Below are 115343 nucleotides of genomic sequence, written 5' to 3'. Positions count from 1 at the left end.
TTGGTTGAATAGATGAAAGCATTCTGGCGTGAAAAATCACAATCGATGTTCAGTTTTTCAGCGGTTTCTTCAATAAACCTTAAGCCTTCCATATTGGCTTCATAATATAGCTTCGCCTGTTCCTCGCCGACCAATTTCATCAACGGCAAATACATCAATCCATGCTGTGCGGAAATCTTGGCGGTCGTGTAGCCGGTGACGCCATCGATCAATTTTCCGGCATCGAGAAGCGTCACTTTCTTTCCTTCTTTCGCCAATAGATACGCGGTGATGACACCGGCGATGCCAGCACCTACCACTGCCACTTCCGTGGACTTATTGCCGGTAAACGCCGGGTAATCCGGCAGTTCCTTATAGGCTCTCCAAAAAGACTCCTTCGACTCGGGAATGCGGCTTTGCTGTTCATTTTGAGACATGCTGCCCCTCCTTTATGGAATGTTTTGCTTATTGCTTGTGTACCCCTATGTGGAAATCATTAACCAACGAATGCGCGAGGCACGCCTCGGACATTCGTTTGCGAGGCTTGAGCACAGCGAAAGTCGAGCAAATAAATGTTATAGCGGGCAGCTGAGTTCATTTATTTGCGACGCATCTGCCCCGCGGATGTGGGAGCAAACTAACGAGGCACGCCTCGGACATTCGTTTGCGAGGCTTGAGCACAGCGAAAGTCGAGCAAACAAATGATATAGCGGGCAGCTGGGTTCATTTATTTGCGACGCATCTGCCCCGCAGATGTGGGAGCAAATTTTTTCTGCGATGCTTGAGCGAAGCGAAAGTTGAGCAAGCGGGTTTTCTGCGATGCTCGAACACAGTGAGAGTTGAGCACAAGGGTTTCGAAGCGACTGAGGTGGCTCGGGCTCGGGTACGAGCCCACGGAAAGCGGGCGATAAGCTCCGGAAAATACAACTTCTCACCTTTCTCAGCAAGTCAAAAGAAAAAACGGAAACGCCGAAGCGTTTCCGTTTTCCATTCATTATGCGTTTACTTTAGAAAGCGATCCTGCTGCTTCTTTTACGCGTTCCATGCCGTCTGCGACGATTTGCTCAGCGCGGTCAGGATACATATTGTGCCCTTCGATGATCACTTCTTCGATATCCGTGATGCCGAAGAAATTCATGATGCCGCGGATGTAGTTGACGCTCATCTCGCTTGGTGCCGCTTCCGGAGTCGAGTAGACGCCGCCGCGTGCGTTCAGGATGATGACTTTCTTCTCAGGAACCAGGCCGACCGGGCCTTCTTCCGTGTACTTGAAAGTCATGCCTGCACGGTAGATATAATCGATGAAGGTCTGCAATGCTGCAGGGATCGTCATGTTCCACAATGGGAAGGCAAACACGACTACGTCTGCGTCCATGAAGGCATCCATTGCCTTGTTGGCCGCCGTCAAAATGCGCTGTTCAAGATCGGACAATTCTTCTGCTTGTGCGGATTTTTGCATAGCGTCGAAGAAGTCCTGGCCGAAATACGGCATATCTTCCGCGAAGACATCAAACGTGTTGACTTCTGCGTCCGTCTTCAAGTTCTCCATGAAGACTTCGTGCATTTTACTTGAAACGCCCTCAGATGCCGGGCGGTTATTGGCTTTTACGACTAAAATATTTTCCACTAGTAAAACTCCTTTATACTATCATTATGATTCTTTAATTCGAGACTTTTTAATTATAAGTAATTCGAGATATAAAGTCAATGAACTTGCCTGGCTCATTCCCCTTCGCAGGAATCACCTGTGCAAAAGCTTGTCTTCGCTTTACCGATCGGCTTCAATGCAGGGCGCATGCCTTCCTCTTCGCCGATCTGCTCCAATGCTTCGATAAACGCTTCGAGCGGCTGGGCACCGGAGATGGCGTATTTTCGGTTGACGACGAAAAATGGAACGCCTTGTACACCGATCTGCCCGGCTTCTTGAATGTCACGTTCAACTTCACCCTGGAATTGATCCGAACCGAGGACTTCCGCCGCCCGTTCCCGGTCGAGCCCCGCTTTCTCGACGATTGACAGTAAAACTTCCGTATTGCTGATGTTATGTGCTTTTTCGAAGTAATGATGCATCAACAGTTCAGTTAATTGCTGTTCCCCGTCTTGCGTTTCGGCCCATTTGACAAGCCTGTGCGCAGAAAATGTATTGGCGTGGGGCATATTCTCCACATCGTAATGCAAATCGAATGCTTTCGCCTGTTGTGCAACTTGGGCTGTCATTTCTTTTGCCCGTTCGAGGCTTTGCCCCATCTTTTCCGCTAAGTGTTCATAGGCAAGCCGATCGGAATCCACCGGCGCCTGTGCATCCAGTTCATATGCTTTAAATGTAATCTCCGCTTGGCTTTCGTAGCCTGAGCGTACGAGTGCTTGTTCCAATGTGCGCTTTCCTATATAACAGAATGGGCAAACGTAATCCGACCAAACTTCTATTTTCATAACTACTCACCTCGCCACTTACTATAGCAATGACCTCGATACGCCACAATTTTTTTGCCTGTATGAAACTTCTCCACGAAAAAAAACTGACTCCCTGTAAGGGAATCAGCTTAAGGCTTCTGTGATGACAGGCACGATCTGTTTCTTTCTCGAAACTATTCCCGGCAGCAGCACCCGGTTATTGATCACACTTGATTGGAAAGCAGACTCGATGATATCTGAACGCTCGCCAATCACGATTGCTTCTGAATTGTTGTTCAAGACGTCAGTGACAGCAAAGACAAACAAGTCCAGCCCTTTCGATGCGACCGCTCCTTTGATAAGAATTTCCAATTCCGCTTGGCGGTCCAACACTTCCGAGACATCAATTGCATTGACTTGCGCCACTTCAAAGCGGTGGTCGCCCGCTTCAAATTCTTTCGAATCAAGCGAAATCAAGTCTTCCAATGTTTTATTGCTCAAGTCTGCGCCGGCTTTCAACATGGCAAGACCGTATTCCTCGACATCAACGCCGGTAATTGCGCCCAATTCCTTCGCTGCCTGAATGTCCTGGTCGGTGCAGGTCGGGGACTTGAACAACAAAGAATCCGAAATGATCGCCGACAGCATCAACCCGGCAATATCCGCCGGCACTTCGACTGCATGTTCCTTATAAAGTTTCAATAGAATCGTCGCTGTGCATCCGACAGGCTCCGCACGGAAATAAAGCGGGTCGGTTGTTTCGAAATTAGCGATCCGGTGATGGTCGATCACTTCGATCACTTGTACTTCGTCGATGTCGTCGATGCTTTGCTGGCGTTCGTTATGGTCGACGAGGATGACCTGATTCACTTCGTCCGCTGCATGTTTCACGAAACGCGGCAGCGATACCTTGAAATACTCCAATGCGTAAAGCGTTTCATTGTTCGGTTCACCGAGACGAATGGCTTCGGCGTCCATTCCGAGCTCTCTTTTCAAGTGGGCGTAAGTAATCGCCGAACAAATCGAATCGGTGTCCGGATTTTTATGACCTAATACAAAAACATTTGACATGAATAATGGCCTCCTGGCTTGTGTAGTTTCTGAGATTATTCTATCACAAATCGTCTCTCCAGAAAAAATCCGTGACAGAAAACCTAGTGTTATCCAGCACGTTACCACCTAAATACGGAAATGATTTTAGAATTATCAGTAATTTTAAAGTTTAGTGTGTACTTTAGCATATTCGAATGGTATTATATGACTAACTAATCCTATGATTCTGGAAGGAAGAGGTGCCAGTGACTATATTATTGGAAAAGAAATACATCCCTTTGTCTCATTATTTTCAAGCCGCCACAAATTCGAGCATCCGTTTGACGTTTTCGGAAATTGAGCAGATCATGGGCCAGAACTTGCCCAATGCAGCTTATTTGAATAAAAGCTGGTGGAAAAAGTCAAAGCCCCCCGCAAAACATTTTCACGCCTGGATGGACGCCGGCTACCGCGTTGCGGAAGTCGAGCCTGACCGCTACGTCGTTTTCGAAAAAGCGGATGCCAAGAACACAGCAGCTGACACCGATACCGAAGACAAAGACATCTTGTTGATCCGAACCGCAGAACACGGGGATGCCCGGTCGCTGGCTTTGCTCCAAAAAGCGGTGGAGGCCGAATCCGACTTCATGCTTTACGGCAAGGATGAGCGCTCGCTTTCCACACAGCGTGTCCGCAAACAAATCATCGAGTGGAAGCAAAGCGGGCATTCCGCCATCATCATCGCCATCTTGAACGGCCAGCACGTCGGCTATTTGATGGTCATCGGCAATGAAGCGAAACGGGCATCGCACCGCGCAGCACTGGTTCTCGGCCTTCTGAAGGAAGCCCAAGGCAAAGGCATCGCCAAGTCCCTTCTTGAAAAAGCCGAAGAGTGGTCTAAGCAAAAAGGCATCACCCGCCTGGAATTGACTGTCATCGAAGCCAATGAGCGGGCGCGAAAGCTGTATGAAAAAGCTGGATTCGAGGCAGAAGGCACACGCCGCCGCTCACTGATCATCGACGGCAAGGAACACGACGAAATTTACTTGGCCAAGTTTTTGGACTGAGCCAAAATTAAAAAGAAACGCCTGCCATTCACTCTTGAATGGCAGGCGTTTTCCGTTGCGTTGATTAATTCAAAACCGTTAACCATACATATAGTCCGGTCAAGGTGATGAACAAAGTCGGAACTGTAAGGATGATGCCGACTTTAAAATAATACCCCCAGCTGATTTCGACACCTTTCGTTTTCAGGACATGCAGCCACAAAAGAGTGGCGAGCGAACCGATCGGCGTGATTTTCGGGCCGAGGTCGGAACCGATGACGTTGGCATAAATCAAGGCATCGCGCATGACGCCGTTCGTGTCCGTCTCAGCGATCACCAACGCATTGATCATGACCGTCGGCATATTGTTCATGCCGGACGACAGGATCGCTGCGATAAAGCCCATGCCGATCGTCGCTGCATACAGGCCGTGACCCGCTGTCCATTCAATCGCTTGCGCGAGAACCGAAGTCAAGCCGACATTGCGCAAGCCGTAGACAACGACATACATGCCGATCGAGAAGAAGACGATCGCCCATGGTGCCCCTTTTAGCACCGCCATCGTTTCAACGTGCTTGCTGTTGCGCGCAATTGCCAGGAAGATGATTGCAATCGAACCGGCGATCAAGGAAACCGGGATCTCGAGCGATTCACTCATGAAGTAACCGATCAGCAAGATTGCGAGAACGACCCAAGACAGGCGGAAAATGCGGATATCCTTGATCGCAGTATCCGGTTTTTTCAACACGCCGGGATCGAAGCGCCCCGGGATGTCTTTTTTAAAGAATAAATACAGCACGAGCATGCTTGCCAATATGCTGAATAAGTTCGGAACCACCATATGCAATGCGTATTCCGTAAAGCCGATACCGAAGAAATCAGCCGAGACGATATTGACCAAGTTGCTGATGACAAACGGCAATGACGCCGTATCGGCGATAAAGCCGGATGCCATGATAAACGGTAAAATCATCGTATCGCGGAATTTCAACGCCCTCACCATCGCCAGAACGATCGGCGTCAGGATTAAAGCAGCGCCGTCATTTGCGAAAAGCGCCGCTACGACTGCGCCAAGGAGCGTGACGAGAAAAAACATGCGCAAGCCGCTGCCTTTGGCAAAACGCGCCATATGTAATGCTGCCCATTCGAAAAATCCGATTTCATCCAAAATCAAGGAAATGATGATCAAGGCGACAAAAGTCAATGTCGCATTCCATACAATTCCCGTAACGTCCCACACATCGCCGAAATCGACGACACCGAATATCAAGGCGACCACTGCCCCGGCAATGGCCGACCAGCCGATCGACAGCCCGCGCGGCTGCCAGATGACGAAAAGCAATGTCACCAGAAAAATAATGATCGCTAACCAAACATCCATTTCAGTTCCAACTCCTTAATTACAATTCACTTTCTTGCCTTCCGCAATGAGCGATTCCACTGTGCGTTCGGGTTCCGGCAACAGCGCAAGAAGCGATGCCAGCACCTCAAAAAGCCCGTGCTTTTCATTGAGTGACCAGATCGTCCAGCGCCCGCGCTTTTCTTCACAGATCAATCCCGCCTGCTTGAGTTTGCGCATATGCTGGCTGATGGCCGGCTGCGACATATCGAGCAGCTCGGTAAATTCACAGATGCACAACGCCTCTTTCGATAAGTATTTCAAAATCAGCATGCGGGTTTCGTCGCTTACCGCTTTCAAGCTCTGTTCCATTTGTTTATAGTCCATTTCAGTCACCTCTTTTTGGCAATGGATTCATTATATAAGCAAGCGCTTATGTATGCAAGGGGACATTTCGATTCCCTAATAATTTTCAATAAGAAAAACCGCCCCCAATGACGGGAGCGATTTGGATGGTTCCTTATTTGTTTTCAAGCAATTTCAATGACTCACGGTTGAATGCAGGGATGTCATCCGGCTGGCGGCTTGTCACCAATTGGTTTTGGCAGACGACAACCTCTTTGTCGGCAACTTTTGCGCCCGCATACTCCATGTCGACTTGAATCGATTTGAAGCCTGTAGCATCACGGCCTTCCAAAGCTTTCGCCGTGATCAATAGCTGCGGCCCGTGGCAAATCGCGAAGACCGGTTTTTCGGCATCCATGAACGCCTTCGTGAATGTCACGAAACGGTCATCCGCGCGCAATTGGTCCGGCGAGAAACCGCCTGGCAATAGCAGCGCATCGAATTCATCCGGGTTCACATCGTCGATGCCTTTATCGATCGTGACAACAGCTTCGCCTTGTTTGCCGGTCACTTTCTTGCCTGCTTCCTTTTCGATATTGATCAGTTCATGGCCTGCTTCGTTAAACGCTTTTGCCGGTTCTGTATACTCCACGTCCTCGAACATGTCCGTAATTAAAGTTGCAATTTTCGCCATTTCACTTCACTCCTTCTGTTTAAATGCTCCCTATCAGTATTCCACGAATTCGAAAGCTTAAACATCCGGGTTAGGGGCGGAATTTCGAAACGAACGGATTATCCGATTCCCAAAAACGGTACGGGTAATGGACCGCTTCCTGTGAATTCCCGATGCCGACGCGCGGTCCCGTCGATACTGTGTGCACCGCATCGCCTTCAGCGATATAAAGCGGCCGCTCGGTAAAATGATGGCCGTTATAATCCATTGTGATGCCCATCGCTTTCGTCAGCTTGCCGGGCCCGCTCGTCCATTGCTTCATCGGCATATGCTGCCCTCTGCGCTCTGCCATGAACTCGATGCCCTCGACCGGCTCGACCGCCCGGATCAGGATTGCGCGCGGTATTTCCTGAGGGCCGCTAACGACGTTCAATAGTGTATGGGTATGCATCTGGTACGTATAGACAAGCCCCGACCTGCCGAACATCACTTCGGTGCGTTTTGTGCGGCGGTTTCCGAAACTGTGTGCAGCCCGGTCTTCCGCCCCCATATATGCTTCAGTCTCGACGATCCTGCCGGCGACGATGCCGCCCGGCAGTTCGTGGACCAGTATTTTCCCTAGTAAATCCCGCGACAACTCAAGAGTCGGGGTTTCAAAGAACTTCTCATCCATCGGTTCAAACATGCTGATCCCTCCTGACGGTATTATACCGAATGAGGGGCGGTCACTGCATCGATCAAGGGTTCGACATCTTCAATCCGGTCTTCATGGAATGCCTGGACAATCGCGCTGCCGACAATAAAACCGTCCACATCGTCACGCAGCATATCGACATGGCTTTCTTTGGAGATCCCAAATCCCGCATAGACCGGGACAGGGCTCAATTCCCTTACTTTGCGCGTGAATGCGCCGACTTCTTCCGCCAACTCATCGCGGCTTCCGGTAATGCCGGTCACGGTTACCGCATAGACAAACCCTTCCGCCTGCTTGAGGATTTCTTCCAGGCGGCTCTCGATGGTCGTCAGCGTGACGAGCTGGATCAGCGCAAGCTCCTGCTGTTTCGCGAATGGCTCAATCAATTGGCGATGCTCGAACGGCAAATCCGGAATGATGATGCCTGATGCCCCCGCTTTTTTCGCTTCCTGGGTAAAACGCTCGGCACCGAAGCGAATGACCGGATTCAGATAGGTCATGATGATGAGCGGGACTTTCACTTCGAAATCAAAGCGCTGCATCGCATCGAGCACTTTTTCCAATGTGATGCCTTCAGCAAGCGCACGGTTTCCTGCAGCTTCGATTGTCGGCCCATCAGCGACTGGATCCGAGAAGGGAATTCCGACTTCAATTGCCGTCACCCCGCGCTCTTGCAAATACCGGATCTGTTCGCCCAGTTTGTCGATTCCGCCGTCTCCGGCCATGATGTAAGCGACAAACGCTTTCTGCCCTGCCTGTTTCAGTTCGGTTAATCGTTTCATGACAGCCCCTCCAATTTCTCGGCATATGTCGCCATATCCTTATCGCCTCTGCCGGATACGCAAATGACGAGCAATTCATCCGCTGTCATCGACCGCGCCTGTTTTTTGGCTTCCGCTACCGCATGGGCAGATTCCAAAGCCGGGATGATGCCTTCAAGACGCGACATTTCAATGACCGACGCCAGCGCTTCATCATCTGTAATCGCTTCGTATGTGACGCGCCCGCTGTCAGCGAGATGCGCGTGCTCCGGCCCGATTCCCGGATAATCGAGGCCAGCGGAAATGGAATGCGCTTCCTGTACTTGCCCGGACTCATCCTGTAATAACTTCATCATGGCACCGTGGAGCACGCCTTCCGAACCTTTCGTCAAAGTCGCGGCGTGGCGGTCGGTATCGACGCCTTCCCCTGCCGCTTCGGCGCCGATCAAACGGACCGATTCGTCGTTAACAAAAGGGTGGAACATGCCGATTGCATTGGAACCGCCGCCGACGCACGCGACGACAGCATCCGGCAAGCGCCCTTCCTTGTCGAGGATCTGGCGCTTCGTTTCCTGGCCGATGACGCTTTGGAAATCACGCACCATCGTCGGGAACGGATGGGGGCCAAGCGCCGAGCCGATCAAATAATGGGTGTCTTCAACATTCGTGACCCAGTAGCGCAGCGCTTCATTGACTGCATCCTTCAGCGTGCCGCTGCCTTTTGATACGCTCTCCACGCGGGCCCCCAATAATTTCATGCGGAACACGTTGAGCTGCTGGCGCTTGATGTCTTCTTCGCCCATGAATACAACACAATCCAGATCGAATAACGCGCAAATGGTAGCTGTCGCCACGCCGTGCTGGCCCGCTCCGGTTTCAGCGACGATTTTGCGCTTGCCCATGCGCCGGGCAAGCAAAGCCTGTCCGATGGCATTGTTCACTTTATGGGCGCCGGTATGATTTAAATCTTCGCGTTTCAAGTAAATTTTCGGCCCGCCCCATGCTTCTGTCATGCGCGCAGCAAAGGTCAGTGGCTGTTCGCGGCCGACGTATTCACTCAAATAATGGTGATATTCTTTTTGGAATTCAGGGTCATTTTTTGCTTCTTCATACGCGGCCTCGAGTTCTTTGACTGCTTTCATCAAGGTTTCCGGAACGAACTGTCCGCCGTAGCGGCCGAAAAATCCTATCGGGTCCATTGTTTTTTCTTTTGTTCTTTCCATCGAATCACCCTTTGCCTGTAGTATGAATTGCCGAATTTTCACTTCATCTTTCCGGCCATCGGTTTCCACTCCGCTCGATACATCGACCATGAATGGAGCGGTTTGGCTGATGGCCGCTTGCACATTCCCTCTATTCAATCCGCCTGCTAAAATGAGGCGGCTATGATCCAAGCCCGCGTTTTCCAGGAGGCTCCAATCGAATACATGCCCACTGCCCCCGCGATAGTCGGTGCCTGGCGCATCGACCAATATATAGTCCGCAATCGAGTTGTTCAATTTTTCCACATCGTCCGGTGTCCGGATCGAAAAAGCTTGAATGACCGGCACTTCGATACGCTGGATCAGCTCGTCCGGCTCATCACCATGTAGTTGCACCATCGTCAGCGGCACCGTCTTGACGGCCTTTTCGATTTCTTCATAAGAAGCGTTGACGAATACGCCGATCCGTTCAACCCCGGCGTTTGCGATTTGCGACAATTCCTGGGCCCGTTCGACCGATACGCGCCGTTTGCTCGGGGCAAAGACAAACCCGATCGCATCCGCTTGAGATGCGGCTTGAACGTGCCGTTCCTCCATCAATCCACAGATTTTCACACGTGTCATCGCGCTGCCTCCTGTCCTGTCGCCTGGCGAATCCAGCCAGCCGGATTTTCCGAACGCATCAGCGCTTCCCCCACCAGTACGCCTTGTGCGCCCAGTTCATAGGCTTGGTGAGCATCCGCCGCCTCGTTCATGCCACTCTCGCTGATCAGCACAGAACCGCTGTCAAACGGGAATTTCCCAGCTAATTCAGCCGTCCGCTCCAGCGACACTTTAAAGGTTTTTAAGTCGCGGTTATTGACGCCAATCAATTGCGCCCCGAGCGCCACCGCTTTTTCGAGCTCTGCTGCATCATGCACTTCCACCAGGATTTCCATGCCGAGCGCATCCGCGTAGCGGAATAACCGTTCGAGCTCCTCTTCTTCAAGCGCGGCGACGATCAACAGAATGATCGTTGCCCCTGCCGCTTTCGCCCGTTCGACCTGTATTTCGCTGACCATGAAATCTTTGCACAATACAGGGACCGAAACAGCGTGTGCCACTTTCTTCAAATCGTCGATCGACCCTTTGAAATATTGCTCGTCCGTCAATACGGAAATGGCGGCTGCGCCGGCCCCTTCATATTTGAGGGCCTGTTCGACGACATCCACTTCCATGCGGATGGCGCCTTTCGACGGAGATGCACGCTTGATTTCCGAAATGACTCCGCGGCTTTTTCGCAAGGTGTCGAGGAGTTTCGGTTTGTCCGGATATCGCTCGGTTTTAGGATAACTATTTTCATAGGCAGTGATTTCCTGCCGTTTGGTTTCCATGATTTTGTCCAATATGGTCATACGAGCACCCCCGATGCCAGGCGGTGCAATTCATACACACGCGCCGTTTCTCCTGAAATGATGGATTTGCGCGCCTGATGCACGCCTTCCGCAATGCTTGCGGCACGGCCGCTCACGTAAAGCACCGTTCCCGCATTGAGTGCCACTGTATCCAAATAAGCACTCGGCGTCCCGTCGATCACTTGCATGAAAATCTCTGCATTGCGTTTTGAATCGCCTCCGCGAATCGCTTCGATCGGCGCGGTTTCAAGACCGACTTCGTGAGGATGGACCGTCAAGCTGCGCTTGCCTTGTTCGTCAAAGACGATCAATTGGTTGGTCCCGGCAAGAGACAGTTCATCCAGTCCGCCTGCCCCGTGGACTATCGCCCCGCGCTTTCTGCCGAGGCGCATCAAGGCTTCAGCCATCGGTTCCATCATGTCCGGACGGTAAACGCCGCTCATTTGGATGGCGATCGGCAAAGGATTCGCCAGCGGACCGACCAAGTTGAAGATGGTCGGCGTGCCGATTGCCTTGCGCACTTCACGCAAGTCCCCGAGTGCCGGATGGATCGACGGCGCGAACAAAAAGGCGATGCCAGTCTGTTCGACGAGTGCCGGCAATTCCGTTACAGCCAATTGAGTGGATATCCCGATCTCTTCCAATAAATCTGAGCTGCCCGTCTTGCTGGAAACGCTCCGGTTACCGTGCTTCGCGACGCTCATGCCGCAGCCGGCCAAGACGAACGCCGTCAATGTGCTGATGTTGAAGCTAAAGGATTTATCGCCGCCGGTGCCGCACACGTCTACCAGTTCACCTTCCACTTCCGGAAGCTTGACTGCCTTCTCCCGCATGGCAAGGACCATGCCGACCAACTCGTCGGCCGTCTCGCCTTTTTCGTGCAAGCCGCTGAGGAGCTCCTTCATCTGCTGTTGGTTCATGCGCCCTTCCAATAACGCCAATGCTTGCTGTTTCATTGTATGTTCGTTCATATTCTCTGCTCTGCTCATCTCAATCTCTCCTCATCTCGTTTTTTTGAATGCAAAAATCCCCGCAACCGGACATTCATCCGGTTGCGGGGACGGGTTTAACCGCGGTACCACCACGCATTAATGCATTTTCGCACTCACTCAATAGGCTCTTCGCCTGTCCCTTTAACGCAGGGCTACGTCCGCCATACTCGCTTCCGCTTTCCGGCTGGCTCTCATAAGTCCATTCGCACAGCGCATCCAATCAGCTCCCACCAGCCGCTGACTCTCTAAATAGACGCCACTGCCTACTCGTCTCATTCCTCGATTTGCACTCTTCTGTTCTCTTCTCTTCTGGCTCTTCTCTCGAATAGACTTGCCGCTACCAACAAGTTGTCCTTCATACTAAAAGGTTTTGTATATTCTGTCAAGTGCAGAATTTCAATTTCACTATATGATGCTGCCTGGTTGAATTCATTCAGCGCACTTCGCCCGCTTCCACGCCAGGCGCCCGGCCGAGAAAGAAAGGATGGCGATGGCGCTCATCCGCACTCAAGACCGGCGCCAGGCAGCAATCGTGGACAAGCGACAACCTGTACCATTCTTGCCAGCTTTTCGATTTGAAAAACATCTCGACTTGCCGGTGCTCGGGCGTGCCCGGCGCACATTCCCCCCAAGCCACCCAGTCAGGGCGCCCAGCCAGTTCACAGAAATTGCGCCAGAATTTCCCTTCCAAGGCACCGAGTGTCACGTAGCGCCCATCTTCCGTCTCGTAGATTGCGTAGCTGATGCGGCCGCCCCCGATTTCGGGAACACCGTGACCCGAGACTCCAGCTTTGTGGTAGGCGTCGTGGTTCGGCAAGAATTCCGCCATCACTTCTGCAAGCGCAATGTCCAAGTAAGCCCCTTCGCCCGTGCGCAGCTTACGGATCAACGCGGCAAGTATTTGTTCACTCGCAAGCAAGCCCCCGGTATAATCCGCGAGCGTATTGGTCGGATGCACAGGCCGGCCACCTTCATCGCGGAGCTGGTCAAGGGCACCCGAAAGCGCCAGGTAATTCAGGTCGTGGCTGCCGAGATGCGCAAGCTCACCCGTCTGCCCATACCCTGATAGCGAGCAATAGACGATGTCCGGCTTGAGCTCTTTGACGCTGCCATAATCAAGCCCGAGCTTTTTCATGACGCCCGGCCGGAACGTTTCGATGAGCGCATCGGCAGAACGCACGAGTTCCAGCATCTCGCGTTTTCCGCTTTCCGATTTTAAATCCAGCTGCACGATTTGCTTGTCTGCATTATGTGCGCTGTGCACGAGGCCTCCCCCCATGCCGCGCGATGGATCGCCGGCTGGCGGCTCCACCTTGATGACTTCAGCGCCGAGTTCCGCAAGCCGCATGCCCGCAAACGGTCCCGGCACATAATACGTCACGTCCAATATACGGATGCCTGTCAGCGCCTTTTCCATTTAAAGCCCCATCCGTTTGGCGATGATCGTTTTCATGATTTCATTGGACCCGGCATAAATCGCCGCTACCGGAATGTCACGGTAGCGCCGGGCGATTTTGTATTCTTCCATATAGCCGTAGCCGCCGTGCAATTGCATGCATTCGCCCGAAATTTTCTTCGCCGTCTCCGTCAGCCAATATTTCGCCATCGACACTTTCGAGACGACGTCTTTCCCGGCCATGTGCTCTTCGATCAAGGATTCGAGGAACGCTTTGCCGAGCTCGATCTCGGTAGCCATTTCCACCAGTTTGAACTGGGTGTTCTGGAATGCGCTGACCGGCTTGCCGAATGCTTTACGGGATTTGACATAATCGACCGTCATTTCAAGCATGTCTTCCGAGGCAATCTGTGCGGCAAGTGCCACGACGAGCCGCTCCTGTTGCAGTTTCTCCATCAAGTAAGTAAAGCCTTTGTTTTCCTCGCCGACCAGGTTGGCGGCCGGCACTTTGCAATCCTCGAAATACAGCTCGGACGTATCCTGTGCATGGAGCCCGACTTTATCAAGTTTTCGCCCTTTGGTGAATCCAGCCGTCCCTTCTTCCACCATCAACAGCGAGATGCCTTTATGCTTCGGCTCGGCTTTCGGGTCGGTCTTGACGACCACCAAGACATGCGTCGAATTGATGCCGTTGGTGATGAAAGTTTTTTGGCCGTTGACGATGTAATGGTCGCCATCTCTTACAGCCGTGGTGGAGATATTGGCGAGGTCGGACCCAGCGCCTGGTTCTGTCATCGCAATGGCGGTAATATACTCGCCACTGATGCACCCCGGCAGCCAATCCTGTTTCTGCTGTTCCGTCCCGTACGCTTCTATATAAGGCACAGTAATGTCATTATGCAGCCCGACGCCCGTCAAGCTCGCCCCGACGCGCTCCATTTCCTCGCCTATAATGACGCCGTAGCGGAAATCAAGGCCAAGCCCGCCGTATCGCTCTTCCACTTGCGGGCATAAAAAGCCCATATCGCCGAGCTTTCGCCAGAACGACTTCGGGATCAGGCGGTCCTTCTCCCATTGCTCATATTGCGGCACCGCTTCTTTCTCCAAAAACTTGCGCAATGACTTGCGGAACATTGTGTGCTCTTCTTCTTCAAACCTGTATCTTGCCATTTTCCCCATCCCCCTTTATTTCGGCTGCATGCGGATCGCGCCGTCCAAGCGGATCACTTCCCCGTTCAATAGCGGGTTTTCGACGATGCTTTCGACCAGCTTCGCGTATTCAGCAGGACGCCCGAGACGCGCCGGAAACGGCACTGTCGCGGAAAGCGACTGGATCGCCGCTTCCGGCAAACCGTCGAACATCGGCGTTTTCATGAGGCCCGGCGCAATTGCCATGACCCGGATGCCATCACGCGCCAATTCCCGCGCAATCGGCAAGGTCATCGAGACGATGCCCCCTTTTGATGCGCTATAGGCCGCTTGCCCGATCTGGCCTTCATACGCCGCAACGGATGCAGTCGATATGATGACGCCGCGTTCCCCTTCTTCATTGGGCTCGTTTTGCTGCATCGCCGCTGCAGCGGCACGCAATACGTTAAAGCTGCCGACCAGATTGACTTGAATGACTTTTTCGAAGCGGTCGAGTGCAAGTGGCTGCCCTTTCGACACGACTTTCCCGGGTGTGCCGATACCTGCACAATTGATTAGGAGATTGACGCTGCCGAGCTTATCGGCCGCCTTCTTCACATTTTCTTCTACCTGAAGCGCGTTTGTTACGTCCGTTCCAAAATAGCTGATTTGCCCTTCATTGAAATCAGCCATCACGCCATTCGCACGTGCTTCGTTCAAGTCGAATATCACTGCGCGCCCGCCATTTCCCGCGATATGGCGCACCGTCGCTTCACCTAATCCGGAAGCGCCGCCGGTGACAATGGCTTTCACTTTAGAAAAATCCATTTCATTCTCCCCTTTGACTGTGTCTTCATCTATTCAAGTGAGCCGTTCGATGATTGTCGCGTTCGCCATGCCCATGCCTTCGCAAATCGCAAGCAGGCCGTAACGGCTGTCAGAGCGCTCCAGCTCATGCACAAGCGACACCAACAATTTCGTGCCGGTCGCGCCCAAAGGATGCCCGAGTGCGATGGCGCCGCCGTTGACGTTGAGCTTGTCCGGATCCCCCCCGATATCCGCAAGCCAGGCGAGCGGAACGGGTGCAAATGCTTCATTCACTTCATAGCGGTCCATATCATCGATTGCCAGGCCCGTTTTTTCCAGCACTTTTTTCGTAGCGGCGATCGGCCCTGTCAGCATCAAAGTCGGATCCGATCCGACAACCGTCCGGGCGAGTATGCGCGCTTTCGGTTTCAATCCGAGTTCATCGGCTTTTTCCCTCGACATCAATAGGACGGCGGATGCCCCATCGCTCATTTGGCTGGCGTTGCCGGCCGTGATGACGCCTTGTTCATCGAATGCGGGCTTTAATCCAGCAAGCACTTCTTCAGTCGTGCCGGGCCTTGGCCCTTCATCTTTCGTGACTTTCCGGAAATGGCCTTGTTCATCCTGGGCATCCACCGGGACGATTTCCTTATCGTAAAGGCCTGCGTCGATCGCTTGCTGTGCGCGTTCATGGCTCTGTACGGCATAAGCATCCAGCTGCTGTCGGCTGAACCCCCATTTTTCAGCTATGCGTTCCGCAGATAATCCCTGGTTGATGATTTCATATTGATCGGTCAGTTTTTTACTCGGCTTCGCTCCTTGCATATTGGAGAACATCGGGACACGCGTCATGCTTTCGACACCGCCGGCAATGACGATGTCCATATCCCCGGCTAAAATCGCCTGCGCCCCGAAGTGAACGGCTTGCTGGCTCGAGCCGCACTGGCGGTCGATGGTGACGCCCGGCACAAAATCCGGGAACCCGGCAATCAATGCTGACGTCCTGGCGATATTGCCGCCTTGTTCACCTGACTGCGAAACACATCCGAGAATGACGTCCTCCACCATGCCTTTATCGACACCCGCACGGTTCACCAATTCTTCCAGTACGACAGCCGCGAGTTCATCCGGCCGCATCTCCCCGAATTGCCCTTTGCGCCTGCCGACTGGCGACCGGACGCCTTCAACGATGACTACTTCCCTCATTTTGAATCACTCCTATTTTTGAAATCGTTTCCATTAAACTGAATTGAATGACTATTCACTCACCTTCATTTATTGTACAAGAATCCCTAACGGATTACTACATGAAAAAGGGGATGGCTGCCTCTTAGGCAAACAAAAACCCTCTGCGGCATTTAGCTGCAGAGGGTTTCCTCATTCTTCGATCAAGCCTTTTTCTATTAGGAATTCACGCGCGACTTCGTTCGGGATTTCCTGGTCCACGTCGACGCGCGAGTTCATCGCAAGCATCTCTTCTTCCGTGATCTGTCCTGCCAATTCGTTCAATAGATCCTCAAGCTCGGGATATTCTTCGAGCGTTTCCATCCGGACGACCGGTACAGCGTCATATTTCGGGAAGAACGATTGGTCATCTTCCGTCGTCTTCAGGTCGAACAAGTCGATGCGGCTATCGGTCGTGAATGCAGGGATGACATCGACGTCACCATTCTGTACCGCTTCGTACATGATCGCCGGATCGAAGCTTTCGGTCGCCGAAAACTCGAATGGATACGTGGCGACCATATCGTCGTAGCCGTCCCCTTGGCGCTCATAGAACGGGTGCGGCGCCCCGAAAGTCATGTCTTCCGATTGCGAGATTTCCGCCAAATCGGAATAGGTCTCCGCGTCGTAATCTTTGGCATAAGCCAAGGTATAGCCATTTTCAAATCCGAGCGGTTCGAGCCATGTAGCGCCCAACTCTTCCTCATATCCTGCCCGCACTTCTTGCAATACTTCCTCGGAAGACTGCCCCGGTGCCGACTCCCGCTTCAATACATCTTTCAGGCCGGTCCCGGTGTATTCGACGTAAAGGTCGATATCGCCTTGCTCGAGTGCCGGCGTCAAGATCGACACTTCCCCGAGCCCTTCTTCGTATTCCACACTATAATCCGAATTCGCTTCGATATACTGGCCGAGAATGTGCGGCAGGATATACTGTTCTGTCCAAGGCTTGCCCCCGATGACGATCGGTTCCGACTCTGCGCCGCCGCTGCAGGCAGCAAGAATCGCGGATGTTCCGAGCAATATGCCAAACGCTGTTTTTTTCATTGATGGTTCCCCCTTTTCGACTCCGTTTCGAGCCTTTTTGCTCATCCCTGTTCACGCTCCGCTTCACCCCTAGGCATGGCCCTTAAGTTTTCAAGCCTTTTGGTGTTGCGCGCTTTTCAATCCACTTCAAAATCAAATCAAAGCCAATCGCCAAGAGGGCAACCGGTAGCGCCCCCGCAAGCACCAAGGAATTATTGTACGATTGCAGCCCCCGGTAGATGATGTCGCCTAGCCCGCCAGCACCGACAAAAGTCGCGAGCGTCGCGATGCCGACCGTCAATACCGTGGCAGTGCGGATGCCAGCCATGATGAACGGCAGCGCCAACGGCAATTCGATCTGGCGCAGGATCTGCGTTCTCGTCATTCCCATCCCGCGCCCCGCTTCAATGGTGGATCCATCGACGCCGACAATACCTGCATAAGTGTTGCGCAAAATCGGCAATAGCGCATAGATGATCAGCGCAATCAAAGCAGTCGGTGATCCGATGCCGAGAATCGGCACTAAAAAACCGAATAAAGCTAAGCTCGGTATCGTTTGGAAGATGGCGGTGACACCGATGATCGGTTCGGCAAAGCGCCGGTAGCGGGCGATCATCACACCTGTAGGCAAAGCAATCGCGATGCCGATTGCCACAGCGACAAAAGATAAATAGATATGTTCAATAAAAGCATCCTGGATCATGTCCTGGCGGCTCACCAGTGTATCGAGAAACGCATTCACACGCCCGCCCCCTTTTCAACATGGAGGGCAGCTCTCAGCAATTCCCGCTCTCCTGCAAAACCGACCAATGTCCCTTCATCGACTACAGCGAGGCGCGGTTTGCCGCTTCGCTCCAATAACTGATGCGCATCGCCGACCGCCAGTGCAGCATCCGCTCGTTCCGCTTCCCCTGCCCAGTCTTTGTCGAAGAGAAATAGGAATTCCTTCAAACGCCGCTCTCCGAATGAACGTTTCTGGTTGATGCGCTCAGCGCCGATAAAGCTTCGCACGAAGTCATTGGCAGGTTCATCGATCAATTGCTGCGGCGTCCCGACCTGCTCGACTTTCCCGCCCTTCATCACGACGATCGTATCGGCGATTTTCAATGCCTCATCCATATCATGTGTGACAAAAATGATCGTTTTATGGATTTCCTGCTGTAAATGGCGCAGCTCATCCTGCAATTGCTCACGGCTGATCGGGTCAAGCGCCGAAAACGGCTCATCCATCAGCACAATGTTCGGATCTCCCGCGAGCGCCCGGACGACGCCGACACGCTGCTGCTGGCCCCCGCTCAATTCCAGCGGATAGCGCTCCATGAAAACAGCAGGGTCCAAACCGACTAATTGCAGCAATTCTTTCGACCGCGCGTCAGTTTTATCTGCCGGCCAATTCAATAGCTTCGGGACAAGCGAGACATTGTCTGCGATAGTCATATGCGGAAACAGGCCGATGCGCTGGATGACATAGCCGATCGACCGCCGCAACTTCACTTCGTCCATGCCGGTGATCGGCTCATCGTCTATGTATATGGCACCTGCTGTCGGATTTTCCAGTTTGTTCACCATTTTCATCAAGGTCGTTTTCCCGCATCCGCTGGGGCCGATTATGGCAGTCAGCTGGCGTGCGGGCAACTCGAGCGAAATGTCTTTTAGCGCTTCCGTCCCGTCCGGGAAGCGTTTGGTGACCTTGTCAAAGCGGATCATTCGCTTCGCCCCCTTTCAATTGGTCGTTTTCCTATACCCTTATACTCAGGGCTTTACTCCCGTTCGGGCAGCCCGAATTTCAAGTGGACCGGATTGGCGATTTGCTCATAGCCGATTTCCTGGTAAATCTTATTGGACGTGCCATTCGCCAGGTCCGTATAAAGCATAGCAAAATCATATTCATTGAGCAGCTCTTCCGTGACTTCCGCAACGAGCGTCCGGGCATAGCCTTTCCTCCGCAGCTCTTCCGGCGTAAAAACGAATGATACGGTAATGCCGTTTTTGGATGGCCGCGCTTTTTTCATGCAGGACACAGCACGTCCCCCGTCTTCCCAAAGAAATACTTCTTTTCGTGAAATAAAATCGTCAATTTTTTCTTTCGCCTCGTCCTGCGCCGGATTGCCGATGCCGGTATCTTCACCGAATAATTGATACCAATCGACAAGCAACGGGGCATCAAGCCGGTTCGCCACACGCCAGCTGCCGGGGCTTTTCGCAAGTTTCTTCCGCACCGCGTCAATTCGGTACAAGCCTTGGTCCATCGCGATTTCTGCAGGCTCTCCCCACGCTTTCGCAAACCTTCCAGCGGTTTCTTTATCCCCGATGACGCCAGGAACCTCAATTTCCGCATTGCGGAATTCCTTTGCCGCCAACGTTTCCGCATTCGCGCATTTGCGCAAGACAATCAATTGCAAAGGATGCGGGGGTGTCATCAAAGCCAATGCCACAACGCCTTGCGCGTCTTTCGCGAGCCCTAAATAGAAAGTTTCATAACGCCCTTGTTCAATTTGGCCAAGCACACCGAGAAATAAACTATATAGGTCTTCCCTTTTTTCAAGCAGCGGCTTTGCTTTTCCCAAATATTCGCCAATCTCCTGGTACCATTTCCATTCCATGTCCCCACACTCGTTTCCATTAAATTCATTTCTTCATTACTTATTGGCTATTCGGGGCTCATTCCCTCTTTTCGTTTTAGGGAAAACGAAAACGCGGACCTCATCCGGCCCGCGTTCCCTTATTCCAATTCCATCTGTTTCGTTTCGGTCCCAAGGAAGGCGACCGCCAATGCGCCGATTAAAATCGAAACGCAGAAAATCGCAAAAATGACATTGATGCCAAATCCTGCCGTCAGCATCGAACCGACCAGAATGGGGCCAAGAATGCCTCCGACTCGGCCGAAAGACGCCGCCATGCCTGTTCCCGTGGCACGGATGACTGTCGGATATTGCTCAGGAGAGTAGGCGTAAAGCGCTCCCCAAGCCCCGAGGTTGAAGAATGATAGGAAAGCACCCGATACCAATAGCGCCGTGACAGTATCCGCGTTCCCGAAAGCCAAAGCGGAAGCAGCTGTCCCGATCAAATAGGTCACCAGCACAAATTTCCGGCCAGCGCGTTCAATGAGCCAAGCCGCCGAGAAATAACCCGGTAATTGCGCCAGCGTCATGATCAGCACATATTGGAAGCTTTGGATGAGCGGGAATCCTTTCATCACCATGACACTCGGCAGCCACAGGAACATCCCGTAATACGAGAAGACCACAGTGAACCAGACGATCCACAGCATCATCGTCGGGCGCCGGTAGGTTTTTGACCACACCTCCCGGATATTGGTGGAAACGGAGCGCAGCACATCTTTTTTAGCTGTGAACTGAGGCGAATCCGGTAGATTGATCCGGAGATATAAAGCGTAAAACGCAGGCAATGCCGTCAGCAAAAGCGCTATCCGCCAGCCAAACTCAGGAATGATGAAGTACGAAATGATTGCAGCCACCAGCCAGCCTGCAGCCCAGAAACTCTCCAGCAGGACGACGACCCGCCCGCGGTCTTTTGCCGGGACACTTTCCGACACCAAAGTCGAGGCGACCGGCAATTCCCCGCCAAGCCCCATGCCGACGAAGAAACGCAAGACCAGGAATGCGGCCAGCGTCGTAGTGAAGGCTGAAATGCCGCTAGCCAGCGAGAACAGCAATAAAGTGATGATGAAGATTTTCTTGCGGCCGACACGGTCGGCATAAATCCCGAAAACGAACGCCCCGACCGCCATGCCGATCGAATTGATGCCGCCGATCCAGCCCATTTCCTGGGAAGTGAGGCCCCAATCTTCGTGAAGGGCGGCGATGATAAACGCCAGGATCCCAACGTCCATCGCATCGAACAGCCAGCCGAGTCCAGCCACGCCCAATAGTTTTCGCTGTGATACAGGTTTTGTGTTTTTTTCTGTCGCAGTTGCCATATTCTTTCCCCTTGTCTTGACACTTGTCTGTTATTTTTTACACCCTAACTATAACGCTACGGACTTGAAGTGACAAGGGATGGCCCTGCAGCTTCGCGATTAGCTCCCTGAATTATTCGAAGAAGCGATTACCGCACTCATGCCGAGCATCATCGCTGCCTGCTGCGCTTGCATGAGCAGTTCTACAGAAGCCGCAAATACCGATGCTTCACTTTCACGCAGCCCCACTGATTGCGCCATGGTCAATTGCACGGCCGATGGCAAGACCCACCAACCGTACCAGCGGAATAATTTCGAAGCTTCCAGCTCGCGGAACATTTTCACCACCGCAGCAAGCGCCTCTCCATCCGCCTCCGCAATGGCCAAGAAACCCAATACCGGATAATGCTCCCCGCGCACTTTTATCTTTTCCGCTTTCAGGAAATCCCGGATGGCAATGACACGTCCCGCCACTTCCGGCTGGAACGCTGGCGAGCCGAAGGTCATGGACTGGCTCAGCCATTGGAGATGATTGCCGGCTGAAAACCCTTGAGGGCGCAGTTCTTTGTAATAACGGTTCATCGTTTCCGCGCGTTCCTGGATATCCCCTTCCCGATTGGACAGCAATACGACATACGGGATGTCTTCGCTTGAAGTGAGGAAAGGGTGATGGGTTTTCATCGCATCATACAATTCCCTTGCGCATTCCGCTTCGCCGGGCGATTTCATCATCAAGCCCGCGAGGTATGTATAGGAACTCTTCCAGAACTTGACGTCGTTCAGCGCCTGCTGATTGGCATTGAGTTTAACCAATCCGTCTTCTGCCGGCTCATCGCCGAGCACGAGATATGCCGCCACAATGTGGTGGAGATGCGCGCGCAGCGGCGACATGAAACCCTCTTTCTTTTTGATGAGCTGGGACACTTCATGGTGGGCATCCGCATCGAATTCACGCCCCCGGCTCAAATAAATCATCGTGACCGCGAGCGACACTTGCTTGTCCGTCGCCCATCCGAGTGCTCTTGAGACTTGCCCGTAAGCTTCTTCGATCTTTTTGGCTTCCATTGAAAAACGCCTCCTTGACCAGTTATACGGTCAAGGAGGCGCGAGGTTTCAAGTTACGCAAGCAAGACAAGGCTGAGAGCCATGACCGCCATTCCGGCAACCAAGCCATAAATCGACAAATGGGCTTCGTCATAGCGCTTCGCCGCCGGCAATAATTCATCCAGCGAGATAAATACCATGATCCCCGCGACACCTGCGAAGATGATGCCGAACAATGTGTCGCTCAAAAAAGGCATCAAGAACAGCCAAGCGGCAATCGCCCCGACCGGTTCGGATACTCCTGAGAGAAAACTGTATTGGAAGGCTTTCTTGCGGCTGCCCGTCGCGTAATAAATCGGCACCGACACCGCGATGCCTTCCGGAATATTGTGGATCGCCACCGCGATTGCAATGGCGATGCCGAGCGCAGGATCCTGGATCGCTGACATAAATGTCGCAATGCCCTCAGGAAAATTATGGATGGCGATGGCCAGCGCCGTGAAAATCCCCATTTTGCGAAGCCTTGCATATTCATCATTGGTCGGGCCATCGTCCATATCTTCTACAGTGCGCACTTCATGTGGATTCCCCATCTGCGGCAGTATCCGGTCAAGCACTGCCATGAAGACCATGCCCCCGAAAAATCCGGCGAGCGTCAGCCAGTATCCCGCCGTTTCTCCTTGGGCAGCCGTCAGCGAATCTTTCGCTTTAAAGAAAATCTCGATCATGGAGACATAAATCATGACCCCAGCCGAGAAACCGAGCGACACTGACAAGAACTTCGTATTGGTGCGCGAAGCAAAAAACGCGATCAAACTGCCGATTCCGGTTGCAAGTCCCGCAAAAAGCGTTAAGCCAAGTGCAAATAAAACCGTACTGTCCATAAAGCCAACTTCCTTCCGGTAGTAATGAATAAGCCTATTCTACTCCAGAAGTTTCCTTAGTACAACTTTTTTCAACAAAGAAAGATTTTCCATTATTCATTCACTTCATTGCGCAGTAAACGGCCAAGTTTCTCCCAATCCGCATCCTTGTGCTCGCGGACTGCCGGGTTATAGAAAACGCTCGCCGGATGGAACGTCGGAAAGATATGGTAGCTCTCTTGTGTTTTTAAGAACGTGCCGCTGTCTTCATCCCAATAAAGGATCGGTGTTTCCATCAACGTCCCATGCAATTGCATGATCTTTGCCTCACGCCCGACAAGGCGCTGCAGGCCGATATTGCCTAGCGTCACAATCAACGGTGGCCTTACCGCGCGGATTTCTTCATCGAGAATCGGCGCATGGGCGATGATTTCCTTCTTATTCGGCGCCCGGTTGTATTTCCGCTTGATCACTTCGCCGCTCCGAGTTCGCTTTTCTCCCCATTTGTACGGGCGGCTCCTCACAGCGCTAGTGATGTAGACGTCTTCCCGCTCAAGGCCGATCCCTTCCAAGGAAGCCATCAATTCTTTGCCGGCACGCCCTGTAAACGGGATTCCGGTTTCCACTTCGCTCTCGCCAGGCGCTTCCCCGACCAGCATCAAAGCCGGCGCTTCCGGGCCACTCCCCCAAACAAAACCTTCCACCAGAAAATCCGCGATGCGCTTTTTCCCCATCTCCGCTAGCTCTTGTGAAATCCTATACATTCAAATCACCTTTTCTTTTATGAAGTCAAAATTTATTTTCCGTTGGATACCGCCAATTGCAATCGCTTCCACGTTAGTAAACCTAACATGAAATAAAAATAATACTTGCGTTGTCAGAAGATATTGATTAATATGTTAACAAACCTAACATAAGGAGGAATAAAGATGAAAAAGATTGAAACTATCATTCGCCCTTCCGTTTTTGCCGACGTCCGGCAAGCCTTGGCGCTTGAAGGAATCGACGGGCTGACCGTGACTGAAATCGCAGGAATCGGCAAACAGGAAGGGCGTGTCGGCTTGTTCCGGGGGAATGCCTACCGAATGGAATTTTCCCCAAAACTGAAACTCGAGATGGTCGTCGAAGATGAAAAAGTCGAAGACATCGTCCAAGCGCTCCTCGACTATGCCGCCACCGGTGAAGTCGGCGATGGGAAAATCTTCATCCTGCCTGTAGAAGAAGCCATCCGGATCAGAACAAAAGAACGCGGCTCCGTCGCGATTGGATAAGGGGAGATAATTATGGAAGCTGTACAAAGTTCAGTCGATATGCTGTGGGTCATGCTCGGTGCAATGCTCGTCTTTTTCATGCACGCCGGGTTCGCCATGGTTGAAACCGGGTTCACTCGTTCTAAAAATACCCTTAATATTTTGATGAAAAACATGATCACCATTTCGCTTGGGTCCATCCTTTATTTTATCGTCGGCTATGCGTTGATGTTCGGGCCTTCGTCGTTCGGCTTGATCGGCACGGAAGGATTCGCCTTAGCGGGTGTCACCGATATCGGATTCTTCGTGTTCCAGGCAGTATTCGCCGCCACCTGTGCGACAATCATCTCGGGCGCTGTCGCAGAGCGCATGCACTTGGCTGCTTATATCTTGCTCACCGTAGCCATGACAGCCATCATCTACCCGATTGTCGGCCACTGGGTATGGGGAGGCGGCTGGTTATCCGAAATCGGCTTTATCGATTTCGCCGGCTCTACCGTCGTCCACTTGACCGGTGCCGTCGCCGCCTTTATCGCAGCTTGGAAAATCGGGCCGCGCCTTGGGAAGTATTCCGGCAAGACCGTCAACACCATTCCGGGCCATAGCTTACCGCTCGGCGCGCTCGGCGTCTTTATCCTTTGGCTTGGCTGGTTCGGCTTCAACGGCGGCAGCACGCTCGCAGCAGATCCTGCGCTCGTTCCGCCCGTCATCGCCAACACCTTACTCGCGGCATCCGCCGGTGTTTTGGCTACGGCGCTTTACACCCGCTTCCGCTATGGCCGCATTGACGGTACCTTGACGATGAACGGTGCACTTGCAGGGCTTGTCGGCATCACTGCCGGCGCTGCCAACGTCTCGTTCCTCGGCGCCATCTTGATCGGTTTGATCGCCGGCATCATCATGACAGAAGCTGTCCACCTATTGGATACGAAAATTCGCGTGGACGATCCAGTGGGGGCTGTATCGGTTCACGGGATTGCAGGGATTTGGGGAACTCTCGCGATCGGATTCTTCGATGTGAACGGCGGATTGCTTTACGGAGGAGGAGCTGAAATTCTCGGCATCCAAGCAGTCGGCGTACTGGCCGTCATCGCTTGGGCATCCTTGGCTACCGGTGCCGTCCTTCTATTGATCAGCATCGTGACGCCGCTGCGTGTGACAGCCGAAGAGGAAGAGACCGGTCTGGACTTCGCGGAACATGGTTCGCAGGCCTATTCGATGCAAGACGTGCTGCGCGGTTCATCCGACAGAGCGGATAATTTTGCAGACCGCCTGAACCAGCTCGGCGAGGAACGGCCAGCTTCAGGCAAAGCATAAAACAGAGAGAGAAAAACTTGGGGTCCTCAATAGAAAAACGAACGGAGAAAAATTCTCCGTTCGTTTTTTATTGCCTTATTTTGCTCTCCCGGCTATCTTCCAGTTCCTCAGCACCCGCATATCGGCGCTTGCGGAATTGCCGCTCCCTCATTTCATACCAGATGGCCACCAGGACGAATAAGGTATAACCAAGAAACAGCCCTGCCAACACATCCGACAGGTAATGCGCGCCGCTAGCCACTTGCGATAAGGCCGCGAGCACCGTCAACGATACCGCAGCCAGCCAGATCACCAGCCGGGCCGTTTCAGTCACTGCCCGTCCGCCGAGGAAATACGCCAGCGTGAACAAATACAATAAGCCGACCATAGCGTGATCGGACGGAAAGCTATAGGATGCCACCTCTTCGGGAAATTCCGGCATCGGGCGGGCAAACCATTCCTGCAGCAATCGATTCAACGCGTTCCCTGCACCGACCGTTAAAAAGACGAAAAGCATGCCCCGGTAATTGTGGCGGAATGCCCAAAGGAATACGAGAAGCAGGAAGCTCGCAGTAAAGATCAACCATTGCTCCCCGAGGAACGACATGGCCTCAAGCCACCCCATCGCGCCGAACAGCGAAGCTGCCCGTTCATCCAATTCACGGACTTGTTCCCGCTGATAATAATAAAGTATGCCGAAAAACCCGAGCAGTGTCGCCATCGCCAACGGATAAAAGATTCGCTTCATACTTGCACCTTCTTCCTTGCCGCATCCATAGGGCATTTTGGAAAACCATCCGCAACCAATAAAAAACCCGCATGGAGTACACTTCCACACGGGTTCTGGATTTCCTTGTTTTCGCATTCAATAACTTCCACTATCAGGAATTGAAATACACGCAAATCCGGCAATTATTCATTTGCTGGATCGGGATATCCATGTCATAGATTTCCTTCAAAGCCGCTGACTGGATAATTTCTTCTGTCGGGCCATCCTTGACGACACGGCCGTTTTTCAATGCCACAATCCGGTCGGAATAGACGGAGGCGAAATTGATATCGTGAAGCACGATGACGACGGTTTTACCGAGCTCATCGACGAGGCGGCGCAAGATTTTCATGATTTGCACCGAATGCTTCATATCCAGGTTGTTGAGCGGTTCATCGAGCAGCACATAATCGGTATCTTGCGCGATGACCATGGCGATGAAAGCGCGTTGGCGCTGGCCTCCGGACAATTCATCCAAATAGGAATGCTGCATGTCCCCAAGGTCCATATACTCGATTGCCTGGTCGACCATCTTCTCGTCCTCTTCATTCAAGCGGCCTTTCGAATACGGGAAACGGCCGAACGACACCAATTCACGGATCGTCAAGCGCACGTTCATGAAATTCGACTGCTTCAGGATGGAGACGCGTTTTGAGAATTCATTGGATTTCATCTTTTTCGTGTTGGTCTTATCGATCAATACTTCCCCGGTATCCGCATCCAACAGGCGGCTGACCATTGACAGAAGCGTTGATTTCCCTGCGCCGTTCGGGCCGATGAACGAAGTGATCTGCCCGCGCCGGATATCGACCGATACATTTTCCACGACTTGTTTCTTTCCATATAATTTCGTCAGTTCACGGACTTGGATCATTTAGACCGACTCTCCTTTAATAGCAGATAGATGAAATAGACGCCGCCGATGAAATTGATGATGACACTGAGCGTCGTATTGAACGTGAAGACATGTTCGACCACCCATTGCCCTCCGACAAGGGCGATGATGCTGATGATGCTTGCACCGGCAATGACAATTGAATGTTTATAGGATTTGAAGAATTGGTAGGACAAATTGGCGACGATGAGCCCAAAGAACGTGATCGGGCCGACCAGCGCAGTGGCAATGGCAATCAGTACCGCGGCCAGTATCAGCATCTTCTTGACGAGTGCGTCGTACCCCACCCCCAAGTTCACCGCCGTATCCCTTCCCAAAGACAGCACATCGAGCGAAGCGTTGTTGCGCCAAGCCAAACCGATCAATACGACAATAAAGAACAACGATGTCCAGACCAAGTCGGCATTGACATTATTGAAGCTCGCAAACATCCTGTCCTGGACGATCTGGAACTCGTTCGGGTCGATCAGCACTTGCAAGAAGGTCGAGACGCTCCCGAAAAAAGTGCCGAGAATGATGCCGATCAATAAAAGGAAGTAAATCGGCTGGTTGTCTTTCTTAAACAGTAATTTATAGAACAATAATGCAAAGATGACCATGACAGCGATCGACAGCAGGAAATTCACTTGTTTATTGATGATCGTGATATGCCCCGACCCCAAGAAGAAAATCAACAGGGTCTGCAGGAGCATATACAGCGAATCCAACCCCATAATGCTTGGGGTCAAAATGCGGTTATGGGTGATTGTCTGGAATACCACCGTCGCATAGGCGATCGCCACGCCGGTCAGTACCATCGCGAAGACTTTCACGCCTCTTCTTGGCAATGCATAATCGAAGCTGCCATTCAAATTATCGAATAAATACAAACCGCATGCTGCAGCGGCAAGCCCAATCAAAATCCATAATTTATGTACGTCACGCATATGCTTTCCTCCTAAACAACATGATCAGGAAGATGAAGCTTCCGATGACGCCCACCATTAAACTGATGGTGATCTCGTATGGATAAATCAAGACGCGTCCAAGAATGTCGCAAATCAACAGGAAAATCGCCCCGAGCATCGCGGTGTGCGGCAATGTCTTTTGGAGGTGGTCCCCTTTGAAGATCGAAACGATATTCGGGATGATCAACCCCAGGAACGGGATCATGCCGACCGTCAAGACGACCGTTGCCGTGATGAGCGCGACCAGCGTCAAACCGATATTGACGACACTGCGGTATTTGAGGCCGAGGTTCTTCGAGAAATCCTCACCCATGCCCGCGACCGTAAAGCGGTTGGCGTACATATAAGCGATGATGAACACGGGTACGCTTATGTAAAGAAGTTCATAGCTGCCTTTCATGACCATTGAAAAGTCGCCTTGCAGCCAAGCCGACATGTTCTGGATGACGTCTGCCCGGTAGGCGAAAAAAGTCGTGATCGACGACAGGATATTGCCGAACATCAAGCCGATAAGCGGAATGAAGATCGCATCCTTGAATTTGATGCGGTTGAGGATTTGCATGAACAAAAAGGTTCCGGCGAGCGCAAAGAAAAAGGCGACAGCCATTTTTTCGATCATCGATGCGTTCGCAAACAACAGCATCGAAACGAGAATCCCGAGGCGCGTCGCATCGAGCGTCCCGGCAGTTGTCGGCGAGACGAATTTATTGCGGCTCAGTTGCTGCATGATGAGCCCCGCCATGCTCATGCCCGCCCCTGCAAGTAAAATAGCGACCAAACGCGGAAAGCGGCTGATGAGGAAAATCTGTGTTTCTTCCGATTGGAAATCAAGGAGATCCAGCGGGCTGATGCTGCTGACCCCGACAAACAGGGAGATGAACGACAGAAGGATCAATACGGGTATTAGAATACGTTTTTTCATGTAATGCCGCTCCCTATCTACTGCTATTAACAATTGAGAATGATAATGATTATCAGTGGTTAACTGTATTTTAGTATAGCAGTATAAAAAATGGCGTCAAGGGATAATTGAGAACTCTTTTCATTAAGAATGCCGGCGCTTTGAAATGTTCACTTGTTTTTCAAATTTAGCGATTGCCTTGCTTGAGCAGGACAGCTCTTGTGGAGTCGCTTCTTGAATTGGGAACCAGGGTGTGTCGAGGGATTTGGCTTCACTTATGGAATTGCCGGCCTGCTTTGGGTTGGCCTCCTGCATCAAGTCAGGGAGAGCGCCTGTCTTGATGCTTCGGCTCACCCTTGGCGCTGGACGGCTGAGACATTCCATTGATTGAAGTGCGTTTAGCCAGATCTGCTTCTTCAGGTGTTTCCGGCTAGTGGGGGAATCGCTTCTTGGATTGGGAATCAGGGTCTATACTGGCATCGGGCGACGCTTCTGGATTCTCTGCTATGCACGTGTTTCAGCGCACAAAAAAAGCAGAGGGAACTTCACTCTGCTCTCAATTATCAATATTCGATTTCCTGCGCTTGCTCCAATACTTCCGACGGGATTTCGATCGGCTCGACGGCATTGTAGTCGCTGTAATCCACTTGCATCTGCGATTCGATCGCCATCATTTCGCCGCGCACATCGACGTCAAGTTCCATATCGACTTCCATGCGGTTTGCTAAATAGGTTTCCTTGTCCAGCGTGATGACGTAATTCACGGAATGCACTTCCAGGTCTTCCGGAGCCAATGGGGCTTCAATTTCCATCTGGCCCAGCGTTTTCTCCAATTGTTCGTCCGTCAGTTCCTGGAACTCTTCTCCCGAGGCATCGAGCGTCAGGATATAGGCTTCGCCCGTTTCCTCCAGCACGAAATCCTCTTCGAACTCCCCGAGTTCATCCAATTGGCGCGCAGGGTCAGCAGATTGCTGCCCGGCAATCGACTTCATGTTTTCGTGCATTTCTTCTGGCATTTTCAGCCACATATCGACAGAAGTCTCGTGCATGTATAAGCCCTCTTCCGTCATATACATTTCCGTAAGCATCGGGTTGGTATTGTCGATATCTTCCGATACAATGCTGGTCTCGCCTGTTTGATGAAAGGCCAGGGGCTCATAGGTCATTTCCATTTCAGAATCCACCGTCATGTCGATTTCCATGCCGTCCGGCTGCATCTTCATCTGTTGTTCGGTATTCGACTGTGCGCGCAAGCTTTCCACTTGCTGCGAAGCCTCCACCGCTTCAGCGTAAACTTCCGAAGCGCTCTTCGTTTCTTCCGGAGCTTCCTGTGCAGGATTCCCGCTCTCTTCTTCAGTCGTCGGTGCTTGCGCATCGCTGCATGCGCCAAGGCCGATGACAGCGGCGCCGGTTCCTATGGCTGCCACCCATTTTCTCATGGCGTTCACTCTCCTTATAAAGACTTGTCGTACATTATACAGCATTCAGCCCTTACTCACAGTTTACCCAATTTACAGCCGGTTAATTGCCGGCCCTGAAGAATATGGGTTCTCCGCAAGAAAAAGCCGGAGAGTTTCTCCAGCTTTTCCGTGTTTTCGTGTATTTGCATATAGGCTGATCATTTGCCGACGACAAATTGTTCATAGCGGTCATAATCTGCGCGGCTCAATTCCACGGTGACCAGCGTACCTTCTTCACCATATTCGGTTTCTTTGATGCTCGCATGGTCGTTCAAATATGCGACGACGTCCCCGCGCCCGAATGGGATTTCCATGCGGCATGTGACGTGATTCGCAAAGAGCCGGTCACGGATGCTTTCTATCATTTCATCGAGCCCTGCTCCCTCTTTCGCTGATATCCACACAGCATCCGTGCTCTTTCGTGGATAAGCGACACCGGCGAGGTCCGATTTATTATAGACATATAAAGTCGGGACATTCTCGACACCGACTTCCTGCAGCGTGGCATCGGTCACTTCCATCATATAATCGTGCTCATCATTCGAGACGTCGACGACATGGAGCAGCAAATCGGCGTTGCGCGCTTCTTCAAGTGTCGAACGGAATGCTTTGACCAGATGGTGCGGCAAACGGCTTACAAAACCGACCGTATCGGACAGCAAGAATGTCTTATTATCTTCCAGGCGGATTTGGCGGATGGACGTATCCAAAGTCGCGAACAGCATGTCTTTCTCGAACACCTGCTTGTCGACATCCTGTCCTGTCCTCGAGAGCAAGCTGTTCATGATCGTCGATTTTCCGGCATTGGTATAGCCGACGAGCGAGACGACCGGCATGCCTTTTTTCAGGCGCTGTTTGCGCTGTGTGACGCGCTGTTCTTTTACTTGGTCCAGTTCCCGCCTGAGCTTGGTGATCTGGTCTTCGATTTTCCGGCGGTCAAGCTCCAGCTTGGTTTCCCCGGCACCGCGGTTAGCAAGCCCACCGCTGCTCGCACCGCCTTGGCGGCCGAGCGATGCGCGTAAGCCCACAAGGCGCGGCAGCATATACTGGAGTTGCGCCAATTCCACTTGCACTTGGGCTTCGCGCGTGCGGGCGCGTCTTGAGAAGATGTCCAGGATAAGCATCGTCCGGTCAATCACTTTGCATTCCAAGTCTTCCTCCAGATTGCGGATCTGGGACGGCGACAGTTCATCGTTAAAGATGATCAGATTGGCATCCGCTTCTTCGTACAATACTTTCGCTTCATCGACTTTTCCCGCGCCAATATAATGGGCAGGATTCACGCGCTCCAAGTTCTGGTGCAGTTCGCCCACCACTTCGACGCCCAATGCTTCCGCTAAATTCCGCAATTCTTCCATACTGTATTCGAAATGGGTATCTTTCTGCAATTGCACACCCACGATAATCGCTTTTTCAATGAATTGTTCCATCCCTTGTTGCCTCCTATCGGCAGAATCTCGACTCCGCCCGGTCCCTTATGGCTTCATCAATTTGAGGTTTCCTTCTATCCTATCACAGTACCACGCCCGCCCCTATCCGAAACTCGGCACCTGGTAGCTTCCCTGCTCAAAAATGATTTCCTGGCCGGCCGACTCGAAACGCACTTCACGCAGCCGTTCTTTCCCTGTGCCCCGCTCGAATGCAAGCCGGCAATTTTCAAGTGAAATGGATCCCCCCAACAAGCTTTTCCATTCCGCTTCACTTCGCGCTGGGTCTTCCACCGAGAAAACAAGTGCATCCAAGCGCAATTTTTCATTGAACTCCGTGATGGCGCCCTTCTGTTTCAATCCGGCAAAACGTACTTCGTCCGGCTCTTCCCACTCAATAAAGAACGGCAACGGCAAAGCTGAAGAAATCGGCTGGTCGATAAAGAGCAAACGCCAACGGATAGTCTCACCCGCATCAGTCAGCCGTTCGGAATCCATGGGCCCGATTGTCGGAAACCCACGCCCTTCGATTTGTTTCGCTAATTGGTCGAGGTTATCGGAACGCAGGCAGACGGTACCGAAGCCTCTCCCGTCATGGCGCAGCTGCCGGACAAGCGGATGTCCCGAAGCTTCGGCTACGTTCCCGTCTTCAACCGTGAGCCACTCGATGTAATAATCCGGCCCGTACATAAGGGCATTTTGTGTTCCCCAGTTTTTATGGCTGCCTCCTGTAACCGCGTGAAAACCTGCATCATTCCAAAATGTGCTGCTCGCTATCGGGCTAGTGCGGGTAAAATGGATGATATGGTCCAACTTCATATGCCAACACTCCTTCTTTTTATCCTTAGACTGCTTCCTTCTATATAAATATAATAACCTCTGGCGGAGATGATTTACTGTGTATATGGTCACTTTTCTCCTATAGATTCTGATTTTTCCGGGAAATGGGTGGTTTTTAGGCATCATTTTCGATACGCTAGGGTATAGGAAAAGATAATCATCATATTTCAAAGGAGGTCATCATGGATAAGAAATTATTGAAAAACCCCGTGTTTATCATATCGACAGCCGTGATCCTGCTGTTGGTCCTTGCTGGGGCATTTATGCCGATCCGTTTCGGCGAAGTCGCCGGCACCTTATTTAACTTCACCACCTTAAACTTCGGTTGGTTCTACTTACTCGCTGTCTTCATCATTACCCTTTTCCTGATTATCATCGCTATTAGCAAATACGGCAGCATCCGGCTCGGAGCCGACTCTGACCGGCCGGAATTCCCGTTCTTCACTTGGATCGGCATGCTATTCTCGGCCGGTTTCGGTGCAGGCCTCGTGTTCTGGGGCGTTGCTGAACCGATGAGCCATTTCTTCACCACACCGTTTGGCACTGAAGGGCAGACCGAAGAAGCCGCACGTATCGCGATGGGCTATTCGTTCTTCCACTGGGGCATCAGCCAATGGTCGGTCTTCGCCATCGTCGGCTTGGTCATCGGCTTCCTCCAGTTCAGGCGCAAAAAGCCTGGCCTGGTCTCCACTGCACTTGAACCGGTATTGGGTACGAAACCGGTAGTCAAGCATACGATCGATTCACTCGCAGTCATTGCAACCGTCATGGGAATCGCGACTTCACTTGGCCTTGGGGTCCTGCAAATGAACGGCGGCTTGAACGCCGTATTCGGCATCGACAATGCCTTCCCGATCCAATTGGCGATTATCGGCGTTATGTTCGCTGCCTATACCCTATCTTCTTCTACAGGCCTTCATAAAGGAATTGCCTATTTAAGTAACTTGAACTTAGGTTTGGCACTCGTATTGATGGTCTTCGTTTTCTTTGCGGGCCCGACAGTCTTCATCATGGACACGTTCACGCTCGCAATCGGTGATTATATCACCAATTTCGTCCAGTACAGCTTGCGTATGGAGCCCTATACCGGCGGAGAATGGGTGCTCGGATGGACCATCTTCTACTGGGCTTGGGCAACTGCCTGGTCTCCATTTGTCGGGGCGTTCGTTGCGCGGGTCTCCCGTGGGCGCACCATCCGCGAATTCGTCTTCGGCGTGCTGGTCATTCCGCCAGCGATCGCCTGTGTATGGATCGCCGTCTTCGGCGGTACGGCTTTATGGTATGACCTGAACGAGCAGTCGGGCATCGCGGAAGCGGTCAATGTCGATTTGACTTCCGCCTTGTTCCAAACCTTTGACGTTCTTCCATTGTCGACCATCATGTCCGTATTGGCGATTTTGCTGATCTTTACCTTCCTGGTGACATCAGCTGACTCCGCTACATACATCTTGGCGACCATGACCAGCTTCGGCAGCTTGAACCCGCCGACTTTGTTCAAAGTTATCTGGGGCGTTTTGATGTCAGCGATCGCAGCTGTCTTGCTATACGCTGGCGGGCTTAGCGCCTTGCAGACCGCCTCGCTCATATCGGCCTTGCCGTTTACGGTGCTGCTGCTCCTGATGCTTTGGTCATTCACCAAGATCATCCGCGGAGAGTCGCCGCCGATCCGTAAATCGGAACTACGCCGCTTCCGCCGCTTGGAACGTGAAGCGAGAAAACAACAGAATAAATAAGATCGAAAAACAAAACTGCCTTAAAAGCTCATGCACCAGAGCCTTTAAGGCAGTTTTTCATTGCATAAGCTGATACCGGCTTCGCTTGGACATTGAAATAAAAACTGATTATTCAATCAATAATTATTTACTTTTTCCCAAAGAGACTATAATAAAATAAAAAAGGAATGTTTGTTCGCTTTTTACCTATCGATTGAAAGGGGTTTTCACGATGACTGTCAATGTCTATATGGTCTTTAATGGCAATTGCGAGGAAGCTGTTGAGTATTACGGACAAGTATTCGATACTGAGCCCGGAGAACTCTCCCGGTTCGGGGATATGCCTTCTGGGCCTGGCCAGGAACTGCCTGAAGAGATGAAAGAGCGGATCATGCCATGCGAGCTTGGATATCTACGGAAGCACTGTCATGTTTTCGGATGCCATGCCAGGCGTCCCTGTTGAAATCGGCAAGAACATCAATGTAGCTGTCGTATCGGATGACTTGAAAAAAATGACGGCGGAATTCAACCGCCTTGGGCAAGACGGAAAAATTCAAATGGAGCTGCAGGAAACGTTCTGGAGTCTCGGCTACGGCAAAGCGGCTCGGGGCGACAATGCATCCTGGATAATAAGCAATAAAAATAGGCTATCCTCATTGTGTGAGGATAGCCTATTTTCATAAATTATTTCTTATCTTCTTGAATCAAACGCTCTGTTTCATCGAATTCCGCTTCGATTTCAGCATTCGGTTTGTAAGTCATCAAGCTGACAGCCCATGTAACCAACCAGCTGAGAATGAAGCCTGGAATGATTTCATAGACGCTGCCGATGAAGTTTGTAAGTTCAGTAGCCCCGGCTTCATCAGGGGCTGTACCAACCAAGTCCCAGATGATGACAGTGATGGCACCGACAATCATACCGGCAAGCGCACCTTTAGAAGTAAGCTTGCGCCAGAATAGGGAAAGCAAAATGATCGGGCCGAAAGCGGCACCGAATCCAGCCCATGCATAAGCGACCAATCCAAGAATGGTATTGTTCTGCTCCCATGCGAGTGCTGCAGCGATGACAGCGATGACAGCTACGGCGATTCGGCCGAGCGTGACATAGCCTTTAGCGCTGGACTCTTTCTTAAAGGCAATTTTATACAAGTCTTCAATCAAGGCAGAAGAGCTGACGAGCAATTGGGACGAAATCGTACTCATTATCGCTGCCAGGACTGCCGCCAGGACGAAACCTGCAACTAGCGGGTGGAACAGTACTTGGCTCATGTCCAAGAATACCGCTTCCGGGTCAACCAAGGTCGCATCCGGGTTTTGCTGGAAATACGCAATCCCCACCAATGCCGTACCTGTGGCACCAATAAGGCTCAAAATCATCCAGCCCATGCCGATGCGGCGGGCAGAACGAACTTCCGCTAAAGTTTTGATTGCCATAAAACGGACGATAATATGCGGCTGGCCGAAGTAACCAAGGCCCCACGCTACGGCAGAAATGATGCCGATCGTGGATGCTCCCGACACCAGGCTCAGCATGTTCGGGTCGACTTCCCGGATGCTCGCTGCTGTCTCACCGAACCCGCCGGTAACGAAAATCCCGACAACCGGCACTGCAATAAGCGCCAGGAACATCATGATTCCCTGCACAAAGTCCGTGTAACTGACGGCGAGGAATCCACCGAATAAAGTATAAGCGACAACTACCACCGAGCCTATGACCAGGCCGAGATGGTAATCCATTCCGAATGAACTCTGGAAGAATAGCCCAGAAGCTACCATACCGGATGAAACGTAGAATGTGAAGAAAATCAAAATGATAATACCTGAAACGATTCGCAAAAGGCGCGAGCGGTCTTTCAATCGATTTTCTAAGAAGCTTGGGATGGTGATGGAATCACTGGTGACAAATGAGTAGATTCGCAGACGAGGCGCAACAAAGAACCAGTTCAGGAAGGCACCGATCGTTAAGCCGATGGCGATCCAGACTTCCACCAGGCCGCCAACGTAAATAGCCCCTGGCAAACCGAGCAATAGCCATCCCGACATATCGGATGCACCGGCGCTGAGAGCCGCTACGGATGGCCCGAGTCCCCTTCCCCCGAGCATGTAATCGGATAAGTCAGCTGTCTTCTTATACGCATACCAGCCAATGAATAGCATAGCCGCTAGGTAAACGATTAAGGCTATGATTTGATAAGTTGTATCTGTCATGACATCTCCTCCTTATTAAACACTTTAACATACTGAGCTTATATGAAAAGGGGGCGATTGTGTTTTATTTCCTATTTAAATGGGGATAGAAAGGCAAGGAGGCGATAAATATGCCGTGGAATAAGAATGATTACCCAGATTCCTTCAAAAATTTGGATGAAAATGTCCGCAATAAAGCAATTGAAATCGCTAACGCTCTCTTGCGGGATGGTTACGAAGAAGGCCGCGCTATACCGATCGCTTTAGACCAGGCACGTGACACCGTGCAAGGGGACAGTGAAGCACCGGTTTACGAAATCCGGAAGCATTCAGAAGGCTGGCAACTTAAGAAAAAAGACAGCAAAAAAGCCATCCTCATTGAAGAAACGAAGGATGACTTGATGGATGAAGCGAAGCGTTACGTCAACCGCAATAACGGGGAGCTTCATATTTACGCGGAAGATGGCTCGTTGCAGGAAAAGCTATACGATTGATAGCTCAAAACAACAGGGCAGGAAAAGCGGCCGCTTTTCCTGCCCTGTTTTCTCTTGTTCAGCTTTTTTCACGGTAGCGGGCAATGGCTTCAATCCGGTTGCTCGCCTCGAGTTTATCGAGAATGGTGGAAATGTAATTGCGCACAGTGCCTGTCGTAATAAACAACTCTTTGGCGATTTCTTTCGTGCTGCGGCCTTCGGTGATCAATTCCATCACTTGCCGCTCGCGTTCAGTCAGTGGATTGCTCCCTGCATAAGCGAGGTCGACAAGTTCCGGGGCATAGATCCGCCGGCCGTCCATGATAGTACGGATCGAGGTCCCCAGCTCTTCACTCGGGCTGTCTTTCAAGAGATACCCGCTGACACCGGCTTTCCTGGCCCGCTCGAAATAACCTGATCGGGCGAATGTCGTCAGGATGATGGTTTTGCACGAATGGTCTTTCAAGGCTTCTGCTGCGTCCAAGCCGCTCTTGACCGGCATTTCAATATCCATGATGCAGACGTCCGGATTCAGCTCCTCGACCAAGCGGATCGCTTCCTCTCCATTAGACGCCATGCCAACCACTTCTAAATCATCTTCCAGGTCCAGTAACGATCCAAGCGCCCCAAGCATCATGCGCTGGTCTTCCGCCAGTACAATTCGAATCATGAATTTCTCCCCTCCACATCTTGATAAAGAATGACATTCGGCACCCGGATATTCAAGGTCGTCCCGTCCATGACTTCCACATCGACTTGGCCATTGACAAACTCAAGCCGCTCCCGCATTCCAGCAAGCCCGTTGCCCTGGAGCATCGGATTGCCTTCCGGGAACCCGACACCGTCGTCCTGCACCTGCACGAGAATTTCGTTCGGCGTCTGCTTGATCAGCACGGTGCAACGGGAGGCTTCGCTATGCTTCACGACATTGGTGACCGCTTCCTTCAAACACATGCTCAGCACATGCTCCATCAACAGCGGCGTATTGTTGAGCTTGGCGTTGCCATAGAACACGAAATCGATATCCGCGGCTCTCAAAATCTGCTGGATGCGCAATAATTCGTCTTCGAGTTTCATCCCGCGCATATCCGTCACCAGTTCCCGCACTTCCTTCAAAGCAGTGCGCGCCGTCTGGCGGACATCCTGGATTTCAGCAGCCGCGCGTTCCGGGTCTTTATTGAGTAGTTTCCCGGCCAAATCACTTTTCAAGCCGATCAACGATAATTTCTGGCCGAGCGTATCGTGGAGATCGCGCGCTATCCGTTCCCGCTCCTCGATTAGCACAAGCTGCGAAATCCGTTTATTGGCATCTTCAAGCGCCCCCTCCAGCTTTTCGCGTTTGTGCCGGTTATAGGTGTTGAACGGCAGCAGGATGACACCAAGAACACTCAGGATGATGAACGGCAGTTGAGTGATATATAGATTAAAGTCGACAAGCAAACCGTAGATGATCGCGGCGATCGTCGTCCCGATATGCAGGCCGTAGATGATGAAAAAGCCGACTTTGCTGCGGATATTCCCAATGAAGAACGCCAGGAAAATCGCCAGGTAGACATAGCCGAATAAAAAGATCATCGCGATATTGATGATCATCTCGACACTTACCCATAAATACACAAGAAACGAATGTGAACTGAACGACAAACGGTAAGCGATGAAAAATGCCACCAACAGGATGATCCCTGCTGCGATTTCAGGCGAAGAAGACGAGCGAAAAATGAAAAAGAACGGCAAAATGCAAAAGATCGTCCATGCATAGATGCTGAGCCATGTATTGCGCGGAAAAATTTGATACCAGTTTTGCATAACTGCCTCCTAGGGTTTCTTTCCTCTTATCATACCAAAGCTCGCGGACAAAGAGAAAAACTCTGCGGCACTTGCGGATCTGAACCACGTTCCCAAAAGAAAGAACTGCCCTTTCCTCTGGATCGAGGCAAGAGCAGTTCCGCTTTATTGCTGTGCTGTTTCAGAGTTGCCAAGCAAATGCTTGATGTCGCCAAATGTCACGAAGGTCTTGTTCTCTTCGTCGTACACTTTGTACTTCAAGGATTTCAAGCTCGTCTTCAAGTTGACCGTCGTCGCTTTTTGAAGCGGCGGCGTGGAAACATGCGCTTTTTCCAAGTTGTAGTTCGGAACGCGCGGGCTCAAGTGATGGACGTGGTGGAAACCGATGTTGCCTGTCACCCATTGCAGCACTTTCGGCAATTCATAATAGGAGCTGCCTTCGATTGCCGCTTTCACGTAATCCCATTCGCTTTCGTCCTCAAAATAAGAATCTTCGAATGTGTGCTGGATATAGAACAACCAAATGCCCAGTGCGCCAGCCGTAAACATGATCGTGCCTTGGATCAGCACGAATGCCTGCCAGCCGATCGCCAAGATCATGATCGTGTAAAGGACCACTAGTGAAGCATTGATCAAGTACGTGTTGTTGCGTTCTTTCTTGCGTGCATCTTTACGGTTGAAGCGGCTGGAGATCAAGACCAGGAATAACGGCCCCAACCCGAACATTACGAGAGGGTTGCGGTACATGCGGTACTTGAAACGTTCCCATTTGGAAGCTTCCACATACTCGTCGATTGTCATGACCCAGATATCGCCGACTCCGCGCTTGTCGAGGTTACCGCTCGATGCGTGGTGGATTGCGTGCTCGCGTTTCCATTTTTCATAAGCGAAAAGCGTCAATATGCCGGTAATCGTTCCGACGACCGCATTCGCTTTTTTGTTTTTGAAGAACGACCCGTGTGTGCAGTCGTGGAAAATGATGAACATGCGAACGACAAATCCTGCAGCGATAATGGAAATCCCTACTGTCAGCCAAACGGAAACATCAAGGGCGAGATAGGCTAAAAACCAAAGAATGAAAAATGGGGGTATTGTGTTAATCATTTGTTGAACACTTGCTTTAACATCTGCTTTTTCGAAAGGGGCGACAAATTTACGTAATTGCGCTGTCTTTTCTTTGCTCATAGCTTGTCTTCCTCCTAGAATGGGCGTGCCCATCGGTTTACTTGTTAACTATCATATTACGCCGCTCTCCGCTTCTTCATAAGACATAAACGTCTGTTTATGAGCATGACACTTGTCATGGTTTTTGCTTTTCCATAACTTTCTAAAATCAAGAAAAACGTGTATACTGCTTTATATACAGAATAATCTGAATAGAGGTGAACATTCATGACAGGACTGGTAGCTGTCATCATGATCTTTTCCATTCCCCTCGTCGCTATCTGGACGGACTATTTGACCAAAAAGAAGAAAATGCACCAGCGTGCGTTGGAGACGGAAGTGGAACTCGAAAAGCTCAAGCATGACAATTACGTTATCGAAACGCAGAAGCTGCGGCTGGAACTTGAACAAATGAAACTCGACGACGCCTTGAAGCATCAACCACTCATAGCCGAACGGCAAAAAGACGCGTCTGCATAGACGCGTCTTTTTGCTTGCTGTGTTTTCGGCCAACCTAGACAGCTTAGACGAAAACTTGCTCTTCTATTTTCTTGAGGCCGTGGAAATAACCGCGGCGTTCCATTAATTCCCGGTAAGTGCCTTGTTCGATCAAGCGTCCGTTTTCCAACACCAGGATGCGGTCCATGTTTTCAAGCCCTGATAAATCGTGGCTGATGATGACGAACGTATCCTGTGGGTGACGGGTGAACAGCTCGCTGTAGATGGATTTGGCCGTTACGCCGTCGACCGATGAAAACGGTTCGTCCAGTAGCCATAGCCGTTCGCCTTTCAGAAACGCACGAGCCATCGCGAGACGCTGCTTTTCACCGCCGGATAAATTGCGTCCCTTTTCGTAAACCGGTGCAGACAGCTCCAAGTGCTCTAACCGTACGAGTTCGAGTGCTTTACGCAATTGTTCTGCGTCTGCCTGCTCATTCGCAATGCGCAAATTGCTCTCGATTGTCCCAGAAAAGAAGTGGTTCTCCTGAAGCACAATGTTCATGCGCTCCCATACGTTTTCGGGATGCATGCCGCTAAGCGCTTCATTTCCGAAACGGATTTCACCATCCCAGGGCACCGCTACTTTCAGCAATAGCTGCAATAAAGTCGACTTACCTGAGCCACTCGGGCCGACAATCGCCGTTTTGGATCCTTGCGGCAACTGGAAACTGACTTCATCGAGCGACAAGCGGCTGTCATTCGGATAACGATAGCTGAGGCGGTCGGCCTGAATATCCACCGGCCCCTCTGGCATCGTACCGGTGCTGTTGTCCGGCTCTTCATCCACCACCTCGTCAAGCCTGCGCGCAGCGATCCGGCTTTCTTCATAATACGCCGGAAGGGACGCAAGCGGGCCGACATTTTCAAATGCCCCAAGCGATACCATGACAAGCATCGCCAAATACAGACCGGACAATTCCCCGATGGACACGAAATACGCCCCAATTGCCAAAACGAAAAACGAAGCCAGAAAAGCCACAAGCGCGTTCACCGATTGGGCCCGGTTTTCCTCAAGCCCTTCGTTTTGCTGGGCAAGTTCGTAACGGTGCGCGGTTTCCTGCAATTCCGCGCTTTTTTGATCGAGCGCCAAATGGATTTTCAAATCCTTGAATCCGTAGAGAAATTCCGCCGATGCTGCGGCAAACTCTCCACGGGTTTCCCCTGTCGCATGTGTTTTCTTCCGTCTCCGGAGAGCGAAGAACGCCGGCAGGATGACGACCACGAAAATTGCGCCTGCCAAGACGATCAAGGCCATGGGCAGCGAATAAAACGAAGTGAAAAACACTGTGGCCAACAAGACCATGCCCACGACAATCGGCGGATACAATACGCGCAACAGGAAATTTTGCAAACTTTCCACGTCGCCGACGATGCGCGACAGCAGATCACCGCTCTGGTGGCGCTGGAATATCCCCGGCGCGAGCGGTGCCAGCCGCTCAAAGAAACCGCTGCGCAAATGGCCGAGCATCGTAAACGTCGCGCGGTGTGAAAACAGCCGTTCCGCGTAGCGGGTAATGGCTGCCGCAAAGCCGAATAATTTGAGCGATGCTGCCATCACGACCAAAGTCGTCATCTGGGCAGTCAAAGCCGCCTTGGAAATCAAATAGCCGCTCGCCCCAAGAAGCGCAACACCTGCAAGCCCCGCCAGAAAGCCGAATATTACGGCAAGGGCGACGTCGCGTTTTTCCTTCAGCGTCAGCCAAAAAACCGTTTTTAATTCACCCATGCCCGTTCGCCTCCTTGCTGCGCCTCAATCATGGAGCGGTACGGGCCGAAGCTGTCCATTAGCTCTTCATGCGTGCCGATGGCTTCCACTTTCCCCGCGTCCAAGACGATAATGCGTGATGCGTTCCGGATCGTATGCAGACGGTGTGCAATCGTGATAACGGTAGCTTCTTTCGACAGCTCTTCGATCGCACTTTGCAGCACTTGCTCTGTATGAAGGTCGAGCCCTGCCGTCGGTTCATCGAAAAACAATAACGACGGCTTCTTGAGAAATGCGCGCGCTAGCACGAGCCGTTGCTTTTCACCGCCGGACAATCCGCGCCCTGCTTCACCGATCACCGTTTCGAACCCTCCAGGAAGCGATTCGACCAATTCCAGGATGCCCGCTTTCTGTGCTGCCGCAATCAATTCTTGCGGCGCCACGGTCCGGTTCGCCCCAAGTTCGATATTTTCTTTAATTGTCCCTGCAAATAAATAAGGATCTTGTGTAATATAGCTCATTTGCCCGAACCATTCATCTTCGCTCACTCGTTCTTGCGGGAGTCCGTTAATCAGCAAGCGCCCGCTTGTGGCCGGCAATAATCCCGCTGCTACATTCATTAAGGTGCTTTTTCCGGAGCCACTTGCCCCGACCAGCGCGGTAGACGTTCCCGCTTCCAGCGTCAAACTTGCCGGTTCGAGTTGAAACCCTTCCCCGTACTGGAAGCCCACTTGCTCCAAAGCCAGCTCAATCGGTGCATCGACCGGGGATTCGCCCCACACGACCGGCTGATGGCCTTTCGCCAATTCTTCCGCCAGCAGCTCAGCAGAAGCCGCACTGCCCCTCGCCGTGTGAAAGGCGCTGCCGAACTCTTTCAATAGATTAAAGAAATCCGGCACGAGCAGCAGGACTAGGAACGCCGGGAAAAAGGTGATGCTGTCGAAGACGACGAGGCGCAAGCCGATTTCGAGTGCGACAATCCCGATGCTCAGCATGGAAATGTATTCGAGCGTCAAAGAAGACAGGAACGCCGATTTCAAGACGTCCATCGTCGAATCGCGGAACTTCAAGCTATTGTCGCGGATCGTGTCGCTCTGCCGCTTCGCTTGCCCATACAAGCGCAAAGTCGCCAAACCTTGCAGCACATCGAGGAAGGCTCCCGAAAAACCAGCCAATTGCTCGACTTTTTCATCCGCTTTCTGTTTCGTTCGCTTCCCGACAATCGCCATGAACAAAGGGATGAACGGTGCCGTGATCAAGATGATGAGCCCCGTTGTCCAGTTCAGGTAAAAAATCACGCCGAGCAGCATCAGCGGGATGGTGTAGCTTTGGATCATCTGCGGAATGTATTTGCTGAAATAACCATCCGTGTCGTCGACGGCTTCGAGCAGCAAGCCGACTTTCCGTCCCGACTGCCCCGCAATCGACCCCTGCAGCGGATTTTCCTTATATGAAGCGATCAGTTCCCGCCGCAAACGGCGTCTTGCTTCAACAGACAACGTGATGCCGAGCCGGCCGATTGCATAACTTGCACCAGCCCGCAGCAAAATGACCGCCAGCAAAGCGCCGAGTACAGGCAGCACTTCTTCAAAAGAAGCGGATTTCAGAAATACCGAATCAGCCACCCAGACAAAAAACAAAGCCTGCCCGACCATTGCGAGCCCCTTTGCCAATGAGGCTAGAAACAACAAGCGTATGCGGTTGTTCTGGCGGTAGGCCATTTGCTTCAAACTTCCCATTACCATCGCCCTTTCTTTCACTTACCCCTATTATAAAGGAGCATCAGGGAGAATCCTTTGGGGACGCACGCCCAGACCGCCATTTCCCGGGAAATTGTTACAAAACGGTTCACATTTCACAAAGAAAAGCCACGCAGCAAAGCTGCATGGCTTGGATAGCGAATCATCACCTATTTAAGGTTCTTTTCGGGGAGCCTGGAAAATGACAGCCTGTAACCACAGGGCATCATCGTGGATTTTCCTCTTTAATGGAGTATCCAGGCATTCTTTATATTCGGCCTTCAATTTCCGGAGTTCATATTCAAAAACCGCTTCTTCCTCTTTCGTGATCATGGCATAAACATCACCTTTCGATACCAACGCGAGGATTGCGCATGTGATTCATTACCTAACACTGTACCCGATATCCGAAAGCTTATTCATGTTTTTTTATAAATCGCATCATTTATTTACCTAAACGAACAATAACAGCACCGAATAGATGGACAGGCCTATTACAAAAGCACTTAAGCTGCTTTCCCGTTCCCCGGGCAGCTCTTCTTTCAATACGTTCAGAATCACCCCGCCCGCAATCAAGGCCATGAGAAACGCAATGATCAGTTCATGCACTTCCGTCACCCAGCCGATTCCCCACCCGGCCGCGATCGCCGCGGCGAGAAGCCACCTGCCGTAACGGTCATACTCGCCTTTATGCGCTTCCCGAAGGCCTTTATCATTGGTGATGAAATGGACGCCGAGCGCGACAAAAAATAACGCCATCCCTGCGGCACCTTCAAACTCTTCACGTATCATTAAATAGCCGATGATGCCATTGTACATGGCGAATGAGCCGATGTGGACCCAGAATACGCCCGTCGAGGATTTGCCTTCTGCTTCCCTGCGCTTCGAATTTTGCACCATTTGTTCCAAACCGTAAAAAAGGGCCAGCCCCGCCATGGCGGCGAGGTAGATATGGTTGCTTAGGAAAACTTCCCCGCTCCCCCCGAACTCTTCATGGACCTCTTTCTGGAATTCGCCTAATTCAGGCAATAGATGCAAGAAGACATAGGCAACGGAAACACCGCCCGCAATCGACAGGAACCGGCTGCGCGGCACGGCTTTCAGGAAATTCATGTTTTTCGAAAATAGATGGATCACTATAAATCCCATTACAAATAGCAAGCTAAGCCATTCCACGATATCCCTCCTGGACCAAAAAAGCAGACGGGCGCATTCGCCCATCTGCCAGCATTCGCCTTTTTGGCGTGTGATTTTCAGTTACCCGTTCAAGCCATTTTTAACCCATCCTGCAACTTGTACAGTGCGCTTGGCCTGGTGCTCAACCGCGCCTTGTACATCTTCGACCATATTGCCTTCCTGGTCGACCGAGACGCTTGTGCCGTAAGGGTTGCCGCCTGCTTTGAACAGTACTTCATCCGTGTAGCCAGGTGCCGCAATGATGGCCCCCCAATGATGCATCGTCGTGTAGACCGCAAGTACGGTCGCCTCTTGCCCTCCGTGCGGATTTTGTGCAGAAGACATGGCACTGACAACCTTATTCGCCAATTTGCCTTGCGCCCATAAGCCGCCTGTCGTATCAAAGAATTGCTGAACTTGTGAAGATACATGGCCGAAGCGGGTCGGCACGCTGAAGATGATGGCGTCTGCCCATTCGAGCAAGTCGTTGTCAGCTTCCGGTACATCCTGCGTCGCTTCATAATGTTCTTTCCAGGCAGGATTCGATTCAATCGCTGCCATCGGCGCATTCTCTTTCACTTTTGCGACTTTCACTTCCGCCCCTGCCTCTTTGGCAGCAGCTTCTGCCCATTGCGCCATCTGGTAATTGGTTCCTGTCGAGCTGTAATAAATGATCGCTAAGTTTACATTGCTCATTCCATAACCTCTCCTTTACGATTTGCTCCGTGGCTTCGGCAAAATATCCTGCATTCAAGATAACTTCTTTTATTACTGTGCCCTAATCAGGAAAACATTAAACTTTCTTTTCTGAAAATCCCTGTTTAATCACGGATGGCCAATTGATGATTCAGCATACATAAAAACCAGATGAAAAGATTTTCCATCTGGTTTCGCAGTTTGCTTAGTTAACTTTCTCCGCAATTTCTTCTGACATTTCACGAAGCTTGAATTTCTGGATCTTTCCGGAAGCGGTCATCGGGTATTCATCGATGAATTCAATATAACGCGGAATCTTGTGGTGTGCGATTTTTCCTTTGCAATATGCGCGCAATTCATCCGCATCAAGCTTTTCGCCGTCCTTCAAGATGACCCAAGCCATCAATTCCTCCCCATATTTCGAATCCGGCACGCCGACGACTTGCACGTCTTGGACGGATGGGTGCTGATAGAGGAATTCCTCGATTTCGCGCGGGTAAATATTCTCCCCGCCGCGGATGACCATGTCTTTGATGCGGCCCGTGATCGAGATATAGCCGTCTTCGTCTTCCACTGCGATATCGCCGGTATGGAGCCAGCCTTCTGGATCGATTGCTTCTTTCGTGGCCTCTTCGTTTTTGTAATAGCCTCTCATGATCAAATAGCCTCTCGTGCACAATTCACCCGGCATGCCTTTCACGACTTCTTCGCCGGTCGCCGGGTCGATGATCTTCACTTCGACGTCGTCGTGCGGCTTGCCGACCGTCGCGACGCGTTTTTCGATGGCGTCATCTTTTCCTGTCTGGGTGATGACCGGTGATGATTCCGTCTGGCCGTAAGCGATGGTGATCTCGCTTGCGCCCATATCGCTGATGACTTTCTTCATCACTTCGATCGGGCACGTCGAGCCGGCCATGATGCCTGTGCGCAAGGTCGACGTATCGAAGGAGCCGAATTCCGGATGGTTGAGTTCGGCGATGAACATCGTCGGCACGCCGTGGAGTGCGGTGCATTTCTCATCCTGTACCATCTGCAATACACGCTTCGGCTCGAACTGCTCCGCGATGACCATCGTCGTCCCGTGCGTCACTGCCGCAAGCGTCCCGAGCACGCAGCCGAAGCAATGGAAGAACGGCACCGGGATGCACAGGCGGTCGTTTTCGTCCAGGTTCATCATGTCCCCGACCAGGCGCCCGTTATTGACGACATTGCGATGCGTCAGCATGACGCCTTTCGGAAAGCCGGTCGTGCCGGATGTGTATTGGATATTAATGACGTCCTCCGGATCCATCGAAGCGAAGCGCTGTTCGAGCTGCCCATCCGATATCCCTTTAGCGAATGCTTCGAATTCACTCCATGTGTAGATGCCGGGATAGCTGTTTTCACTCATGACGATGACGCGCTTCAGATGCGGCAGTTTAGGCGAGTCGAGCCGCCCTTTTTCTGCATGTTCCAATTCCGGGCACACTTGCCTCAACACCTCGATATAATCCGTCCCCTTGAATCCTTCCCCCAGAATCAAGGTCGTCGAATCCGATTGCTTCAATAGATACTCGAGCTCACTCGCCTGGTAGCTCGTGTTGACAGTGACCAAGACGCCGCCCATCTTGCCCGTCGCGTATTGGCTGAGCAGCCACTCGCGCTTGTTGTCGGACCAGATGGCGATGTGTTCACCTTTTTCGATGCCCAGTCCCATGAACGCTTTCGCCAACTCATCGGTCTCCCGGTCGAATTCGGCATAGGTTTTGCGGGTGTTTCTTTCAGGATAGACGTACGCTTCCGTCTCCGGAAACTTTGTCGCCTGCTCCCGGACGATTTCCCCTACTGTTTGATTGAGAATTGCCATTTCTTTGTCCCCCTTATTGAAAACGGTTTCATCTATTTTATTATCGCAAAATTCCAAATAAAAGGAAAGCGCCTTTTCCAGCCCGTGAAGTCGCCCCCGGCTGCCAGCCATGCTAAAATAGGTCTATCATAAAGACGGAAGGGATTTTCCATGGAACTCCAAACTATGCACGCACAGCTCGCAGGAAAACTGCAAAGCCATGCACTCATCAATGCCACAATCAGCCAGCCGCGCCAAAAGTCGAATGAGCTGAAGCGCATCAAATTAAAACCGGTCGAATTGAAAGAAGGCTACCGCATCCAGTTCGAATATCAATATGAACAGATCCTGAAACACCAGAACCTGACAGTCGACCAGGCCGCTGCCGAACTCGAACAATTATTCACCGGCTTCCGCCAAGGCCTGTTCCAATTCACCAACGAAAAAATCCAGATCCAATTGACCAAGAAGTTCAAAGTCAGCTATAAATCAGAAGCCGACGCACGCGCTGCCGCCAACCTGTCCCATAACCGCAAGAAAGATTATTTACTGCAGGACGGCATCCCCTACCCGTTTCTTGTACGCCTCGGCGTCCAGTCACCGGATGGCAAAGTCAAAAAACAGAAATACGATAAATTCCGCCAGATCAACCGCTTTATCGAATTCATCGACGACGCGCTCGAGCATCTGCCGAAAGGCCGCCCGATCCGCATACTCGATTTCGGCTCGGGTAAATCCTATCTGACCTTCGCGCTGTACCATTATTTGCGTGTTGAAAAAGGCCTCGACTTGCGCGTCACCGGCCTCGACCTGAAAAAAAGCGTCATTGAGGAATGCCAGCAAATCGCCCAAGACCTCGACTACCGGCAGCTGGAATTCCTCGTCGGCGACATCAACGATTACGACCAAGACACAGCCGTCGATATGGTCGTCACGCTGCATGCATGCGACGTAGCGACCGATATGGCGCTCGCCCGTGCCGTCAAATGGAACGCCGGTGTCATCTTGAGCGTGCCGTGCTGCCAGCACGAGCTCAACAGCCAAATCCAATCATCTCCGCTCGATGTCATGCTGCAGCACGGCCTGATCAAGGAACGCTTCAGCGCGCTCGCGACCGATTCAATCCGGGCGGAACTATTATCTTTGGTCGGCTACGAAACCCAATTGATGGAGTTCATCGATATGGAGCATACGCCAAAGAACATTTTGATCCGCGCTTACCGCACGAACAAAAAACCGGCAGCAGGGCAATTGGACCGCTACCGGGAATTCACCAAGCTATTGAACGCCAAGCCATTTCTTGAAAACGAATTGAAGGAGCTCCTATGAAACGAAAAAATTTAGTCAACGGCATGATCCTTGCTTTCTCGGTCATCTTTATCCGTTTTATCGACGTGCGTATCTACGATATGCCGCTCGTCTTGACCCTGGCATTATTGATGGTGCTGATCTACGGTGGCATCCGCCTGGTCGAACGCTTCCCGGCGCTTGATGAACCCGTCAGCAAACGGACATCGCTGATCACCAACACCTTGGTCATTGTCACCATTTTCCTGGCATTCTTCGTGCTTGGGCTCTAACTTCAGATATGTGCGGAAGGAACCAATGCCGGGCATTGGTTCCTTTTTTCGCTTTAGTAGTGAGAGAATCGCTTTCCGGTTTGAGTACATATGAAGATAGCGAGGGTTTGCGTGTCGAAGTGTTTCTGCATTCGATTCGGGCTTCATCTGCTAGTCGCCACCCTGCTTTGGGTTGGCCTTTGGCAATAAGCCAATGAATTGGCGAAAGGAAGTTGAGCCGATTCATTTGCGACGCATCTGCTTGTAGATGTGGGAGCAGGGGTTCGACCTGATGCTTGAATAAAACTTTTATCTTATTGCGGCGGCTCACCCCTTTACGCTTGGCGGCTGAGAGATTTCACTGATTTGGGTTCGTTTAATCAGATCTGCTTCTGTACGAGTTGCCGGCTAGCGGGGGAATCGCTTCCTGGGATGCAGCACCTGACATATTATAGCTTGAGTCGAAAATCTTGTTGATTGAACAGAAATAATCAGACTCTCTGCATCAAAGATGATTTAAACTGCAAAACATGAAGCATTTCTACATTTTCTGTCGAGTGAACAGGAAAAAATTCCTTCCACTCTAAAACTAGAGATGGAGTGGAAGGGGGCTAACGCCTATGGGACCGCGCGGGCTGGCGAGACAAACGTGCCGCGCTTTTGGGCACGTTGGCTCAACACCCGCCCCACGGCAAGCAGCCCCCTGCAACGAAGTCGAAAAGCGGAAGCTTTTCCGCTCTACTGACCCGAATCTTGTTCCATTGCGCAGTTATTATTACCAACTATTTTTCACACAAAAAGCCGCTTCTTTTTCAAGAAGCGGCTTTCCAATATTCAAGGTGTGTTGTCGTTCGGCTTTTCATCCGCCTGTTCTTTGACGACTGACTCAATATAGGTCTTCACCGGCTCGAGCGTCAGTTCCAGGTGGCTGGTCTCCAGATGCTTCGCCAAATAATCGAGCTGGTGGTCCTCTACCGCATCCGACTGCAGATTGAGGACATCATTGATATAAAGCATGCCTTCGTTCGTCGCCATCGGTGAATCGACACCGTCTTCATTCCTTTCCTCGACGGTCTCCAAGCCATGGACCAACCCTTGTTCTTTCAATTCACCCATCGCCTTTTTGTATTGCTCTTCCCCGATGCCTTGTGACAAGCGGCGGTCGAGCTCCCGGATTTCCTCCAAGGATGCGCCTTTATAATACTGGGCATAATACGCCATGAGCACTTGTTCTTGTTCCTGCAATTCTTTCATAAGGCCAAACCCTCCATGTATTCGTTGTTAATTGGTTTATTCCCGCTGAGGCGATAGTTAAGCCTGCCGGATTTCCAGAAAACTGAAACTTTCGGGGAAATGAATCGTTAGTACTGAAGGAAGCAAAACGAAAAGAGGTGGCTCATATGAGCAATGAAAAAATTGTTGAGATCCGCAAGCTCTCAAAGACGATCGGCAACAAGCAGATCATCAAAAACTTGAACTTGGATCTCCATAAAGGGGAAATTACCGGGTTTCTCGGGCCGAACGGGGCAGGCAAGACGACGACAATCCGGATGATGGTCGGATTGATGAAGCCGACTTCAGGCGATATCCTGATCAGCGGCAAATCGATTCGCACCGACTTTGAGGATAGCATCGAAAAAGTGGGCGTCATCGTCGAAAATCCGGAGATGTACAAATTCATGTCCGGTTATAAAAACCTGGTACATTTCGCGCGCATGCATAAAGGCGTAACGAAAGCCCGCATCGACGAAGTGATCCAGCAAGTCGGCATGCAAAACCGCATCAAGGAAAAAGTCGGGTCGTATTCACTCGGCATGCGCCAGCGCCTTGGGCTCGCCCAGGCACTCCTCAACAATCCGGAGTTTTTGATTCTGGATGAGCCGACAAACGGCCTGGACCCCGCAGGCATCCGTGAATTCCGCATGTATTTGCGTAAAGTGGCACGCGAGAACGATGTCGCTATTTTCGTCTCGAGCCATCTATTGTCGGAAATCGAATTACTATGCGACCGCATCGCCATCATCCAGAATGGCGAATTGATCGACATCAAGAATGTCAACGAACACCAGCAATCCCGTTATTACATAGAAGCTAAACCTTCCGCCCAGGCAAAACAAGTGCTCGAGGAAATCGGCTTCACCGTGCAACCGCATGAAAACGGCTATCTGATCGATACAGAACCGGAGCATATCCCGGGCGCCATCAAACTGCTCACTGCTGCGGGCGTCGATTTGTACGTGGTCCAGCCGCACCGCACGACCTTAGAAGATCAATTCCTTGAAATGACTGGAGGCGGCGAAATTGCTCAAGCTCATACAAAATGAATGGATGAAATTATGGAGTAAGAAAGCGTCCTGGATCATGGCAGGCCTGCTGATCGCCATCTTGTTCGCCAATGCCGGCATCACCAAATGGATCGGATCCACCTCTCCTGCACCCGAAACAGAATGGCAGGAAATGGAAACTATGAACTTAGCCTCGGCTGAAGATCAATTGCAAAATCCGGACATCGGCCCTGCCCAGCAAGACTATTATGAGGGCCAGGCCGCTATCGCAGAATACCGATTGGCGAATGATGCCGCACCTTTCAAAACCGAGAGCCTGCAGCAGCAGTTGCTGGACGGCCATATGATGCTGTCGCTCGTAACGCTGTTCACGGTCATCGTCGGCGCTGGCATCGTTGCTTCCGAATTTTCACAAGGGACGATCAAGATGCTGTTGACGCGCCCGGTTAAAAGATGGAAGATCCTTACGTCCAAATACATTACGACCATGTTGTTTGCCTTATTGTTTGTCATCCTTACTTTTGGATCGATCGCTTTATTCAGCTGGATTTTCTTCGGGGTTGGAGACGGCGCATTCCTGGTGTGGAACGGATCGGAAGTCGTGGAAGGTTCCTACTGGGTTGAAGCATTGAAACTATCCGTGCTTAGCTTGGCGAGCACATGGATGATCGGCACGTTCGCTTTCATGCTCGGGACGGTTTTCCGCTCCAGTTCGCTTGCGATCGGCGTGTCGATTTTCCTGATGTTCGTCGGTGTGCAACTCGTCTTCCTGTTGCAGCGTTTTGAGATCGTCAAATATTATTTGTTTACACATACCGACCTGACTCAATTCTACACAGGCTTCATGCCCATCCCAGACATCACGATGGCCATGTCGCTCACCGTTTTGACTGTCTATTTCCTGGTCTTCATGGTGATCAGTTATTGGACATTCTCTAAACGCGATGTTACTGCCTGACGCATGCAAAAAAACCCCTTGAACTTTTCACAGTTCAAGGGGTTTTGTCATTCAATAGGCAATGCCGACACGGCTTTTCAGGAAATCGTCCGAATCCAATTGCTCGTATGCGAACAATGCGGTATCGCCAGCCGTGATTTCCTTGCCATCTTCAGGCAAGTAATTTTCCTCAAAGCGGAAATAGCCTTTCGGTTCGCCGTCCGGCAAATATGTCGGGCAGACGATCGTCCAGTCCAAATCACTTTGTTCCAATGACTTATAGGCTTTTTCATGTTCTTCCGCCGCAAAGGTCAATTGGCGCTTCGAATCACCGCCCTCATAACGCAGCAGGCCGGGACTCAGGCGGCTGTTCAAAATGCCGGCGGTCCCGATGGTGATGATGCGTTGTATGCCTTCCGCTTCCATCGCTTTCACGATCAGCGGTGTCGCATCCGATAAAGTGGTCGTGCGGTCGGTGCCGATTGCGCTGAGTACGGCATCCGCCCCTTGCAATGTCCGGCGGATATCCTCTTCATTGCGGACATTTCCGACGATCATATCCAGGTTCGGATGGGGCTCAAGGTCCGCTCTCCGGACAAGCGCTTTCACTTCGTGCCCATCACGAAGCGCCATTTTCAGGATGTATCTCCCGACTCTTCCCGTCGCTCCAAATAAAGCAATTTTCATCGTTCATCACCCTCCTCGATAATTACAGTTAGCTATAGATGCCGCTTTTACTTGAACAGATAACCACGCTTAGCCAATACGTCCTTCAGGTCCGGGCGATGTGGCTTTTTCAGGAAGGTCGCCATCTGTTCACTCCATTTTGCGGTTTTTTGGTTGTTTGAGCGCGCCGCGTAATAAGCCATGATCGTCTCGTCATAGGCAGGTAAAATCTCTTCATATTTCGCTTCGTCGTACTCATTTTCATGAAGCACCGCTTCTACAGGAAGGCGCGGCTTCACTTCATTGGCTTCTTTCGGCACGCCGACCGTCAAGCCGTACACCGGGAAAACGCCTTCAGGCAACCCGGCAAGTTTACTGATCTCTTCCATATTATTGCGCACCCCACCGATATAGCAGATGCCATAGCCTTTGGATTCCGCCGCAAGCGCCAAGTTCTGCGCGAGCAAACCGACGTCGGTGACCGCAACCAACAAGTTCTCTGCCTGGTCGAAGACAATATCTTCCCCTTGCAGTTTCGCAGCATGCCCCAACCGATTGTAGTCGGCACACATCAAGAACACGGCGCCTGCCCCTTCTATCTGTTTCGGGTTTTTGGACAGCTCGCCGAGGCGTTTACGCTTATCTTCATCCGTTACCCATACAATTGAATAGGCTTGCACAAAATGAGATGTCGCCGCATGCTGGGCCGCTTCGACCAATTCATGGACTTGCGCGCGCGTCAATTGCTGGTCTTTGTAATCGCGGACCGAAGCATGTGATTTCATTAATTCGATGACCATTATGTATCCCTCCAAAGAATCTATTTCCCCTATCGTACCAAAAACTCCTGCCGGATACTTGCTTAAGGTTTTTTGCTACAATCAATACACGAGGTGAAACTACTTGAAAACATTCCGCACCGCCTTTTCATTGCTGTTCCTTTTTATCTTAGGTGCATTTTTGTTCATTTGGATCGAACGGGAAATCGAAGAGCGCAACGAACGCGCTGAACGGCCGCTCCCCACGGGTCTCCATCCTATCGTCGAATCCAAACGTGACCAGTTGATCGCGCAGTCCGAGGAAATCGGCATCGAGGTCCTCATCACCGACGGATTCCGTTCCGTCGAAGAGCAAAACCGAATCCATGCGCAAGGCCGTTCACAAGGCGGCAGTATCGTCACCCATGCAGAAGGCGGCGGGTCCTACCATAATTATGGGCTGGCCATCGATTTTGCGCTGCGCTTGCCTGATGGGTCAGTCGTTTGGGACATCGAACGCGACGGCAACGGAAATGGCCGTCCCGATTGGTTCGAAGTAGCGGACATCGCCAAAGAGCTCGGCTTTGAATGGGGCGGGGATTGGGTGCGCTTCAAGGATTATCCCCATTTTCAGATGGATTTCGGCTTGTCGATTCGCCAGCTGAAGGATGGCTACCGCCCTGAAGATGCCGTGGCCGATTAAGCTCTATGCAAGCGCTTGAATCGCTTCATTCCGAAAGTAGCCAAGGAATTCCCATAGAGCAAGACTAAAGAACCGGAATTCGGGTAGTATCATTATATAGAGATAGAAACATACGCCAGTATCATATTTCTGGATGCCAGAAATGGAAAGAGGTTGCCTGTGGAACAATTCGCCATCGTCATTCCGGCCTATAAACCGGAAGAGCCATGTAAACATACAATCGAAGAAGCGATCTCGGCTGGCTTCTCGCGGATTATCGTCGTGAATGACGGCAGCGGACCCGCCTATGAAGATTTCTTTTCTGAGCTTGAAAAGATTCCGGAAGTGACTTTGCTGCGCCATGCGATCAACCAGGGCAAGGGGCGCGCGTTGAAAACGGTCTTCCACTACATCCTCAACCATCGACTGCCGATCGAAGCCATTATCACAGCCGATGCAGACGGGCAGCATTTGGTATCGGATATGGTCAAAATCGCCAATGAACTGGAAGCTTCGCCAAACCACGTCGTCCTCGGGGCCCGGGATTTCACACAGCCCGGCATTCCCTTCCGCAGCCGTTTCGGCAACCGCTTCACGCGCCTCTTGTTCCGGTTATCGACCGGTGCGGACCTGACCGATACCCAGACAGGCCTGCGGGGCATTCCCGTGAAGTTCTTGCCGCGGCTTCTTGACGTTCTTGGGGAACGCTTTGAATACGAGATGAACATGCTCGCGGCGCTGAAGAAGAATTACATCCCGGTGTCAGAAGTGACGATCGAAACCGTCTATCTGGATGACAATAAATCCTCCCATTTCCAGCCGCTCCGCGATTCCTATCATATCTACAAGATCTTTTTATTCTACGGGCTATCAGGCGCTGCGTCTTTCGGGCTCGATATCGCCTTGTTCTGGCTGTTCGTCCAGCTCTTGCGCGACGAGTCGCCGGAAGCGTTCATCATTATCGCGACGGTGGCCGCACGCATCCTGTCTTCCCTTTTCAATTATTATATCAACCGCAATAAAGTCTTTAAGCAGGGGTCTAAAAAATCCTTGCTGCGCTATTATATTTTAGCGGCGTTCATCATGGGCGCATCCGCTGCATCAGTCCACTTCTTGTATGCGGAATGGCTCGGCCGGGGAGAAGTCATCTTGAAAGTGATGGTCGATACGATACTGTTCATCTTCGGTTTCATCGCCCAGCGCGCTTGGGTTTTCCGGAAAGAGTAAAAGATTCCCCCCGACACGGGGGACATAAAAAAGAGCGGAAGCCTGGGCTTCCGCTCTTTTTCATTGTTCAATGCTCCGGACGGTTGGCCTTGACCGGATCAGTGCGCCACACTTCACCGTCTTTGTATGTCATGCCTTCTGGATAACGCAAGTCCAGAACCTCTTCCTGTGTTTCTTTCGATGGAGGCTTTGTCACCAATGAAACGATAATGATCGTAAGAATTGCGGCAGTCGCCCCGAACACCCCGGCGCCCGTATCGATAATGCCGAGAATCGTAAAGCCGCCGAATTTAGCGGCAAAAATATACGCCAATGTCACTGTCAAGCCGACCAGCATGCCGGCAATGACCCCCGGCCCGTTCGCCCGTCTCCACCATACACCGAGAATCAGTGCAGGGAAGAAGGTTCCGGATGCGAGCGCGAAGGCCCATGCGACGATTTGCGTGATCGCGCCTGGCGGGTCCAATGCCACGATGCCCGCTGCGACTGTCGCGATGATGATCGACGAACGGCCGACAAGCAGCCGCTGTCTTTCCGTCGCTTTTGGGTTGATCGAACGGTAATAGATATCCTGGGACAAAGCGGCTGAAATGGCGATCATCAGCCCACCCGCTGTCGAAAGTGCCGCTGCCATTGCGCCTGCCGCCATCAATCCGATGACAAAGACGCCGAGATTGGCAATTTCAGGCGTCGCCATGACCACGATATCGTTACTGATGACGATTTCTTCCCATTGCAGGATGCCATCGCCGTTTGTATCAGCAACCGACAAGGATCCCGTATTGACCCAAGACGCGGTCCAAGCCGGCAGATCGGCTATCGAAGATCCCGCCACTTGGGTCATCAAGATAAAACGTGAGAACGCTGCATAAGCCGGTGCTGACAAGTAAAGCAAACCGATGAATAAAAGCGCCCACGCCCCGCTCCAACGGGCTGCTTTCATTGTAGAGACCGTATAGAAGCGGACAATAACGTGAGGCAATCCGGCTGTTCCGGCCATTAGCGTGAACATAAGTGCAAGGAATTGCCATTTGGTCGCTTCCGTAAACGGCACGACGTATTCGGAAACGCCAAGCTGCTGGTCGAGCTGCTGGAGTTCGCCGACAATTTGCCCATATGACAGCCAAGGAAGCGGATTGCTCGTCAATTGGAGTGACATGAAAATGACAGGGATCAGATAGGCGATGATCAAGACGAGGTATTGCGCCACCTGTGTCCACGTGATCCCTTTCATCCCGCCAAGTGCCGAGTAGAAAGCGATCAAAACGACGCCGATGATTGTCCCGACAGCCGTCGGGACTTCCAAAAGGCGGCCGATGACGACCCCAGATCCCGACAGCTGGCCGATGGAATATGTAAAGCTGATGATGATGGTGGCAACTGCCGCGATCAAGCGCGCGGTGCTGCTGTTATAGCGGTCACCGATAAATTCGGGTACCGTGTAGCGCCCCGATTTCCGGAGCTGCGGCGCCAATAGGAAGGTCAGGAGCAAATATCCGCCTGTCCAGCCCATGATATAGGCAAGGCCGTCATACCCAAGCAGCATGACCGTCCCGGCCATTCCGATGAAGGACGCTGCGCTCATCCAGTCGGCACCGATTGCCATCCCGTTGAACACTGCTGGGACGTTGCGCCCCGCTACATAAAAGTCTGATGTCTGCCTGGCCATATTGTAGAAGGCAATACCAATATACAAGCCGAATGTCGCCAGGATCATTACAAGTGATACGAGAAATTGTGAATCCACTGCTTCTCCCCCTTGTCAATTACGCAATTTTCCCATCGTTCCATACAATTGGAAAGTCGATGCTATTCCTTATCTTTCAAGTCTTGGTCCAAGCCGAATTTCTTGTCGATCCGGTCGTTGATGATCGCATTGACGAACAGCAGGATGATGAAAGTCAATACCGCTCCCTGCGCTCCCATGAAATAATGGAAAGGCATCCCGTTGACCTTGAAACCTGATAATTGCTCCGCGAACATGACGACCCCGAAAGATGCTGAGAACCCGATCAATAGATAGATGGTCACCAACGTGGTTCGAGCCCGGAAATACGCATCCGCTTGTTTTTTATCGATCTTCCTCAAATTACCCACCCCTTTGCCGGTTTAGAAGCCGAATTCCTGTATTGCGAAGCTCACCCCCTCAACTGGAAAATGAAACGGACGGTATCCAGGAATGGAAGTGGTACCATAATGACTTTGACGAGCATAAATGCAAAAACCGATGCAAATGGAAGGAAAAAATAGACAACCTTCCGGTTTCTCAACCCCGCGACTACGGATACGATGGTAATAAGGCTCAATGTAAGAACCCAGATCATCGACTCACTCCTTTTTTGAAAACGCTAACAAATATCCCTACGGATGGCCTATCAATAATTATGGGATGCCTTTCCTCCTCCCTTTCCATTTTAAGGATAATAAATAATTTCTTTTTTCATTATTCTAAAACTTCTGTTAATTGTCAATGTATTATTATAATAAGGGTTAAATAAAATTTCTGTTGAACTCCAACCATTTTATATGCAAAATCCACCGAGGCATTGCTGCTAAAGGAAAAACACAATAAAAAATGAGCCGCCATTCATAAAAGAATGTAGGCTCATTTTATTTTATTTTATGAGCTTGAAGTAGATGCCCGGTGGGCGGAATGTCCGCCTTCCCGCCTCCATACATTGGAGAAAAGGCTATCAGCTCTTCCGGTCAATCGAATGCTTTCATCAAATTGCCCATTTCCACAGCGGAAACAGCCGCTTCGTAGCCTTTGTTTCCAGCCTTTGTGCCCGCGCGTTCAATTGCCTGTTCGATCGTTTCCGTCGTCAATACGCCGAAAATGACTGGGACGCCGGTCGACATGCCAGCTTGCGCGATGCCTTTTGCCGCTTCGCTGCAGACGTAATCGTAATGGGTCGTCGCCCCTCGGATTACGGTGCCAAGCGCGATGACAGCATCATATTTTTTCGTTTCCGCCATCTTTTTCGCCACCAACGGCAATTCGAATGCCCCTGGCACCCAGGCGGTATCGATATTTTCCTTGCCCACGCCATGGCGCACCAAACCGTCGACTGCACCGTCCAACAGGCGCGATGTGATAAAGTCATTGAACCTGCCGGTGACGATGCCGATTTTTAAATCCGATCCGATCAAATTTGCTTCGTAAACTGTTTCCATTGTTAACACTCCTTAGTCGATTAGATGATGCATCCGTTGTTTTTTCGTTTCCATATATTGCGTGTTGTCTGCAGTCGGCGGGATGATGAGCGCAAGCCGTTCTTCCACTTCGATGCCGTATTCAACCAGTGCGTCCGTCTTGGCTGGATTATTGGTGAGCAGCCTGACACGTGACACGCCAAGGTCTTTCAGCATCAAAGCGCATAACGTGTAATCGCGCATTTCTGCCGGGAAGCCCAATTGTTCGTTCGCCTCGACGGTATCCAAGCCCTGTTCCTGCAGCTCATACGCTTTCAGCTTATTCAGCAAGCCGATGCCGCGCCCTTCCTGTCTCATATAGAGGACGATGCCCGCATTTGCCTGTTCGATCAACTCGAGCGATTTCTCAAGCTGGGCGCCGCAATCGCAGCGGCGCGAGTGGAAAATATCGCCGGTCAAACATTCGGAGTGGATGCGGACGATTGGCGCTTCCTCCAATTCGGGATTGCCCTTGACGATAGCGACATGCTCTTCAGTGTCCAGCCGGTTCGAATAGCCCACCATCTTGAACTCCCCGAAATCAGTCGGCATATGGACACTCGACTCCCGCGTAATGAGTGAATCTTTTTCTGCACGGTAGGCATGCAAATCTTCAATCGCGATGAGTTTCAGATCGAATTCCTCTGCTAACTTCTCCAAGTCCGGCATGCGCGACATCGAGCCATCGGGGTTCATGATCTCGCAAATGACAGCTGCGGGTTCGCTGCCGCTGATTCTGGCCAAATCAACGGACGCTTCCGTATGGCCTTGGCGCTGGAAAACACCGCCCGATTTTGCGACAAGCGGGAAGACGTGCCCCGGCCGTTTGAAATCCTGCGGCACGGCTTTTGTATCGAGCATCTGCAAAATGGTGTCCGACCGTTCAAATGCGCTGATACCCGTCTTGGCATCTTTATGGTCGATGCTGACGGTAAATGCCGTTTCGTGATGATCGGTATTATGACTGACCATTTGGTCGAGTTTCAGCCGCAAGGCGATATCCGGCGAGACCGGCGTGCAGATGAGCCCCCGGCCGTGGGTGGCCATGAAATTGATGTTTTCAGGGGTCGCATGTTCAGCAAGGCACACGAAATCGCCTTCGTTTTCCCTTGATTCGTCATCTACCAGAATGATGACTTTTCCTGCCTGCAAATCCTTTACTGCTTCTTCGATTGTATTTAGCATCGGTTTGCTCCTTTAAAATCCGTGTCGCCGTAAATAATTGGCGTCCATCGGTTGTTTTGGCGCATGTTCCATGAAACGCTGCACGTACTTGCCGAACATATCGGTTTCGAGATTGACCGGATCGCCTGCTTTTTTGGCGCCTAAAGTCGTTTCCCCCGCCGTATGCGGGATGAGCGAAACGGTCAAATAATTTTCACTGATTCCAAAGATCGTCAAGCTGATGCCGTCGATCGCGACAGACCCTTTGACGATCGACTGTGCAAGCAATTCCGGAGGCGCCGCTATATCGATATACATGGCGTTTTCCTGTGGGCGCTTGCGCAGGATCTTGCCGACACCGTCGATATGGCCCGCAACGAGATGCCCGCCGAAGCGGCCGTTCGCCGCCATGGCCCGCTCCAGGTTTACGGGGCTGGAGATACCCAAGGAAGAAAGGGTCGTGCCGCGGAATGTTTCCGGCATGACATCCACCGTGAAACGGCCGCTCGATAACGAAGTTACCGTTAAACATACGCCTTCCACGGAAATGCTGTCGCCGATTTTCGTTTCTTCGAGGACAATATTCGCGCGTATTGTCAGTTCCATGCTGGACGCGCCGCGCTTGACCCCTGCCAGCTGTCCGGTTTCTTCAATAATGCCTGTAAACATTTGTGTCACTCCTTTAAGGTGGAGATGATCTTCAGGTCCGTTCCGATGCGTTCTGCATCCTGCGTCTGCAAGCGGATGCCGTTTGCGGCGGAATTGACGTGCAAATCGCCGAATACGGACACGGTTCCTTCGCCGCCGAGAATGACCGGCGCGATATACGTAACAATCTCGTCCACTTGCCCGCTTCTTAAAAATACGGTGTTTATTTTTTGCCCGCCTTCCACAAGGACAGATAGAATCTGTTGTTCAGCAAGCAATTCCAGTGCGGCAGCAATTTCCACGTCAGGCGTGCCCAGCTGCAAAATGCGGACATGCTCCGGAAACGCGCCGCGGCTGCCGATATCCGCTTGTGAACCGACGATAATCCAAGTAGGGGCATCAGGCACTTGAATGACGTGGCTCTCTCCTGGGATGCGCAGGTGGCGATCCAAGATAACCCGGACCGGCTGCTTCGGGGAGCCGGCAAACCGATTGGTCAAGCGGGGGTTGTCGAGCGTAACAGTCTGTACGCCGACTAGGATGGCATCGTGCAGCAAACGCAGTTCGTGGACGTCGCGCTGCACTTCAAGCCCCGTGATTTTTTCCGAACGGCCGCCGTGCACAGCGATTTTGCCGTCTAAAGTGATGGCGTGCTTCAATGTGACAAATGGCCGGTTTTTGCGGATATAAGTGAAGAACATCCGATTCAGCTCCGCAGCTTCCTGCTCACAGACACCGGTCTCCACCACAACCCCAGCAGCTTCTAGCTTCTTGATGCCCTGGCCTGAAACGAGCGGGTTCGGATCCAGTACAGCGACGACGACGCGGCGGATACCGGCATGAATAATCGCATCCGCGCAAGGCCCTGTCCGGCCATGGTGGCTGCAAGGCTCCAGCGTCACATACAAATCCGCGCCTCGCGCTTCACTGCCTGCCATGTTCAGCGCATGGATTTCCGCATGCGCCTGTCCCGCTTTCAGGTGCGCGCCCATGCCGATGATGCGGCCATCTTTGACGATCACCGATCCGACGAGCGGGTTGGGGGAAGTCTGCCCGGCAGCTGACCGCGCCAACTCCAGTGCTTGCTTCATGATTTGCTGATCGTCCACTTGATCACACCTTTCAGAACAAAATAAAAACCCATCGATTCGCCGATGGGTTAGAAGACAATAGGAAATAGAACTATAGAAAACTCTATAATTTCCGTGTTCTTCCTTCTCCCATCCAGACTTTAACTGTCGGCTTTGGACTTGCACCAAATCCTGCCCCGAAAGGCTCACGGGCTTCGGATTGCTCCGTTACCGTCGATTGGGAATTTCACCCGACCCCGAAGGAATACTATTCAGTTAATCATCCACAGTATGCAAAAAAGGCCCCCTTCCATAAAAGAAAGGGGCCTTGAAAATGCATATCAAAGAAACCTAAGCGAATGCTTTTAGGTTGCTTGACTGTTCTTCTCCCATCCAGACTTTAACTGTCGGCTTTGGACTTGCACCAAATCCTGCCCCGAAAGGCTCACGGGCTTCGGATTGCTCCGTTACCGTCGATTGGGAATTTCACCCGACCCCGAAGAACGCTATGAATGATTATCTGTAAGTTTAGCGCAAGCTTCGGGAGCTGTCCAGAAAAGAATATTCATTTGAGGGGGCAAGCAACTAAATCCCTAAAAAGAACTCGGATTTTCATCATTCACCACATCGGCCCGCGTTCGTCCGTCAATTCGATCACGAACGGATAAATGCCCAAGATCACGAAAAAGGATGCGAGGAACAAGGCCAGGGAAGCAAACGGGTTGATGCCGAAAGCGACCGAGATGAACATGATGAGTGGAGCGGCAAAGACGAACAAGCTGGTCTTTTTCCGCGATTCCATCGATACGAATTGCTCCTCGCGGCATGAGGGGCACTTCATCCCATCCCCAAGTGTGCACAGTCGGCATACGGTCTGTGCCCACGTCCATAACGCTCCGCAATTCTGGCATTTCGGCATCGCCCTTCTCCCCTTTCTTTGTGTTAACTATACTTACGCATATAAGTTGAATAAGTTCCCAAAATCGTCCCATTATTTCAGATTCTCTGCATCCTCTTTGTTATTGGCAGTGAAAAAGCACTGCCCATGGGGAGCAGTGCCAATTTTTCCTATAGGTATTCTTTTTCGATATCCTTCGTGCTGCGCACCGTATCGATCGGCCGCACCATGCTCTCGATCTGTTCGCGCTTCGGTTCCAAAAACGGCGGCAAAGAAAGTTTCTCCCCGAGTGTTTCATATGGCTCATCACCCATGAAGCCCGGGCCATCCGTTGCCCATTCGAACAAGAGGCCGGGGGCTACCCGTGCGTACAATGATTCAAAGAAGAAGCGGTCGACATAGCCCGAAGTCGAGAACCCGATTTCCTGCATATGGCCGATCCATTCATTCAATGCTGCGCGGTCCGCCACGCGGAATGCGGCATGATGCACCGTGCCGTAACCCTGCTGCCCGGACGGTAAATCTGCATTATGCTCAACGATTACTTGTGCACCGTTTCCGCCTTCGCCCATCTCGAATAAATGCAGCGATCCCTCGTTGGCGATCTCGCGCATATGCATCGCCTTTTCGAGCACTTCTTTCAAGTAATCGAATTGGCCGATGCGGATATGGATCGGCCCGAGCCCGGTGATGGCAAATTCAAGCGGGACCGGGCCGTCCTGCCAAGGCGTCCCCGCTTGCACGCCTTCATTGTTCTCGTCCGATACGAGCATATACTGCTGGTCATCGAAGTCTGTGAACGACAAAGTTTTGACGCCGAATTGCTCTGCGATTGCACTGTGGTTCACTTCGTATTTGTCAAAACGTTTCTCCCAATAGCTAAGCGCTTCGTCTGTCGGAACGCGGAAAGCCGTTTTGTAAATTTCGTTGGTTCCGTGAGAGCCTTTCGGGATTCCCGGAAAATCAAAGAAAGTCATATCCGTCCCCGCTGAACCCTTATCGTCAGCGAAGAACAAGTGATAGGTTTGGATATCGTCCTGGTTCACCGTTTTCTTGACCAGCCTCATGCCCAATACATACGTGAAAAATTCATAATTCTTTTCGGCACTGCTCGTAATCGCCGTTACATGGTGGATCCCTTTCAATTCGTTCATGCATACCGCTCCTTATTTTTTAAAATTCCATCTGCTGCTGCATTGCTGTCTTGCGCTTCGTAGCCGACCTTTTTCAGCTTTTCGATCAATTCCACTATTTCCTCTTGCCCAAGGCCGGCAAACACTTTATCCATCTGCCGTTCATGCTCAGGGAAAATCCGCTTCATCAATTCCTGGCCATTTTCCGTCAAGAGTGCATAAGTCACGCGCCGGTCTTCCTTGCACGCTTCCCGTTCGACGTAGCCTTTCTGTTCCAGTTTGTCGACCACATAAGTGATGCTGCTGCTCGCAATCAATACCCTCTTGCCAATCGCCTGTATCGGCTGACGGCCCTGGTGATAGAGCAATTCGAGCACCGAGAATTCCGTCGCATTTAAGCCGTACCCGGCAACGTCCCGTTTAATGGCATCATGGACGGCATCCGCGGCGCGAATCAAAACCGTTACAGCTTTCAGGTTCTGGTTGGAGAACTCCATTTATTCCACCTCTTTATTTCGAATTAAAATATCTTTAATTAAAAGTAATCATATCAAGCTATAACTCACCGGTCAAGAGAACGGCTTCAGATTGCGGTTAATCCAAAAAGCTCCTCCCCGCCGTATGCGGAAAGGAGCTTTTGCAATCATAGTTTGAATGTTCCGGTGCTATAGGCCAATAATTCGTCTCGATCGCTGACGACGCGCCCTGTCAGGATTGCCGTACTGTTCGTCTGATGTAACAGTTCAGCGTGGAAAACGGCCGTTCCCTCCGCCAAACTTTTGATGAAGCGAACTTCCATTTGAATCGTCGAGACCGCATCGCTTCCGAGCGACCGGGAGGCAAGGCCCATGACAATATCAATCCCTGACATGATCGCGCCGCCGTGCAGCATATTTTGCATATTGTCATTTTCAGGTCTTTTCTCCAAGCGCATGGACGCCTTGCCATATTCCACCCCGTTGATTTCAAAACCGAGCATCTTGAAATAGGGGCCGTTCTCGAATTGCTCGATCAATTGAGTATATTCCTGTACGTTTTGCACGCGATCTCCTCCAGTTGATTATTCTTCCGTAAGTATAGCATTCCTTTTCAGGGAAAATGAATGGGCAGGATTTTCCTGAAAAGCAGCGAATACTTAAAGACTATCCCAAAAGGAGGTTTTTGGATGACACATGATTTCGATGTCCTTCCAGGCGCAGAGCCGTTCATTTCCGAAGGCGGGAAAACAGGAATTCTCGTATCCCATGGCTTTACCGGCACGACCCAAAGCATGCGCCCGCTTGCCGAGGCTTTCGCGAACGAAGGATATAGCGTCTATGCCCCGCGCCTGAAGGGGCATGGCACGCATTATGAAGATATGGAAACAAGCACGTATCAGGATTGGATTGCCTCTGTCGAGGAGGCCTACGCTTGGCTGTCGGAGCGCTGCGATAAGATATTCGTGGCAGGTTTGTCAATGGGCGGTACACTCGCGCTTTATATGGCGGAAAACCATCCGGAGATCCGCGCCATTTCATTGATCAACGCCGCCGTCGAAGTCCCGGACATGGAAGGTGTCAAGGAATTGCAGGATGTGCGTTTTTTGGATGCCATCGGATCCGATATTAAAAAGCCTGGAGTCACTGAGCTTGCTTATGAGAAAACACCGGTCGCTTCCGTTAAGGAGATCCTTTCTTTCATGGATTTGGCCAGAAAAAACCTGTCGGCCATTCATTGCCCGACACTGCTGTTCGTTTCGCCGGAAGATCATGTCGTCCCGCCGGATAATTCCAGGTTCATATATGAACATATTTCATCCAAGGAAAAAGACCTCATTGAAATGACGGATAGCTTCCATGTGGCGACGCTTGATCACGACCAGCAACGGATCATCGACGGCACACTCGCCTTTTTCCGCAAATACGAATAAATTCTGCTCTATTTATAGAGCAAAGGACGGAAGGCGTGAGAGCCTTCCGTCCTTTTGTCATTTTTTCACTCTTGCCACAAGCAATCCATCACCAACCGGCAGCAGGATCGACTCCAACTGCGGATGCCTTGCAGCCGTTTCGTTGAACTTCTTCATCGCTTCGGTGTGCTGGCGCTCTTTACCCACAGCTGCCACACTTCCCCCAGCCAGTACATTATCGGCGACAATCAATGCCCGGTCTTCTGCAAGTTCAAGGCAAGCGGCTAAATAGTTTTCGTAATTCACCTTATCGGCATCGATGAAAAAGAAATCGAACGTCCTCCCCTGGCCTTTCAACTTTGCCAAGCTGTCCAAGGCAGGGCCTGTCAGATAATCGACTTGGCTGCCGAATCCCGCTTTTGCCAGATGGGCGTTTGCTAGTTCCGCATAGTCCTGCTCCAATTCCAGCGAAGTCAAATGCCCTCGTGCGCCAAAGCCCCGTGCCAGGCAAATCCCGCTATAGCCGCCGAGTGCGCCGATTTCCAATACCCGTTCCGCTTCCGCCATCGCCACGAGCATCGTCAGCAGTTTTCCGGACGCTGGCGATACCGAAATCGGCCGCATGCCTTTTTCGTTGATGGCGGCAAGCACGCCTTCCAGAACCTCGTCTTGCTCAACAAACACTTTATCGATATAAGAATGGATTTCCTCCATATACTTATCCCTCCTTATGATTGAGAAAAAGCCCCGGCGATGCCGGGGCTTCGGTACTTTAAAATGCTGATTCGATGGCCTTGACCATTTCGCTGACAGACTGCAGCCCGCCGCCGGATAAGTACCAGTAATCAGGGTCCAAGTAAATGATCTTATCGTTTTGATAAGCGTTCGTTTTCTGGACCAATTCATTTTCCAATGAATCTTTTGCGCTTGCGTCATTGCCGACTGCTGCATTGCGGTCGATGACGAACATCATGTCCGGGTTTGTATCAAGGATGTATTCATACGTGATGCTTTGGCCATGCGTAGACGCTTCAATGCCTTCGTCCGCCTGCTTTACACCAAAGACGTCATGGATGATGCCGAAGCGTGAAGCTGCTCCGTATGCGCTGACTTTTCCTTCATTGGCCAGCACGATCAAGCCTTTTTCTTTAGAACTTGCTGTTTTCTCTTTGATGCCTTCGATTTTCTCGTTGATGGCTGCAAGCTCTTCTTCAACTTCCGCTTCTTTGCCGAAGATTTCCCCGACCGTTTCCATGTTTGTTGTGAACGAATTCATATAATCTGTTGTATCTACGCCCAAGTGAATAGTCGGTGCGATGTCGTTGAATTCATTATACATTTCTGCCTGGCGCCCAGAGATGATGATGAGGTCTGGATCCATTGCGTGGATCGCTTCAAAATCCGCTTCTTTCAATGTGCCGACATTCTCGTATTTCCCAGTGTCTTCAAACTTCTCCAAGTAGGATGGCACATTTCCTTGAGGCACGCCGGCAATCGATTCGATTCCCAATTGATCCAGTGTATCCAGAATCCCGAAGTCGAAGACGACGACCTTCTCAGGGTTTTTCGGAACTTCCGTCTCACCCAGTTCATGCGTCACTGTTACCGTTTCCGCAGTCTGAGCATCCGCCGTTTGGCTGTCTGTCGCCTCTTTTTCCGCCCCGCAAGCCGCGAGAACTGCAAACATCATTAATACTAAAATTGCCGCTAACCATTTCTTCATTTTTTCCGTCTCCTCTTCTATTGAGATTATTGGATGATGGACATCCGCACTGCATTATGTAATCTTTTTCCGGTGACTCTTGAAGAATCGCCCCTTTCGTTAATCAGGTGATACTGATAATCATTATCACTCAATCACATTCATTAGTATAGCAGAATAAAAAACACTTTCAATACCTAAATGAGAATTATTTTCATTTGTTTTCGTATCGGGATGCTCTCTTTTTGTTTCCTGCAAAAGAGCTTGGCATTCCCGTCATCAGCAAGACACAAAAAAGCCCGTCCATAAGAAGGACGGGCTTTCACTATATTCATTATTCATTCAATGCGTTGGCAGCTTTGCGTTCGAGCTTTTGAAGATCGCCAATTGATCGATCAGCTTCTGGCTTCCGGCATCCAGGCCGGCCACTTCCACTTCATTGGCATTTTCGCGGAACTTCAGTACGACCCTGTCGACGGCGCCGACGCCGGAATCGTCCCAAATATGGGCATCCGTGAAATCGATAATCACTTTCTCACGTTCGATATCGAAATCGAATTTCTCCAGGAAGTCCTCAACCGAGGCGAAGAACAATTGGCCTTCGACGCGGTATTGCGTTGCATCGAGCAAACGTTTTTCCACTTTGATTTTGGAAATTTTCGAGACGAAGAAGATGGCACTTAGCAAGACGCCCGCCAGTACACCGATCGATAAATCGTGCGTATAGACGACGATCGCAACCGTAGCCACCATAACGATGGAATCGGTTTTCGGTGCTTTTCTCAAGTAACTGAACGAAGCCCAGTCGAATGTCCCGATCGATACCATGATCATGATGCCGACCAGCACCGGCATCGGGATCTGCACGACGACGTTGCCGAGGACGATGATCAAGAACATCAGGAACGTGCCGGCAACGAGTGCCGACAAGCGGCCCCGGCCGCTCGATTTGACGTTGATGACCGATTGCCCGATCATCGCACAGCCCGCCATTCCGCCGAAGAAACCGGTGACGAAGTTGGCAATGCCCTGCCCTCTGGCTTCTTTGTTCTTGTCGCTTGCCGTATCGGTCATGTCATCGACGATATTCGCCGTCAAGAGCGATTCCAGCAATCCGACAATCGCCAGCGCAAGTGAGTACGGGAAGATGATCGACAAGGTTTCCAAATTGAATGGCACATCCGGCAACAGGAAGCTCGGGAGCGTCTGATTGATCGTGCCGAGGTCGCCCACGGTCCGCAAATCGAAGCCAGTATAGATGGCCACTGCCGTCAATACGACCAGCGCGATAAGTGGGGCCGGGATCGCTTTGAAAAAGCGCGGTACGATGTAGATGATGGCCAGCGTGATGGCCACGAAGAGATAGGTCATATTGTTGATGCCAATGAAATGCGGCACTTGCGCCATGAAGATCAAGATGGCCAGTGCATTGACGAAGCCGATCATAACGGCACGTGGGATGAATTTCATCACTCTTGCGACTTTGAAGACGCCGAACAGGATCTGGATGACCCCTGTCAAGATCGTCGCGGCGAGCAAATACTCCAGCCCGTGATCACGGACGAGCGGCACCATCAATAGCGCCATCGCGCCGGTAGCGGCAGAAATCATGCCGGGACGCCCGCCGACGAAAGCGATGATGACCGCGATGCTGAAGGAAGCATACAAGCCGACCATCGGATCGACCCCTGCAATGATGGAAAAGGCAATGGCTTCCGGAATAAGTGCAATAGCGACGAGAATCCCTGACAATATATCGCCGCGGATATTCCCGAACCATTGGGTTTTCAGACTTTGTTTCACGTAATCGAGCTCCTCTATTCTTTATTTGAACGTTTCTTCATATCCTGAAAACCTTATTTTTTCACAATGAAAATAGTTTAGCACCGACACTCCATTAATGGAACCTTTTTGGTCCCATTTTTACAAAAAAATTAATATGTTATAATATATTCACTTTGTACAGTGAGGAGTTTTTTATGTGCGAATCGGTTACGCTAGAGCCATCGAAGAAGATTTAGACTGCCAAAAGCAGCGTGCCCTGTTTGAGGAGTTCGGGTGCGATGCCATCTATATAGAATCCCATAGTTCCCCGAAACAGCGGGCCGAGCTGGAGCGTATGCTGGAAGCTGCAGGGCCTGGAGACCGCCTCATCGTGATGAAACTCCATGTCCTGGCGGATTCAACCCGCCAATTGGTGGACCTGGTTGAAGCGCTCGAAGAAAAAAGCGCATTCCTTCATGCCGTTAAAGAAAATATCGATACCGCAAAAGGCACCTCGTTTTCATTTTTGGACATCGCGAAATCCATCGCCGAATTCCAGAGCGACTCCATCAGCGCGAAGACCAAAGCAGGCTTATCGGAAGCCAAGCAAAAAGGCATGCACGCCGGGCGCCCGCGCAAGCCGGATGCCAATGTCAAAAAAGCGATCGAGATGTATAAAAGCAAATCCTATAGCTTGGCCGAGATCAAAGAACAGACCGGCATCAGCAAATCTACTCTGTATCGTTATTTGGAGAATTAAAAAAAGAGCGCCTCGGCGCTCTTTTTTTTCAGGCTGTCGAAAAGGTAAGAAGTCGTATTTTCCGAAGCTTATCGCTCGCTTTCCGTGGGGCGGGAATCGAGCCTCCTCGTCACTAAAACCGTGTGCTCAACTCTCACTGCGTTCGAGCATCGCAAGAAAATCGTTGCTCCCACATCTGCTCGGCAGATGCGTCGCAAATGAATGTGCTCAGCACAGCTTCGCTCATTCATTGCCTGCGGGGTCTCTCAAACCCGCTAGTCCCACAGGAGTCGAGCAAACGCTTCTCCAAATACATAGCTAAGTCATTGATTTTTGAATGTAGAAATGGTGATTTCCTTTTTCATTCATAGCGGATTGTAGACTTCTTCAACCCTCTTTTTCTATTGCCCGGTTTTCAACTCTTCTTTCACAGGCGGTTTCGCCAAGATGGAAGCGACGATTGCTAAAGCCGGGATGATGAGCAGGAAGCTTAATGCTTCATCGTAGCCGCCAAGGAAATCGTAAAACAAGCCGAACGGCAAGGGGCCTAAGGCAGAGCCGATGACCATGATCGCCATGGCGATGCCGCTGATGCTGCCGATATACTGGCGGCCGTAATAATTGGGCCAGACAATGCTCAACGTGACCCGCTCAATCCCTGACACGACTCCCCATACGACGCCAAACAGGATTGCCAACGACAGAAAGGTTGCTTGCTGGAGCAGCAAAATGAAAATGATCTCTCCGGCAAACAAAGCGACCAGCATCCAGCGCACTTCAATTTTATCCAGCAAATAGCCGGCTAAAAACGTTACCGGGAATCCAACGACCGCCATCAAGCTGAGCACGGTCGCTGCTGCTTCAGGCGTCAGCGATTGCTGTGAAAAAATCGATACTAAATGGAACGTGATTCCCGTGTTCACCAAGGCTGGCGTGGCGACGCAAAACAGCAGCAGCCAAAAGGCGCGGGTTTTCTGCGCTTCTTTCACGGTCCAGCTAATATCTGCCGATAAGCTCTTCTCTGCGGTTTCCCCTTCAGGAATCACTTCCCCGTCAGGACGCAAGCCGATATCTTCCGGCCTGTTGCGGATCAGCAAAAACGCGAGCGGCGTAAAAATAACCAACACGGACGCGCCGAGCAGCATCCACGCAATGCGCCAATCGAAGGTTTCGATCAGCCATACATTGAGCAATGGAAAGACGGCAGAGCCGACCATCGCCCCGAGTGCTGCGAGGCTGAGCGCGCGCCCCCTTTTAGCGATGAACCATTGCGGCACGAGTGACTTTGGCGTGAGTGACATCGATCCTTGCCCGAGCAGGCGAATGAAAAAGAAGCCGATAAACAGCATGAAAGTATTGGCGATCAACCCGTTAAACAAACAGGCGAGCCCCAGCAAGCTGGAAATGATGACCGCCATCTTGCGTGCTCCCTGGCTATCGAATAGCATGCCGACCATAAAGATCAGGAAGCCTGCGAGCAATGTAGCCGCAGAATAAATCCCTGACACCGTCGAGCGGCTCCATCCGAACTCTTCAATATAATAATCGATGAAAATGGCATTGGAAAAGGTTTGGCCGGGTCCCGAAAAGAAATACGACAACGCCGAAATCGCGACGATGCCCCAACCGTAATAAAATGGCGTATGTATCGGCGCAGTATGTTTCACCTTGTTCTCCCCTTGCCTGCTGCAGCAAAAAGGGCTCCACCTGGGAGCCCTTTTTTATTTCACGATCAGTACCGGACAGTTCGCACGCTTGACCACTTTATGGCTGACGCTGCCGAGCACCATTTCCTGAAGGGAATTCAAGCCGCGGCTGCCGATCACGAGCATGTCGAATACTTCTTTATTGGCAAAATCGACAATCGTCGGGCCAGGCGTCCCGTGAAGGATCTCCACACGGTATTTAAGGTTCTCCGATGCGATTGCTTCTTCGACAGGCTGCAATTTCTTGCGGCGCTGGAAATCCAGCTCCGCGGAACTGCCGCTGTGAAGCACTTCGTTTTTCGCGTTGTCGTGATCCGCCACGAAAACGATTGTGATCTGTGATTCATCGGATCCCTTTGCTATTTTCATGGCTTCTTTAGCCGCTCGGAGTGAATGGTCGGAACCATCCGCAGCGAGTAGGATTTTCTTATACACTTCTCAACACTCCCCTTTAATGAGTCGGTAATTTGGCGTGCGCGCACTTGAAGATGGCCGTCTGACTGTCCCGTATCCCAATTCCGGCATCCAAGACGATGACGGCCACTTGGTTGGCGTTTTCACAAAACTTCAAGACGGCACGGTCGATGGCCCCTACCCCGGAATCGTCCCGGATATGGGCGCCTGCGAAATCGATGGCGATACCTTTATCTTCCACGCTAAAATCGAATTTGTCCAGAATTTCCTTGGCCTATTTGGGTGCTTGCATTAAAATACCCAGCTTTCCTGTAACGGTAGAAGCTGGGTATATCCAATTATTCAATTCATTATTCACTTTTCGTTTTCTGTTTTGACCGTTTCAAAGGCGTTTCCTTGTCCCTTACATTCGTGAGCCACGCACGGTCCTGGTCCATCATTTTCTTCGCCGAATAAATCATCAGGAAAGTGATGAAAATGATCGGCAAGCCCATCAAGCCGGACACCACTTCGAGCGGCGCCAAGCCGCCGATTCTCATGAGCACCAGTGAGATGACGGCAATGATCCCGGCAACCAGGATGCGCAAGATTTTCGGCGGTTCATTCTTGCTCATATCAAGTGTGCTCGTATAGGCAGCAATCGTGTAAGTCGTCGAATCGAGCGTGGTCGTCAGGAAGATGAGCGCAACGATGATGAAGATGACAATCGCAAGCCCGCCAAGCGGCAAGGTCGAAAGAATCTCGGGAATGACGGCCATCCGGTCTTCTTTCACCATATCCAAAATCGGCAGCTCCCCTGTCAAATAACGGTGGACGCCGAGCCCGCCAAGAACACCTGTCGCAATCCATGATAACAGCGTCGGCGCCAATAGATAGGTCATGATCATTTCGCGGATGGTGCGCCCTCTGGAAATACGCGCCGCAAAGACCGAATGCAGCATCGCCCATGTGGCGCTGTAAGCAAACCAGAACACCGTATTGCTTTGCACATGCGACGCCGCACCTTGGTAGACCGAATCTGTATTGAATGAAAAACTCAAGTAATTAGTGAACAGCGATGCAACGCTGTCCGAGAAATAATTCAGGATAAAGACACCAGGCCCTGCCAATAGAATAAACACTGTAAAGGCGCCAGCTAAATAGATATTGAAAGTACTGAGCCGTTTGATGCCTTTTTCCACACCGAGATAGGCACTGACAGAAAACAGCGCGACCCAGACAATCGTGACGATGAGCGTCAACCCGAACGTTACGTCAATGTTCATCAAAGCGGAAATATTATACGTGATGATCGGCGCTCCCAAGCCAAGCGTTACGGCAGCCCCTGTCATGATGCTGAGCAAGAACAGGATGTCGAGCAGGCGCCCTGCCCATCCATCCGTCAGCTTATCGCCAAAAACCGGGCGAGCCGCTTCGGACATGCGCATCATTGGCTTTTTCTTGACATGCAGCGTATAAGCCATCGCCGGCGCGATCATGACGAAAATCGCGAATACCTGGAAGCCCCACAAGAACATGCTGTAGGCGTTGCCCATTAAAATCGATTCCGGCGACCCCGCGTCCATTCCTGCGGGCGGGTTGTTCGCAACGGATGTCCATTGCAGCATGCCGGTACGCATGATTGTCGAACCGAGCCCCATGGCGATCAAAATGGATGCATACTCGAACAAAGTCAAACGCGGCTTTTCTGCCGGGTCGCCGAGAACGATATCGCCGTATTTGGAATAGGAAAAATACAGCGCCGCCCCGACCAGGACGATGCCGTACCAGAGATACCCCCAGCTGAATACTTCAACAATCGTCGTAAAAATCCCATTCAGCAATTCCAGTGAACGGCTTTCATAAAGCGCGAGCGGAACGCTGATTGCGATGATGATGATCAAAGCCGGAAGAAAAATCCGGTAATCGATCAAGCCTTTCTCTTTCATCGAATCCCCCTCAAATTAGTTAATCCCTTTCTTTCCTTCCCTTCGGCTCCCTTGTTTTAACCACAAAAAAAGAAAAAACTACAAAGAAATGTAGTTTTTCTGTAAGAGGCCCGGGAAATGTCGTCATTTCCAGCACGCCTACGAGTATAACGAAGCTAGTTTTCTTCGGCAAGCAAAGTGCGTCTTCATCAGTCTTGACCGTGCGCCCATGAAATGCGCGGGTCGATCTGGCGTGACATCCGGACCATGACGGGCTGGAAACCCATACGCGGCCAGAAGTAGGAAGCCAGTTGATTCGGCGTATGCCAATCGGCAAAAATATAATCATAGCCCTCTTTCTTCAATTCGCCAAAGCAGTGGTTGGCGAGTGCGCGGCCGATGCCGCTGCCCCTCATGTCCGGATTGGTCGAAGCTGCGGGCAGTTCTACGCAATTTTCAGGCGTCACCAAACTGAAAGGGTCTTCCTTCCGGAAATATACATGGAAGCCGGCGGGCTGTTCGCCTTGGTTGGCGAGCCATAGATAGGCTTCTTCGTCTTCTGTCAATGCCACATAGCTTTTCTGGACATTCTCCATGGTTTCCCTTGTAATCGGATGCCAAGAGGGCGCTGCGGCTTGGTGAATGCTGTTCCATACCGCCATTTTCTTCAGGAGCGGTGCATCCGCCTTGGTACCGCGGCGGAATTCGAGTTCGGGCAGCGATCCGTTTTTCGGTTCGTAATCATCCAGTGACAGGATTGCATACTTCTGCTCGAAGGCAAACCCTTGATCGAGCCATTGCTCAAACACCATTTCATCTCCGAGCGGCGCCATCAGCACATGGTGGAAATAGCCATGCTTGACCCATTCCGCTCCGGCATCCGCATATAGTAAGCGCAATAAGCGAGGATGCTCATGCTCGCTGATGGCGATCGATTCATAATCCATCCACACATAGCGGCCGCGATGCGCCTCCTCCTTGAATTCGTAAATGAGGTATCCGATTACATCAATGCCGCGGACAGCGACCACTCCGCTGGCATATGGGCGCTCGAGTAATTTACGGATGACCATCTCCGTCTCGTCGATTTCCTCGAACTTATCCGGCAGGTACGGGAAAATCTTCCGCTCCCTTGCCTGGCGCTTTGAAAGCAACGCAGACATTTGGCGGATGTGCTTTTCTTCTACACTGATGATCTGGATCACATTCCATCACTCCCCTGTTTGAAGTTTCACCTCAAGCATCGAATACTGTCCGTTACGAATAATCTCGCCGAACTCTACAGGCAGCGGTTCAACAAAAATTGGGCCATCCACCAATGTGGTGTGGAATTCCCCTTCCTCTCCGCAGGCATCGATGCCGAGTGACTCCAGCTCTTCGATCAGCTCGCGGGTGAAAACGCGACCGAGAAATTCCTCTCCGACACGTGCAGTGTCAACCACTGTAACGACGGCTTTGAACTCTTCTTCTACCAGCTCTTCCAACAGCGACCGGCGGGCTTCTTGCCATAGCGGATGCAAGACGTCGAGGCCTACCTTCCCGCTCACTTTTTCGACCCAATCAAGATGGTCCTGCAGGTCAATATCCCCGTAGACGCCCATTTCGATGCCTTGTTCTTTGAAATTCTGCAGATGACGGATGAATTCCTCTTCATATCCTGCCCAGTCGGCTTGGCCGATCACTAAAGGCAAGCCCATCCGTTCCGCTTGGGCTGACAAGATCTGCTTTTTCAATCCATGGGATTTCGAGCGTTCCCCATCTTCTTCAAACATGGTGAACAACGCAATCGGCACGTGCCCTTGCTGAACTGCCCTAAAGAAAGCCAAAGCGGAGTCTTTGCCGCCGCTCCATGAAGTAATAAATGGTTTTTGCATACTGCACCTCTTCTGTAATTTCTTGTGTCTTGCTATTAATAGTCTTAATGAAAGAGTAGACGGGGGTGAAGCGCAAAGATGTGCTCCCACATCGCTGCGCTGCTGCGTTGAATCGTGTCAAGCACGATTCGCTTCCTGCAGGAGCAGTGACGGCGCATAGCGACGGCGCGACATGAATCTTGCCTTGGCAACTGGCAGTGCGACGTCCTGTCGCACCAGTTGCACGCCCCACATCCTGTGGGCCCGAAAGCGTCCGCCTGGAGCGATTTCATCACTCTCGTTCTCCTCTACTTCTATTTCCTGCCGCGAAACTCCTTGTTCCACAAAAAAACAGCCGGGAAAATCCCGGCTGCCTGCATCATTTTCCTACCATATTCTCCGGGCGCACCCATTCGTCGAATTGCTCCGCCGTTAAATGGCCGCTCTTGACCGCTGATTCTTTCAGCGTCGTTCCTTCATTATGTGCTTGCTTCGCAATCGCTGCCGCTTTTTCGTAACCGATATGCGGGTTGAGCGATGTGACGAGCATCAAGGAATTCTTCACGTGGCTTTCGATGACGTCCAAATTCGCTTCGATGCCGATTGCGCAGTTATCGTTGAAAGAAACCAACGAATCCGTCAACAGGCGCACCGATTGCAGGAAATTGTACGCAATGACCGGCTTGAAGACGTTCAATTCGAAGTTTCCTTGGCTCGCCGCAAATCCGATTGCTGCGTCGTTGCCCATGACCTGGGCTGATACCATCGTCAACGCTTCACTTTGTGTCGGGTTGACTTTCCCTGGCATGATCGAGCTTCCTGGCTCATTAGCCGGGATCGTGATTTCGCCGATGCCGCTGCGCGGCCCGCTCGCGAGCCAGCGCACGTCGTTGGCGATCTTCATCGCATCCGCCGCAAGCGCTTTGACCGCTCCGTGCGTATAGACCATTTCATCGTGGCTTGTCAGTGCATGGAATTTATTTTCAGCTGAAGTGAATTCCGTGCCGACTGCTTCTGCGATGAATTCCGCAACGTAACCGCCGAATTTCGGATCTGCGTTGATGCCTGTACCGACTGCCGTTCCGCCGATTGCGAGTTCACGCATATGCTCGACACTTTCTTTGATCATGCGTTCGCTTTTCTCAAGCATATGGCGCCAGCCGCTGATTTCCTGGCCCAAAGTAAGCGGTGTCGCATCCTGCAAGTGCGTGCGGCCGATTTTAATGACATCGTCGAATTTCTTCGCTTTTTCATCCAAAGTCGCTTTCAATTTCTGGACCGCTGGGATCAATTGCTCCGTCACAGCCAGAACACCGGCAACGTGCATTGCCGTCGGGTATGTATCGTTCGAGCTTTGGGACATATTGACATCATCGTTCGGGTGAAGTTTTTCATCCGATCCCTGTTCCGCCAGGATTTCGTTGCCGCGGCGCGCCAATACTTCGTTCATGTTCATATTGGACTGCGTGCCGCTTCCTGTCTGCCAAACGACGAGCGGGAAATGGTTGTTCCATTTGCCTTCGATCACTTCGTTCGCAGCTGTTTCGATTGCGCGCATTTTCGCGTCGGACATCTTGCCGAGCTTATGGTTCGCTTTGGCTGTCGCTTTTTTCAATTGAGCGAATGCCATGACCACTTCATGGGGCATACGTTCTGTGCCGATGGCAAAGTTTTGGACGCTGCGCTGGGTTTGCGCACCCCACATTTTGTCAGCTTCAACTTGAATTTCACCGATCGTGTCTTTTTCTGTACGATACTGCATTCCATTCACTCCAATTCTTATTCTTTAACTAGCCTCTCTTCTATTAAACACATTCCATCCGGAAAAAGCGACCCTTGCCGTTAAAATTCCCCGGTTTTGCTCGAGAAGAACGCTTCGATTATCGCTTCATCCGAATGCAGGATATGTTCCCCTTTGATGATTTGCGCGCCATTGATGCAGCCGCTCGACAATAAGACGATGTCTTCGGGGCCACTTTCTTCGAGCGCTTTTTCCACTGCCTGTTTACGCGTCGGCGCCTTCAGCACCTTTTGCATGTAAGGCACACTGAATCCTTTGATCACTTCCGAAACAACTTCTTCCGGATCGTTGTAGCCCGGATGGTCGACCGTAACGACCAAGACATCCGCTTTTCCTTCAGACGCTTTCGCCATTTTCGGCATCTTGGCGAAATCCCGGATGCCGATGCCTGCAATGAGTGCAATCAAACGGCGGTGAGGCAATTTACGGGCCTCGGTCAATACCGCATCGATTGCGACTGGAGTGTGTGCATAATCGAGGATGATCGTCCGTTCTTCAGGGCCCCTGATCACTTGGAAGCGCCCTTCCACTTGAGGCATTTCCGGCAAGACTTCAATTATCCGGTCAATCGAATGCCCTGCATGCAATGCCGCCGCAATCGCTGCCGTCAAATTCGTGGCATTATAATCGCCGAATAACGGAGCTTCGATTATCCGGACATCGCCTCTATAATTCAATTCAAAACGCATGCCTTGTGCAGACGCGCTGTAATTTCCCCAAATGAGGTCGGCGCCGCTCGACGAATCATGGCTATAGCTCAGCACCGGATAATCGGCCACTGCTAAGATACCCTCGCTCAATCCTGGATCATCCAGATTGACGACTGCCGCTTTTGCGCGCTCGAACAATTTCAGTTTGGACTCCCGGTAGTGTTCGAAAGTCTTATGGTATTCCAGATGTTCCTCGGATAGATTTGTATGGATGGCTACATCGAAAACGATTCCCCCCACCCGCTGCTGATCCAGTGCGGTCGAGGACACTTCCATGGCGACTGCCTTCGTGCCGGCATCGACCAGCATGGAGAAAATCTGATGGATGTCTGATGCAATCGGCGTTGTCGGCGTGCTTTTCTCAAAAGGCACTTTACCTTCAGCCGTTTCGACACCTGTCGTACCGATAAACCCGCATGGCGTGCCGAGCAGGTTGAATAAATTGCGGGCGTATGTAGCGGTCGTGGTCTTGCCATTCGTTCCCGTCACGCCGATCTTGAACAGCTCTTGCTGTGGCGATCCGAAAAAGAAATCTGCCGTATGCGCGAGTGCATTGCGCACATCCGCCACGAGCACAAAACTGACAGTCGGGTGATGCTTTGCTTGCCGCGACAGAATTTCCTGATTGGAGCCGATGATTGCACGTGCGCCATTTCCGATCGCCGGCTCTATGTATAAATGTCCATCCGTGTTCTCCCCGATGACGCAAAAGAATGCAGAACCGTCCCGTGCAGCCGAAGAATTGTAGACAATCGACTGGATGTCCGCAGACTCTGGACCGAACGTTTTCAATATGCGTATCCCGGGGATTCGTGCAAATTGCAACTTCATATCGTAACTCCTCTTGAAGATGAATTTATGTGAATTTCTGATAATTTTACAGGAAAGCGCTTTATTGTTCCACAATTCGAGACGCTTTTTTAAAAATTACCGCTCATCTAAGAGGTTTGGCAAATTGCAGTGCATGGAAGCCTTTAACCATCTGAAAACCGATTCCAACATACCCCTCATTTAACAAGTCCTTTTGCTTCTGTAGATCATCGAGTGGTGCCGTGATTTGATTTCCGTAATCTGCGTTCGGCTGCTCGAGATCTTTCACCAGGATATAGCGTTCCAGCCCGTCGTACTTCCTTTTTAACGCAGCGATGTGCATCTGCTGCGTAAATTTATCTTTCAGGCTTGGAATATTCATCGGTGCCACCGTACAGGCCACGTAGCGGAATTTCTTCTCCAGCTTCTTCAATTCCTTCATGACCACTTCGGCCAACTTCTGCTGAAGGCGATTTCCCCGGTAATCGGGAGCGACAGCCGAAATTTCCTGATAGATCATATCGCCAAGTTCCTCTTCCGAGAGTCCGATATCGCGCCCGAGATGCTCCGCGTCAATTTCCGGGACGAGCAGTGCCCGAAAAGCCACAAGTTCCCCTTCCACAAATGCACCGACCATCAGTCCATGATGATTCAAAATAAATAAAAATTCTTCGGTCGATAACGGCTGCAACGTATTTTTCTCTGGCAGCGAGTCGATGACCGTTTGCTGAACCCGTTCGATTTCAGCCAAATCCTCCAGGTACAGGCGCTTCATATACATTGGCACCTGCTTGTGCAAGCGCACATTGGTCAGTGTGCCTTCATATAGATGGTCTTTCAAAGCCCGTTCCCCCCTCATCTCTATCGTACTATCAGAATACCATGTTCCCTATCCATCGTCTCCAAGTTTTTTCAATTGACTGTAAAATTGAAACTATTTATCGACTTGTATTAGAAAAGCATCGATCTCCTGCTGATTACGAAGAATATACACCTGTTTTTCAGGATACTTCCTAACAAATCCTTCTATTAAATGTCGCTGCGCTATTTGGCGTCCGCGATAAGTTGTCACGATGAACTTCAGGAATTCCCCATCCAGTTTCTCAGGGCAACCCGGTGCCATATCCGGCCTTTTCTTTTTGTGATATTGGATGCGCCTTTTCATCACACGCCATAAACATCGCCAAAGCGGCAGCTGCAATTGGATAAGTGCATCGCATGCCGGCAAGCGAATGTCGATTGTGCTGTTATAGTTCCCTTCGATGATCCAGCGCGGTCCATTCGCCAGCTCCTGCTGTTTGTGCCGAAATTCTTTTTTATCGGTTTCGATCCATCCCGGCTTCCAATAATACGCATCCAAATGATTCACCGGCAACTCCATCACTTCCCCCAGACGCTTTGCAAACGTGGACTTTCCGGCTCCCGCCGATACACCTATCACCATGATCCGCTGCATGGATTCCCCTCCCATCCTTCATCAATTAACAATAACGAATGGCACTGAAAAGAGCCAACCAAACTTAATCCTTGCATTCTAAGAAGTACCATGCTATTCTAAGGAAGAATTATTTTTGTTCGATGGCTTTTCATTAAGTATCAGATTTTATCTGAAGGATTTGAGCAAGGATAGTAATACAATGTATGCATTAGCATACGAGGAGGAAACACACATGGAACAAGGTAAAGTAAAATGGTTTAACTCAGAAAAAGGATTCGGCTTCATCGAGCGCGAAGGCGGAGACGACGTATTCGTACACTTCTCAGCTATCCAAAGCGAAGGATTCAAAACTCTTGACGAAGGTCAAGAAGTTACTTTTGACATCGAGCAAGGCCAACGCGGTCTTCAAGCTACTAACGTATCAAAAGCTTAATTAACCTTTAAACTTTCAATGGGCTCTTCTTCGGAAGAGTCCATTTTTTGTTGTCTAAAAATAAGTGCATGCAATGTAGCGCGTTCTTTATGTGGAGATAGCGAGGGTTTCCCGCGTATTGATTTATGCGCTTTGGTATTCGCCGCCCGGCTTTGGGTTGGCCTTTGGCAACAAGCCAGGAAGAGCACCTGTCTTATTGCGTCGGCTCACCCTCAGCGCTGGGCGGCTGAGAGATTTCATTGGATGATGCTAGTTTACATAGCTTTCTTTTTGAATTCAGTTCCGGCTAGCGGGGAAATCGCTTCCCGAATAGAACAGAAGTGAAGATAGCTAGGGTTTGCGTGTCGAAGTGTTTCTGGATTCGATTCGGGCTTCACCTTGGTAGTCGCCGCCCGGCTTTGGGTTGGCCTTTGGCAATAAGCCAGGAAGAGCGCCTGTCTTATTGCGTCGGCTCACCCCCTTACGCTTGGCGGCTGTGAAATTCCATTGATTCGGGTACGTTTAGTCAGTTCTGCTTCTGTAACTAGTTGCCGGCTAGCGATGAAGCATCTGGTCCTATAGCGTTTAAGTCAAAAAGCTTGTGGTGAAACTAGTACTCGCTATCGCCTTCTCTTGTTCCAAATGATATGAGCTACAAAGCATGAAGCTTTTCCACATTTTCAGTCGAGCGGATAGAAGAAATTCTCTTCCTTCTTAAACTAGAGACGGAGTGGAAGGGGGGCTGACGCCTGTGGGATCGCGCAGGCTGGCGAGACAAACGTGCCGCGCTTTTGGCACGTTGGCCGGGCACCCGCCCCACGGCAAGCAGCTCCCCTGCAACGCAGTCGAAAAGTGGAAGCTTTTCAAATCTCTTCTTTCTAACAAACAGTTCCTGTCGCATCAGCTGCATGACCCGCACCCCGCGAGCTTCCTGCAACGCAGTCGAATAGCATAAGCTTTCTCCACTCACTTCCCTCCCGTATTTCATCAGTTACAAAGAAAAAAGCTGCCCAATGGCAGCTTTTTTAATTCATAATGAAATACAATTGGAACACCAGGAAAATGATTGCGACCAGAAGGAGCGTTCCGACCAATACGCTCATGGCCAGTTTTTTTCCGTCCATCGACTCACCCTCTCAGTTTTTTCTCGCGTTCAATGGCTTTCACTATATCATACGCGCCTTCACCGGCATTTGACAATACAGTTGCGATCGCTTTTTGCTGAGGGTAATAGCCGGAATGGAAGCTCACGCCCGGGTCGTAGCCCATCACATGATACTTTACCGCCTTCCCATCTTCCTGGTCGATCCATACGCCGTAACCATATGCATCTCCCTCTTCTTCTGCATGGGCCGTCAACAGGCGCTCCAGCATTGCTTCAGACAGCAAGGTGCCGTCCAATAGACGGTTCCAGAACTTCGCCATATCCCCTGCTGTGACGAATGCGCCGCCGTCCGCGCCGCCCCGAATCGGAATGGCGTATTGATTCGTGCGCCATGAATCTCCTTCATCGATATATCCATAAGCTGTGTTTTTCGGCAAGCGGTCCAACCGGAAATAACCCGATTCCGACATATCCGCTTTCGCCAGCACTTCCCTCTCGGCGTAGTCGGCGAACTCTTCGCCTGTTACTTGCTCGATAATCAAGCCGAGCGCAATATAGCCCGCGTTATTATAACGGAAACGCGCACCCGGCTCCTCGACCGGCGGCAGATCACGGAACAACGGCATAAAATCAGCCGGCGTCTGCATCCGATACATCGGGATTTCCTGCCATAATTGTTCGAAATCCCCCATCGTTTCTTCATCGAAATAATCAGGAAGGCCCGATGTATGGCACAGCAGTTGATGAACCGTGGCGTCGAAATTCGGGAAGGTTTTCGGCAGCAATCCCGAAAGCTTTGCCGAAAGCTCTAGCTTGCCCTGCTCCACCAATTGCAAAATGGCCACGGCTGTAAAAATCTTGCTTCCGGAAGCGATGCCGAACCGGCTGTCGACAGCAATCGGCCGTTCGTCCACACGATTGGCGAAACCTTTGGCAAGCGACCAGTTTTCGTTACCGGCCATATGGGCAGTACCTGAAAATCCAGCAGATTCCATCAAATCGGAAACCGGATTATCTGCTTTCTTCTGCCCCATATGGCCTTCCCCGTTGATCTCGATCATCCGGCCGTCCGAAAGTTCGATCGCGAGCGGATAGGTTTCACTTTTCAGCTTGGAGAAGAACCACGTCCGCTTCGGTGGCACCAGCACAAGAAAATGAGGATCTTTCCCGAGGAAATTCAACGTTGTCGGATCGATGCCTTTATTGCCGCGCACTGGTATCTCCATCGATTCCAGCGCTTCGCCGACTTCCTTGACGTGCGGTGTGACGATACCGACTTCGCTGATATCAAGCAGTGAGTCGATCGTAAAGTCGTCCATGATGTCGACATGGCGCCGGCCGATGAACTCGACGATGTTACCCGCGGGATCCTGGAAATAAAACGCATCGGAATTGAAATTCGCATAATAGATTTCATCCATGCCTTCCTGGCGGTTCAACTCGATGCGCGCACGCGCCCAGAATTTGGCCAAACTGAATTGGTTGCCTGGAATATTGATCGCATAATGGTAAAAAGATGCACGGTCCGATGTACGGAACTCCAGCACGGATGTTCCGATCGAAAGCGCAAAGCTTTCTTCGTCTTCTTCGACAATCCGGAACCCAAGCTGATATTCATAGAACCCTTTCATTTCATCCAAACGGTTTGTGTACAGCGTCACTTTCTTGAACATGTCCTCACCTCTTCTTTTCAGCATACCGAAAATGGTCAGAATTTTCCTCTTTTTCGCCGCAACTGCCTTCACCTTTTAGACATTCAATGGCAAAAAAGCGAATGCAGCAATGCATTCGCTTCTTACAGCTGATAATCAAGCCGGACCATATCCCGGCATTGCAAGCCATTTTCAAAAATCGGGTCGTCGTAATGGCGGGTGAAAAAATCCCGGTCGATCGACTTCATGCGAAACCCGCATTTTTGATACAAGGCCAGTTGCGCCAAACTCGAATTCCCGGTACCAATTTCGACCGACCTGAAACCGAGTTTCTTTGCCTCTTCCAATGCTGAAAGCACCATCTGCTTGCCGAGGCCTTTGCCGCGCTGAGGTTCAGCGAGCGCGATGTTCTTGATTTCAGCGACGTCCGAATCAAGCGCAATCAAGACGAATACGCCTATGACAGTTTCTTGCTGTTCGGCGATAAAGCAATGGCCGCCTGCGCAATAGTCGCGGACCAGCTGCTCAGACGGATCCGCTTCCAGCAATAAGCCAAGCGGTAATTCCTCGTGAACTCTCAGTTTTCGGATGGTCATTATTTCCGCTCGTTGAACCCTTGATCGAGCAAATAATCTTCAGCGTCATCGAAGGTACCGAAACTTTCTTCCAGGTTTTTGCCTGTGTAAATATTCCAGAAAGGCTCTTCGTAGACAAGATCGAGTTTTTCGCCTTCTTTATTGGTCCATCGCTTATCATAAGGCGGTTCCGGTTCTTGGCCTAGGTAATCGATCGAATCGGCGATGATGCTGCGCAGTTGGCTCGCTGAAAAGTCGCGGATATTGACCAAGCCGCGGCTGTCCGCTTCGTATTGCGGCAAGTCACCGACAAAAACAAAGCCGTTGCCGTTCGGGTGAAGATGATACACCACGTTTTTCTTATCGTAGAGGCTTTCTTCAAATTGGAAGTTGACTCGTTTCATCGACACTTCTTTTCGTGTCAGTTCCGGAAACGCTTCGATCACTTCTAGCTTTTGTTCAAATGTCAGCACTGGACATCCCCATTTCTTCTTTGGATTTCTGACTTCATTATAACATGCATACCCCATGCTTCGCCGTTTGCGAAATAATAGAAAAAGGGCTGCCCATAAGAAATGAGTGATGTCCATTTCGACGGACGCGCTCTAGCTCACAGGATGTTGGGTCATGCAGCTGACGCGTAATGTCGTTGCTCAACTTTCACTATGCTCAAGCATCGCAAATAAACGAACTCAGTTCCACTTCGTTCATTTATTCGCCGTCTCCATTCCCATCCCATGTTCTGAATTGAAGAGAGTGGACGAACACGAATATACAAATAAAATATCCGAAGAAAAAGGACTTCTTTTTCTCCGGACATTTCAAGGTAATTATAAGGCTGCCCCTAAAACTTATTTTTTCTTTTTCAATCCGAATGGCCACCAAGCGCCGCCGGCAAATGAAACGGTAACAGCCGGAACTAGCAATGGCAGGACAATCAAGCCATAAAGCAGCAAGCCTGTGATGACGATCGCTGCAATCTGCATCAGGCTGAGGACTCCTGATGGCAGCATGGCGCCGAATGTTCCCGCAAGCAAGATAGCAGCGGTGATGATGACGGTCCCCATTTTCGCCATCGAACGGTGCATCGCTTTCGAGAAATCTGCAGCCGTCAAGGCTTCTTCCCGGTAACGGTCGAGCAGGAAGATCGAATAGTCGATGCCGAGCGAGACGAGCATGACGAAGCCGAAGAATGGCACGGCCCATGTAATGCCGTCATAACCAAGCCAGCCGACAAAGATCAATTCGGTGATTGCGATTGAACTATAATACGTCAATAAGAGCGAAGCAATCATGTACAGCGGCATGATGAACGAACGCAGAAGCACTGCCAAGACAACGAACAAGCTGACGAGCATGATGCTGACCGTGCGCGTAAAGTCGCTCTCCGAGATATCCTTCAAGTCACTGTTGATGCTCGGTACGCCGCCGTATGCGATATCCACTTCTTCAAGTGGCGTGCCGTTGATGCTTCTTTCCGCCGCTTCTTTCAAATCCGTGACGATGTCGATCGCTTCTGGGGAATACGGATCTTCTTCGAGCACGATTTCCATCAGCATGCCTTCCCCGTCTGCAAACGCGTATTGTTCAAGCAGCGGTTCGAACTCTTCTTCTTGCAATGTGCCTTCAGGGAGGTAGATGCCAGTGCCGCGCACCGCTTCACTGTCGCTGATGCCTGCAAGCGTATCGGCGATTTCCGTCAAGCCTTCACTGATTTCTGTCAACCCCTCGGATGAAGCGCCCACGCCTTGTGCGAGCTCTCCGAGGCCAGCCGCCAATTCATCATACTGCCCGGCAGCGCCGTTCAGGCCTTGTTCGATTTCTGAAAGCCCCGCATTCACTTGAGCAAGCGCACCGACCGTCTGTTCAATATTCCCGGTCTGCTGGAGGCCGCCTGAAACCTGCTCGAGCTGGCCGTTCACTTGCGCCAAGCCGGCAGCCGCCTCGCGAAGGCCGGCGCCGCCTGCCTGTCCGCTGATCGCTTCCAGGTTCGTTTCGATTTCCCCGAGGCCGGACTGGACTTCGCCAATTCCGTCATTCGCCTCTTCAAGCCCCTCTGCGATCAGCCCCAGCTGGTGATCGACAAAGAATTCATCGATGACCGAACCGGTCGGGCGTGTAATGGCGCGAACCATGTCGACGCCTTCCACTTTTTGCATATCTTGTGCCAAAGCGTCGAGATACGGAACGGTCTCTTCCGCGGTCAAGTCCTCTTCGCCTTTGATGACGACTTGCACAGGCATCGTATTGCCCGCGCCGAATGCGTCTTCAATGGCATCGAGCCCTTTCACCGATTCATAATCCGAGCTGATCTCATCTACGGTATTGAATGACAGGTCGTTATTATAGGAGAACAGCAAAGGCACGGTGATCGCCGCGACCAATAACATCGACCATAACGGCCGGTTGACGGACAGTTTGCCGATCCAGATCCACAAATTGCTGTCTTTATGGGAAGCCGATCCTTTGCTCGGCCAGAATAATTTGTCTTTCAATACTGCCATGAAAAACGGCATGACAGTGAACAGCACCACGAGCAGTACGGCGATGCCGACTGCGACAGCCACGGCCGATTTGAAAATCGGGAATTCCGCAAAGCCGATTGCCGCAAATGCGATAAAGCCCGAGAAGCCGCTGATGAACAAGGTCTTCCCAGCAGTGCGGTACGTATTCAGGATCGCTTCCTGTACGCCTTTCCCTTCCGTCAGCTCTTCTTTATAACGGCTCAGCAGCAAGATGCAGTAATCGGTCCCAAGCCCGAACAAAATCGCCACCAGGAAAATCTGTGTGTAATTCGAAACCGGGAAGCCGAACCAATCGATGAAAAACGCCACGAGCGATTGGCTGAGCAAATAGCTGAGCCCCACTGCGACCAGCGGTATGATCGGTGTGATGAACGACCTGAAGACCGCCAGCAGCAAGCCGAAGATCAAGATCACCGTGATGATCTCCGTTTTCTTCAAACCTTCCTGTGCACTCGTGTTGACGTCTTGGTTGATGATCGCTTCTCCCGTCAAGTAAACCGTCAAATCGTCCGGGACGATCGTTTCACGGATTTCATCGGCGAGCGCCACCACTTCCTCATCGTTTCCTTCAACCGATACCGGCAGCAAGACCGTCCGGCGGTCATCCGAGATCAATTGTTCTTCCAATTCTTCACTTTCGAACGGATTCAGCACGGTGGTGACCGGATCGCCGAGCGCCTCGATTTCCGTTCTCATGTCTGCTAGTTGCTGTTCACTGGCATCATCCAGCTCCGCTTCCAGTTCAATCACCAGCGAAATCGTCTGCCCTGAGACATCAGCCGATTCCAGGATCGTAGCTGCACGCTGTGAATCCGCTTGTTCGGATAATTGGAACGAGCCTGCTTCTTCTGCCTGTTCCGTTAAGTTCGGCGCCAATAAAAACAAGGCCGCCGTCAATACGATGAGCCCGATCATGATCGGCCATCTCAATTTCAATATCGTCTGCATCCCTTACACTCCATCCGTTTTCATGATTGCGCTCAGTTTTCTGAAAATCACCAGGAATTGATTGATTTCCTGGTCATCGACTTGTTCCGACATCAGTTTTTCCAAATACTCCGCCAAGATTTTATCCGACTCTTCAAGGACCGACTTCCCAGCCTCGGTCAATTCAAGCAGCTTTTCGCGCCGGTCTGCAGTCTGGACGACTTGGATCAATTCTTTTTGCAATAGTTTTTTCGTGCGGTTCGAGATGGCGCTTTTATGTACACCTTGCAGCACCGCAAGCCTCGCCGATGTAATTTGCCCTTCCTTGCCGATCAGTTTCAGCGACTGCATCTGCTCAGGGGAAAACTCTTCCCATAGCGGGTTGTCCACTGAACGGATGACACGCTCCGTGCCGTAAAATAAGACTTCCTGAAACAATTCGACTGCTTCTTTAATGCGCATATCCATAAATGGTTGACCCCCTCAACTAACAACAATAGTTTAGGACCTAAACCATTTGCCGTCAAGCAATTCGCCATAAAAAAACCCGCAACCAAAGTTGCGGGTTTTCCAGCTCGTTGAGAAAGTGAAGGTTAAACTTCCCTTGTTGCGGTCGAGCGGATTTCCTGGCGCCTTGCGTAAATATTCTTGACGATCGTCTTCACGACCGCATAGAACGGGATCGCAAGGATGATCCCCCAAATGCCCGCGATGTTTCCGGCTGCAAGGATCAAGGTAATGACGGTCAGCGGGTGGACATCGAGTGCACTGCCCATGACATTCGGAGTGATGAAATTACTCTCGATCTGCTGGGCGATCAACATGATGATCGCGACATAGACCGCCATGATCGGCTCTTGCACGAGCGCGATGATGATGGCCGGCACAACGGCGATGTATGGCCCGAGAAATGGGATGACGTTTGTCGCCATGCCGATGATTGCCAATAATAGCGCGTATTCAAGCCCGATGATCAAATAGCCGATCAACAGCATGATTCCGACCAAAAAGCTGACGAACAGCTGGCCCTGGATATAGGACTGCAATGTGTGGTCGATGTCCTTCAATGTCTTGATGACCCATAGCTTGCGCTGCCCGCTGAAGAATCCGGAAATGAACGGGATGAACTTCCGGTGGTCGATCAACAGGTAAATTAAGAAGAACGGTACAAGAATCAAGGTGAACAAACCGGAGATGAATCCAGTCAGGAACGATACGACCCAGCTGCCGATATCGCCGATGCGGTCGCCGATTTGGCCGCTCAGATCATTGATCTGCTCTTCTAGTGAATCCGGCAAGCGGTCGCGCTGGGCCAGCAGGTACTGCGTATACTCCTCTACGTCATTGATGATCCCCGGCGCGTTGTCGACAAGCGAGTTGACTTGCTTGGTAACCATCGGCCCAACCATTGCAAACAATAGATAAAAGACCAAAACAATCAAAAGGACAATAATCAGGATGCCGGACCATTTCGGGAATTTGCGTTTCTCCAAAAAATACAGCAGCGGACGCGTCAGGTAAAACAAGACGCCCCCGAGAAGCAGCGGCACGAAAATCGTTCCCGCAATGATGAACAGCGGGTCGAATATCCCCTGGACTTCGATGAATAGGCGAATGATGACCAAGGTGAGGATAATGCCGACGCCCGCTTGGAACCATAATTTATTTGTCACCTCTTACACTTCCTTTCTTCCATGTGTATACCCAGTTTATCATGATTATATGGTATTATATGTTTTTGTATAGCGTGAACTTTTTCAAGCAATGCACGTCTTATGATTGTGGATATGAGAATGAATAGAATTTGGAGGATACATACAGATGGAACAATTATGGCTTACAATCAAGTTCTTGCTGCTCGGGCTATTCCAGGGGCTCACCGAACCGATCCCGATTTCTTCAAGCGGCCATTTGCTGATTGCACAATACTTTCTCGATGTTGAAATCGAGGGAAGCACTTCGACTTTCGCGCTGCTCGTCAATAGCGCATCCTTACTCGCAGTCTTGATCATTTACCGTGAGGACATCAAACGGCTGGTGATTAACGGCTTGAAATTCTTCAAGGAAAAAACGCCGGAAACACGGCGCGATTTTATGTTCGTCGTTTATTTGGTCGTCGCGACCATTCCAGCGGGCATCATCGGCGTGTTGTTCCAAGATACGATCGATGATTACCTGTCGACGGTCGTCACCGTCGGGGTTACGCTGATTGTCACCGGCCTCGCTTTGTGGCTGATCCGCAATATGCGCGGACAGCGTAAAGACGGCAATATGACAATGAAAGACGCCTTGATCATCGGCGGCGCACAAGCCGTCGCATTGATCCCCGGCATCAGCCGAAGCGGCGCCACGATCGTTGCCGCCATGGCACGGGGCATCAACCAAGAGACGGCATTGCGCTTCTCGTTCCTGTTGTTCATCCCGATCAGCTTGGGCGGGGCTGTACTGAGCATCACCGACATCGTCAATGATGATAATCTCTCGACGATGGCCCTGCCGTACATCATGGCGTTTGTGGGTTCACTGGTTGCGTCGTACTTCTCTCTGAAATGGTTCATGAACATCATGGCAAAAGGCCAGCTGAAGTATTTCGCGATCTACTGCTTTGTCGTCGGCCCGCTCGTCGTGCTCGCCTGGTTCTTGTTGAACTAATTAAAAATCCCTCTATTGCACAAATGCAATAGAGGGATTTTTGCTTAGCGATTAAAGAAGTTAGCCGTAAAGTAAGGCTGCTTGTCTGAATTGAATGCAACGCCAACACCGAGATAGCCGAAGTCGGGCTTGACGATGTTTTCCCTATGGCCCATCGAGTTCATCAGCCCCTCGTGGGCGAAGACAGCGCTGTACTGCCCATAGGCTAAGTTTTCACCGGCGATAAAGAATGTGATGCCATCTTCTTTCATGCGGTCAAAAGGCGATTGGCCATCGGGGTTGGTATGGCTGAAATAACGCTCATCCGCCATTTCCTGGCTATGGTCGCGAGCCGTTTCCATCGTTTCACTATCCCATTTCAAGAGCGGCAGCTCCCGTTGGATTCTCGCTGAATTGGTCAGTTCGAACAACAAAAACTCATAGCCTTCCTTCACTTCCGGGGAAGGCTCCGCGTAAATCTCGCTGCGCTGCTCCTCCAAGTCCTTGCCGATGACCTGGACCGCCGTCACCGTGTCCCCTTCGTGAATATCATAGAAAACCGTCGTATAGGAATCGGCCGTTTCGAACAAATCGTACTCATCGCGCGAATCCAGAATATATTGCACGCGGCCTTTTTGCAGGCTCGTCAGCGGCGTCCCGAATAATTCGCGCACTTGCGCTTTACTCGAATCCATCGAGAAGCCTTCCGTCGAAGATATGAGATCCTGGTTGGTGAACATGCCGTTGACCTCGCCATCCTCATCGTAAGACAGCAATACATAGTTCTGGTAATCCTGATGGTAACTATGCCAATCGGTTCCGTATTCGTTCTCCATCAAACGCAAGGGCAGGCCCAGCTTTTGCTGGGCTTGTTCCTTGCTCATCCCGAGCGTGACATTATGGACCGCCACCATGGAATCGGTTTTGGAGAGTTCCGGTTTTGCGACCGCCTCAGGCAAAGCGGCTGAGCTTTCCGTCACCATCGCCTGCAGTTGATGGCTGATGCGCGTCGTGAAATGCTTGGCTCCATCGAGCGCTTTGGACACATCCGTGTCCGCTGTTACATTTCCGATCACTTCATCCACCGAGTCCAAAAAGCTGAGGTCGACATATTCCTCGATAGGTGCTTCCCATACCGGGCGGGTGAAAAACAACAAGGCTATGAGCAACAGGATGCCAAACAATTTCCGCACACGCATCACCTCTTTCTCTTCATTTCAGTTTAATCGCAAAAGCGGAATCCGGAAAGCAAAAAGCCTTTTTTACTTTTCCCCTTAAATAAATATCAAAAGCGGACAGGAAAAGGAGTTCTTTTCGCTGTCCGCTTTGCAATTCTTTATTTCTTAAGCCTCAACATTATGTTCACTTGTAATATCGGTTTTCTTCGGCGAACTGAACCATAGCGTGAACAATAGGCCCGCCATGAACGTCACCAGGCTGGTTACCAACGTCATTGTATCGGCCGCAAAGCCAGGGAATACGACGAATAGCGAGCCAAGGATCAAGCCGATGATGGCCGCATACGTCACATACGTAAAATGCTCCAGCAAATAGCTGATCGCTTTACTTGAGACGACAAACCCGACCATGACGCCGGCACCGATTGCCAAGACGATCGGCAAATTCAATGTCGACAAAGCGTTGATGGCCGTCGAATAAACACCGATCAACAACAAGATGAACGAGCCACTGATGCCAGGCAATAGCATCGCCATGCTCGCGATCCAACCAGAGAAAAATAGCAGGAAGAACGTTGGCAGGCTCAGTTCCGTAATCGGCGCTACATTATCATCGGTCTGGATAAATGCCATGGAAGCAAGCGCTGCCCCGATGACCAGCAAGATGACCAAATGGCGCGCCGTGAAATTCTTTTTCACTTCCGCTTGCTTCATGATATAAGGCAAGACCCCGAGGATTAGCCCCATGAAGAAAAATTGCGTCGCTTCGTAATGGTTTTCCAGCAAAAATTCGATAAATCGGCTGAACAATAATAAGGTGATGACAATCCCTATGCCAAGAGGCACGAGAAAGCCTAGCTGTTTTTTCCATTCGCGGCTGAAAAAGCCGCTGATCGATTCAAGCAGGCGATCATAAATCCCAAGAATAAAGGCAATCGTTCCGCCGCTGACTCCCGGAATCAAATCGCTGATGCCCATCAAAATACCGCGGTATATATTTTTCCATTCCATTCGTTCAATCTCCTCGTTTCAAAATCACTTTTAACAGTATAGCACGCAGAAACAGGAAACTCGAGCCGAATTACCGCAAGAGCGCGCGTGCCTGATCCATCATGGAAGAGACGATTTCCGCTGCGCCTTCTTCCTGCGTCATTGCCCCTGTTGCCTGGCCTGCCCATAACGACATAAATTCCGGATTGCCGGCTTTTGCCGCAGCCCCCCGAATTTCTTTCGTCACTGTATTATGGGACGGAAATGGCAGTGGCTGGGTTCCCGTGGATTCGAATTGTTCGATGAAACGATTTTTAATTCCGCGCGCTGGTCGCCCTGAGAAACTTTTGGTCACGACAGTGCTTTCCTCATCGCTGTCAAAGATCGCTTGTTTATACGCCTTATGCGCACCCGATTCCTTCGCTCCAACAAAGCGCGTTCCGACCTGAACGGCTTGTGCGCCGAGCGCGAGCGCCGCTACCAGCCCGCGCCCGTCTGCGATGCCGCCAGCCGCAATCACCGGCACGTCCACAGCATCTGCGACTTGTGGAAGCAATGCCATCAAGCCGACTTGTGCGCCCATCGGATGCTGGTCAAATGAAAAGCTGCCCCGATGCCCTCCCGCTTCACTGCCTTGTGCTACGATAGCGTCGGCTCCTTTGTCTTGCGCTTCCATCGCTTCGCCGACAGTCGTCGCCATGGTGATGACGGTAACGCCTTGTGCTTTGGCAGAAGCCATTTGTTCAGGCGGCAGCGAACCAAAAGCCGTGCTAATGATCGGTACGTTCATTTCCAGACAAATGCGAAACAACTCTTCCCCATGATCTGGAGAGCGGTATTCAGCGTTTTGCTCTTCAATCGCAAGTTCCTTGTAGATTGGCTGCAGCGCTTGTTTCACTTCATCGATACGTGAGAAATCATCTTTTGGCACAGGTGCAAACAAATTGACGGCAAATGGCTTGTTAGTCCGTTTGCGTATTTCCGAAATATCCTCCCGCAGCTTTTCAGGTGTCAAATAGGCAGCACCGAGCGTTCCCAAGCCGCCTGCATCCGAAACTTCCGCCACTAGTTCGGCGGTGGTCGGCCCCCCTGCCATTCCTGCCTGAATGATCGGATACTCAATCCCGAGCAATCGGCAAATGTCTGTATTCAATGAAATCATGCTTACCCCTCCCTTTCACAGTCTTACCTATCAGTATCCCAGTCTTTGGGATTTCTTCAACCGGGAACCTTTTCCGAACGGTCTGCGTTCTAAATATCAGCATCTATGAGAAGGCGGGATTGAATCATGAAAGGCTTCCTTTCGTTACTTGGCATCACGTTGATTGCCGCATTTTGCGGATTGATCCTTTTGGGCTTTTACAATGAACCTTTTGAAGACTGGCAAAACCAGGAGCGGCTCCAGGCTTATACGGAAACAAGAGATCACGTAATGCCCGAACAAACGGGCAACGTCCAACAAGCCGTTGCGCCTGGGCGTTCTACACAAACCTTATTATACGCGGATGCATCCGCTTCGTGCCCTGCACCTTAATGCAAAAAAATCCCCGAGACACCAAGTCCCAGGGATTTTCTTATGCGGTTAAAATACGGATTCGGTTGCCGGATGGGTCAGCGGTTTCGAGCGTCGCCCCTTCCATGCGAACCTCAGCGCCGTATGCCTGCAAGCGGTCACGCATGGCCTGTTGTGCTTGTTCATCTGCGACACGGATGACATAATGCCCAAGACCTGCCGTCTGATCCGGCAGGGCCGGAATGCCTGTGCCATTCCAGATATTCAATCCGATATGATGGTGATAGTTTCCATCCGAGACAAATAGTGCTTGATTACCGAGGTTTGCGACCAAGCCGAAGCCGATCGCACCGGTATAGAAGTCGTGCGCTGCCTGGAGATCCGACACGTGGAGATGGATGTGCCCGAGCACCGTGCCCGCCGGCATGCCGCTCCATTTTTCGCCATTTGATGCTTGCGCAACTTCCTGGACATCGAGCGGATCGACCGTCATGTGAACCTGATCTCCGCGCCATTCCCATTCACCGGGTTCACGGTCGCGGTAAATTTCAATGCCATTGCCCTCTGGATCCGATAGGTACAACGCTTCGCTTACTTGATGATCGGAAGAACCAATCGGAATCCGTTGCTCATGAAGATGGAGCAATATTTTGCCGAGTTCTTTCCGGTCCGGCAATAGTACCGCGAAGTGATACAATCCGGCAAAGCGGCCGGCTTTCGCCTTGAACTCGGGCGCGGATTGAAGCGTCAGGATCTCTTCCCCGCCTACCCCGAGAACCGTCTCGTTTTCCTTTTCTTCGATGGTTTCAAACCCCAACACTTCCGTATAGAAACGGCTCATTTCCGGCAAATCCAATACTTTCAAGGTCAAGCTTTCTACATAGCTTACAGGCTTTTGATGAAAATTCATTATAACTCCTCCATCTACTTACTATTTGTAACTGATTATATTTTAATAACCTAGTTACGTCAAGTCATCTGTTTTTTCATTCCTATACAGATATGCTATTATGAAGAAAAAGGAGCGGTGAACATGAAAAGCCAGGAAATTTGCCCACGGTTTGAAGCAGCTATCTCCTTATTGGGACAGCGCTGGACAGGCTTGATCATCCATCAATTGATGGACGAGCCCAAACGCTTCGGCCAATTAACGGAAGAAATCGGAATTAGCGGCCGCCTCCTGTCAGAACGGCTAAAAAACCTAGAAGGAGACGGCTTGGTCGAACGCACCGTCCACCCCGAGACCCCCGTTAGAATCGAATATTCGTTGACTGAAAAAGGCGCCTCGCTGCAGCCGGTCATGAAGGAAATCGAGCGCTGGTCACAAAATTGGATAGAGCCTGCAGAGACGGCGGAAAGTACTTCATGAAACTAGATGAAGAAGGATTTCCGCCATCTTTTTGCCTGTTATCATAGACAGAATATTCTAATACCTGTTAATGTAAAAGTATAAACGGTGGAGGAGGGCATACAGATGTCGATGTATTCCAATATGACCTACGAGAACGATACGCGAAAAATCGACAAGGCATTGAAAAAGTACGAAGAGAAAAAGAACGCCGCATTGGTACTGCTTGCAGAAATCGATATGCTCAACAAAATGGAAGACGTGGAAGATACCATTCTCTGGAAGCAGAAGTCGATGAAAGAAAAACTCATCGCAGCCGAACGGCAACGGCGGGACGTCGAGGAAATGCTGATCAATTATATCGGCAAATACGATGACCGCGACTTGCACCGCTACACCGAACTGCTCGAGGAACTGAAAAAAGACAAACCGAAATGACAAAGGCAGGACTGGGATCAGTCCTGTCTTTGTTTTCGTTTGCCTTTATTGTCGATCGAACGGAGAATATCGCCTGTCCAGCCTTTTTGCCTGAAATACAAATACAATAAGAACGTGGAGATGGCAATGATCGATATGGCTGCCACATAACCGAAACTCCAATCGAGTTCGGGCATGATTTTGAAATTCATCCCCCATAAAGCGCCCCATGCCATGACCGGCGTGAACAAAGTCGTCAGCACCGTCAGCGTCTTGACGATTTCGTTGCCGCGGTAATTGGCGACGACATTCTCCATATCGACCATATTATTAATTTCGTCTTCATAGGATTCAACGAGCATGACACAGCGATCGATCCGCTTAGCGGTCCGTTTGTACTCCCTGCCTTCACAGACGCCTTCGCCAAAGGTTTCCTCGACCGCCATGCTGATTTCACTGAAGCCCATGATCAAATGCTTCCATAACAAGATTTCGTGCCGTACTTCCTCGATGCTTTCCAAGGTCTTGCGGTTATTGTGTTCTTTGATATTCCACAATAATTGATGGAGCCGCTCTTCAAAGCTGTCAATTTTATGCAAAACCGAACCGACCATCCCTCCGAGCAAAATCATCATCACTTCGATCGGGGATTGCGCATTTTCCATTTGCTGAATCATCAACTGTCTCGGCATATCCAAGTCTTCCTCGAAATCAAGCGTGCTTGTCACTAACAGCTCCGGAGATATATAAAAATGAAAGACATCCTGGGCATCGCGTGCATGGCGGCTTTGCTTGTAGATCAAGGAACCCCATAAGACTTCCTTGCCGAGCTGGGAAGTGTCGGCGTGAAGGATATTGACGGTTAAGTTTTTCGATTGATCGATCCATTGCTGCAGCTTTGGATTCGCCGAGAGCAAGTGGCGGAAATCCGCCGCCTCCATCGCGTTCTCTTCTTGCCACACTGCATTCGCAAATTGATGTCGCTGCATAAGCCTCCCCCTTTTCTTCCTGACGAACAGACTTGAAAACCTCCCTTATCTAAACCACATAAAAAATGCCGCTCTATTGCAAGCGGCCGGTTGATCTAGTCATTCTGGTTGTCATCCGGTGTCTGGTCCCGGTATTTTTCGTTGGAGTTTTCTTCATATTCCAGATCCCTATCCGGCATGGGATCCAATTCCTTATCCGGCGGCTGATGGCGGCCCGGTTCCACATCCGGCAGCAGCTTCTCACCTTCTTTGTCTTTCCGTTCCTTGTCCATGCAATCGCCCTCCCGAAGACTTTGTTTGTTGTTCTTTACCCCCGCCTCATTTTTTGAATCCTCTGGACTCAAGCTGGCGCAAGAGATTTGAAAAGCTCCAGATCATCAGGATAGGCAAGATCGAGTTTTTCGATTTCTTCAATGGATTTCCAGGCGATGTCCTCGATCAAAAAGTCATCTTTCGGGATGATTAATTCGCCGCCTGTCACTTCAACCCGAAAATAATGCAAATCAAATGACACGGCAGCATCTTCGTAATTGCCGTCCCGCGTCATCAAGAGTTCGCCCGCCTTGACCTTCAGCCCCGTCACTTCCAAAAACTCACGCTCACAGCATTGTTCGAGCGTCTCGCCCGCTTCCAGGCCGCTTGCGGGAACAGACCATTTGCTGTCTTCTTCCGGTGCTTTCATAAGCACCAATAAAATTTCATTCCGCTCATTTACGCAGACGCCGGCAGCGCCTTTCCAATTCGCCATTTCCATCAAATCTCTCCCATCGCCTTTTTCTCAATTTCCTGGACCATCGCTTGTTTTCCTTTTATGTATTGTTCGATGTCCAAAGGGTATTGTTGCGCTAACTTTATCTTCAGTTCACCATAGGCTGCAGCAACTTGCGGATTCGCTTTCAAGAAATCCCTAAATGCAAGGTGGCGTAAAATTTCGGGATTACCTTGTTCGTAACAATGGATGTGGTGCGTGCGCTCATTGCCGCCGCGTTCAAAATAGCGCCTCCCCGGCAGGCCATTTTCACCTCTCGCCTCATAACCAAGCTTTCGGAAATCTTCCTCGAACCGGTCTACTGCCCCTATATCCGAAACGATCACGAGTAAATCAATAATCGGCTTGGCAGCTAGGCCTGGCACCGCGGTACTGCCAATATGCTGCACATCCAGGCATTCGGATTCGAGCAGGTCACGGATTTCCGCTTCTGCGTTTTCAAACGCGACCGGCCATCCCGATTGATACGCTCTTACGATCACTTTGCGCATTCCCTTTCCCCCTTGGTTCAACTCAAAAAATCACCTTTCCCGATACGGCAGCCCTCCGACTCCCATTGTACAAGAAAAGGTGATGCATTAAACAGGTTTTGACCCGTTCGCCCTATTTGAAAAATGATTTCAAAACCAGGTAATCAGGAAATCCGTTCTATTTATTTGCGGCGTGCTGCTCCAAAACGAGCCGATGTGTGACATCCGGTAAACCGACGTCGCCCGAGAAGCCATTGGCACGGTAAAAGGCATCCGCTGAGGCGGAATCCGTCCGCACCACAAGCTCACTGAATTGCCCTTTTGCATAATCAATGATCGCTTGCAGCAGTTTCGTCCCGATTCCTTCTCTCCTCACAGCTGCCGCAATATAAAGGCGCCGCAGCCTGCCGATGCCTTCTTTCGTGGAATAAGGATCCCTGTTCAACCCACCGATTGCAACCAACTTGCCATGCGGATCGAATACGCCATATAATACTTCTCCCTGGCGGTCGAATCGGTTGCTTCCATCCTCGTATTGATCGACGAGTCTCCTTAAGAAACGATATCCTTCCATTTCACTTTCCTCTACGAGATCTGTTGCATCCACTTCACGCAAGTCTTCGATTTCTCTGATTTCCATCGGCATATGCACGTCCTCCTTTTAAAATAGGCAATACAGGAAAAGGGCTGGCCCAAAGCATATCACGGCTTTTGGAGCAGCCCTTTTTCTTTCCATTAGACAGTGGTATCCCCCATACGTTCGTTTCGCGCTTCCATTTTCTTCACTACATAAATACTGGCTTCATACAGCCCTGCCATTGGCACCAAAACCAGCAGCTGGCTGAGAAAATCCGGTGGCGTGATAAGGGCTGAAACAATCGCCAAGCCAAGATACGACCACTTTCGTACTTTTTTCATCGAAACGGATGTCAAAACACCGATCGATGACAGAAACAATGCCAAGATGGGCATTTCAAACAATAACCCGAGCGGAATGGTGGTCATGATCAAAAAATGGACGTATTCATTCGCCGAAATCATCACATCGAAATTCGCCGCCCCGAGGCCAATCAGGAATTGATAGCTTAATGGGTTGACGATAAAATAGCCGAAAGCGACACCGAACAGGAACAATAGCAGCATGACCGGCGAATACAAACCGAGAAATCTGGCTTCGGTTTCTTCAAGCCCGGGTTTGACGAACTGCCAAATGAAATGGATCAAAAACGGCAATGATAATCCGAGTGCCATTGTAGCAGAAATTGATGTATAGAATTTCACGACTTCGAGTGGGCCGAGAATGACCAGATCATTGCCTTTCACCACATAAGGAAACCAGAAATTCAGTGTGGAAAACACGAGCAACAGGAAGAATAGGAAGACAATGGCACTTTTAATCAATTGTTTCCGCAAGTCCCCCAGATGGTCGACTAAAGTTTCCACTCTTTCTTCAGGATCTTCAGGAGGCTTTTGCTCCCCTCCCGGATTCGGCTCTTGTGGCACGCCTCCGGTTTCATGTTCCGTACCGGAGTCGGCTTTCTGCTTCTCTTGTCCCGCCGGGTCTTCGCTCGCCTTTTTCTTATGCAAGGGACTGATCAGATTGTTTTCTCCGTACGGATCCATTTAACCACCTTCATAAACTTTCGGTTTTATTCGTTTCTGCTGTTTCTTTTTTATCTTTTTTATCTTTATCATCTTCATCATCATCGTCCATTAGCCCTTTCGTTGAACGTTTGAATTCCGCGAAAGTCTTGCCGACGGCCCCCCCGATTTCCGGGAGTTTTTTCGGCCCGAAAATAATCAGCACGATGACCAAAATAATGATTAAACCTGGCACACCGATTGAAGCTATTCCACCCATATCTTTTCCTCCTCACGAATTAAACTAAAGAACCGCCTTCTTGGCTGTATTTGATGACACCTTCTGCACAGCGGTATGCCAGCGCACCGACTGTACCGGTCGGGTTATAGCCGCCGTTGTGCGCAAAGTTCCCGGCCCCGACAACAAACAGGTTCTCCATGTCCCAATGCTGCAGGTAATTATTGACCACACTGGTATTCGGGTCCGCACCCATGATGGTGCCGCCCGTGTTATGCGTCGTCTGGTAAGGAACGATATCATAATCGGAAATCGGCGCTCTGCCGACGACCGTTTTCGCGCCCATTTCCTGCATGATTTCAGCAGCTCTTTCCGTAAGATATTTGTGCAATGCACGGTCCTGGTCAGTGAAGTTATACGTCAACTGGAGAAGCGGCACTCCGTAAGCGTCTTTATATGTCCCATCGAGCGTCATATAATTATCGCGGTGCGGTATCGATGCGCCTTGCCCGCCCACCGACAATGTACGCGTATAATTTTCAATGGAAGCTTTTTTGAATTCAGCGCCCCAAGACGGTGTATCCGGCGGCAGCGGGTTTGATGCGATCGGACGGGAGCCGGTTTGTGTCATGGAAAGGCTGGCCCCATGGATAAAGTCAAGGTCGCCATGGTCAAACGCATCTCCGTTGAAGTCATCGATGGTCATGCCGAGCGCTCCCGCTCCCATGAAGACATTCATCTGTTCATCGAAAAACCCCGAAGCCCCTGGCAGAATTTGATATGCGTAGTTTTTCCCGAGTGTTCCATTCCCTGTTTCGGGATCATACATTTCGCCGATTTCCGACACCATCAGCAATTTAGCGTTGTTCAAGACATAACTTGTCAACACGACCACTTCAGCTGGCTGGATAAATTCCTCGAACGTCACCGTATCGTAATAACGGACCCCTGTGACCCGGTCGCCTTCTTTCATCACTTCCACCACATTGGCATTGAATCGAATATCATAATTCCCGGTTTCACGCGCTGTCGGCACAACCGTGATTTCAGGTGAAGTCTTGGCACCGTACTCACAGCCGAAGCGTTCACAGAAGCCGCAATACTGGCACGCAGCGATTTGCTGGCCGTCCGGATTCTCGTAAGCTTCCGAAAGGTTCGCAGAAGGCATCATGAATGGCGTGTATCCCAAATTGCTGGTGGCGGTTTCAAACTTCTGCAACAACGGTGTCTTTTTCATCGGTGGCGTCGGATATTCCGAAGAACGCGTGCCCCAGAACGGGTTTTTGTCCTCCCCTGAAATACCTGCTGTCTTTTCGAATTTATCGAAATATGGCTCGAGTTCATCATATGTGATGCCCCAGTCCTGCAAGGTGTATTCTGCAGGCAGCTTATTCGCGCCGTATTTATCATCCGTCATGGACTTGATTTCAAAGTCATAAGGCAAGAATCTCCAGTTCTGGCCGTTCCAGTGAGTACCGGCGCCCCCTAGCCCTTCACCTAACAAGAAAGAGCCCATCTGCCGCATCGGCAACGCCCGCTGGTTGCGGGAATTGCGGAACGTAATGGTTTCTTTCGATAAGTCTTGCATCAATTCGTAGCGGATGGCATAGCGGTATTCGTCGTGGACCATTGAATAATCCGCAGTCGAACGTTCCTGCCCACGTTCAAGCCCGATGACTTTCAATCCCTCTTTTGCACATTCGGCAGCGATGATGCCGCCAGTCCAGCCAACTCCTACTGTCACTACATCCACTTTATCCAGTGTTGTCGCCATACGTACTCCCCCTTCTTATTTAAGTCAGCATATCTCCTACTGAGTGCGGATCCATTTCCACAAAGTCTTCGCTCTCAATTTCATTGATATAAGATGGACGGTGTCCCGGGAACCCTTTCATGCGCCAAGCTTCCATGTTCTGGTTGCCCCCGTAAATCGGATCGGCATACGCCCCATTCAATGTCGCCTGCCGCAAAAGACGGAAAAAGAATTGGGCATTGGCTCCTTGCATTTCTACTTCACCATCTTGGAAAGCTGTCAAGATTTCGTCCATCTGCTCACCTTCAAGGTCGACGAAGTTAGCTTCGAAGCGGCTTTGCGCTTCCTGCTGCATTTTTTGCAAACCCTGCCTGAACAATTCATTTCGTTTCAGACGGCTTTGGTAGCCTTGGGTCGCTTCGCCTTCCGCAAACGGCGGCTGCATATATTCGCGCGAGTTCTCACCATAGCTGCCTGCAAGCTGATGATCGATGAAAAATGGGACACCAAGCCCGATTGCGCCCGGCCCCAAATCATCTTCGGGGAAAATCCGCTCCGTCGCTTGCTGCAAAACGGCGAACTCTTGTTGATTCTTGAAAAACTGCAACCCGCGTACAGCTTCAGTCGTTCCTCCACCGCCGCTTTGGCCAGCTTCTCCGCCACTAGGAGCCGCTCCGTCCTGACGGGTGTTTGCACCAATCACCCCACCAATAATTCCTCCACCGACGAGAGCGCCTGCCGCAATCCCTGATGTCTTCAGGAAATCGCGTCTGGAAACATTTTTCTTCTCTGCCATCTCATGCGCCTCCTTATATTATAGAAAATTATGAATACACAGTAACTATACCCCACATTATATTCTTCTTAACGCTGATTTCAATAGTTTTCTGACTATTCATTGAAAAAAGGTATGAATAATAAAAAAAAAAAAAACCCTTGCATAAATGCAAAGGTGAACATAAAAAAAGGCCGAGGGAATGGTCACCTCGGCTTTGTAGCTTAAAAGATATTAGTCTAGAACTTTGATTGTTACGTTTTTACGGCCCCATTTCAAAGCTTCGCTTTGTGTCGGGATGAATACGTCGATTTTGTTTCCTTTGATTGCTCCGCCAGTATCGCCAGCGATTGCCGTTCCATATCCTTCAACCCATACTTTTGAACCGAGTGGGATAACGGATGGGTCAACTGCGATGACTTTTTGGTTCGGGTTCGAACGCAAGTCGATTCCTGTGCGCGTGATTCCTGAGCAGCCTGCGCAATAAGCTGTGTAAGCTGTCGCGGATACCGTCATTTCTTTACCTGATTGCGTAGAAGCTGCTGCTGGTTTAGCGGCTGCTGGAGCGCTTGCAGGCGTTGGTGCTGCCTGAGTAGATTTCGGTGCTTCTTTAGCTGGAGCTTTTGCTGCCGGTGCTGCTGCTTTTGCCGCTGCACCTTTAACTGCGAATTCTTGTCCAGGGTAGATCATGTGGCCGGAAATATTGTTCCAGCTCATCAATTGATCCAATGAGATTCCGTGAGCAGATGCGATTTTGAACAAAGTGTCGCCGCTTTTAACTGTATAGGTAGATGATGAGTTCGATGATTTCTTAGCTGCTTGTGCTTTTCCTTCAATGGAAAGCGTGTCGTTCGGGAAGATCAAGTCTGATGACAAGTCATTCCAGTTTTTAAGATTTTGTACAGAAACGTTCTTTTCTTGCGAAATTCCCCAAAGAGTGTCACCTGACTGTACTGTATACGATGAATTAGCGCTTGCTGTTGTAGCTGCGCCTACACTTAATGCCGCGATTGCCGTTAGTGTAACGATTTGCTTTTTCATAATTGAAATTCCTCCTTTTCACTAACACAAGACACAGCTTAACATCTCCGCATTGCAAGAACATGACAGGACGACCGTTTAAACTTAACAATTACATTACGTCATTCTTTAAAATATGACAGGATGTAATAAATCAGAACATTCTTTCACTTTCAAGAGAAATAGAGCTTTTCTGCCTGCTCCCCTTTTTTTCTATCATTAATAGCGATAGGATGGATTAGCCTCCCTTTGTTGGGGAATAAATAGATACAGCCATATTCATTTAAAAGCATAGCTTTCAATTTAGGAGGAACTCACTTGAAAAATGTCACGATCGTTTTTTGGATTTCGATTGCCATCTGCCTGGCCATGGTCGCTTGGGGATTTTTCGTGCCTGAAAACTTCCAAGCGCAGACAGGTGCGCTCACTTCATGGATTTCATCCACGTTCGGCTGGTATTATCTAGCTTCCGTGTTTATTATCCTCATCTTTTGCCTTTATTTGATTTTTTCCAGGTTTTCCGATATCAAGCTCGGGAAAGCCGGTGATGAACCGGAATTCAGCTTGGTTTCCTGGTTCGCGATGCTTTTTTCCGCCGGGATGGGCATGGGGCTTGTTTTCTGGACGACAGCTGAGCCCATTTCACACGCTTTCCTCAGTGCACCGCGTTCTGAACTTGGTTCGGATGAAGCTGTCAAAGAAGCCATGCAGTTCTCGTTTTTCCACTGGGGCATCCATGCTTGGGCGATTTACGGCCTTGTCGCCCTGTCCCTCGCTTACGCCAAGTTCCATAATGGGGCGCCCGGCCTGATCAGTGCAACACTCATCCCTTTGTTCGGTAAAAAGCGGATGAGCGGGTGGCTTGGCAAACTGATCGATACGCTCGCCGTCTTTGCGACGGTCATCGGTGTCGCTTCTACACTCGGCTTTGGCTCTGCGCAAATCAATGAAGGTTTATCGTTCCTGTTCGGCACACCGAATACTTTCTCATTTCAATTATTGATTCTTGCCGTTGCCACGTTATTGTTCATCGTTTCCGCTTGGTCCGGTATCGGACGGGGCATCAAGTATTTGAGTAACATCAATATGGTTTTGGCATTCATCCTGCTCGGCATGCTGCTGATCGTCGGCCCGACGCTCTACATCATGAATATGTTTACTGATTCAGTGGGCGGCTATTTCGCCAACTTCCTGTCAATGAGCTTTAACCTGGAGCCATTGAATACTGACCGCCGTGCCTGGGTAGACGGTTGGACGGTCTTTTACTGGGCTTGGTGGGTTTCATGGGCACCGTTTGTCGGCATTTTCATCGCCCGCATCTCGCGTGGGCGCACGGTCCGTGAATTCATGCTTGGCGTTCTCGTCGTCCCATCTCTCGTCTGCTTTATTTTCTTCTCGGTGTTCGGGGTTTCTGCTTTGGACTTGGAGCAAAAAGGCATCGACAAGATTTCCGAATACAGTTTGGAGACTGCTACATTCGGGGTCCTGCAGCATTACCCGCTCGGCACGGTCATGTCGATTCTGACTTTATTCGTGGTCGCTATCTTCTTCATCACTTCTGCTGACTCCGCGACATTCGTACTCGGCATGCAGACCACAGGCGGCTTATTGAATCCGCCGAACCTGGTGAAGATCTCTTGGGGATTGATCCAGTCAGCCGTAGCGGCAATCGTCGTCTACAGTGGCGGTACACAAGGATTGCAGAACTCATTGATCATTGCGGCCTTGCCGTTCTCGGTCGTCGTCCTGCTGATGGGGGCTGCGTTCCTGAAAGCGGCGAGCCAAGACCCCGTCGCAGTGAAGCAGAAAAAACAGCCCTTGTGATTGAACGCAAAAATGCCCGGCAAGCTCATTCAGCTTGCCGGGCATTTTTTTCGTCCTTTATTTAAATACGCTTGTGCTATGCAAAGGCTGTACTCTGGATTTCGGATCCAAGTAAGATTTCGCATTGTTGATGGCGGTCGGTGCTTCACCGAAGCCGACTGCGATCAATTTCACTTTTCCTTCGTATGTGGCGATATCGCCCGCGGCATAGATGCCCGGTATGTTCGTCTCCATTTTGGAATTGACGATGACCGAGTTCTTCTCCATCTCCAGCCCCCATTCCTTAATCGGGCCAAGGGAAGTGATGTTGCCGTAGTTGACGACGACGTGATCGACTTCCAGGCGCTCTTCGTTGCCTTCTTTGTCTTCAAGCACCAACTCACGGATTTCGCCGTTCTCGCCGACAAGCTCCTTGACGTTGAAAGGCTTCTTCACTTCGACCGTTGACTGCATCATCGTGTCGATATTCGCTTCGTGAGCCGTCATTTTCTCGCGGCGATGGCTCAAGGTTACTTGGGAAGCCACATTTTCAAGCATCATCGCCCAGTCGACCGCTGAGTCGCCTCCACCGAGGACCACGACTTTTTTATCGCTGAACAAGGTCAAATCTTTTACGCCGTAATGCAAAGTCTTCCCTTCGAATTGTTCAGCGCCGTCGACCGCCAATTTGCGCGGATGGAAAGCACCGACTCCAGCCGTCAACAGGATGGCTTTCGAGTAATGCGTGCCTTTGTCCGTCGTGATGACAAAATGCTCATCTTCACGCTCGACTGACGCTACGGTTTCTTCCAGGCAAATCTCGGGATCGCCGTATTTGGCCTGCTCGACCAAATTATCCACCAAATCTTTTGCCAGCACTTTCGGGAAGCCGCCGATGTCATAAATGAATTTATCCGGATACAATTCCATCAATTGCCCGCCGAGCTGCGGAAGGCTGTCCAGCACTTTCACCTTCATTTTGCGCATGCCGCCGTAAAACGAAGCGAACAAGCCGGTCGGGCCGCCGCCGATGATTGTAATATCGAAGATTTCACGTTCTTCCATTTCCAACACTCCTAATCTGATCAATATATCCATCCTACCACATCTATACAGGGTCTCCGCCATTGGACTTATGGCGGAAATCCGAAACAAGCATTTCCATCCCCTCTATTCTATCGTAAACTGAAACAAGGAACCAAATGGAAAGGATGATAAATGTGGATCTTGGATTAAAAGAAAAAGTAGTGGTCGTCATGGCTTCCAGCAAGGGGCTTGGCAAAGCATCCGCCTTGGAATTCGCGAAAGAAGGGGCAACCGTCATCATCTCGAGCCGTAGCCAGGGATCGGTCGACGCAGCAGCCGAAGAACTGCGCACAGAAAGCGGCAACGATCAAGTCCATGCTTTCGCTTGCGACATGTCACAAGCGGAAGACATCAAGCAATTGTTCCAAAAGATCGCCGAACAGTTCGGGCGCATCGATGTGCTCGTCAACAACACAGGTGGCCCGAAAGCCGGCGGATTCGATGCGATGAGCGACGATGATTGGTATGCGGCATTCGACCAAAACTTATTAAGCTATATCCGTACTTGCCGCGAAGTGCTTCCTTATATGAAAGAACAGCAATTCGGCCGCATTATCAATATCTCTTCTTCTTCGACAAAAGAAGTGATCGATGGATTGATCCTGTCGAATACGATGCGCGCAGGCATGGTCGGCTTCGCGAAAACGCTCGCCCGGGAAGTAGCCGGCGACAATATCATGGTCAACACCGTCGGGCCCGGCAAGATTTCCACAGGGCGCATCGCCGAATTGAACGAAGCCATGGCCAAAAAACAAGGCATTACAGCAGACGAAGTATTGAAGAATACGGAAGCGCAGATTCCAAGCGGCCGCTTAGGCGAGCCCGCTGAATTCGCCCGCACAGTCGTCTTTTTAGCTTCTGCTGCCAATTCATATGTCACCGGGCAATCGATCGTCGTCGACGGCGGATTCCTGAAAGCGCTGTAAGCCCCTTATCAGTAGGCAGTAGAGCCAAAAGCCGATATACTAAGGGATGAACCAATTGAAAAGGAGATGTTGTACATGGCGAAAAAAGGCCACATCCACATGGAAAACGGCGAAGTAATCGAATTCGACCTTTTCCCGAACGAAGCACCGAACACAGTTGCAAACTTTGAGGAACTTGCAAACTCTGGATTCTATAACGGCGTTGTTTTCCACCGTGTTATCCCAGGTTTCGTTTCCCAAGGCGGCGACCCAACCGGAACTGGCATGGGCGGCAGCGGCAAGACAATCAAATGCGAAACAGACGGCAACCCGCACAAGCACCAGCCAGGAAGCCTCTCCATGGCTCATGCCGGTAAAGACACTGGATCAAGCCAGTTCTTCATCGTCCATGATTCACAACCGCATCTTGACGGCGTACACACAGTCTTCGGCCAGGTAACAAAAGGCCTTGAAACTGCAAAAGCCATGAAAAACGGCGACAAAATGGAGAAAGTCCACGTCTTTGACGCTGAATAATCCATTATAAAAAACGTGCCCCTGCGGCACGTTTTTTTGTTTTGCTGGAATTTAGGGAGTTGACTGTAAAAGATTAAATGATTAATGATTCAAGATTAATGATTAAGAGATTTGAAAAGCTTCCGCTTTTCGACTGCGTTTCAGGGGGCTGCTTGCCGTGGGGCGGGTGCCCGGCCAACGTGCCGCAAAGGACGCGCCACGTTTGTCTCGCCAGCCCGCGCGGTCCCACAGGCGTCAGCCCCCTTCCACTTCGTCTCCTAGTTTTAGAGCAGAAAATCGTTTCTTCAGTCCTCTTAATATAAAAGGTTAAAACGCATCATATTCTATAGCTTGTTTCAAACAGGCCAAGGACTGAAGTGTTACGGGTCTCCATTTGCCAAACAAAACAACAGACTTTCCCGTCTTAATACCAACCTGTCAGACACCCTGTCTCAAGAAGCGACTCCCCCACTAGCCGGCAACTATATATAGAAGCAGATCGATTTCATCAAGCATAAACAATGAAATCTCCAAGCCGCCGAGCGCCAAGGGTGAGCCGATGCAATAAGACAGATGCTCTTTCTGGCTTATTGCAAGAGGCCATCCCAAAGCACGGCGGCGATTGCCAATGTGAAGCTCAACGAGAAAACCGAAACACTTCCGCAAGCAAACCCTCGCTATCTTGTTTCAACCGCCACCCGGGAAGCGATTCCCCCATTAGCCGGCAACTATATATAGAAGCAGATCGATTTTATCAAGCAGTAAACAATGGAATCTCCAAGCCGCCCAGCGCCCAGGGTGAGCCGATGCAATAAGACAGATGCTCTTTTCTGGCTTATTGCAAGAGGCCACCCCAAAGCACGGCGGCGATTGCCAATACGAAGCTCAACTCAATCCTCAGGAATAGGTCCGCTCGAAATCCCTCGCTGTCTAATTCCAGCTTTCAAGCCAAACAAAAAAAGCGCGCCCAAGAGGCACGCTTTTCTACTCTTATTTATAATACTTTACTCAAGAACGCTTTCGTCCGTTCGTGCTGCGGATTACCGAACAATTCCTTCGGCACGTTTTCTTCGACGATATAGCCGCCGTCGATAAACAGTACGCGGTCGCCCATTTCCGCTGCAAAGCCCATCTCGTGGGTCACGACGACCATGGTCATCCCTTCCCTCGCGAGTTGCTTCATTACATCCAGCACGTCCCCGACCATTTCCGGGTCAAGCGCTGAAGTCGGCTCATCGAATAACATGATTTTCGGGTCCATCGCAAGCGCCCGCGCAATCGCGACACGCTGCTTCTGCCCGCCGGACAATTCGCCCGGGTAAGCTTTCGCCTTTTCGCGCAAGCCGACCTTATCCAGCAATTCGTAAGCTTTCTTCTCAGCCGCCTTTTGGTTGCCTTTTTTCAATTTGATCGGTGCCAGCGTCACGTTTTCCAGCACTGTCTTATGCGGAAACAAATTGAACTGCTGGAACACCATGCCGACATCTTGCCGCACTTTATTGATATCGACTTTCGGATCGGTAATATCCGTTCCTTCGATATAGACATGCCCGCCCGTAATATCTTCAAGACGGTTCAAACAACGGAGAAACGTACTTTTTCCGGAACCCGAAGGGCCAATGACGCAAATGACTTCCTTCTCCTCAACAACGGTGCTCATGTCTTTGATGACTTCCAAATCTCCGAATGATTTTTTGAGGTTTTCTACTCTGATCATACTCATCGCAATACAAACTTCCTTTCCACAAAGCTCGCGAGCATCGAGAGCAAGTAAATGACGACAAAGTAAATGATGCCGAGGATCAAGTACACGTTAAACGCGTCGAATGTGGCACTTGCCTGGATGCGCCCTTCCTGGGTCAAATCCGCTACCCCGATAACCGACAGGAGCGAAGTATCCTTCAAGGAAATGATCGCCTGGTTGGTAATCGTCGGGAGCATTCGCCGGAATGCCTGGGGCAAGATGATATGGCGCATAGTCTGCGTCGAGCCCAGCCCGAGCGACCGCGCCGCTTCCGTCTGTCCTTTGTCGATCGACTGGATTCCCGCCCGGATGATTTCCGAGAAATAGGCCCCGGCGTTGATCGCGACGGTCACGATTCCGGCTGTCGTATTATCGAGTGAAAAGAACCCGAGTGAATTCAAGCCGAAGTAAATGAAGAACAATTGGACGATGAACGGCGTCCCCCGGATGGCATCGACGAAGATCTTGGCGATCCAGTTCAAGACTTTGAATGGCGCCAAGCGCAGCAATGCGACAACCAGCCCGACCAAGAAGCCGATGACGATGGCAATGCTGAAAATGTATAGCGTAACTTGCAAGCCTTCCATTAAATACGGAAAAGCATTGATGATTGTTTCCACCTTCAGTTCCCCCTTGCATAAAAAAATGCAGCGCGCGAATGCGCGCTACATGATTTTATTCTGCGATGTATTCATTTAAGATTTCATCGTATTCCCCGCTGTCGCGCAATTCCTGCAAGCCCGCGTTGATTTTCTCGAGCAAGTCCGCATTTTCGCCTTTCAGGACAGCAATTCCGTAGTTATCACCTGTCAAACGCTCTCCGGCTATTTTCAATGCTAGGCCGCTTTCCGCGATGGCATAGGCGATGACTGGATAATCTTCAAGAAGAACATCGGCGTTGCCGTTGGATACTTCCTGGAACATGGATGGGCTGTCTTCAAACTGGGTAATTTCATAACCGTACTCATCCTGGTTGTCGCGGGCGAATTGAGCTCCGGTCGTGCCGCTCTTCACCGCAACTGTCTTGCCTTCCAGGTCGTCCAATGATGCGATTTCACTATTGTCTTCTGCTACGACCAATGAAATCCCAGCTTCAAAATATGGATCCGAGAAATCGACAATTTCCTTGCGCTCGTCCGTGATACTCATGCCGGCAATCGCAACATCCAATTGCCCGGCTTGAAGCGCCGGAATGATGCCCCCGAAGTCCATCGGGTTGAACTCGATTTCGAAACCTTGGTTCTCTGCAATGGCGTTGATCAAATCGATATCGATCCCTTTATACTCCCCGTCTTCTTCAAATTCGAATGGTGGATACGTGGTGTCGATGCCGACACGGTATGCTTCCCCTTCGCCTCCGCCAGATTCACCGCCGCCGGATTCTTCTTCCGAACCGCCACACGCGGCAAGCACTGTAAGAACTGCTAGCAATAATGCTAATAAGGTCCATTTCTTCATTAATAAACATCCCCCTCTATTCTGTAATGGTCATTCTACTGACTAATATATCACAATATTCATAAATTCAGAACCTTTCGAATGAAATTTACTAGGATAGAGGATGTATGTTTGCGCCTAAATGACTAGCCTTATTGACTGACCGCACGTTTTTTATGAAGCCGATAAAACAAACGGAAATTATGGGTGAGCGTCTTCAGGACCGCATAGGCCGGAATCGCGATTAAAATCCCGATGAAGCCATACAAGGAACCTGCAACCATCAACAATAAGATGATCGTCAAAGGATGGACATGGAGCCGATTCCCCATGACGTTCGGTGTGACGAGATTGCCTTCTAGCTGCTGGACCACCAACAGCACAAGAACGACTTTAAACGCCATGAACAATCCGTCGTTCAAGAGGGCAACGAAAATCGCCGGGATGATTCCGATGATGGGCCCGAGAAACGGGACAATCACGAGGAACATCGCGAAAACCGCGAGCGTCAAAGCATACTCAAGTCCGATGATCAAATACCCGATGTACATCAAGACACCGATCACCGCCGCGACAATCGCCTGCCCGACCACAAATGTCGACAAAGTCTCATCCAAATCTTTCAATAGCTTCTTGCCTTCCGGTTTATGGTCTTCCGGGAGGCGCCTGACGGAATACAGGATGAACTTATCATCGTCTTTCAAAAGGAAGAACAAGATGAATGGCACCACGATCAAGACGATGGCCGCATTCACCAGCATCCCAAGAATATTGATGACATTCTCAAATAAATTGCTCGAGAGGCTTTCGGCATAGCCGTAGATACGGTCGCTGATTTCCTGCCCGGAAATCCCGCCGAATTCAAATCCTTTCAGGAGGTTATTCGACTCCGAACTCATTTCTTCTACTTTTTCGGGCGCTAAATCCGCCAGGCTTTTCCCTTGATCGATTAAAGTCGGCCCGAAAAAATAGACGAGACCCGCAAATACCAGCGCGATTACCGTAAAAACAATCCCGATGCCGGCGATCTTCGGCATGCGGCGCGCAAGCAAGCGGACCAATGGCCGCAGCAGGTAATATAAAATCCCGGCGATGACAATCGGCGCAAAAAGCGTGGCGATGATGATGCGGATCGGTTCCCAAATATAGTCCAGCTTGCTGAGTACGTATAAGGTAAGGGCGAGCAATAAAATTCCCGCCGTGTATTCAAAAAATGGCTTTCGGATCCACACTTGCGGACACTCCTTTCGAATTTGCTTCCACCTTTGAACCATAGACGAGAAAAAGCGAAGGCAGGTGTTTTTCTGCCTTCGCTCGCTCGCCTGATTTATTTGTCTTCTTCCAGTTCACGCAATTCTTTCTGGGTTTGCGGGAAAGCATTTGCTTGCCATTCTTCACGGTAAGCGGAATCCAATTGCGTGAGTCCTTGTTCACTTGAATCTTCGATGGCGTAGACACTTTCGCGCTCATCGATTTCTTTACTGTTGTGCATGTCGATGTCTTCCTGTACACGGACTGTGTTTTTTTCTTGGTACGCTTTGTAGACGAAAACCCCTGCAGCTGCTGCCAAGGCGCTACCCACTACTGTATTCATCGTTGACTTCTTCATCAGAATCCCTCCAAAATAATGCGTCTTTCTGTTACTTCTTTTCTGTATACCCTGAATCCCCGTTTTTAAGCAAACAGGAAATTTTTTTACTGGAGACTTTCCTGGCCATTGACCTTTGCCGGCTACGCATAGCGCTCCATCTCTCTCAATTGCTCGCGCATCTTTTCCCCGACACCTGAAGCAGAGGCGGGATTTTGCCCGGTGATGAGGCGCCCCGATTCAATGACACATGCTTCAAGCGGCAGCTGGGCGATTTGGACAAGCGCGCCCCGTTCTTTCATTTCATGCTGCAAGGAAAACGGAATGTCTTTATAGAGGCCGAGCATCTTTTCTTCCAGATCCGAAAAACCGGTAGCGAGATGCCCTGATAACAAAGGGCTCCCGTCGGACAGGCGGACATTCAATAAACCGCTTGGCCCGTGGCAGACAGCCGCCACGACGCCGCCTTTTTCGTAAATGCCCGCCGTCATCCGCTGCAATTCCTTGTTATCGGGAAAGTCCCACATCGTTCCGTGCCCGCCGGTAAAGTAGATGCCGGCGTATTCATCGGCTTTCACTTCACCTGGCACCAACGGCCGGTCCAGTTGCCGCTGGATGTTTTTGTCCAAATAATAATGCCGCGTCCGTCCGTGGATCACTGCTGCCGGAAGGCTTCTCGGGTCGATCGGCACTTTTTCTGCTTTCGGGCTGATGATATCGATTTCGAAGCCATCTTTCACTTCGTGGTAGAAATCCGTCAGCTCACGCAGCCACAAGCCCGTCTTTTTGCCGCGACGGCCTAATTCTTTATGATTCGTCACGATAACCGCAATTTTTTTCATGGTATATTCCTCCCCATCCATTCATATTTCTTTCTATTCCCTATCACCTGGAAATTACTCGTATCAGCGGGGCCATAATGTGCTTCCCCTAGAAAAAAGACCTGCATGACTGCAGGTCTTTCAAGTTTCCAATATACGTGTCAAGCTGTCGCGAAACTTGTCGTTGTCAGCTTGCTGGCGCTTTTTCGGCCCTTTCATGCGCCCGCCGCTTTGACGGATTTTCTTGGCGACATGGCGGCCGTGAAGCAATTGTTCGATATTGCCTTCATTGTAAACCCGCCCGTTCTGGTCGATCGGAACGCCCCGTTTCGCAAGCACCATCGCGGCGAGCCCGTAATCCTGGGTCACAACAATATCTCCCGGTTGCACACGGTTCACCAAAACAAAATCGACCGCGTCCGCTCCCTTCGATACCGTCAGCGTCTCCGCTCCTTCGCGGTACATCTCATGGGACGTATCGCAAATGAGCAGCACCGGCCAATTGAAGCGCTCGGCCAACCCAATTGTCAAATCGACTACCGGGCAGCCATCTGCGTCAATAAGAATTTTTGCCATCGGCTTCCTCCCTCACCAGTTCATCGGCCAATTTTTCAGCGGCCCTTCTGTACAGATTGCTCTTATGGACAAGCGATGCAATGAACAGCACTTTCGAAAGCTCTCCGCTTTCTTCGCTTTGCGTATCAGCCACTGTCTCCGCCTGCCGCTCGAGCTCTTCCTTGAATGCGGCATGATTATCCCGCTGGAGTGCGAGATAAGTTTCATAGAATACGGATAGATCCAGCTCCTGCGCCTGTGCTTGTTCGTTCACTTTCTCCAGCACTTTTTTAACGTCGTTGATGGATAGCGTACTTTTCATCTGGTAAATCAAGCTAATGAGCATAATATGGTCGGGCGTATATTTTTTATGCTGCACCGGATAGAATAATTTCCCTTTGGCATAATTATTGATCATCGTTTTCGTCAATATTTTATCCTCTGGATACCTTTTCGTATCATGGAAGGCCGTTTCGAATAATTGGATGACCTGATCCACGTATAAATCGATTTTCGGGATGTCGCTTGTGCGGATTTGGCTGTCGAGCGCCAATTGGCTAATGAGCCGATCAATACTTTCCATTCGCTTCACCTCAACTTCTATTTCTTCATTTTACCCCATGATCAAAAAGGCGACAAACTTGCCCCTCCCGATCAATACATATATCATTATATGTAGTTTCAATAACTACGTATCAGGAGGTACAGATTTATGACTGCATTCATCCGAGAGCCTTTCAACGCTTTATCGCATTTGGCGGGATCCTTACTGTCGTTCATCGCGTTACTCGCCATGGCCATCAAAGCCGCCTATTCACAAGCTCCTGCCGCACATCTCACCGCGGTGATCATTTTCGGCATCAGCTTGATCCTGCTTTATACGGCTTCCACGGTCTACCACACGGTAAAGGCGCGCCCCGGGGTCATCGCTTTTTTCCGTAAACTCGACCATTCCATGATTTTCTTGTTGATTGCCGGCTCCTACGCGCCGTTTTGCTTGATCGCGCTTGAAGGCACACTCGGCTGGTCGATTTTCGCCATTGTCGCCTCGCTTGGCATCAGC

119 protein-coding genes, 2 riboswitches and 1 other annotated feature (2 of these 122 only partly in view) are annotated in these 115343 nt (G+C 50.8%); of the genes, 24 read left to right on the top strand and 95 right to left on the bottom strand.

Features of this window, described 5'->3' with window-relative positions; all coding sequences use genetic code 11:
• The 4 genes from DP119_RS09840 to DP119_RS09825 all read right to left on the bottom strand — a co-directional run.
• Window positions 1-416 carry the start of an FAD-dependent oxidoreductase gene (locus DP119_RS09840; RefSeq protein WP_112233023.1) on the bottom strand. It extends 1138 nt beyond the left edge of the window, so the window shows 416 of its 1554 coding nt (coding positions 1-416); its start codon is at window positions 414-416; its stop codon lies beyond the left edge, outside the window.
• Between the two features lie 557 nt (window positions 417-973).
• Window positions 974-1606 (bottom strand): FMN-dependent NADH-azoreductase, encoded by a 633-nt coding sequence (locus tag DP119_RS09835; protein ID WP_112233022.1) that lies wholly within the window; start codon window positions 1604-1606, stop codon window positions 974-976.
• A 95-nt stretch (window positions 1607-1701) separates the two neighbouring features.
• The gene (locus DP119_RS09830) at window positions 1702-2412 is read right to left on the bottom strand and encodes a DsbA family oxidoreductase (protein ID WP_112233021.1); all 711 of its coding nucleotides are present in this window, start codon (window positions 2410-2412) and stop codon (window positions 1702-1704) included.
• 105 nt (window positions 2413-2517) lie between these two features.
• Window positions 2518-3444 (bottom strand): manganese-dependent inorganic pyrophosphatase, encoded by a 927-nt coding sequence (locus DP119_RS09825; RefSeq protein ID WP_112233020.1) that lies wholly within the window; start codon window positions 3442-3444, stop codon window positions 2518-2520.
• 227 nt (window positions 3445-3671) lie between these two features.
• On the opposite strand from DP119_RS09825, the gene DP119_RS09820 reads away from it, so the two are divergent.
• Window positions 3672-4472, top strand: coding sequence for a GNAT family N-acetyltransferase (locus DP119_RS09820; RefSeq protein WP_112233019.1), 801 nt, complete (start codon window positions 3672-3674; stop codon window positions 4470-4472).
• Window positions 4473-4536: 64 nt separating this feature from the next.
• On the opposite strand, the gene DP119_RS09815 is transcribed toward DP119_RS09820, so the two are convergent.
• From DP119_RS09815 to DP119_RS09720, 20 genes are all read right to left on the bottom strand, one after another.
• Complete coding sequence (locus DP119_RS09815) at window positions 4537-5832, bottom strand: arsenic transporter (protein WP_112233018.1); 1296 nt, start codon at window positions 5830-5832, stop codon at window positions 4537-4539.
• Window positions 5833-5847: 15 nt separating this feature from the next.
• On the bottom strand, window positions 5848-6177 hold the full coding sequence (locus DP119_RS09810; RefSeq protein WP_112233017.1) for an ArsR/SmtB family transcription factor: 330 nt from the start codon (window positions 6175-6177) through the stop codon (window positions 5848-5850).
• A 133-nt stretch (window positions 6178-6310) separates the two neighbouring features.
• A complete protein-coding gene (locus tag DP119_RS09805; protein ID WP_112233016.1) occupies window positions 6311-6829 on the bottom strand; it encodes a type 1 glutamine amidotransferase domain-containing protein in 519 nt (172 codons plus the stop codon).
• A gap of 70 nt (window positions 6830-6899) precedes the next feature.
• Entirely contained in the window at window positions 6900-7493 is a 594-nt protein-coding gene (locus DP119_RS09800) for a DNA-3-methyladenine glycosylase (RefSeq protein ID WP_112233015.1), read from the bottom strand.
• Between the two features lie 20 nt (window positions 7494-7513).
• On the bottom strand, window positions 7514-8284 hold the full coding sequence (gene trpA / locus DP119_RS09795) for a tryptophan synthase subunit alpha (RefSeq protein ID WP_112233014.1): 771 nt from the start codon (window positions 8282-8284) through the stop codon (window positions 7514-7516).
• Window positions 8281-10089, bottom strand: a complete 1809-nt coding sequence (gene trpB, locus DP119_RS09790) for a tryptophan synthase subunit beta (protein ID WP_112233013.1) — start codon at window positions 10087-10089, stop codon at window positions 8281-8283. Before trpB ends, trpA begins: the two co-directional genes overlap by 4 nt.
• The gene (trpC, locus tag DP119_RS09785) at window positions 10086-10859 is read right to left on the bottom strand and encodes an indole-3-glycerol phosphate synthase TrpC (RefSeq protein ID WP_112233012.1); all 774 of its coding nucleotides are present in this window, start codon (window positions 10857-10859) and stop codon (window positions 10086-10088) included. Before trpC ends, trpB begins: the two co-directional genes overlap by 4 nt.
• Window positions 10856-11848: an anthranilate phosphoribosyltransferase gene (gene trpD, locus DP119_RS09780; RefSeq protein WP_112233011.1), complete on the bottom strand. Its 993-nt coding sequence runs from the start codon at window positions 11846-11848 to the stop codon at window positions 10856-10858. The genes trpC and trpD overlap by 4 nt, the downstream gene beginning before the upstream one ends.
• A gap of 64 nt (window positions 11849-11912) precedes the next feature.
• Window positions 11913-12140: a binding site (T-box leader), on the bottom strand.
• Between the two features lie 144 nt (window positions 12141-12284).
• Entirely contained in the window at window positions 12285-13268 is a 984-nt protein-coding gene (locus tag DP119_RS09775; RefSeq protein WP_112233010.1) for a CaiB/BaiF CoA transferase family protein, read from the bottom strand.
• Window positions 13269-14417 carry an acyl-CoA dehydrogenase family protein gene (locus DP119_RS09770; RefSeq protein WP_112233009.1) on the bottom strand — a complete coding sequence of 383 codons (1149 nt, stop codon included), beginning with the start codon at window positions 14415-14417 and terminating at the stop codon, window positions 13269-13271.
• Between the two features lie 15 nt (window positions 14418-14432).
• A complete protein-coding gene (locus tag DP119_RS09765) occupies window positions 14433-15203 on the bottom strand; it encodes an SDR family NAD(P)-dependent oxidoreductase (protein WP_112233008.1) in 771 nt (256 codons plus the stop codon).
• A 33-nt stretch (window positions 15204-15236) separates the two neighbouring features.
• The gene (locus DP119_RS09760; protein WP_112233007.1) at window positions 15237-16388 is read right to left on the bottom strand and encodes a thiolase family protein; all 1152 of its coding nucleotides are present in this window, start codon (window positions 16386-16388) and stop codon (window positions 15237-15239) included.
• 171 nt (window positions 16389-16559) lie between these two features.
• The gene (locus DP119_RS09755) at window positions 16560-17453 is read right to left on the bottom strand and encodes a glycine betaine ABC transporter substrate-binding protein (RefSeq protein ID WP_112233006.1); all 894 of its coding nucleotides are present in this window, start codon (window positions 17451-17453) and stop codon (window positions 16560-16562) included.
• Window positions 17454-17535: 82 nt separating this feature from the next.
• Complete coding sequence (locus tag DP119_RS09750; RefSeq protein ID WP_205853868.1) at window positions 17536-18174, bottom strand: ABC transporter permease; 639 nt, start codon at window positions 18172-18174, stop codon at window positions 17536-17538.
• On the bottom strand, window positions 18171-19139 hold the full coding sequence (locus DP119_RS09745) for an ABC transporter ATP-binding protein (protein WP_112233005.1): 969 nt from the start codon (window positions 19137-19139) through the stop codon (window positions 18171-18173). The genes DP119_RS09750 and DP119_RS09745 overlap by 4 nt, the downstream gene beginning before the upstream one ends.
• 53 nt (window positions 19140-19192) lie before the next feature.
• Window positions 19193-20035, bottom strand: a complete 843-nt coding sequence (locus tag DP119_RS09740) for a GNAT family N-acetyltransferase (protein WP_112233004.1) — start codon at window positions 20033-20035, stop codon at window positions 19193-19195.
• A 119-nt stretch (window positions 20036-20154) separates the two neighbouring features.
• Entirely contained in the window at window positions 20155-21372 is a 1218-nt protein-coding gene (locus tag DP119_RS09735) for an MFS transporter (protein ID WP_112233003.1), read from the bottom strand.
• A gap of 99 nt (window positions 21373-21471) precedes the next feature.
• Entirely contained in the window at window positions 21472-22416 is a 945-nt protein-coding gene (locus tag DP119_RS09730) for a DUF4003 family protein (protein WP_112233002.1), read from the bottom strand.
• Window positions 22417-22469: 53 nt separating this feature from the next.
• Window positions 22470-23279, bottom strand: coding sequence for a zinc transporter ZupT (zupT, locus tag DP119_RS09725; protein ID WP_112233001.1), 810 nt, complete (start codon window positions 23277-23279; stop codon window positions 22470-22472).
• A 92-nt stretch (window positions 23280-23371) separates the two neighbouring features.
• Window positions 23372-24022 carry a uracil-DNA glycosylase gene (locus DP119_RS09720; RefSeq protein WP_112233000.1) on the bottom strand — a complete coding sequence of 217 codons (651 nt, stop codon included), beginning with the start codon at window positions 24020-24022 and terminating at the stop codon, window positions 23372-23374.
• A gap of 165 nt (window positions 24023-24187) precedes the next feature.
• Between DP119_RS09720 and DP119_RS09715 the strand changes: the two genes are divergently transcribed.
• Window positions 24188-24529 (top strand): P-II family nitrogen regulator, encoded by a 342-nt coding sequence (locus DP119_RS09715; RefSeq protein WP_112232999.1) that lies wholly within the window; start codon window positions 24188-24190, stop codon window positions 24527-24529.
• Between the two features lie 12 nt (window positions 24530-24541).
• Window positions 24542-25825 (top strand): ammonium transporter, encoded by a 1284-nt coding sequence (locus tag DP119_RS09710; RefSeq protein ID WP_112232998.1) that lies wholly within the window; start codon window positions 24542-24544, stop codon window positions 25823-25825.
• A gap of 67 nt (window positions 25826-25892) precedes the next feature.
• On the opposite strand, the gene DP119_RS09705 is transcribed toward DP119_RS09710, so the two are convergent.
• The 7 genes from DP119_RS09705 to DP119_RS09675 all read right to left on the bottom strand — a co-directional run bounded on the left by DP119_RS09705 (window position 25893) and on the right by DP119_RS09675 (window position 33022).
• Window positions 25893-26552, bottom strand: a complete 660-nt coding sequence (locus DP119_RS09705; RefSeq protein WP_167399212.1) for a phosphatase PAP2 family protein — start codon at window positions 26550-26552, stop codon at window positions 25893-25895.
• 133 nt (window positions 26553-26685) lie between these two features.
• A complete protein-coding gene (locus DP119_RS09700) occupies window positions 26686-27447 on the bottom strand; it encodes an iron ABC transporter ATP-binding protein (protein ID WP_112232996.1) in 762 nt (253 codons plus the stop codon).
• Window positions 27444-28394: an iron chelate uptake ABC transporter family permease subunit gene (locus DP119_RS09695; protein WP_112232995.1), complete on the bottom strand. Its 951-nt coding sequence runs from the start codon at window positions 28392-28394 to the stop codon at window positions 27444-27446. The genes DP119_RS09700 and DP119_RS09695 overlap by 4 nt, the downstream gene beginning before the upstream one ends.
• On the bottom strand, window positions 28387-29337 hold the full coding sequence (locus tag DP119_RS09690; protein WP_112232994.1) for an ABC transporter permease: 951 nt from the start codon (window positions 29335-29337) through the stop codon (window positions 28387-28389). Before DP119_RS09690 ends, DP119_RS09695 begins: the two co-directional genes overlap by 8 nt.
• Before the next feature lie 542 nt (window positions 29338-29879).
• Window positions 29880-30755 carry a DUF6612 family protein gene (locus tag DP119_RS09685; protein WP_112232993.1) on the bottom strand — a complete coding sequence of 292 codons (876 nt, stop codon included), beginning with the start codon at window positions 30753-30755 and terminating at the stop codon, window positions 29880-29882.
• A 179-nt stretch (window positions 30756-30934) separates the two neighbouring features.
• The gene (gene hflX / locus DP119_RS09680; RefSeq protein WP_112232992.1) at window positions 30935-32206 is read right to left on the bottom strand and encodes a GTPase HflX; all 1272 of its coding nucleotides are present in this window, start codon (window positions 32204-32206) and stop codon (window positions 30935-30937) included.
• A gap of 102 nt (window positions 32207-32308) precedes the next feature.
• Window positions 32309-33022 (bottom strand): VOC family protein, encoded by a 714-nt coding sequence (locus DP119_RS09675; protein ID WP_167399211.1) that lies wholly within the window; start codon window positions 33020-33022, stop codon window positions 32309-32311.
• A 203-nt stretch (window positions 33023-33225) separates the two neighbouring features.
• Here DP119_RS09675 and DP119_RS09670 point away from each other — a divergent pair, with 203 nt between their 5' ends.
• Together DP119_RS09670 and DP119_RS16040 are read left to right on the top strand one after the other, a co-directional pair.
• Window positions 33226-34776 carry a BCCT family transporter gene (locus DP119_RS09670; protein ID WP_112232990.1) on the top strand — a complete coding sequence of 517 codons (1551 nt, stop codon included), beginning with the start codon at window positions 33226-33228 and terminating at the stop codon, window positions 34774-34776.
• 407 nt (window positions 34777-35183) lie between these two features.
• Complete coding sequence (locus tag DP119_RS16040; RefSeq protein WP_205853867.1) at window positions 35184-35438, top strand: VOC family protein; 255 nt, start codon at window positions 35184-35186, stop codon at window positions 35436-35438.
• A 1-nt stretch (window position 35439) separates the two neighbouring features.
• Here DP119_RS16040 and putP read toward each other — a convergent pair whose 3' ends face one another.
• Complete coding sequence (putP, locus tag DP119_RS09660) at window positions 35440-36963, bottom strand: sodium/proline symporter PutP (RefSeq protein WP_112232989.1); 1524 nt, start codon at window positions 36961-36963, stop codon at window positions 35440-35442.
• Between the two features lie 110 nt (window positions 36964-37073).
• Here putP and DP119_RS09655 point away from each other — a divergent pair, with 110 nt between their 5' ends.
• Window positions 37074-37436, top strand: a complete 363-nt coding sequence (locus DP119_RS09655; protein ID WP_068871925.1) for a DUF2188 domain-containing protein — start codon at window positions 37074-37076, stop codon at window positions 37434-37436.
• A gap of 58 nt (window positions 37437-37494) precedes the next feature.
• Here the strand turns inward: DP119_RS09655 and DP119_RS09650 are convergent, their stop codons facing one another.
• From DP119_RS09650 to desA, 3 genes are all read right to left on the bottom strand, one after another.
• On the bottom strand, window positions 37495-38085 hold the full coding sequence (locus DP119_RS09650; RefSeq protein ID WP_101189442.1) for a response regulator transcription factor: 591 nt from the start codon (window positions 38083-38085) through the stop codon (window positions 37495-37497).
• The gene (locus DP119_RS09645) at window positions 38082-39221 is read right to left on the bottom strand and encodes a sensor histidine kinase (RefSeq protein WP_112232988.1); all 1140 of its coding nucleotides are present in this window, start codon (window positions 39219-39221) and stop codon (window positions 38082-38084) included. Before DP119_RS09645 ends, DP119_RS09650 begins: the two co-directional genes overlap by 4 nt.
• Window positions 39222-39365: 144 nt before the next feature.
• Window positions 39366-40385, bottom strand: a complete 1020-nt coding sequence (desA, locus tag DP119_RS09640) for a Delta(5) desaturase DesA (protein WP_112232987.1) — start codon at window positions 40383-40385, stop codon at window positions 39366-39368.
• A gap of 207 nt (window positions 40386-40592) precedes the next feature.
• Here desA and DP119_RS09635 point away from each other — a divergent pair, with 207 nt between their 5' ends.
• A complete protein-coding gene (locus DP119_RS09635; RefSeq protein ID WP_101189439.1) occupies window positions 40593-40844 on the top strand; it encodes a hypothetical protein in 252 nt (83 codons plus the stop codon).
• 43 nt (window positions 40845-40887) lie between these two features.
• On the opposite strand, the gene cydC is transcribed toward DP119_RS09635, so the two are convergent.
• From cydC to DP119_RS09610, 5 genes are all read right to left on the bottom strand, one after another.
• Window positions 40888-42591: a thiol reductant ABC exporter subunit CydC gene (gene cydC / locus DP119_RS09630; RefSeq protein ID WP_112232986.1), complete on the bottom strand. Its 1704-nt coding sequence runs from the start codon at window positions 42589-42591 to the stop codon at window positions 40888-40890.
• Window positions 42579-44309, bottom strand: coding sequence for a thiol reductant ABC exporter subunit CydD (gene cydD / locus DP119_RS09625; protein ID WP_112232985.1), 1731 nt, complete (start codon window positions 44307-44309; stop codon window positions 42579-42581). Before cydD ends, cydC begins: the two co-directional genes overlap by 13 nt.
• A 453-nt stretch (window positions 44310-44762) precedes the next feature.
• On the bottom strand, window positions 44763-45485 hold the full coding sequence (locus tag DP119_RS09620; RefSeq protein WP_112232984.1) for a ZIP family transporter: 723 nt from the start codon (window positions 45483-45485) through the stop codon (window positions 44763-44765).
• Window positions 45486-45566: 81 nt separating this feature from the next.
• Entirely contained in the window at window positions 45567-46181 is a 615-nt protein-coding gene (gene wrbA / locus DP119_RS09615; protein WP_112232983.1) for an NAD(P)H:quinone oxidoreductase, read from the bottom strand.
• A gap of 205 nt (window positions 46182-46386) precedes the next feature.
• Window positions 46387-48027 (bottom strand): AMP-binding protein, encoded by a 1641-nt coding sequence (locus DP119_RS09610; protein ID WP_112232982.1) that lies wholly within the window; start codon window positions 48025-48027, stop codon window positions 46387-46389.
• Window positions 48028-48177: 150 nt separating this feature from the next.
• Between DP119_RS09610 and DP119_RS09605 the strand changes: the two genes are divergently transcribed.
• Complete coding sequence (locus DP119_RS09605) at window positions 48178-49335, top strand: class I SAM-dependent methyltransferase (RefSeq protein ID WP_112232981.1); 1158 nt, start codon at window positions 48178-48180, stop codon at window positions 49333-49335.
• On the top strand, window positions 49332-49586 hold the full coding sequence (locus DP119_RS09600; RefSeq protein ID WP_068871904.1) for a hypothetical protein: 255 nt from the start codon (window positions 49332-49334) through the stop codon (window positions 49584-49586). Before DP119_RS09605 ends, DP119_RS09600 begins: the two co-directional genes overlap by 4 nt.
• An 813-nt stretch (window positions 49587-50399) precedes the next feature.
• Here DP119_RS09600 and DP119_RS09595 read toward each other — a convergent pair.
• Window positions 50400-50819, bottom strand: coding sequence for a hypothetical protein (locus tag DP119_RS09595; protein WP_112232980.1), 420 nt, complete (start codon window positions 50817-50819; stop codon window positions 50400-50402).
• 146 nt (window positions 50820-50965) lie between these two features.
• Here DP119_RS09595 and DP119_RS09590 point away from each other — a divergent pair, with 146 nt between their 5' ends.
• Window positions 50966-51889: an ABC transporter ATP-binding protein gene (locus tag DP119_RS09590; RefSeq protein WP_112232979.1), complete on the top strand. Its 924-nt coding sequence runs from the start codon at window positions 50966-50968 to the stop codon at window positions 51887-51889.
• Window positions 51867-52808: an ABC transporter permease gene (locus DP119_RS09585; protein WP_112232978.1), complete on the top strand. Its 942-nt coding sequence runs from the start codon at window positions 51867-51869 to the stop codon at window positions 52806-52808. The genes DP119_RS09590 and DP119_RS09585 overlap by 23 nt, the downstream gene beginning before the upstream one ends.
• Before the next feature lie 51 nt (window positions 52809-52859).
• Here DP119_RS09585 and DP119_RS09580 read toward each other — a convergent pair whose 3' ends face one another.
• Both DP119_RS09580 and nfsA read right to left on the bottom strand, forming a co-directional pair.
• The gene (locus DP119_RS09580; RefSeq protein ID WP_112232977.1) at window positions 52860-53474 is read right to left on the bottom strand and encodes an NAD(P)-dependent oxidoreductase; all 615 of its coding nucleotides are present in this window, start codon (window positions 53472-53474) and stop codon (window positions 52860-52862) included.
• Window positions 53475-53521: 47 nt separating this feature from the next.
• Window positions 53522-54253: an oxygen-insensitive NADPH nitroreductase gene (gene nfsA / locus DP119_RS09575; protein WP_112232976.1), complete on the bottom strand. Its 732-nt coding sequence runs from the start codon at window positions 54251-54253 to the stop codon at window positions 53522-53524.
• Window positions 54254-54356: 103 nt separating this feature from the next.
• Between nfsA and DP119_RS09570 the strand changes: the two genes are divergently transcribed.
• On the top strand, window positions 54357-54914 hold the full coding sequence (locus DP119_RS09570; RefSeq protein ID WP_112232975.1) for a M15 family metallopeptidase: 558 nt from the start codon (window positions 54357-54359) through the stop codon (window positions 54912-54914).
• Window positions 54915-55073: 159 nt separating this feature from the next.
• A complete protein-coding gene (locus tag DP119_RS09565; RefSeq protein WP_112232974.1) occupies window positions 55074-56120 on the top strand; it encodes a bifunctional glycosyltransferase family 2/GtrA family protein in 1047 nt (348 codons plus the stop codon).
• A 67-nt stretch (window positions 56121-56187) separates the two neighbouring features.
• Here DP119_RS09565 and DP119_RS09560 read toward each other — a convergent pair whose 3' ends face one another.
• The 10 genes from DP119_RS09560 to DP119_RS09510 form a co-directional block, all read right to left on the bottom strand.
• Window positions 56188-57867: a sodium:solute symporter family protein gene (locus tag DP119_RS09560; protein ID WP_112232973.1), complete on the bottom strand. Its 1680-nt coding sequence runs from the start codon at window positions 57865-57867 to the stop codon at window positions 56188-56190.
• A gap of 62 nt (window positions 57868-57929) precedes the next feature.
• Entirely contained in the window at window positions 57930-58208 is a 279-nt protein-coding gene (locus DP119_RS09555; protein ID WP_112232972.1) for a DUF4212 domain-containing protein, read from the bottom strand.
• Between the two features lie 618 nt (window positions 58209-58826).
• A complete protein-coding gene (ribH, locus tag DP119_RS09545; protein WP_112232970.1) occupies window positions 58827-59294 on the bottom strand; it encodes a 6,7-dimethyl-8-ribityllumazine synthase in 468 nt (155 codons plus the stop codon).
• A 12-nt stretch (window positions 59295-59306) separates the two neighbouring features.
• Entirely contained in the window at window positions 59307-60497 is a 1191-nt protein-coding gene (locus DP119_RS09540) for a bifunctional 3,4-dihydroxy-2-butanone-4-phosphate synthase/GTP cyclohydrolase II (protein ID WP_112232969.1), read from the bottom strand.
• Window positions 60498-60509: 12 nt separating this feature from the next.
• Window positions 60510-61145: a riboflavin synthase gene (gene ribE, locus DP119_RS09535; RefSeq protein ID WP_112232968.1), complete on the bottom strand. Its 636-nt coding sequence runs from the start codon at window positions 61143-61145 to the stop codon at window positions 60510-60512.
• Window positions 61146-61150: 5 nt separating this feature from the next.
• A complete protein-coding gene (gene ribD, locus DP119_RS09530; protein WP_112232967.1) occupies window positions 61151-62233 on the bottom strand; it encodes a bifunctional diaminohydroxyphosphoribosylaminopyrimidine deaminase/5-amino-6-(5-phosphoribosylamino)uracil reductase RibD in 1083 nt (360 codons plus the stop codon).
• A gap of 99 nt (window positions 62234-62332) precedes the next feature.
• Window positions 62333-62463, bottom strand: a riboswitch (FMN riboswitch).
• A gap of 108 nt (window positions 62464-62571) precedes the next feature.
• Window positions 62572-62702, bottom strand: a riboswitch (FMN riboswitch).
• A 111-nt stretch (window positions 62703-62813) separates the two neighbouring features.
• Entirely contained in the window at window positions 62814-63113 is a 300-nt protein-coding gene (locus DP119_RS09525) for a TIGR04104 family putative zinc finger protein (protein ID WP_112232966.1), read from the bottom strand.
• Between the two features lie 149 nt (window positions 63114-63262).
• Window positions 63263-64246, bottom strand: coding sequence for a ring-cleaving dioxygenase (locus DP119_RS09520; protein ID WP_101189419.1), 984 nt, complete (start codon window positions 64244-64246; stop codon window positions 63263-63265).
• Window positions 64243-64722 carry a MarR family winged helix-turn-helix transcriptional regulator gene (locus DP119_RS09515; protein ID WP_101189418.1) on the bottom strand — a complete coding sequence of 160 codons (480 nt, stop codon included), beginning with the start codon at window positions 64720-64722 and terminating at the stop codon, window positions 64243-64245. Before DP119_RS09515 ends, DP119_RS09520 begins: the two co-directional genes overlap by 4 nt.
• A 146-nt stretch (window positions 64723-64868) precedes the next feature.
• Window positions 64869-65267, bottom strand: coding sequence for a PaaI family thioesterase (locus DP119_RS09510; RefSeq protein WP_101189417.1), 399 nt, complete (start codon window positions 65265-65267; stop codon window positions 64869-64871).
• Window positions 65268-65390: 123 nt separating this feature from the next.
• On the opposite strand from DP119_RS09510, the gene DP119_RS09505 reads away from it, so the two are divergent.
• Window positions 65391-66134: an alpha/beta hydrolase gene (locus DP119_RS09505; protein ID WP_112232965.1), complete on the top strand. Its 744-nt coding sequence runs from the start codon at window positions 65391-65393 to the stop codon at window positions 66132-66134.
• Between the two features lie 57 nt (window positions 66135-66191).
• On the opposite strand, the gene DP119_RS09500 is transcribed toward DP119_RS09505, so the two are convergent.
• From DP119_RS09500 to DP119_RS09490, 3 genes are all read right to left on the bottom strand, one after another.
• Window positions 66192-66827: an O-methyltransferase gene (locus DP119_RS09500; RefSeq protein WP_112232964.1), complete on the bottom strand. Its 636-nt coding sequence runs from the start codon at window positions 66825-66827 to the stop codon at window positions 66192-66194.
• Between the two features lie 58 nt (window positions 66828-66885).
• Window positions 66886-67836: a siderophore ABC transporter substrate-binding protein gene (locus DP119_RS09495; RefSeq protein WP_112232963.1), complete on the bottom strand. Its 951-nt coding sequence runs from the start codon at window positions 67834-67836 to the stop codon at window positions 66886-66888.
• A 321-nt stretch (window positions 67837-68157) separates the two neighbouring features.
• A complete protein-coding gene (locus DP119_RS09490) occupies window positions 68158-69618 on the bottom strand; it encodes a SulP family inorganic anion transporter (RefSeq protein WP_112232962.1) in 1461 nt (486 codons plus the stop codon).
• Window positions 69619-69796: 178 nt separating this feature from the next.
• Here DP119_RS09490 and DP119_RS09485 point away from each other — a divergent pair, with 178 nt between their 5' ends.
• Window positions 69797-70339: a recombinase family protein gene (locus tag DP119_RS09485; protein WP_112232961.1), complete on the top strand. Its 543-nt coding sequence runs from the start codon at window positions 69797-69799 to the stop codon at window positions 70337-70339.
• A 380-nt stretch (window positions 70340-70719) separates the two neighbouring features.
• On the opposite strand, the gene DP119_RS09480 is transcribed toward DP119_RS09485, so the two are convergent.
• The 10 genes from DP119_RS09480 to DP119_RS09435 form a co-directional block, all read right to left on the bottom strand.
• Window positions 70720-71985 (bottom strand): MFS transporter, encoded by a 1266-nt coding sequence (locus tag DP119_RS09480; RefSeq protein ID WP_112232960.1) that lies wholly within the window; start codon window positions 71983-71985, stop codon window positions 70720-70722.
• 54 nt (window positions 71986-72039) lie between these two features.
• Entirely contained in the window at window positions 72040-72459 is a 420-nt protein-coding gene (locus tag DP119_RS09475; RefSeq protein WP_112232959.1) for a universal stress protein, read from the bottom strand.
• Window positions 72460-72475: 16 nt separating this feature from the next.
• Entirely contained in the window at window positions 72476-72679 is a 204-nt protein-coding gene (locus DP119_RS15770) for a hypothetical protein (protein WP_146747867.1), read from the bottom strand.
• Between the two features lie 109 nt (window positions 72680-72788).
• The gene (locus DP119_RS09465; protein WP_112232957.1) at window positions 72789-74366 is read right to left on the bottom strand and encodes a BCCT family transporter; all 1578 of its coding nucleotides are present in this window, start codon (window positions 74364-74366) and stop codon (window positions 72789-72791) included.
• 188 nt (window positions 74367-74554) lie between these two features.
• Window positions 74555-75550 (bottom strand): GNAT family N-acetyltransferase, encoded by a 996-nt coding sequence (locus DP119_RS09460; RefSeq protein WP_112232956.1) that lies wholly within the window; start codon window positions 75548-75550, stop codon window positions 74555-74557.
• Window positions 75551-75556: 6 nt separating this feature from the next.
• Window positions 75557-76219: a Dph6-related ATP pyrophosphatase gene (locus DP119_RS09455; protein ID WP_112232955.1), complete on the bottom strand. Its 663-nt coding sequence runs from the start codon at window positions 76217-76219 to the stop codon at window positions 75557-75559.
• Window positions 76220-76577: 358 nt separating this feature from the next.
• Window positions 76578-77960: a class II fumarate hydratase gene (fumC, locus tag DP119_RS09450; protein WP_112232954.1), complete on the bottom strand. Its 1383-nt coding sequence runs from the start codon at window positions 77958-77960 to the stop codon at window positions 76578-76580.
• Window positions 77961-78040: 80 nt separating this feature from the next.
• Window positions 78041-79540: a UDP-N-acetylmuramoyl-L-alanyl-D-glutamate--2,6-diaminopimelate ligase gene (locus DP119_RS09445; protein WP_112232953.1), complete on the bottom strand. Its 1500-nt coding sequence runs from the start codon at window positions 79538-79540 to the stop codon at window positions 78041-78043.
• Between the two features lie 103 nt (window positions 79541-79643).
• The gene (locus tag DP119_RS09440; RefSeq protein WP_112233083.1) at window positions 79644-80300 is read right to left on the bottom strand and encodes a hypothetical protein; all 657 of its coding nucleotides are present in this window, start codon (window positions 80298-80300) and stop codon (window positions 79644-79646) included.
• A gap of 153 nt (window positions 80301-80453) precedes the next feature.
• Window positions 80454-80975, bottom strand: coding sequence for a P-loop NTPase family protein (locus tag DP119_RS09435; RefSeq protein WP_112232952.1), 522 nt, complete (start codon window positions 80973-80975; stop codon window positions 80454-80456).
• A 214-nt stretch (window positions 80976-81189) separates the two neighbouring features.
• Between DP119_RS09435 and DP119_RS09430 the strand changes: the two genes are divergently transcribed.
• Entirely contained in the window at window positions 81190-81390 is a 201-nt protein-coding gene (locus tag DP119_RS09430; RefSeq protein ID WP_058381906.1) for a cold-shock protein, read from the top strand.
• A gap of 1107 nt (window positions 81391-82497) precedes the next feature.
• Here the strand turns inward: DP119_RS09430 and DP119_RS09420 are convergent.
• The 6 genes from DP119_RS09420 to DP119_RS09395 form a co-directional block, all read right to left on the bottom strand.
• On the bottom strand, window positions 82498-84147 hold the full coding sequence (locus tag DP119_RS09420) for a serine hydrolase (protein WP_112232950.1): 1650 nt from the start codon (window positions 84145-84147) through the stop codon (window positions 82498-82500).
• A 122-nt stretch (window positions 84148-84269) separates the two neighbouring features.
• Window positions 84270-84722, bottom strand: a complete 453-nt coding sequence (locus DP119_RS09415) for a GNAT family N-acetyltransferase (protein ID WP_112232949.1) — start codon at window positions 84720-84722, stop codon at window positions 84270-84272.
• Window positions 84722-85174: a hypothetical protein gene (locus tag DP119_RS09410; protein WP_112232948.1), complete on the bottom strand. Its 453-nt coding sequence runs from the start codon at window positions 85172-85174 to the stop codon at window positions 84722-84724. The genes DP119_RS09415 and DP119_RS09410 overlap by 1 nt, the downstream gene beginning before the upstream one ends.
• 378 nt (window positions 85175-85552) lie before the next feature.
• Window positions 85553-88174: an MMPL family transporter gene (locus DP119_RS09405; protein ID WP_112232947.1), complete on the bottom strand. Its 2622-nt coding sequence runs from the start codon at window positions 88172-88174 to the stop codon at window positions 85553-85555.
• 3 nt (window positions 88175-88177) lie between these two features.
• Window positions 88178-88621 (bottom strand): MarR family winged helix-turn-helix transcriptional regulator, encoded by a 444-nt coding sequence (locus DP119_RS09400; protein WP_112232946.1) that lies wholly within the window; start codon window positions 88619-88621, stop codon window positions 88178-88180.
• Window positions 88622-88746: 125 nt separating this feature from the next.
• Window positions 88747-89826, bottom strand: coding sequence for an AI-2E family transporter (locus DP119_RS09395; RefSeq protein WP_112232945.1), 1080 nt, complete (start codon window positions 89824-89826; stop codon window positions 88747-88749).
• A gap of 148 nt (window positions 89827-89974) precedes the next feature.
• Here DP119_RS09395 and DP119_RS09390 point away from each other — a divergent pair, with 148 nt between their 5' ends.
• Window positions 89975-90805, top strand: coding sequence for an undecaprenyl-diphosphate phosphatase (locus DP119_RS09390; protein WP_112232944.1), 831 nt, complete (start codon window positions 89975-89977; stop codon window positions 90803-90805).
• 44 nt (window positions 90806-90849) lie between these two features.
• Here DP119_RS09390 and DP119_RS09385 read toward each other — a convergent pair whose 3' ends face one another.
• The 3 genes from DP119_RS09385 to DP119_RS09375 all read right to left on the bottom strand — a co-directional run bounded on the left by DP119_RS09385 (window position 90850) and on the right by DP119_RS09375 (window position 94114).
• On the bottom strand, window positions 90850-91983 hold the full coding sequence (locus tag DP119_RS09385) for a CAP domain-containing protein (protein WP_240616406.1): 1134 nt from the start codon (window positions 91981-91983) through the stop codon (window positions 90850-90852).
• 144 nt (window positions 91984-92127) lie between these two features.
• Window positions 92128-92973, bottom strand: a complete 846-nt coding sequence (locus tag DP119_RS09380) for a DUF368 domain-containing protein (protein WP_112232943.1) — start codon at window positions 92971-92973, stop codon at window positions 92128-92130.
• Window positions 92974-93043: 70 nt separating this feature from the next.
• A complete protein-coding gene (locus tag DP119_RS09375; protein WP_112232942.1) occupies window positions 93044-94114 on the bottom strand; it encodes an NAD(P)H-dependent flavin oxidoreductase in 1071 nt (356 codons plus the stop codon).
• A gap of 126 nt (window positions 94115-94240) precedes the next feature.
• Here DP119_RS09375 and DP119_RS09370 point away from each other — a divergent pair, with 126 nt between their 5' ends.
• A complete protein-coding gene (locus DP119_RS09370) occupies window positions 94241-94486 on the top strand; it encodes a hypothetical protein (protein ID WP_112232941.1) in 246 nt (81 codons plus the stop codon).
• 40 nt (window positions 94487-94526) lie between these two features.
• On the opposite strand, the gene DP119_RS09365 is transcribed toward DP119_RS09370, so the two are convergent.
• Window positions 94527-95375, bottom strand: coding sequence for a VOC family protein (locus tag DP119_RS09365; protein ID WP_112232940.1), 849 nt, complete (start codon window positions 95373-95375; stop codon window positions 94527-94529).
• 123 nt (window positions 95376-95498) lie between these two features.
• Here DP119_RS09365 and DP119_RS09360 point away from each other — a divergent pair, with 123 nt between their 5' ends.
• Both DP119_RS09360 and DP119_RS09355 read left to right on the top strand, forming a co-directional pair.
• On the top strand, window positions 95499-95834 hold the full coding sequence (locus tag DP119_RS09360; RefSeq protein ID WP_112232939.1) for a winged helix-turn-helix transcriptional regulator: 336 nt from the start codon (window positions 95499-95501) through the stop codon (window positions 95832-95834).
• Window positions 95835-95939: 105 nt separating this feature from the next.
• On the top strand, window positions 95940-96251 hold the full coding sequence (locus DP119_RS09355; RefSeq protein WP_058381919.1) for a hypothetical protein: 312 nt from the start codon (window positions 95940-95942) through the stop codon (window positions 96249-96251).
• A gap of 17 nt (window positions 96252-96268) precedes the next feature.
• On the opposite strand, the gene DP119_RS09350 is transcribed toward DP119_RS09355, so the two are convergent.
• From DP119_RS09350 to DP119_RS09310, 10 genes are all read right to left on the bottom strand, one after another.
• On the bottom strand, window positions 96269-97219 hold the full coding sequence (locus DP119_RS09350; RefSeq protein ID WP_112232938.1) for a magnesium transporter CorA family protein: 951 nt from the start codon (window positions 97217-97219) through the stop codon (window positions 96269-96271).
• Between the two features lie 95 nt (window positions 97220-97314).
• Window positions 97315-97491: a hypothetical protein gene (locus DP119_RS15835; protein WP_167399210.1), complete on the bottom strand. Its 177-nt coding sequence runs from the start codon at window positions 97489-97491 to the stop codon at window positions 97315-97317.
• Between the two features lie 68 nt (window positions 97492-97559).
• Window positions 97560-97973, bottom strand: coding sequence for an NUDIX hydrolase (locus DP119_RS09345; RefSeq protein ID WP_240616405.1), 414 nt, complete (start codon window positions 97971-97973; stop codon window positions 97560-97562).
• Complete coding sequence (locus DP119_RS09340; RefSeq protein WP_112232937.1) at window positions 97973-98479, bottom strand: GrpB family protein; 507 nt, start codon at window positions 98477-98479, stop codon at window positions 97973-97975. The genes DP119_RS09345 and DP119_RS09340 overlap by 1 nt, the downstream gene beginning before the upstream one ends.
• A gap of 157 nt (window positions 98480-98636) precedes the next feature.
• Window positions 98637-99104 (bottom strand): GNAT family N-acetyltransferase, encoded by a 468-nt coding sequence (locus DP119_RS09335; RefSeq protein ID WP_112232936.1) that lies wholly within the window; start codon window positions 99102-99104, stop codon window positions 98637-98639.
• An 89-nt stretch (window positions 99105-99193) separates the two neighbouring features.
• Window positions 99194-100081 (bottom strand): twin-arginine translocase subunit TatC, encoded by an 888-nt coding sequence (gene tatC / locus DP119_RS09330; protein ID WP_112232935.1) that lies wholly within the window; start codon window positions 100079-100081, stop codon window positions 99194-99196.
• A 10-nt stretch (window positions 100082-100091) separates the two neighbouring features.
• A complete protein-coding gene (tatA, locus tag DP119_RS09325; protein WP_112232934.1) occupies window positions 100092-100319 on the bottom strand; it encodes a twin-arginine translocase TatA/TatE family subunit in 228 nt (75 codons plus the stop codon).
• A gap of 19 nt (window positions 100320-100338) precedes the next feature.
• Window positions 100339-102051, bottom strand: a complete 1713-nt coding sequence (locus DP119_RS09320; RefSeq protein ID WP_112232933.1) for a GMC family oxidoreductase — start codon at window positions 102049-102051, stop codon at window positions 100339-100341.
• Window positions 102052-102070: 19 nt separating this feature from the next.
• Complete coding sequence (locus DP119_RS09315; RefSeq protein ID WP_112232932.1) at window positions 102071-102826, bottom strand: gluconate 2-dehydrogenase subunit 3 family protein; 756 nt, start codon at window positions 102824-102826, stop codon at window positions 102071-102073.
• 213 nt (window positions 102827-103039) lie between these two features.
• Window positions 103040-103846, bottom strand: a complete 807-nt coding sequence (locus tag DP119_RS09310) for a LysM peptidoglycan-binding domain-containing protein (protein ID WP_112232931.1) — start codon at window positions 103844-103846, stop codon at window positions 103040-103042.
• A gap of 297 nt (window positions 103847-104143) precedes the next feature.
• Here DP119_RS09310 and DP119_RS09305 point away from each other — a divergent pair, with 297 nt between their 5' ends.
• Window positions 104144-105649 (top strand): BCCT family transporter, encoded by a 1506-nt coding sequence (locus tag DP119_RS09305; RefSeq protein ID WP_112232930.1) that lies wholly within the window; start codon window positions 104144-104146, stop codon window positions 105647-105649.
• 57 nt (window positions 105650-105706) lie between these two features.
• On the opposite strand, the gene DP119_RS09300 is transcribed toward DP119_RS09305, so the two are convergent.
• Window positions 105707-106693: an NAD(P)/FAD-dependent oxidoreductase gene (locus tag DP119_RS09300; RefSeq protein ID WP_112232929.1), complete on the bottom strand. Its 987-nt coding sequence runs from the start codon at window positions 106691-106693 to the stop codon at window positions 105707-105709.
• A 155-nt stretch (window positions 106694-106848) separates the two neighbouring features.
• Here DP119_RS09300 and DP119_RS09295 point away from each other — a divergent pair, with 155 nt between their 5' ends.
• Window positions 106849-107640: an SDR family oxidoreductase gene (locus tag DP119_RS09295; RefSeq protein ID WP_112232928.1), complete on the top strand. Its 792-nt coding sequence runs from the start codon at window positions 106849-106851 to the stop codon at window positions 107638-107640.
• A 75-nt stretch (window positions 107641-107715) separates the two neighbouring features.
• Entirely contained in the window at window positions 107716-108156 is a 441-nt protein-coding gene (locus tag DP119_RS09290; protein ID WP_112232927.1) for a peptidylprolyl isomerase, read from the top strand.
• Window positions 108157-109129: 973 nt separating this feature from the next.
• Here the strand turns inward: DP119_RS09290 and DP119_RS09285 are convergent.
• The 8 genes from DP119_RS09285 to DP119_RS09250 form a co-directional block, all read right to left on the bottom strand.
• Window positions 109130-109858, bottom strand: coding sequence for an amino acid ABC transporter ATP-binding protein (locus DP119_RS09285; protein WP_112232926.1), 729 nt, complete (start codon window positions 109856-109858; stop codon window positions 109130-109132).
• Complete coding sequence (locus tag DP119_RS09280) at window positions 109855-110499, bottom strand: amino acid ABC transporter permease (RefSeq protein ID WP_112232925.1); 645 nt, start codon at window positions 110497-110499, stop codon at window positions 109855-109857. The genes DP119_RS09285 and DP119_RS09280 overlap by 4 nt, the downstream gene beginning before the upstream one ends.
• Before the next feature lie 55 nt (window positions 110500-110554).
• On the bottom strand, window positions 110555-111337 hold the full coding sequence (locus tag DP119_RS09275; RefSeq protein ID WP_112232924.1) for a transporter substrate-binding domain-containing protein: 783 nt from the start codon (window positions 111335-111337) through the stop codon (window positions 110555-110557).
• 131 nt (window positions 111338-111468) lie between these two features.
• Window positions 111469-112548, bottom strand: a complete 1080-nt coding sequence (locus DP119_RS09270; protein ID WP_112232923.1) for an AI-2E family transporter — start codon at window positions 112546-112548, stop codon at window positions 111469-111471.
• Between the two features lie 95 nt (window positions 112549-112643).
• Entirely contained in the window at window positions 112644-112925 is a 282-nt protein-coding gene (locus DP119_RS09265; RefSeq protein WP_112232922.1) for a hypothetical protein, read from the bottom strand.
• Window positions 112926-113047: 122 nt separating this feature from the next.
• Window positions 113048-113746, bottom strand: coding sequence for a type 1 glutamine amidotransferase domain-containing protein (locus DP119_RS09260; protein ID WP_167399209.1), 699 nt, complete (start codon window positions 113744-113746; stop codon window positions 113048-113050).
• Window positions 113747-113866: 120 nt separating this feature from the next.
• Window positions 113867-114301, bottom strand: coding sequence for a YaiI/YqxD family protein (locus DP119_RS09255; RefSeq protein ID WP_112232920.1), 435 nt, complete (start codon window positions 114299-114301; stop codon window positions 113867-113869).
• Window positions 114282-114863 (bottom strand): DUF1836 domain-containing protein, encoded by a 582-nt coding sequence (locus tag DP119_RS09250; protein WP_112232919.1) that lies wholly within the window; start codon window positions 114861-114863, stop codon window positions 114282-114284. Before DP119_RS09250 ends, DP119_RS09255 begins: the two co-directional genes overlap by 20 nt.
• Window positions 114864-114992: 129 nt before the next feature.
• Between DP119_RS09250 and trhA the strand changes: the two genes are divergently transcribed.
• Window positions 114993-115343: the 5' portion of a PAQR family membrane homeostasis protein TrhA gene (gene trhA, locus DP119_RS09245; protein WP_112232918.1), read on the top strand. The gene runs 297 nt beyond the window's last position; the window shows 351 of its 648 coding nt (coding positions 1-351); its start codon is at window positions 114993-114995; its stop codon lies beyond the right edge, outside the window.

This window comes from Planococcus maitriensis (genome assembly GCF_003289925.1).
GTDB classification, from domain to species: domain Bacteria; phylum Bacillota; class Bacilli; order Bacillales_A; family Planococcaceae; genus Planococcus; species Planococcus maitriensis.
Note: the sequence above shows the minus strand (reverse complement) of the source record. Positions and strands in the feature narration are given on the sequence as shown.

What these genes read in the sequence shown, in the direction of transcription:
- DP119_RS09775 (WP_112233010.1), bottom strand. Translation starts at nt 13,268, where the DNA reads ATGGAAAAGGCGCTGACAGGCATCCGTATATTGGACGTGACGTATTAT.
- DP119_RS09635 (WP_101189439.1), top strand. Translation starts at nt 40,593, where the DNA reads ATGACAGGACTGGTAGCTGTCATCATGATCTTTTCCATTCCCCTCGTC.
- DP119_RS09390 (WP_112232944.1), top strand. Translation starts at nt 89,975, where the DNA reads ATGGAACAATTATGGCTTACAATCAAGTTCTTGCTGCTCGGGCTATTC.
- DP119_RS09435 (WP_112232952.1), bottom strand. Translation starts at nt 80,975, where the DNA reads ATGCAGCGGATCATGGTGATAGGTGTATCGGCGGGAGCCGGAAAGTCC.
- DP119_RS09255 (WP_112232920.1), bottom strand. Translation starts at nt 114,301, where the DNA reads ATGGCAAAAATTCTTATTGACGCAGATGGCTGCCCGGTAGTCGATTTG.
- DP119_RS09705 (WP_167399212.1), bottom strand. Translation starts at nt 26,552, where the DNA reads ATGAAGCGAATCTTTTATCCGTTGGCGATGGCGACACTGCTCGGGTTT.
- DP119_RS09275 (WP_112232924.1), bottom strand. Translation starts at nt 111,337, where the DNA reads ATGAAGAAATGGACCTTATTAGCATTATTGCTAGCAGTTCTTACAGTG.
- desA (WP_112232987.1), bottom strand. Translation starts at nt 40,385, where the DNA reads ATGAGCAAAGAAAAGACAGCGCAATTACGTAAATTTGTCGCCCCTTTC.
- DP119_RS09265 (WP_112232922.1), bottom strand. Translation starts at nt 112,925, where the DNA reads ATGAAGAAGTCAACGATGAATACAGTAGTGGGTAGCGCCTTGGCAGCA.
- tatC (WP_112232935.1), bottom strand. Translation starts at nt 100,081, where the DNA reads ATGGATCCGTACGGAGAAAACAATCTGATCAGTCCCTTGCATAAGAAA.
- DP119_RS09260 (WP_167399209.1), bottom strand. Translation starts at nt 113,746, where the DNA reads ATGAAAAAAATTGCGGTTATCGTGACGAATCATAAAGAATTAGGCCGT.
- DP119_RS09455 (WP_112232955.1), bottom strand. Translation starts at nt 76,219, where the DNA reads ATGCAAAAACCATTTATTACTTCATGGAGCGGCGGCAAAGACTCCGCT.
- DP119_RS09385 (WP_240616406.1), bottom strand. Translation starts at nt 91,983, where the DNA reads ATGCGTGTGCGGAAATTGTTTGGCATCCTGTTGCTCATAGCCTTGTTG.
- DP119_RS09400 (WP_112232946.1), bottom strand. Translation starts at nt 88,621, where the DNA reads ATGGATATGCGCATTAAAGAAGCAGTCGAATTGTTTCAGGAAGTCTTA.
- DP119_RS09765 (WP_112233008.1), bottom strand. Translation starts at nt 15,203, where the DNA reads ATGGATTTTTCTAAAGTGAAAGCCATTGTCACCGGCGGCGCTTCCGGA.
- DP119_RS09735 (WP_112233003.1), bottom strand. Translation starts at nt 21,372, where the DNA reads ATGGCAACTGCGACAGAAAAAAACACAAAACCTGTATCACAGCGAAAA.
- cydD (WP_112232985.1), bottom strand. Translation starts at nt 44,309, where the DNA reads ATGGGAAGTTTGAAGCAAATGGCCTACCGCCAGAACAACCGCATACGC.
- DP119_RS09650 (WP_101189442.1), bottom strand. Translation starts at nt 38,085, where the DNA reads ATGATTCGAATTGTACTGGCGGAAGACCAGCGCATGATGCTTGGGGCG.
- DP119_RS16040 (WP_205853867.1), top strand. Translation starts at nt 35,184, where the DNA reads ATGTTTTCGGATGCCATGCCAGGCGTCCCTGTTGAAATCGGCAAGAAC.
- DP119_RS09310 (WP_112232931.1), bottom strand. Translation starts at nt 103,846, where the DNA reads ATGAAAAAGCAAATCGTTACACTAACGGCAATCGCGGCATTAAGTGTA.
- DP119_RS09740 (WP_112233004.1), bottom strand. Translation starts at nt 20,035, where the DNA reads ATGGAATGGAAATGGTACCAGGAGATTGGCGAATATTTGGGAAAAGCA.
- DP119_RS09340 (WP_112232937.1), bottom strand. Translation starts at nt 98,479, where the DNA reads ATGCGCAAAGTGATCGTAAGAGCGTATCAATCGGGATGGCCGGTCGCG.
- DP119_RS09610 (WP_112232982.1), bottom strand. Translation starts at nt 48,027, where the DNA reads ATGGCAATTCTCAATCAAACAGTAGGGGAAATCGTCCGGGAGCAGGCG.
- DP119_RS09815 (WP_112233018.1), bottom strand. Translation starts at nt 5,832, where the DNA reads ATGGATGTTTGGTTAGCGATCATTATTTTTCTGGTGACATTGCTTTTC.
- DP119_RS09415 (WP_112232949.1), bottom strand. Translation starts at nt 84,722, where the DNA reads ATGACCATCCGAAAACTGAGAGTTCACGAGGAATTACCGCTTGGCTTA.
- DP119_RS09430 (WP_058381906.1), top strand. Translation starts at nt 81,190, where the DNA reads ATGGAACAAGGTAAAGTAAAATGGTTTAACTCAGAAAAAGGATTCGGC.
- ribE (WP_112232968.1), bottom strand. Translation starts at nt 61,145, where the DNA reads ATGTTTACAGGCATTATTGAAGAAACCGGACAGCTGGCAGGGGTCAAG.
- DP119_RS09825 (WP_112233020.1), bottom strand. Translation starts at nt 3,444, where the DNA reads ATGTCAAATGTTTTTGTATTAGGTCATAAAAATCCGGACACCGATTCG.
- hflX (WP_112232992.1), bottom strand. Translation starts at nt 32,206, where the DNA reads ATGGAACAATTCATTGAAAAAGCGATTATCGTGGGTGTGCAATTGCAG.
- DP119_RS09600 (WP_068871904.1), top strand. Translation starts at nt 49,332, where the DNA reads ATGAAACGAAAAAATTTAGTCAACGGCATGATCCTTGCTTTCTCGGTC.
- DP119_RS09405 (WP_112232947.1), bottom strand. Translation starts at nt 88,174, where the DNA reads ATGCAGACGATATTGAAATTGAGATGGCCGATCATGATCGGGCTCATC.
- DP119_RS09520 (WP_101189419.1), bottom strand. Translation starts at nt 64,246, where the DNA reads ATGAACGAATTGAAAGGGATCCACCATGTAACGGCGATTACGAGCAGT.
- DP119_RS09440 (WP_112233083.1), bottom strand. Translation starts at nt 80,300, where the DNA reads ATGTATATGAAGCGCCTGTACCTGGAGGATTTGGCTGAAATCGAACGG.
- DP119_RS09290 (WP_112232927.1), top strand. Translation starts at nt 107,716, where the DNA reads ATGGCGAAAAAAGGCCACATCCACATGGAAAACGGCGAAGTAATCGAA.
- DP119_RS09805 (WP_112233016.1), bottom strand. Translation starts at nt 6,829, where the DNA reads ATGGCGAAAATTGCAACTTTAATTACGGACATGTTCGAGGACGTGGAG.
- nfsA (WP_112232976.1), bottom strand. Translation starts at nt 54,253, where the DNA reads ATGGTCATCGAATTAATGAAATCACATGCTTCGGTCCGCGATTACAAA.
- DP119_RS09590 (WP_112232979.1), top strand. Translation starts at nt 50,966, where the DNA reads ATGAGCAATGAAAAAATTGTTGAGATCCGCAAGCTCTCAAAGACGATC.
- trpD (WP_112233011.1), bottom strand. Translation starts at nt 11,848, where the DNA reads ATGAGCAGAGCAGAGAATATGAACGAACATACAATGAAACAGCAAGCA.
- DP119_RS09465 (WP_112232957.1), bottom strand. Translation starts at nt 74,366, where the DNA reads ATGAAAGAGAAAGGCTTGATCGATTACCGGATTTTTCTTCCGGCTTTG.
- DP119_RS09500 (WP_112232964.1), bottom strand. Translation starts at nt 66,827, where the DNA reads ATGGAGGAAATCCATTCTTATATCGATAAAGTGTTTGTTGAGCAAGAC.
- DP119_RS09365 (WP_112232940.1), bottom strand. Translation starts at nt 95,375, where the DNA reads ATGAATTTTCATCAAAAGCCTGTAAGCTATGTAGAAAGCTTGACCTTG.
- DP119_RS09315 (WP_112232932.1), bottom strand. Translation starts at nt 102,826, where the DNA reads ATGGCAGAGAAGAAAAATGTTTCCAGACGCGATTTCCTGAAGACATCA.
- DP119_RS09755 (WP_112233006.1), bottom strand. Translation starts at nt 17,453, where the DNA reads ATGAAAAAAACAGCGTTTGGCATATTGCTCGGAACATCCGCGATTCTT.
- DP119_RS09580 (WP_112232977.1), bottom strand. Translation starts at nt 53,474, where the DNA reads ATGAAAATTGCTTTATTTGGAGCGACGGGAAGAGTCGGGAGATACATC.
- DP119_RS09495 (WP_112232963.1), bottom strand. Translation starts at nt 67,836, where the DNA reads ATGAAGAAATGGTTAGCGGCAATTTTAGTATTAATGATGTTTGCAGTT.
- DP119_RS09370 (WP_112232941.1), top strand. Translation starts at nt 94,241, where the DNA reads ATGAAAGGCTTCCTTTCGTTACTTGGCATCACGTTGATTGCCGCATTT.
- trpA (WP_112233014.1), bottom strand. Translation starts at nt 8,284, where the DNA reads ATGAAACGATTAACCGAACTGAAACAGGCAGGGCAGAAAGCGTTTGTC.
- DP119_RS09710 (WP_112232998.1), top strand. Translation starts at nt 24,542, where the DNA reads ATGGAAGCTGTACAAAGTTCAGTCGATATGCTGTGGGTCATGCTCGGT.
- DP119_RS09810 (WP_112233017.1), bottom strand. Translation starts at nt 6,177, where the DNA reads ATGGACTATAAACAAATGGAACAGAGCTTGAAAGCGGTAAGCGACGAA.
- DP119_RS09690 (WP_112232994.1), bottom strand. Translation starts at nt 29,337, where the DNA reads ATGAAAAAACGTATTCTAATACCCGTATTGATCCTTCTGTCGTTCATC.
- DP119_RS09730 (WP_112233002.1), bottom strand. Translation starts at nt 22,416, where the DNA reads ATGGAAGCCAAAAAGATCGAAGAAGCTTACGGGCAAGTCTCAAGAGCA.
- DP119_RS09300 (WP_112232929.1), bottom strand. Translation starts at nt 106,693, where the DNA reads ATGGAAGAACGTGAAATCTTCGATATTACAATCATCGGCGGCGGCCCG.
- DP119_RS09645 (WP_112232988.1), bottom strand. Translation starts at nt 39,221, where the DNA reads ATGCAAAACTGGTATCAAATTTTTCCGCGCAATACATGGCTCAGCATC.
- DP119_RS09760 (WP_112233007.1), bottom strand. Translation starts at nt 16,388, where the DNA reads ATGAGGGAAGTAGTCATCGTTGAAGGCGTCCGGTCGCCAGTCGGCAGG.
- DP119_RS09515 (WP_101189418.1), bottom strand. Translation starts at nt 64,722, where the DNA reads ATGGAGTTCTCCAACCAGAACCTGAAAGCTGTAACGGTTTTGATTCGC.
- DP119_RS09375 (WP_112232942.1), bottom strand. Translation starts at nt 94,114, where the DNA reads ATGATTTCATTGAATACAGACATTTGCCGATTGCTCGGGATTGAGTAT.
- DP119_RS09360 (WP_112232939.1), top strand. Translation starts at nt 95,499, where the DNA reads ATGAAAAGCCAGGAAATTTGCCCACGGTTTGAAGCAGCTATCTCCTTA.
- DP119_RS09675 (WP_167399211.1), bottom strand. Translation starts at nt 33,022, where the DNA reads ATGAAGTTGGACCATATCATCCATTTTACCCGCACTAGCCCGATAGCG.
- cydC (WP_112232986.1), bottom strand. Translation starts at nt 42,591, where the DNA reads ATGGGTGAATTAAAAACGGTTTTTTGGCTGACGCTGAAGGAAAAACGC.
- putP (WP_112232989.1), bottom strand. Translation starts at nt 36,963, where the DNA reads ATGACAGATACAACTTATCAAATCATAGCCTTAATCGTTTACCTAGCG.
- ribH (WP_112232970.1), bottom strand. Translation starts at nt 59,294, where the DNA reads ATGGAAACAGTTTACGAAGCAAATTTGATCGGATCGGATTTAAAAATC.
- DP119_RS09445 (WP_112232953.1), bottom strand. Translation starts at nt 79,540, where the DNA reads ATGAAGTTGCAATTTGCACGAATCCCCGGGATACGCATATTGAAAACG.
- trpB (WP_112233013.1), bottom strand. Translation starts at nt 10,089, where the DNA reads ATGACACGTGTGAAAATCTGTGGATTGATGGAGGAACGGCACGTTCAA.
- DP119_RS09770 (WP_112233009.1), bottom strand. Translation starts at nt 14,417, where the DNA reads ATGGCAAGATACAGGTTTGAAGAAGAAGAGCACACAATGTTCCGCAAG.
- wrbA (WP_112232983.1), bottom strand. Translation starts at nt 46,181, where the DNA reads ATGAGCAATGTAAACTTAGCGATCATTTATTACAGCTCGACAGGAACC.
- DP119_RS09715 (WP_112232999.1), top strand. Translation starts at nt 24,188, where the DNA reads ATGAAAAAGATTGAAACTATCATTCGCCCTTCCGTTTTTGCCGACGTC.
- DP119_RS09595 (WP_112232980.1), bottom strand. Translation starts at nt 50,819, where the DNA reads ATGAAAGAATTGCAGGAACAAGAACAAGTGCTCATGGCGTATTATGCC.
- fumC (WP_112232954.1), bottom strand. Translation starts at nt 77,960, where the DNA reads ATGCAGTATCGTACAGAAAAAGACACGATCGGTGAAATTCAAGTTGAA.
- DP119_RS09355 (WP_058381919.1), top strand. Translation starts at nt 95,940, where the DNA reads ATGTCGATGTATTCCAATATGACCTACGAGAACGATACGCGAAAAATC.
- DP119_RS09540 (WP_112232969.1), bottom strand. Translation starts at nt 60,497, where the DNA reads ATGCTAAATACAATCGAAGAAGCAGTAAAGGATTTGCAGGCAGGAAAA.
- DP119_RS09830 (WP_112233021.1), bottom strand. Translation starts at nt 2,412, where the DNA reads ATGAAAATAGAAGTTTGGTCGGATTACGTTTGCCCATTCTGTTATATA.
- DP119_RS09720 (WP_112233000.1), bottom strand. Translation starts at nt 24,022, where the DNA reads ATGTATAGGATTTCACAAGAGCTAGCGGAGATGGGGAAAAAGCGCATC.
- DP119_RS09345 (WP_240616405.1), bottom strand. Translation starts at nt 97,973, where the DNA reads ATGGAAATGGCGAATTGGAAAGGCGCTGCCGGCGTCTGCGTAAATGAG.
- DP119_RS09335 (WP_112232936.1), bottom strand. Translation starts at nt 99,104, where the DNA reads ATGCCGATGGAAATCAGAGAAATCGAAGACTTGCGTGAAGTGGATGCA.
- trpC (WP_112233012.1), bottom strand. Translation starts at nt 10,859, where the DNA reads ATGACCATATTGGACAAAATCATGGAAACCAAACGGCAGGAAATCACT.
- tatA (WP_112232934.1), bottom strand. Translation starts at nt 100,319, where the DNA reads ATGGGTGGAATAGCTTCAATCGGTGTGCCAGGTTTAATCATTATTTTG.
- DP119_RS09745 (WP_112233005.1), bottom strand. Translation starts at nt 19,139, where the DNA reads ATGATCCGCTTTGACAAGGTCACCAAACGCTTCCCGGACGGGACGGAA.
- DP119_RS09685 (WP_112232993.1), bottom strand. Translation starts at nt 30,755, where the DNA reads ATGAGAAAATGGGTGGCAGCCATAGGAACCGGCGCCGCTGTCATCGGC.
- DP119_RS09700 (WP_112232996.1), bottom strand. Translation starts at nt 27,447, where the DNA reads ATGATCCAAGTCCGTGAACTGACGAAATTATATGGAAAGAAACAAGTC.
- DP119_RS09605 (WP_112232981.1), top strand. Translation starts at nt 48,178, where the DNA reads ATGGAACTCCAAACTATGCACGCACAGCTCGCAGGAAAACTGCAAAGC.
- DP119_RS09670 (WP_112232990.1), top strand. Translation starts at nt 33,226, where the DNA reads ATGGATAAGAAATTATTGAAAAACCCCGTGTTTATCATATCGACAGCC.
- DP119_RS09800 (WP_112233015.1), bottom strand. Translation starts at nt 7,493, where the DNA reads ATGTTTGAACCGATGGATGAGAAGTTCTTTGAAACCCCGACTCTTGAG.
- DP119_RS15835 (WP_167399210.1), bottom strand. Translation starts at nt 97,491, where the DNA reads ATGGACAAGGAACGGAAAGACAAAGAAGGTGAGAAGCTGCTGCCGGAT.
- zupT (WP_112233001.1), bottom strand. Translation starts at nt 23,279, where the DNA reads ATGGACAGTACGGTTTTATTTGCACTTGGCTTAACGCTTTTTGCGGGA.
- DP119_RS09285 (WP_112232926.1), bottom strand. Translation starts at nt 109,858, where the DNA reads ATGAGTATGATCAGAGTAGAAAACCTCAAAAAATCATTCGGAGATTTG.
- DP119_RS09695 (WP_112232995.1), bottom strand. Translation starts at nt 28,394, where the DNA reads ATGCGTGACGTACATAAATTATGGATTTTGATTGGGCTTGCCGCTGCA.
- DP119_RS09505 (WP_112232965.1), top strand. Translation starts at nt 65,391, where the DNA reads ATGACACATGATTTCGATGTCCTTCCAGGCGCAGAGCCGTTCATTTCC.
- DP119_RS09420 (WP_112232950.1), bottom strand. Translation starts at nt 84,147, where the DNA reads ATGTTCAAGAAAGTGACGCTGTACACAAACCGTTTGGATGAAATGAAA.
- DP119_RS09320 (WP_112232933.1), bottom strand. Translation starts at nt 102,051, where the DNA reads ATGGCGACAACACTGGATAAAGTGGATGTAGTGACAGTAGGAGTTGGC.
- DP119_RS09250 (WP_112232919.1), bottom strand. Translation starts at nt 114,863, where the DNA reads ATGGAAAGTATTGATCGGCTCATTAGCCAATTGGCGCTCGACAGCCAA.
- DP119_RS09525 (WP_112232966.1), bottom strand. Translation starts at nt 63,113, where the DNA reads ATGCCGAAATGCCAGAATTGCGGAGCGTTATGGACGTGGGCACAGACC.
- DP119_RS09655 (WP_068871925.1), top strand. Translation starts at nt 37,074, where the DNA reads ATGCCGTGGAATAAGAATGATTACCCAGATTCCTTCAAAAATTTGGAT.
- DP119_RS09350 (WP_112232938.1), bottom strand. Translation starts at nt 97,219, where the DNA reads ATGCAGCGACATCAATTTGCGAATGCAGTGTGGCAAGAAGAGAACGCG.
- DP119_RS09380 (WP_112232943.1), bottom strand. Translation starts at nt 92,973, where the DNA reads ATGGAATGGAAAAATATATACCGCGGTATTTTGATGGGCATCAGCGAT.